A 112636-nucleotide genomic window follows, 5' to 3' on the forward strand; every position below is an offset into this window, starting at 1 on the left:
CGTTGAGCGCGGAGGATGGCAAGCCCGAGGGCACCATGGTCACCGTCGCCGGTCTCATCACCGGCCTGCAGATCAAACGCACCAAGAAGGGTGACCTCTGGGCGATCGCGACCGTCGAGGACCTCGAGGGCGCCGTCGAGTGCCTGTTCTTCCCCAGCTCCTACCTCACCGTGTCGACGATGCTCCAGCAGGACGTCGTCGCCGTGGTGCGCGGCAAGGTCAACCGTCGCGACGACTCGGTGTCGATCTATGCGCAGGAGCTCACGCTGCCCGAGATCACCGAGGGCCCGCGCGGTCCGGTGATCGTCACTCTCGACACGATGCGGGCCACGACCGGTCGCATGGAGGAGCTCAAGGGCGTCCTCGCCAACCACCCCGGCACGACCGAGGTGCACCTCAAGCTGACCAAGCCCGGACGGGCGACCCTCATCAGGCTCGACGACGGCCTGCGGGTCAACGCGAGTGAGTCGCTCTTCGGCGACCTCAAGGTCCTCCTCGGTCCGAGGTGTCTCACCGGTGGCTGAGTCGACCCCGCCGGATCCGCAAGCAGTGTCGGCCCTGCCGACCCCGCCCGCTGCAGCAATCCGCGAACACCTTCGTGAGCACCACGGCGACCGGGTCGTCGACCCCTACGAGTGGCTGCGCGACGGTGAGGATCCCGAGGTTCGGGCCTACCTCGCCGCCGAGAACGCGTACGCCGACGCCCGCACCGAAGCGCTCCAATCGTTGCGGGACAGCATCTTTGGCGAAATCAAGTCGCGCGTTCTCGAGACCGACCTCTCCGTCCCGGTGCGGTCCGGTCCGTGGTGGTACTACTCGCGCACGGTTGAGGGGCAGCAGTACGCTATCCAGGCCCGCGTGCCGGTCACCGACCCCGCGGTGCGCCCGGTGGTGGCCTCGGACCAGACGCCCGACCATGAGCAGGTCCTGCTCGACGGCAATGTCGAGGCCGGTGAGTCCGAGTTCTTCTCGATCGGCGCGCTCTGCGTGAGTGTCGATCACACCCGGCTCGCCTTCGCGACGGACACCAGTGGTGACGAGCGCTTCGACCTCGTCGTCCGCGACCTCACGACAGGGGACACACTCGACAACGCGCTCACCGGCATCGGTTACGGCGTCGAGTTCTCCCACGACGGGGGCACCGTCTTCTACACGCGGGTCGATGAAGCCTGGCGACCCCACCAACTGTGGCGCCACGTCGTGGGTGCTGACCCGACCACGGACGTCCTCGTCCACGAGGAGCTCGACGAGCGGTTCTGGATGGGTGTCGGTTCGAGCCGTGACGACCGCTGGCTCATCCTGGCTCTCGGGTCCAAGACCACGTCCGAGGTGCGACTCCTCGACGCGACGACGCCCGAGGCCGACTTCCGGATCGTCGCTCCCCGGCGCGATGGCGTCGAGTACGACGTCGAGCCCGCCGCTGACCGACTTCTCATCGTCCACAACACCGACAATCCCGACTCCGACCTCGCTTGGGCGCCCCTTGACGCCACGAGTCACGAGCAGTGGCGGCCGCTCCTCGCGGCTGGCGCGGGCGAACGATTCCTCGGAGTCGACACCTTCGACGAGGTCGCAGTCCTGTCGCTGCGCCGCGAAGGGCTCTCGTCGCTGTCCCTGCTCCCGGTCGACCCAACCAGCGAATCCGGGTATGCCGCACCGGTTCCGGTGACCTTCGACGAGCCGATCTACTCGGCTGGCTTGGGCGACAACCCTGAGCCCGGGCAGTCGGTGCTGCAGGTCGTCCTTGAGTCGTTCGTGACGCCACGCACCGTCCTCGACCTCGATCTGGCGACGGGGGAGCGCACGGTCCTCAAGCAGCAGCCGGTCCTCGGCGACGTCGACCTCTCGGACTACGTCCAGCGTCGCGAGTGGGCAACAGCGGCCGACGGCACCCTCATCCCGATCTCCGTCGTCCACCGGGTCGACGTCGAACCGGACGGAACGCACCCGGGCCTCCTCACGGCATACGGCGCCTATGAGCATTCGAGCGATCCCTACTTCTCGGTGGCCCGGCTCTCGCTCCTCGATCGGGGTGTCGTCCACGCGACGGCGCACGTGCGCGGTGGCGGCGAGATGGGTCGCCACTGGTACGACCAGGGCAAGCTGCTCGCCAAGCCCAACACATTCAGTGACACCGTCGCCTGCGCCGATCGGCTCATCGAGCTCGGGTGGGTGGCTCCCGACCGGCTCGGGCTCGAGGGCGGTTCGGCCGGAGGTCTTCTCGTGGGCGCCGTGGTGAACCTCGCACCTGATCGGTTCCGGGTCGCTCATGGCGCAGTGCCGTTCGTCGATGCGCTGACGACGATCCTGCGACCGGACCTGCCGCTCACGGTGGGGGAGTGGGAGGAGTGGGGCAACCCGCTCGAGGACCCCGAGGTCTATGCCGTCATGAAGGCCTACTCGCCGTACGAAAACGTTGCGGCACAGGACTATCCGGCCATTCTTGCGACGACGAGCCTTAATGACACCCGCGTCTTCTTCACCGAGGCGGCCAAGTGGGTGGCCCGGCTCCGCGCGACCGTGACCAACGATCCGGCGACCCGACCGGTCCTGCTGCGCACCGAGATGGCGGCCGGGCACGGTGGTCGCAGCGGTCGCTATGCCGCGTGGGAGCAGGTCGCGTGGGAGTGGGCCTTCGTGCTCGACCAGCTTGCTGCGACCTCACGCCTCCCGAGAGTGAACCACGACGAGCGGGCAGGCCGTGCGGCCGAGGAGTCGGTTCGAGACTGATCCGAGGTGGAGGCCGGGGAAGCCTCCGATGCCACGCGCGCCGACCACGACGAGGTCGGCTGTGTCGGCCGCCTGGATGAGGGCAGCAACGGGGGCACTGCGGACGACCGAGTGGCGGACCTTGACCGAGGGGTGTTGCGTGCTCTTCGTGGCGATTGCGCGGGTGACCGCCTGCTCGAGGTGGCTCTCGTATGCCGGCCAGCTCGAGTCCGATTGAAGAGTCGGGTCCTCGGGTCCCTTGGCTTCCCAGGAGTGCACGACGACGAGCTCCGCCTCTCGGGTTGCCGCATGGCCAAAAGCGGTGTGCAGAGCGGCCATTGACGGGGGTGAGCCGTCGACTCCGACGACGACCCGGTGATGGTTGGCCTCGCTGTGGTCCTCGTGCCCGACGATGACGACGGGACAGCTGGCGTGTGCAGCGACCTGCTGCGCGACAGCTCCGATGGTCGCCCGGCTGAGCAACCCGTGACCAACGGCTCCGAGGACGACCATGGTCGCGTCACGAGAAACACCCACCAGGGCGCGCGAGGCGAATCCCGGTGGCAGGGAGGTGGTGACGACCAGCTTCGAGTCGACGGCGTGGGCCCGGGCGGTGGCCGTGGCAAGGAGGCGTTTGCCCTCGGCCCGGATCGAGGTCTGGTCGGTGCTGCCGAAGCCGAGCATCGGGATGTCCGGAGCAAAGGCGTGGATGAGGTGCAGAGGGATCCCGAGGTCGCTGGCCTGCTCCGCGGCCCAGGTGAGCGCGGCCCAGCCGTGGGCGGACCCGTCGATGCCCGCGACGATCCTTGCGATGGGGGTGGGTGAAGTGATGCCGCTCATGATTCCTCCAGTGGACGGTGGATCAGGCGGCGGGAACCTCGCAGGCCCGGGACCGTGGGCCCCGTCGTCACGAACCGATGTGGGTTCGTCTCTCCATCATGAACCCGTTGTGTGGGGTTGCATGGCAAGACGCGCAAGCAGGTCCGTCCTTCGGCACGGTTCAGCGCGGTGCTTCATTGTCAAGAAATGAAGCATTCATCTTGATTTGTGGAAGATGAAGGTATGATCTGGATATGGTCCACATTCAGCTCTCGCCTGTCGTCCTCATCGGCGACGTCGTCGCGTCACGACAGAGCAAGGACCGCAGGGCGCTCCATCGCGCCCTCGAGCGGGCTCTTGCCGACACCAACCAACGGGTCGAGCACGTCGAACCTCTCGAGATCACGGTAGGTGACGAGTTCCAGGGCGTCTATCCCCACCTCGGTGCCGCCCTTGACGCCGCTCTGCGAACGCGGCTGGCGCTGCGTCCCGCCGCGGAGAGCCGCTACGGCCTGGGAAGGGGAGCGACGACGACGCTCGACCAGGTTCGAGGAATCAAGGACGGGCCGGGGTGGTGGGCGGCCCGTGAGGCCATCGTCGACGTGGAGAAGCTCGCAACGCGAGCCGCGCTGGAACACGTGCACACGGCATACCGGCTGGCCGAAGGCGAGCCCGACGATCCCGGAACGGCACTCGCCGTCGACGCTGCCCTCCTCTGTCAGGACCACATGGTTGGCTCGTTGTCGGAGCGGTCAGGGCGACTGCTGAAGGGACTCCTGGACGGCATGACACAACGTGACCTGGCCACGGCCGAAAGCATCACGCCCTCTGCGGTCTCCCAGCGCGTGCGGGCCGACGGGCTGGCCGTCATCGTGCGCTGCCATGACCTGCTCAAGGACCTGCGATGACGTGGCTGGCCGTGTGGTTGTTCGGAGTGGGGCTGACTGACCTCCTCCGTGCGGTCGACCACCCTCTCGTGCGGCGATGGGCCGTTCCGGCCGGCGGCCTCGCGCTCGTCGCCCTCGGACTGCTGGCGGGACTCACCGGAACCGCCGACGTCGTCGCCCTCGTTGCGTCGCTCGTGCCGCTCGCCGGATGGGTGGCACTGTCCGAGCGTTCGCTCAGTCGCGGGGGCGGCCACGTCGAGGCGCTGCTGTTGCTCGCGGTCACGGCTCTCTCGCTGGTCGCGTTGTCTGGACTGGCGTCCACTCCTGGTGGTCTCCTCGGTGACTGGCTCAGCTGGGCCGACCTGCCCTTCTCCGACCACCTCAGCGTCGAACGACTGCTGCTCGTCGCGGGCTTCTTCGTGACCAACCTCGCGACCGGCAACGTCATCGTGCGACTGGTTCTGGTCAGCGTCGGGGCATTGCGGCCCTCCGCAAATGCGGGTCGAGTGAACCAGACCCAGCCGTCCGACAAGCTCAAGGGCGGTCGCCTGCTCGGCCCCATGGAGCGCGTGTTCATCCTCGGTCTGGGGCTCGCCGGTCAGATCACCGCGGCCAGCATCGTCATTGCGGCCAAGGGGCTCATCCGCTTCCCCGAGCTGCAGTCGGCCAAGGACGACAAGACCAGCGTCAAGGGCGACGGGATCGACGAAGTGACCGAGTACTTCCTCGTGGGCAGCTTCGTCAGCTGGCTCGTCGCATTGGGGTCGTTGGCGCTGACCCGCTGAGGCCCGGGTGAGGCATGCTGGGAACAGGTCGCGGCATCGGCCCGGCCCGATCTGAGGAGGACCTGTGGGATTTCTCGACAAGCTGCTCGGCCGCGTGCCGCAGCAACAGGCATCAGCACCTGGCGCCGGCGGCGGATCGTGGTCCTCGCCTGATCCCCAGCCGGGACAGGGGAGTGCACAGCCGTTCGGCCAGACCGCACCCCAAGGTGGTGCCGCGAGCGAGGACGACCGTGCCGTCGCCCGCTATCGCTACCTCCTTCGGACCGCACCGCCCGAGGCGCTCGAGCAGGTGCACGCCGAGGCCTTCTCGAAGTTGACCCCTGAGCAGCGTCAAGAGGTCCTGACCGGGTTGACCCAGTCGGCGCCTGCGGGGGAGGCGCCCGCCAGCGCTGAGCCCCAGGACCTGGCCCGGGCTGCGACTCGCGCCGAGATGCGCGAGCCGGGCACGCTCGAGCGGACCTTTGGCCGTGGCTCGTTCGCCGGTGGGGGCATGGGCGGGTCGATCATGGGCTCGATGATGGGCACCATCGCCGGTGTCGTCATCGGCTCGACCATTGCCAACGCACTCTTCAGCGACTACGGCTCCTCACCCGAGGCCGCGGAGGCCGGCGAGTCCGGCACAGACGCGGGGTCGGATTCCGGCTCCGACGCAGGCGGGGCTGAGTCGGGAGACTCGGGCGACGCAGGAGCAGCCGACACCGGCGGTGGCGACACTGGTGGTGACTTTGGAGGCGGCAGTGACTTCGGTGGGGGTGGAGACTTCGGTGGAGGCGGCGACTTCGGTGGAGGCGGCGACTTCGGCGGCGGTTTCTGACCGCTCGAGCACAGGAGGGGGTCTGTCGCGGGTGCGGAGTCGGAGACTGACGCCCCGATGGTCTAGATTCCGTGCGTGAGTGCACAGGCCCCTTCCGCTGTCATCCTGATCCGTGCCGAACGGTTCATGCCCAATCCCGCCACCGCGGCTGACAACGCGTTCCAGCGTGACGTGCCCTCTGGGCAGGCCGGTGAGTCCGTCTCGACCACCGCCCTGGCCGAGATGGACGCTCTGGCCGACGCCCTGCGGGCTGCCGGAGTGAGGGTCCACGTCTTCTCCGACGAGGACCACACCCGCCCCGACAGTGTGTTCCCCAACAACTGGCTGTCCACCCACGCCGGCGGCTACGTCGCGGTCTACCCGATGTACGCCTCGAACCGTCGCCACGAGCGTCGCGCGGACGTCCTCGAGCTGCTCAAGTCCGACTACCGCGTCCAGGCGATCGTGGACTACTCAGGCCTCGAGCCCGACGGAATCTTCCTCGAGGGCACCGGCGCGATGGTCCTCGACCACGTGTCGCGGGTGGCCTACACGGCCCGCAGCCACCGGGCCGACATCGCTGTCCTGGAACGGTTCTGCACCGACTTCGGCTACGAGCCCATGGCCTTCGACGCCATCGACTCCGGCGGCGTGCCGGTCTATCACACCAACGTCATCGCCTGTATCGGCACCGACGTCGCCATGATCGCCCTCGAGATGATCCCCGACGCGCAGCGCCGCGAACAGGTCCGCGAACGCCTGTCCGTCACCGGCCGCACCATCGTCGAACTCACCGAGGAGCAGATCCGCGAGTTCGCCGGCAACGCGGTCGAGCTGTGCGGACGCACGGCCGAGGGCAAGCGTCGCTACATCATGGCCATGTCGGCCCGGGCCCGTCGCAGCCTGCGTCCCGACCAGATCGCCGTCATCGAGGAGTCCTGCGAGATCGTCGCCGTCGACATCCCGACGATCGAGCTCGCCGGTGGGTCGGTGCGTTGCATGATTGCTGGAGTGCACCTCGACCGCCGCCCCGTTGCGGATGTCGAGCCCACTGCCGCAGTCGAAGCCATCGACGAGAACGCTGCCACCGCCGACGGCCAAGACCTGTTCGTCGAGGCCTGAGGGCGGGGCGTGCTTAGGGTGGGGGCATGACCATCCGCGCTATTGAGTGGGACCATACTGCCGGCCGTGACCGGACAGGTGCGGTGCGTCTGCTCGACCAGACCCTGCTCCCGCTGCGCACCGAATTCCGCACAGTGGAGTGCACAGACGACCTCGTGACCGCGATCCGCGAGCTGGCGGTGCGCGGGGCCCCAGCGCTGGGTGTCGCCGGCGCGCTGGGCGTGGTGGTCGCGATGGACGAGGCGGCCCGAGAGGGCTGGGACGACCAAGGCCTTCTGGCGGCCGTTGACCGGGTGCGGCACGCGCGCCCGACGGCGGTCAACCTGGCCTGGGGTGTCGACGAAGTGCTGCCCCTGATGGCCGCCGGGCGTGGGGCCGTTCTGGAGGCGGCACTGAGGTTGGCTCATGAGGACGAGGCCGCCAACCGACACCTCTCCAGGCTTGCCGCGGACTGGCTGCTCGAGCGGATCGATCGGCCCCGGTTGCGGGTGCTGACCCACTGCAATGCCGGCATCCTTGCGACCTCGGGCTGGGGCACGGCGCTCGGGGTGGTCCGTGAGCTGCATGCGCGCGACCGTGTCGAGGTCGTCTACGCCGACGAGACCAGGCCGCTGCTCCAGGGCGCGAGGCTGACTGCGTACGAGCTGGCGAGGGAGGGCATCCCCCACGTCGTGCAGACCGACTCCGCAGCCGCCTCGACCATTCTGCGAGGGCTGGTCGACCTCGCGGTCGTCGGCGCCGACCGGATCGCGGCGAATGGAGACACCGCCAACAAGATCGGCACGCTGGGTGTGGCCCTTGCGTGCCGGGACGCCGGCATCCCCTTCATCGTGGCGGCGCCGTGGTCAACGGTCGACCTCTCGATGAGCGACGGCTCGAAGATCGAGATCGAGGAGAGGGACGGCGACGAGGTGACCCGCTGGGCAGGCATACGTGTGGTCCCAGAGGGGACACAGGGCTTCAACCCCGCCTTCGACGTGACCCCGGCCCGCCTTGTCGATGCGGTGAGCACGGAGCGAGGGGTCGCCGAGCCTCGCTCAGGGAGTGACCTCGCCATGTTGGCACGAGCCACCGTCGCCCCGAAGCGCTGAGTTCCTTCTTGCACGGATGAAGCTGGGGAGCACCGTGGGCCACTTCGTGGCTCAAGCAGTGAGGATGTTGTCCTTCCACTCGGGGGGAAACGTGGTCGTGGTGTCGCCGGCCCGGAGCAGGCGATACGTCATGGTGGCCGCTTCCTCGAGATTGAGGGCACGGCGCAGGGCCATGGCCACTGAGTCGCCCAGGGTGGAGCACCCATGGTGGGCAAGCACGACAGCGTCGTGTTCAAGTGCGGCCTGCGCAGCGGCGTCGGCTATGGCGTCCGACCCTGAGGGCAGGAACGGCACCCGACCCGCGCTGCCGAGGTAGTACTGGTGGTCCAACGTGGTGAAGCGGATGGGTGCGCCGAGCATGTCGACCAGCAGGACGTGCTGGGGGTGCAGGTGCACGATCGCGGCGACGTCAGGGCGCGCGGCATACGTTCGCTGGTGCAGTTTCCACTCCGCCGAGGCCCGCTCGGCACCGTCGACCCACTCTCCGGCCAGGGTCATCACTGCGAAGTCGTCGGGCACGAGGCGGTCCAGCCAAGTGCCGGTGCCGGTGACGATGAACCTGTCCGTTCCGGGCAGTCTGGCCGAGAGGTTGCCACCGCTGGCCTGGACCAGTCCGCGTGAGACCACGTGTGCCCCCGCCTCGGAGAGCTCGTCGATGAGGATGTCGCGCTGCGTCGTCGTCATGCCGCCATTGTGGTAGATGGTGATGGCGGCGGTCGTGGCCCACCAGGCACCGACAGCTGAAGGCAAGAGGACGCCTGCCGACGACGGGTGCCACAGGCAACCGCCAAGGTCAGGCGCCCTTTTGCGGAAGGTCCGCAGGACAGCGGTCCGTGGGATCAGATGTCACTGTGTCCTCGTTCGACATCTGACTCCGCAGGCTCCGTCAGGGGTCGAAGTACGGCCTGCACCCCGACCAGATCGCCGTCATCGAGGAGTCCTGCGAGATCGTCGCCGTCGACATCCCGACGATCGAGCTCGCCGGTGGTTCGGTGCGCTGCATGATTGCTGGAGCGCACCTTGACCGCCGCCCCGTCGCGGAGGTCGAGCCCACTGCTGCAGTCGAAGCCGTCGACGAGAACGCTGCCACCGCCGACGGCCAGGACGTCGTCAGCGCCAACTGATTGCCCGGGCAGCTGGAACCCCAGGAGAGGGATCCCGATGAAGCTGTACATCTGCTGGAGCACCAACGGCAACGACCATCACGACTGCCACAAGGCCCACCAAGCGCTGGTCGATGCCGGCCACAACCCTGATGTGGTCAAGGCCAGGGGGCAGGAGCACCTGCCAAGGTTCCTTCAGTTCAGGGTCCGCCGCGAGGTGCATGCGCTGGCCGGGTCCTTCTTCGTCCCGGTGCTGGTGCTCGATGACGGCACCGCAATCAACAAACCCGACGACATCGTTGCTTGGGCCCAGGCCCACCCCGCCACCTAGCGCCGCGCCCCAGACATGCTCATGGGGCCAGACGCGCGACATGCCGCGCGTCTGGCCCCATGAAGGCTTGCTCAGATGTCGAAGTACATCTCGAACTCGTGCGGGTGCGGGCGGAAGCGGATCGGGTCGACCTCGTTCTTGGTCTTCCACTCGATCCAGGTGTCGATCAGGTCCTGCGTGAAGACGTCGCCCTCGAGCAGGAACTCGTGGTCGGCCTGCAATGCCTCGAGCACGGCCGGGAGCGAACCCGGAACCTGCTCGATGGCGTCGTGCTCCTCCGGGGGGAGTTCGTAGAGGTCCTTGTCGACCGGCTCCGGGGGCTCGATGCGGTTCTTGATTCCGTCGAGGCCGGCCATGAGCTGTGCCGCGAAAGCGAGGTACGGGTTCGACGACGGGTCGGGGATGCGGAACTCGATGCGCTTGGCCTTGGGCGAGTCACCGGCGATCGGGATACGCACACACGCGGAGCGGTTGCGCGCCGAGTAGACCAGGTTGACCGGAGCCTCGTAGCCCGGGACGAGACGGTGGTAGGAGTTCACCGTCGGGTTCGTGAACGCGAGCACCGCGGGGGCGTGCTTGAGCAGGCCGCCGATGTACCAACGGGCGAGGTCCGAGAGGCCGCCGTAGCCGCGCTCGTCGTAGAAGAGCGGCTCGCCGTCCTTCCACAGCGACTGGTGCGTGTGCATGCCCGAGCCGTTGTCACCGAAGATCGGCTTCGGCATGAAGGTCGCGGTCTTGCCGATGCCCCACACCGTGTTCTTGACGACGTACTTGAACTTCATCATGTCGTCGCCCGAGGCGAGGAGCGTGTCGAAACGGTAGTTGATCTCCTGCTGACCGGCGGTGCCGACCTCGTGGTGGCTGCGCTCGACGTTGATGCCGACCTTCTCGAGGTTCAGGCAGATGTTGTCGCGGATGTCAGCGAAGTGGTCGACCGGCGGGACGGGGAAGTAGCCACCCTTGTAGCGGGTCTTGTAGCCCTTGTTGCCACCCTCCTCGACGCGACCGGTGTTCCACGCGGCCTCGACGGAGTCGACGTAGTAGTAGGACGCGTTGGCCTTGGTCTCGAAGCGCACGTCGTCGAAGACGTAGAACTCGGCCTCGGCACCGAAGTAGGCGGTGTCGGCGATGCCGGTCGACTTGAGGTAGGCCTCGGCCTTGGCCGCGATGTTGCGCGGGTCGCGGCTGTAGGGCTCGTCCGTGAACGGGTCGACGATCGAGAAGTTCATGATGAGCGTCTTGTGCTCACGGAACGGGTCGAGGTAGGCCGAACTCACGTCGGGGATGAGCTTCATGTCGGACTCGTGGATGGCCTGGAAGCCGCGGATCGAGGATCCGTCGAACGCCTGACCATTCTTGAAGAAGTCCTCGTCGACCGACTGGGCCGGCACGTTGAAGTGCTGCATGACACCGGGCAGATCGCAGAAACGGATGTCGACGAACTTGACGTCCTCGTCCTTGATGAACGACAGGACCTCGTCAGCAGAGCTGAACAAGTGGGGCCTCCTAGGCAAAGGGGAAGGGCGGGTGGCGCCCGGGCACGATCGCAACCCTAGATGCAGGGGGTTTCCCGACCATGACCCGAATGTTTCACCGGTGTTACACCCTGCCAGAGGCGGCGCGGACCCGTCATCGGCGTCCGCAGTGAGAGCGAATACAGTCCTACGGTGAGCACGGAACAAACGTCGGAGTATGCCGGTCAGCTCCTTGGCATGCCGGCTTCCGGTCCCGGGTCGATGGCTCCGCTGTGGCGGCGCGCCCTCGGTCTGCTCGTGGACTGGATCCTCGCCCAGCTCATCTCGCACTTCGCGTTCGGGGCTGTATTGGGGGCCGGGGGAGCGCAGTCGTTCGTGCCGCTCGGGGTTCTCGCGGTGATCAACGTCCTCAGCATCACGGCGTTCGCAGCGACGCCGGGGCAGGCGCTCCTGGGCCTGCAGGTCCTCCAGGTGCGACCGGGGTCGTTCCCACTGCAGGTCGTCATCCGGACCGCCCTGTTGTGCCTGTTCATCCCGGCGATCCTCAGTGACCGCAACGGTCGTGGCTTCCACGACGCAGCGGCCGGGACCGTCATCGTCCGACGCTGACGCAGACGCGGTCCTGGGGATCAGAGCGTGCGTGACCCTGTGGCAGCGGTGAAGCCACCCAGACCGATGTAGGTCAGGCCGATCGCGATCCTGCCCTTGGTCGACTTCTTCTCGCGTCGTGCGCTCAGTCGGGTCGAGATCGTGCCGGCGAGCGCGCCGTAGCTCGCGTCGAACACGAGACCGATCACGACGAACACCGCACCGAGCACGAGGATCTGGCCGGTCATCGAGCCGCGGGCCGGGTCGAGGAACTGCGGGAAGAAGGCGAGGAAGAACAGCGCCACCTTGGGGTTGGCGATCCCGACGAGATAGCCCTGACGCCAGTTCGTCCAGTCACTCGGTCGGGCCGTGACGACTGGGGCAGTGACCGTCGTCGTTGCGCCCCGCGTGCGCAGCACCCCAATGCCGAGCCAGATCAGGTATCCCGCTCCGACGTACCTGACGACGGAGAGTGCGATGGCCGACGTGGCCAGGACGGCGGTGAGCCCGAGGGCGGTGGCGACGACGAACGTCGCGGTCGCGGACTCGACACCGAGTGCCGACATGACTCCCACGCGTCGACCACCAGCGACGCCCCGGGCCACGAGGAAGAGCATGGCCGGGCCGGGGAAGAGGATCAGCAGGAGTGACGCTCCGGCGAACGCGGCAACGGTGGTGGCGGACGGCATACGCCGCACGTTAGACCTGACCACCCACGAAGGGCCACGGCATTCCGGAAGGTGGTCGGTCAGCCATCCAGCGCGAGCCGTGCCCAGACGAGGGCATGGTCGGTCCCTGCCACCGTGGACGAACCAGCATCGACAACCTCGCCCTGACGGACGAGCACGTGGTCGAGCTGGACGAAGGCAGGAATGCTGCTGCCTTGGGGCCACGTGCGAACCCAGCCGGATCCCGCCGCCCGCTGGGCATCGACCAGGCCTTCGGCGAGACGTCGGTATGCCGGGTGGGCCTGCGACGCGTTGAAGTCACCGGCGAGAACAAGTGGGGTCTGAGCGGGTTGCTCGGCCACCCAGTCGGCGGCTTCGCCCAGCTGACGGTGCCACCCGCGCACGAGGTTCGGCGTCGGCGGGTAGGGGTGCATCGCTCGCACGACGTAGTCACCGGTGGGCGCCTGAACGATGGCGACGGGCTGGTCGAAGAGTCCGGGTACGTGCTCGGCGGAGACCTCACTCAGGGAGTGTCGGCTGAGGATGACGGTGCCGTCCGCGCCGAGTTGGGGTGAGCCGACGCGGTGAGGGAGAAGTTCGGACGCGCCGGCCGCATCGATCGCGTCGGCAGCATCGGGTGTGAGCTCCGTGAGGACCAGCGTGTCGACGCCCAGCGCGCGGATGTGCTCGACGATCTCCTCAGGGTCTGCCCGACCGAACTCGAGGTTGCTCGCAGCGATGACCTCGTCGTTGTCAGTGGGCGCAACCGTGCTCGCGCCCATCGCGGATGCGGCGAGGGCGACCGGTACGAGAGCAACGGCGAGGGCGGGCAGGGCAAAGACGATCTTGCGTCGCAGGAGCACGACGAGCAGGACGGCCCAGGCCACGGCGGCCAGTCCGATGACAGGGAAGGCCGCCTGAACGACCGGCAGACGGGCACCGCTCGTGTCCCACCATCGAGTGGAGACGCCAACCGCCACGATCACCGTGACAGCGAGGCAGATTCGCGCCACGTGTGGCTACTTGCCCTTCATCGCCTTGCGGTCGACGCGGGCGCGAGTGGGGTCCATCCCGGCCGGAACGCCGGTGCGCAGGCCGCCGAGGGACTTGAGGCGCTTGTTGACGACCGAGGCCTCCTCCTTGGTGAGGACCGGACGCATGCGGGTGAGCTTGGAGCTGATCTTGCTCACCTTGACCTCGTCGTCACCGTTGCCGATGACCCAGAGGTGGACCGGCACGCCGGGGGCGACCCGGTTGACCTTCTTCTCCTCGGCCTTGAGGAGCTTGAGGGCGCGCTGCTTGGGGCCCTCGCCGATGAGAACGATGCCGGGCCGACCCAGCGCCCGGAAGACCATTGCGGCGCCGGCGAGGTCACTGGCCTTCGCGGCACGGTTGGCGTCAACGGCCACCGGCTCGGTTGAGGCGTACCAGCCGCGCTTGCCAATGCTCTGCAGCGCGGCGCCGGCAGCGCCCGCCTGACCCTCGAGTGCGCCGTACATGGCCTTGTTGCCGCGACGGTTCATCACGAACACGGCCGCCAGGAGCGCTGCGGGGATGGCGATGATGATGAGGTACCAGCGCCAGATGCCACCGAGGAGGAACCCGATCCCCACGATCACCGCGAAGGTGACCAGGGCAGCCAGCAGCATCGCCCAGCCGATCTTGGCGTCGAGCTGCTTGATGGCCTTGTAGGCCTGACGGATCTCGGCGAACCGGCCCGGCTTCTTCTCGTCGGTGGTCTCTTTGGCCACGAGGTGCGTGCTCCTGCGTTGTCGGATGGCGCCGTGAGACGCCCTGATGCTCAGATCAGGATACGGCTCGCGCGGAGCGCGCCACCAACGACGCCGCTTCCTGACGGGCGGGGTCGCCTGCAGCCTGGGCCAGGTGCGACAGGTGCTCGGGAATCGCGCGGCCCCACTTCGACATGGCGGTGGCCCACAGGCGTCCCGCGCGGTAGGACGAGCGCACGAGCGGCCCGGCCATGACGCCCTTGAAGCCCATGTCCTGCGCGACGTTGCTCCAGTGGACGAACTCCTCGGGCTTGACCCAACGGTCGATCGGGTGGTGCAGCTTCGAGGGGCGGAGGTACTGCGTGATGGTGAGGATGTCGCAGCCGGCGTCATGGAGGTCCGCGATCGCCTGTTCGACTTCGTGGTCCTCCTCGCCCATCCCGAGGATGAGGTTGGACTTCGTCACGAGCTCGGCCTCGCGGGCCATCGACAGGACCTTGAGCGACTTCTCGTAGGTGAAGGCCGGGCGGATCTGCCGGAAGATGCGCGGCACCGTCTCGAGGTTGTGGGCGAACACCTCGGGACGGGCGTCAAAGACCTGGCTGACGAGCTCGGGCTTCGCGCCGAAGTCGGGCGGGAGGATCTCGACACCGGTGTTGGGGTTGAGGGCGTGGATCTGACGGATCGTCTCGGCGTAGAGGCCGGCGGCACCATCGGGCTGGTCGTCACGCGCAACACCGGTGACGGTGGAGTAGCGCAGACCCATTTGCTGGACCGACTCGGCCACGCGACGCGGCTCGTCGAGGTCGAGGAAGGTGGGGCGCCCGGTGGCGATGTCGCAGAAGTCGCAACGGCGGGTGCAGACGTCACCGCCGATGAGGAAGGTCGCTTCCTTGTCTTCCCAGCACTCGAAGATGTTGGGGCAGCTGGCTTCCTGGCAGACGGTGTGAAGACCCTCTTTCTTCACCATCGAGTGGAGCTGGGTGTACTCCGGGCCCATCTTGGCGGTGGTGCGGATCCACTCGGGCTTGCGCTCGATGGGGGTCTCGGCGTTGCGGGCCTCGACGCGCAGAAGACGACGTCCTTCGGGTGCGACAGTCACACGGACAAGCGTACGCCCGGCCTCAGGTGACCCCGAACACACCCACAACAGCCCCTCGAACCGGCCACCACACCCTCGCGTACCCAGGTCCCACGAGCGGTGGGAACCGAGGCGCCTCCACCAGCGTCAGAGGTGCATGAGACGACTCGGATCGGTGGCAACGCTCGGACTCCTGGCGGCGTGTGGCTCGCACACGTCGGCCAGCGACACACCGCAGGCCGTGCCCTCGGCGACGGCCGACATCCGTTGCGGCTCGCTCGTCCTCGATCAGGGGGAGCTGCTGGAGGTGGCGGGGGCAGAGGAGATCGCTTGCCTCGAGAGCGCCCTCCGGGAGCGCCGAAGCGCTGCGCTCACAGTCACTGCTCCCACGGTCGAAGGGGACCCCATCGTCTTCGGGTGGCGCCTGACGGCAGACGGAACCCTCACATCCGACATCGACAGCAGCAGGGACAGTTTCGGGGGTGAACCGAGGCAGACGCGGCTCTCGTGCGGGCGCATCACGCAACTGCCGAACCCGTTGAGCTGCGCTCAGAGCGGTTGACGAGCGGACGGCATACGCCGTCGTGGTGGTGGACGAACTCAGCCCAAGACGTCGGTGAGGTGCTTCTCGGCGTAGGGGAGGAGGTCCTGGACCGTCACAGGCCGTCCGGCCTCGCGACTGATCGACGAGACGCCGGCGTCGTCGATGCCACAGGCCACGATGTTGTCGGCCCAGGTCAGGTCGGCATCGCAGTTCAGCGCGAAGCCGTGCATCGTCGTGCGCTTGCTCACCCGGACGCCGATGGCCCCGAGCTTGCGGTCGGGACCGCGGTCGTCGGCGAGCACCCACACACCGCTGCGGCCATCGACGCGCACCGTCTCGATGCCGAACTCGCGCGTCATCCGCATCATGGCGTCCTCGAGCCGGCGCACATGGGCGACGACGTCGATCGGCACCTCCTGAAGGGCGACGATCGGGTAGCCGACGAGCTGACCGGGACCGTGCCACGTGATGAGGCCACCACGGTCGACATCGACGACAGGCGTCCCGTCGAACGGCCGCTGCTCGGGCTGGGTGCGCTTGCCGGCGGTGTAGACGGCGGAGTGCTCGAGCAGGAGCGTCGTGTTGGGCTCACGCCCCTGCGCCACGGCAGCGTGCACCTCTCGCTGTCGCTCCCAGCCGTCGAGGTAGTCGACGAAGTCCGGAGCGAAACCCAGGTGCACAAAACGCATGAACCCACGGTATGCCGTGAGCGCACCTTGCGCTGCATCGCACCGACGTAGGCTCCGGACATGACGAGCCGCGAGCGCGCGACAACGGTGGGCAGACCTCGACGGATCCTCCTCGGAGCACTCGCCGTCATCCTCGTCTGGTTGGCGATCGGGGCGGTGGGTGGGCCTGCGACCGGGAAGCTCTCCGAGGTCCAGAAGAACGACAACGCGTCATTCCTGCCCGCTGATGCCGAGTCGACCGCAGTGCTGGAGGCCGTGAGCCGGTTCAGTGACGAGGAAGAGATCCCTCTCATCGTCGTGGCCGAGCGACGCGACGGCGCCGAGCTGGGTGAGCGGGACGCCTTCGCGCTCCTTCAGCTGATCCGCGAACTGCCGAGCATTCCGCTGCCGGGTATGAACAAGACGCTCGGCGACTACATCGGGGAGGGATCGCAGATTGCCCCCGTACCTGCCGAGGACAAGCGAGCGGCGCTCGTCATCATCCCCCTGAAGGAGACCGCGACCTCGGACGTGATCGACGGCGAGGCGCCCATCGTCGCGGCAGCCGAGGAGGTGCGGGTCAAGGCGCGGGTGATGCTGGGGCCGGCGGGGATGACGACTCATGTCGGAGGACCAGGTGGCCTCATCGCCGACTTCTCCGCCGCCTTCGCGGGGATCGACGGGGTTCTGCTGCTCGTGGCTCTGGTCGTCGTCCTCGTCATCCTGCTCGTCGTCTATCGCAGCCCGATCCTCCCGATCGCGGTGCTGCTCAGTGCGGTCTTCGGCCTGTCCCTCGCCGTGCTCGTCATCCGACCGCTCGCCGAAAGCGGCACGATCGAACTGTCCGGTCAGTCGCAGGGGATCATGTTCATCCTCGTCGTCGGGGGAGCGACTGACTACGCCCTGCTGCTCGTGAGCCGGTTCCGAGAGGAACTGCACGAGCACGAGAGCAGCTGGATCGCGCTGCGCCGGGCCTGGCGGGGTTCGGTCGAGCCGATCGTCGCCTCGGCCGCGACCGTCATCCTCGGCCTGCTCTGCCTCATGCTCGCCTCGCTCCAGAACACGGCGGGGCTGGGGCCAGTGGGTGCGTTCGGCATCGCTGGGGCGTTGCTCGCGTCGTTGACGTTCCTGCCGGCGGTGTTGCTGCTCTTCGGGCGAAAGGCGTTCTGGCCGTTCGCTCCTCGCGTCGATCACACTCATGCCGAGGATGCCGTGGGCACTCGCTCGTTGTGGGGTCGGGTGTCCGGCCTGGTCGGCCGGCATCCCCGTAGGACGTGGGTGATCACGCTTGCGGCCCTGCTCGCCGCCGCCGCGTTCGCGCCGACGTTCAAGGCGGACGGGGTGACCATCAAGGACACGTTCCTCGTCGCAACCGACTCGGTCGATGCGCAGGGCGCGATCGAGCGGCACTTCGCGGCCGGGTCCGGCAGCCCCGTCCAGGTCGTCGCTCCGGCCGACCACGCGGAGGCGGTTCGAGGGGCGATGGACGCCGATCCCGGCATCGAGTCGGCCTACATCGGTCTCGCGCCAGCGGTCCCCGGGCAACCCGTTCCCGAGGCGGCCGCCGTGGATGGGCTCCAGCTCGTGCAAGGAACGCCGACCGGGGCAGCCGACAGTCCTGGTGCCGAGGAGACCGTGCGACGGCTGCGCGCCTCCCTCGACGACGTCAGTCCCGACGCGCTCGTTGGTGGTCAGGCAGCGATCAACCTCGACGTGCTCGAGGCGAGTGGCCGTGATCTGCGGGTCATCGTCCCGGCGATCCTTCTCGTCATCTTCCTCGTGCTGTGCCTGCTCCTGCGTTCGTTGGTCGCGCCCCTGCTGCTGGTCACCGCCAACGTCATCTCGTTCGCCGCGACGATCGGGGTGTCGGCGTTGGTCTTCGATCACGTCCTGGGTTTCGGCGGGAGTGACCCGGCGATTCCGCTCTACGGGTTCGTCTTTCTCGTGGCCTTGGGAATCGACTACTCGATCTTCCTCATGACCCGCGTGCGAGAGGAGTCCGTGCATCGTGGGACGCGGCCCGGGATCCTCGTCGGGCTCGCGGTCACGGGTGGCGTCATCACGAGTGCCGGCATCGTCCTCGCGGCGACCTTCTCGTCGTTGACGGTCCTGCCGCTGGTCTTCCTCGTGCAGGTCGCCTTCATCGTGGCCTTCGGGGTCATCCTCGACACGTTCGTCGTTCGCAGCCTGCTCGTCCCGGCGCTGTCCTACGACCTCGGCGCAGCGGTGTGGTGGCCGGCGCGGCTCGCTGGCGATCGTGGGGCACACGCGGAAAAGCGCGAGATCGCTGACGGTCCTGCGCACTAGGGTTCACGCCATGGTGAGAGTTGGACTGGCTGGGTATGCATCGGCAGGGCGCGGGATCCACGCGCCGATCATTCGCGAGGCGGGACTCGTGCTCGCCGCGGTGGCGACCTCGAATCCGGATCGTCGGGCCGAGGTGGCGCAGGACTTCCCCGATGCGCTCGTCGTGGACGACCTCGATGCACTCCTCGCTGTCGACTGCCTCGACGTCATCGTGCTGGCGACGCCGAGTGGCAACCACCTCGAGCACGCCCTCAAGGTCATCGAGGCGGGCATCGCGTGCGTCGTCGACAAGCCCTTGGCCGTCAACGCCGACGACTGCCTGACCGTGGTCGATGCCGCCGAGAACGCCGGGGTGCCGCTCACGGTCTTCCACAACCGACGCTACGACCCGTCACACACGACTCTGGCCACCGTGGTCGCGGATCGCCTCGCGGGAGAGCCGTTCCGGTGCGAGCTGCGTTGGGAACGCTGGCGCCCCGTCCCCAAGGACCGCTGGCGCGAGAACGCTCCTGCGGCCGAGGGCGGGGGCATCCTCCTCGACCTGCACGCGCACCTCATCGACTCGGCGGTGCAGCTCTTCGGGCCCGTGCTCACGGTGTTTGCCACCGTCCAGTCCCACACGACTCCCGCTGAGGACGATGCCTTCCTCGTATGCCGTCACGCGTCCGGCGTGGTCAGTCACCTCGGTGCCACGTCGGTCTCCGGTGCGGCTGGGCCCCGCGCTCGGTTGCTCGGGAGCGATGCGGCATACATCCAGAACGAGTTCGAGGGTGAGCCCAACGTCTATGCGGACCTCGCGGACGCCGATGCCGAGCACTGTGGCTGGCTCATGCGCGCGATGGAGCGCGAGGCCGTGCCCACGACGCCCGCGAGTCAGGTCGACTTCTATCGCGCGGTCGGCGCCGCTCTGTCGGCGCCGGACCCGCAAGCGGCCATGCCGGTCGACCCCCACGACGCCATCCACACCCTTGCCGTCATCGACGCCGCGCGTGCCAGTGCCGAGGGGGAGCGCGTCGTCGAGGTCATCACCCCGGGACTGCGTCCCGGTCACACCGAAGAAGGGGATTCCTGACATGACCGAGGACCACAAAGCCGTCCTGCACCGCTACCTGACCCGCGCCCGCGAGGCCGTGCTGTGGAAGCTCGAAGGTCTCTCGGAGCACGACCTCCGGCGGCCCCTGACTGCGACCGGCACGAACCTCCTCGGAGTCGTCAAGCACCTTGCCGGCGTCGAGGCGGGCTACTTCGGTGACTGCTTCGGCCGACCCGTTGCCGACATGCCTGGCTGGTACCCCGAGATGATGGCGGACACGCTCGAGGACAACGGCGACATGTGGGCGACCGCGCAGGAGTCGCGGGACTCGATCATCGACCTCTTCCACCGCGTTGTCGTCCATGCCGATGCGCTCATCGACGATCTCGACCTCGACCACGTCGGGCGGGTGCCGTGGTGGGGGAAGGACGGCATGGACGTGACCCTGCAATGGCTCCTCGTCCACATGATCGCCGAGACCAACCGGCACGGCGGCCAGATGGACATCGTCAGGGAGCTCATCGACGGTGCCGCCGGGATGCGCCCAGACGCGATGAACCTGCCCGAGGGAGGCCCGGGTTACTGGGAGAACTACCGGAATCGGTTGCAGGACACCGCAGACCAGTTCAAGGGCTGAGCCTCAGGGGTTGACGAGGCGGCGCGGTTCGATGCGCTCCTCGACGGCCGTGTCACCGTCGCGCGTGACGATGTAGGCGCCCTTGTCGTCGCGCTCCGAGACGGCCTCGGCGAGCTCGGTGCCGTGATAGACGAGCCCGACTCCGTCGTCGGTGCAGTGGGTGGTCGGCAGGGTGCCGTTGGCGACGAGCTCGTGGACGAGCGGTCGCCGACGGGCCTCGGAGTCGTAGTGCACGCCGTTGCCGTAGGGGAGGAGGGCGAGACCGTTGGTGACGGCACGCAGGTCCGGACCGAACGAGTCGGTCGTCCCGCCGAGGTACCAGCAGATGGATCCTGCCGAGACGCCGGAGAGGACCACCCCGGCCTCCCAGGCTGCCCGCATCGCGGGCGCGAGGTCGTGGACCTGCCAGACGGCCAGGAGGTTGGCGACCGAGCCGCCATTGACCCAGACGACGTCCTGGTCGAGGAGCAACCCGGGCACGTCTTCGTGGCTCGGCATCGGGAAGAGGTCGAGGGTGGAGATCTCGAAGCCGGCGACTCGACCAGCCTGGTGCAGGTGGTCGTTGTAGAACCGCTGGTCACCGCTCGCCGTGCCGAGGACGGTGATCCTGGGGCGCCGTCCCGTGACGCCGGAGAGCTCGACGGCGTGGTGGACGAGGGCGTCGAACTCAAGGTACGTCCGGCTGGCGGGGCGGTAACCACCCGAGGTGGCGAGGATCGTCGGCTGGTCGGCAGGCATGGCTTCGACCCTAACCGGACAGCGTGAAAGGCATCCGACGGCATACCCCGCTCCGCCGGGTACAGAGCCGAGGCGGTCCTCACCGCTGAGAGCACCGGCTGGTTCCAGCCCGACCCTCGGGAACGTCCGCTGGCGGCGATGCGTTGAGTACCCCGTGCCGAGGCAGAGGAGAGCGCATGTCATTCGAGGACCAGGTCACCAGGCTCGTCGAGCTGGGGTACCCATCATTGGCAGGGCTGAGCGAGAACGACTTTCGCGCGGAGCTCGCACCGTTGGCTGAACGGGCCCGCCGTCTCGACGAGGCGGAGCCGAAGGACGAACCGGGGCGGACGGCATACGTGATCGTCGTGACCCGCGCACTCGTCGACCCCACCACCACCGTGCCGCTGCTCCGCCTCGTCGGCGGACGCAAGCCCGGCGTCGTCGACCGCAACCACGCCGAGGGCGACCTCGCGACCTACGACCCGCTGCCCGAGCTCGAGGTGCCGGTGACGCGTGCCTACCTGCTCGTCGACATCGACCGCGGCGAGGAGTTCTGCGGTGTTCGCCCGGAGGAGGCGTTGCCGGTCATCAGAGGTCGCGGCCGGACACCGATCACCATCGACGAGGGCATCGCCGTGGTCACGCAGGCGCCGCACCTGCTCGAGAAGAACAAGTGCTTCATGCTCTCGGGATCGCGTCGCCCGGACCGGCGGGTTCCGGCCCTGTGGATCAGCGAGCGCGCGCCCAAGCTCGGTTGGTGCTGGGACGGCAACCCGCACACGTGGCTCGGCGTCGCGTCGGCGGGGGAGCGCATCGCCTGACCCTGTGGAAAAGCTCGCGGCGACTTTGGCCATCTCGGCAAGCATGAGGTCATGGAGACCTCGGAAAGGCCGACCGAGCGCCGGTATGCCGGCCGCCACCGGATCGTGGACCACACCACTCCCAGCGTGCCGGGCTACGACGTCGTCGAGCCGATCGGACAGGGCGGGTCGGGCGCGGTGTGGTCGGCGACGGATGCCACGGGTGCGACGGTCGCGATCAAGGTGGTGCCCGCTGTCGACGCTGCAGACGCCCTCGTGGAGTTGGCAGTGCTCGGTCGGATCTCCGATCCCCACCTCGTCCGGTTGCACGAGGCGACGGCGCTGCCCAGTGGCGACGTCGCTCTCGTGCTCGACCACCTGGCCGGTGGCACTCTCGGGGCCGCTGTCCGCGCGCGCGGGCATCTTGCACCGGGCGAGGCCGTCACGGTCCTGAGCCCGATCGCGTCCACCCTGGGGCGGCTGCACGGGATCGGCGTCGTGCACGGCGACGTCTCACCCGACAACGTCCTGCTCGATCTCGAGGGGCGTCCCTTCCTGGCCGATCTCGGGGTGGCGCGGATCGTGGGTGAGCAGCTCGCAGAGCTTCGGGGGACGGAGGGCTTCATCGCGCCCGAGGTGGCGGTGGGCGGGGCGCCGACGCAGGCATCCGACACCTACGCCCTTGGCGCGTTGGCGTGGTTCGTCCTGACGGGAGAGGCGCCCGGACCGACCGTGATCCGGGGGCGGCTGGGTGAACGGGTCGCCGGGCTCCCCGCCGATCTGGTGAGCGCGGTCGAAGGAGCGCTGCGATCGCGGCCCGAGGACCGGCCCGATGCTGATGCCTTGGCGGTGGCGATCTTCGAGAGCGCAGCCCCCGAGCCGCTCGTGCTCGTGACCGGCGGAGATGACGTCAGCCTGCTCACTCGCCGGATCCGGGCGGCTGCTCGTGCCTCGACCGATGGTGGTGCCGCGGCAAAGTCGGCGCCCGGGCACGTGCGCGCTCGTGTGATCGCCCGTCGTGGCCTGAGCACCACCTCCACCGCCAGGAACGCGGCGTCGTGGCTGCTGAGGGGCGGGCGCGCCGTCGCGCCGTTCGTCGCGGTCGTCGGCATCATGGCTGCGGTGGGGCTCGGGGTTGTGGCGTGGAGCAGTGGACGGGACGACGCGAGGGCCTCGACCGCTGGCGCGGCAAGCGGGCCGGCTGAGCCCGCACCGCCGGCCCCGTCGGGAACCTCTGACGTGCGCCTCGCGAAGGATGCGCCCCGCGCCGATCCGCTCGGCCTCGTGGGTGCCCTGGCGCGGGCGCGCGCGGAGGCCTGGTCGACCGGGATAGCGGCCAGGCTCATCGAGGTCGACGCACCACGCTCACCGGCACTCGTCCGCGACACGGAGGTGCTGGCCGGTGTGCAGCGGGCCAACCAGCGCTATGTCGGCCTGGCCTTCATCGTGCGTGAGGCGACCTTCGTGGGGGAGTCGGGTGGGGTTGCCACGATCCGGGCGCGCATCGACACGGGAGCCCATGTGGTGAGGGGGCCCGGTGGGGATCAACGCAGGCCTGCCGTCGTTGCAGCGTCTGTGCTCCTCGATCTCGTCCGCACCGACTCGGGCTGGCGCGTCCGCGACGTGCGAGCGGTCTGAGCTGAGACGGACCTCTATGCGGGAGCGGCCAGCAACCAGCGGATCGCGTCGGGGAGCGTCGCCTGTTCGTGGGTGAAACCGCTGTCCTGCAGTCGTTTCGGGACGGCCCGCTGGCTCGCGACGATGTCCCCGGCCATCTCACCGACGACGAGGCGAAGCGCGAGTCGGGGAGCGGGGAGCAGGGTCGGGCGGTGCAGTTGCCGACCCATCTCGGCGACGATGTCGCGTTGGCGGGCAGGTTCGGGGCCGGTGAGGTTCACGGGACCCTCGAGCCTCTGGTCGAGAACGTGCTGGATGGCTCGGACGTGGTCGGCGAGCGTGATCCACGACCAGTAGTGCCGCCCGTTGCCGAGCGGGCCACCGAGTCCGAGCTTCGTCAGGCGGAGCAACGCCTTGATCGCATCACCGTCCGGAGCCAGGACGATGCCGGTGCGCAGGCGAGCCACCGGTGCGCCTGCCGCCTCCGCCGGCTCGGTCGCACCCTCCCAGGCGTGAACGAGGTCGACGAGGAATCCCGAACCCGCGCTGCTCTCCTCGGTGAGGATCTCCTCGCCGCGATCGCCGTAGTAGCCCACCGCTGAGCCGTTGACGAGGTGGATCGGACGTCCTGTCGCGGCGATCGCCGTGGCCAGGGCGGTGGTTCCGTCGGTGCGTGAGCTGATCAGCTCGACCTTGAAGGCCGGGCTCCACCGATGGGCACCCAGGCTCGCACCTGCGACGTTGACCACAGCGTCGACGCCATCGAGAAGTGCAGGATCGAGCTGCCGGGTGGAGGGGTCCCACTGGATCTCGGACATGTGCTCCGGCGGGCGCCGAACCAGGCGGATGACGTCGTCACCGCGTTCACGCAGGGAACGACACAGCGCACCGCCGATCAGCCCGGACGAACCGGCGACGGCGATGCGCTGTGTCATGTGAATCAGGGACCCCAGAGCCTCAGAGGCCCCAGAGCCTCAGAGGCCCAGATCCGCCTCGAAGGCGCCTTCCTCGAGCCGCTCCTTGACGGTGGTGAGGAAGCGGGCGGCGTCGGCGCCATCCACGATCCGGTGGTCGTAGGAGAGGGCCAGGTACACCATCGAGCGGATCGCGATGGTCTCGCCACCGTCGGAGTCCTTGACGACGACGGGCCGCTTCACGACCGCGCCGGTGCCGAGGATGGCGACCTGCGGCTGGTTGATGATCGGCGTGTCGAACAGGGCTCCACGCGACCCGGTGTTGGTGATCGTGAACGTCCCACCGGCGAGGTCGTCCGGCATGATCTTGTTGGTGCGCGTGCGCTCCGCAAGATCGGCGATGTTGCGCGAGAGCCCGGCGATGTTGAGGTCGCCAGCGTTCTTGACGACCGGCACGAGGAGGCCCTTGGCGGTGTCGACGGCCATGCCGACGTTCTCGGTGCCGTGGTAGGTGACGTTGTCGCCGTCGATGCTGGCGTTGACCGTCGGGTGGACCTTGAGGGCCTCGATCGCGGCGAGCGTGAAGAACGGCAGGAAGCTGAGCTTGCTGCCCTCGCGGCGGGCGAAGTCACCCTTGGCGCGATCACGCAGACGCGCGATCTTGGTGACGTCGACCTCGACGACCGTCGTGAGCTGAGCCGACGTCTGGAGCGACTCGACCATGCGCTTGGCGATCATCTTGCGCAGGCGCGTCATCGGCTGGGTCGTGCCGCGCAGGCTGGTGTCGACGGCAGCGGCAGCACTTGACGAGGCAGGGGCCGGGGTGGCCGCTCCCGTCGAGGCGGGAGCGGCGGGTGCCTCGGCCGGAGCCTTGGCGGCCTCAGCGGCTGCGAGGACATCCTGCTTGCGGATGCGGCCGCCGACGCCGGTGCCCTTGATGGACCCGAGGTCAATGTTGTTCTCGGACGCGATCTTGCGCACGAGCGGGGTGACGTAGGCCGACGCGTCCTGGGACTCGTCGCTCGCTGCAGCGGCCGGGGTGGCCGGGGTGGCCGGCGCTGCCGGAGCCTCCGGTGCGGGAGCGGCAGGGGCCTCGGCCTGAGCAGGGGCTGCCGGAGCGGCCTCAGGCTCGGCCGCGGGAGCGGGCTGTTCCTGGGGGGCCTGCGCCTCCGGGGCCTCGGGGGCCGCGGCGGGCTCCTCGGCAGCGGGTGACGGGGCCGGTGCAGCCTCGGCTGCCGGAGCTGCGGCCGCGCCAGCAGCCTCGCCGCCGATCACGGCAAGGTCAGCGCCCACGGGGACGGTCTCGTCCTCCTGGACGAGGATCTTGCTCAGCTTGCCCGCCACGGGTGAGGGGATCTCGGTGTCGACCTTGTCGGTCGAGACCTCGAGGAGCGGCTCGTCGACGTCGACGTCGTCACCCTCGGCCTTGAGCCAGCGGGTGATCGTGCCTTCGGTGACGGACTCGCCCAGGGCAGGCATGGTCACGGTCGTGCCACCATCGCCACCACCATCGCCACCACCGGCGGGTGCGGACTCGGCGGGAGCTGACTGCTTTGCCTCCGACTCAGCGGGAGCATCGGTGTGGGGGGTTGCCGGTTCTTGGCCACCCTCGTCGCCGGCTGCGGCGACCTCGTCCTGATCCGCCGGGGACTCGATGGCGTCGCCGTCGCCCGCCTGGCCGGAGTTGTCGGCGGCAGCGGGCTCCTCATCGGGCGCGGCGGCGGGCTCGTCCTGCGCCGCGGCCTCGGCGGGCTGCTCGGCCGGTGCAGCGGCGTCGCCACCGTCTGCGGCGCCGTCACCGATGACGGCGAGGTCGGCGCCCACAGGGACGGTCTCGTCCTCCTCGGCGAGGATCTCCTGGAGCGTGCCAGCGACCGGGGAGGGGATCTCGGTGTCGACCTTGTCGGTCGAGACCTCGAGCAGCGGCTCGTCCACCGCGACCTGGTCACCAACGTTCTTGAGCCACCGGGTGACGGTGCCCTCGGTCACGGACTCGCCGAGGGCGGGCATGGTCACACGTTCGGACATGGTGTCAGTTCTCCTATCGACGGTGGCTCTGCGGCAACTCTAGTTGTGAGCATGCAGGGGTTTGCCGGCGAGCGCCAGATGGGCCTCGCCGAGCGCTTCGTTCTGGGTGGGGTGGGCGTGGATGAGGGGCGCCACGTCGTCGGGGTGCGCCTCCCAGCCGACGATGAGCTGGGCCTCGCCGATCTGCTCGCCCATCCTCGCGCCGATCATGTGGACGCCGACGACCGGTCCATCCTTGGAGCGCACGAGCTTGACGAAGCCGGCGGTCTGCAGGATCTGGGACTTGCCGTTGCCGCCGAGGTTGTACTCGTACGTCTCGACCTCGCCGTGCACCTCACGCGCCTGGACCTCGGTCAGTCCGACCGACGCGATCTCGGGGTTGCAGTAGGTCACGCGCGGGATCGTGGACTCGACGATCGGTGCAGGCGCCAGTCCGGCGATCTCCTCGGCGACGAAGATGCCTTGCTGGAAGCCGCGGTGCGCGAGCTGGAGGCCGGGAACGATGTCGCCCACGGCATACACGCCGTCGACGCCCGTGCGGAGGCGGTCATCGGTCGTGACGAATCCACGGTCGAGGGTCACGCCGGCTTCGGCGAAGCCGAGTCCGTCGGTGACCGGGCCGCGCCCGACGGCGACGAGGAGCAGGTCGGCGTCGATGGTCGTGCCGTCCTCGAGGGTGACCGTGACGACGTCGCCCTCCTGCGTCGCGCCAGCGAACTTCACGCCTGCCTTGACCGTGATCTTGCGCTTGCGGAACGCGCGCTCGAGAACCTTGGAGACGGCTTCGTCCTCCGCAGCAACGAGCCGCGGGAGGGCCTCGACGACCGTGACCTCGGAGCCGAACGACCGGAAGACCGACGCGAACTCGACGCCGATGACTCCGCCGCCGAGGACGACGACGCGGTCGGGCACGAAGTCGAGCTGCAGCGCCTGTTCGCTCGTCATGATGCGGCCGGCGATCTCGAGACCCGGCAGGGACTTGGCGTAGGAGCCGGTCGCGAGGACGACATTGCTGCCAGTGACGCGGCGTCCATCGACCTCGATCGTGGAGCGGTCGACGAGCCGACCCGTGCCTTCGATCAGGTCGACCTTGTGCGCCTTCGCCAGACCCTGGAGGCCCTTGTAGAGGCGACCGACGACGCCGTCCTTGTAGGCGTTGACGCCGGCCATGTCGATCGACTCGAACGTCGTCCGCACGCCGAACTGCTCACCCTCGCGGGCGGTGTCGGCGACCTCGGCAGCGTGGAGCAGGGCCTTGGTCGGGATGCAGCCGACGTGCAGGCACGTCCCACCCAGCTTGGACTTCTCGACGAGAGCGACGCGAAGCCCCAGCTCCGCAGCGCGGAAGGCGCAGGCATAACCGCCACTTCCGCCTCCCAGGATGACAACGTCATAGGTGTCCTCGGCGGTGGCCGGCATCGTTCACTGCTCCCTTGGTTGCGTCAGGGGGCGCGCGTCGAGCGGGTCTCGCCGACGTCGCGCCAATGCCGCCCATCCTGTCACTGCACCGTGTCCGCCGTCACACGAGGTCCAGCTCCGTCCAGAACGATCGCGTATGCCGTCCGCCCACCCAGCGAAGTCACACCCACCTCCCAGCGGTCTTCCGTATCGTGGCGCCATGGCGTGGTTCAGGCGGCGAAAGGGCGAGGCTCTCGCGAAGGGTGCGGCGGCACCAACGAAGGACGACGTCCGCAGGGCCCGCAAGCACTTCGAGGAGTTCGGGCGCAGTCGCCGGGGGGTGGAGGCGTTCGTCGAGCCGGCCACCCACGTCACGGCCACGACGGTGATCCTCATCGCGCACGACGGTGAGTGGACACGCCGGGCCGTCCCGTCGCGTGAGGACGCCTTCAAGCTCGCAACAGACCTGCACCTGCCGACCTACGACGTCAACCAGACGGGCTACCCGCAACGCATGCGCGACTGGAACTCGCGCCAGCGCGGCCGCTGATCAGCAGGGCGTGCTCAGAACTCACGGTTGCACGGCACCGCAGCGAGAGCCGCGAGCCCTCGGCGGTCACCATCACCCAGCCCGGTCTGGCCGCTGTTCTCGGCATTCATGAGCTGACCCGCGGCCTCAGTGTGGGCCAGGCCGATGAGGTGGGCCAGTTCGTGCGCGACGATCGCCACAGCCAGCTCGTGCCCACCCTTGCGGAGGGTGATCTCGGTGAGCGTTGGACCGTCGAGGTGCACGATGCCCGTGACATTGTGGAGGTGGCCACGGCTGTCGGTCATGGCCACACTGCCGCCCACTCCAGCAACGTCGCCGTCGAGGGCGGGCACCCGTTCGGGCGTCGTCCAGGCGACGAGGGCAGGTGACCACCGGTTGCCGTAGCGGCGGGCGTCCATCGTCGGTCGCGCGCTCTGGGCCAGTTCGTCGGTCGGCCCATCGACCACGATCTGCAGCCCTGCTGCGGGGCCGACCATCGAGATGGCGTCGCGCAGGACGGCGTCGGCGTCCGCGGGCGCGTGCTCTCGGTTGACGACGAGGTGCAGTGGCCGGCACGGGTCGTAGGCGGCCGTGCTGTCCTGGTTCGTCGAGAGGACCTCGAAGCCACCCGAACCGGACGGGGCTTGCGGGGCCGCCATGAGCCGCCCGAGTTGGGCGTCCTCAACGAGTGGCGGCCTCACCTGCGACATCGGGACGATGCTCGCGACGTGGTCGATCTGTTCGTCCGCGACACCCCGCACCCACAGCAGCCCGGCGGTGATCGCGAGGGTGGCGACGATCGGCACCACGGCGACACGTGAGCGGCGCTGGGGCTGCGACACGGCATACGCCGTCGTCTGGGGTCCCCGCCACACGGGTGGAGTCGAGCGGGCATCGAGCCGGTCGAGCTCCTCGAGGCGACGCAGCATCCGGCGTCGGCGCCGACGGGGCCCCAACGTCACGCGATCCCACCCGGCGCCGGTGACCATGTCCACAAGATCGCATTGTTGGGTGCCCGGCGTCAGGCCGATCGCGGAAAGCCTGTGGCTCTGGCGCGGTGGGCCGTGCGAGAGTGAGGGCGACCGCACCACCGATCCAGGAGGACCCGTGTCCGAGTCAAAGAGTTCCCGTCCGACGCCGAGCGAGGACATGAAGAAGAAGTTCCGCGAGGCCCTGGACAAGAAGCACGCCCACGGCGGCGCCGATGTCTCGGCCACCGCGGACCAGGGGAAGGTCGACCACGGTCACGGTCCCGAGACCTCCGGGCGCGACCAGATGTTCCGCCGCAAGTCCGGCTGACCTCGACCTCGCACTTCGTGCCCGAAACGGACACGACGTCGGCTGCGTACGCAGCCGCGACCGTGTCCGTTCGGGCACGAAGTGCGTCTGGGGTCAGGAGGTGTGGTTCTCGATGAGGTTCACGAGGGTCGCGACGCCGTAGCCGGTGCCACCCTTGGGGATGGCGCCATCGGCACCCTTCTCGTTGAACGACGGGCCCGCGATGTCGACGTGCGCCCACGGGATGCCCTCGCCGACGAACTCCTGGAGGAAGAGCCCGGCCGTGAGCATGCCGCCCCAACGGTCGGCCTTGTGCTGGAGGTCGGCGACCACCGAGTCGAGACCGGAGCGCAGCTCGCGCGGCAACGGCATCGCCCACGAGTCCTCGCCCTCGGCGCCACCGGCGTCGACGACCTTGCTGCGGAAGGCGTCGTCGTTGCCCATGACACCGGCAACGCGGGCACCGAGCGCGACCATCTGCGCACCCGTGAGGGTGGCGATGTCGACGATGACGTCGGGCTTGGCCTCGCTGGCAAGGCACAGGCCGTCACCGAGGACCATGCGTCCTTCGGCGTCGGTGTCGATGATCTCGACGGTCGTGCCGTTGCGCATCGTCACGACGTCACCGGGACGCTGCGCGGTGCCACTCGGCATGTTCTCGGCGAGGCAGAGGTAGCCCGTGACGGCGACGGGGCCACCCAGCTCGGCGGCGGCGATGACCGTGGCAGCAACCGCTGCGGCACCAGCCATGTCGGACTTCATCGTGAGCATGCTGCCGGCCGGCTTGATGCACAGGCCGCCCGAGTCAAAGGTGATGCCCTTGCCCACGAGAGCAACCGACGGGCTCTTGGCGCGACCACCAGTGGGGGAGTAGGTCATCGTCACGATGCGCGGCGGGTTGACCGAGCCCTGGCCCACGCCGACGATGCCGCCGAAGCCGCCCTTGGCGAGAGCCTTCTCGTCGAGGACCGAGATCGTGACCTTGCCCGACGACGCCGCGGCGACGGCCTTCACGCGGTCGACGAACGTCTGCGGGGTGAGCAGGTTCGGCGGGGTGTTGACGAGGTCGCGGGTGAGGTCGCGAGCGGAGCCGATGATGGCCGCGCGCTCGACGGCGGACTTGACGGACTTGCCCTGGCCGAGCGACGAGACGACGGAGATCTTGGGCCCAGAAGCCGCAGGGGCCTTCTTGGCCTTGGACTGGCCCCCGACCGACACCTTGGTGGAGGCGGCATCGAAGGTGTAGCACCCGGCATACGCACCGTCGGCGACAGCCGCGAGAGCGGCCTCGTCGGTGGCCGGCAGGGCCACGGCGACCGAGGTCTTGGTCGCGACCGAGCGCAGGGCGCAGCCAGCTGCGGAGCGGAGCACGTCGGGCGTGATGTCGGCGGCAGCACCGAGGCCGGTCACGACGACGGCGGTGGCGGCGACGTCGGGCACGGCGACGACGCGAACGGTCTCGCCCCGCTTGCCCTTGGCCTCGAGGTCGGTGAGGACCGCAGCGAGGTGCTTCGCGGCGGCCGCCGGCAGACCATGCCCCGCGGCGAGGGTCGCGCCCTTGTCGGTCGAGACGGAGCCGACGACGAGAGCATCGACCTTGAGGTTCGCGGCGTCGCGCGTGGTCAGGTTCAGGTTGGGCACTGATGTACTCCTGGCATGGTCTGGGCAGGCGAGATCATCGCCCCTTAGCCGAGCACCCTAGCCGCGACCGTGATCCGGGCCACGCGATAACGTGCCGTCATGACCGATCTGTTGCACTCTCCCGTCCATGACCGCCACGTTGCGCTCGGTGCCAAGCTGGCCGACTTCGGTGGCTGGGAAATGCCGATCGAATACCCGGGTGGCGGTGTGGTCGCCGAGCACACGTCCGTTCGCGAGCGCGTCGGACTCTTCGACGTGAGCCACCTTGGGAAGGCACGCGTGAGTGGACGGGCGGGAGACCTCAGCGCGTCCGACTTCGTCAACTCCTGCCTCACCAACGACCTGCGCCGCATCGGCCCGGGCCAGGCGCAATACACGCTGTGCTGCCAGGACGATGGTGGCGTCGTCGACGACCTCATCGCCTACGTCCGCAGCGAGGACGACGTCTTCCTCATCCCCAATGCGGCCAACACGGCTGCCGTCGTGGACCTCCTGCGCGCGGCCGCTCCCGAGGGCATCGAGGTCGAGAACCTTCACGACGCGTATGCCGTGTTCGCCGTCCAGGGTCCCAGGAGTGACGAGGTGCTCACGTCTTTGGGGCTGCCCGTCGACCACGACTACATGTCGTTCGTCGAGACGGAGTGGCAGGGGCTGCCCGTCATCGTGTGCCGCACCGGCTACACGGGGGAGCGCGGCTACGAGCTCGTCCCCGCGTGGGACGCTGCCGGCTCGCTCTGGGACGCGCTCGCCTCCGCTGTCGCCGACCAGTCGGGTATGCCGGCCGGTCTCGGCGCGCGCGACACGCTCCGCACCGAGATGGGCTATCCGTTGCACGGCAACGACCTCAGCACCGAGATCACCCCGGTGATGGCCGGCGCTGCGTGGGCCGTCGGCTGGGACAAGGACGCGTTCTGGGGCAAGGAGGCGCTTGCCGAGCAGCGCGCCGCCAAGACCTCGCGCCTGGGCCGTGGGCTCGTCGTCACCGGTCGTGGCATCCCGCGCGCCCACTGCTCCGTCCTCAAGGACGGCGAGGTCGTCGGTGAGGTGACGTCCGGGACGTTCAGCCCGACCCGCAAGGAGGGCATCGCCCTCGCCCAGCTCGAGCGCTCGGTCGCGATCGGCGACGAGGTCGTGATCGACGTGCGTGGTCGTCAGATTCCCGCGACAGTGACCAAGCCGCCGTTCGTCGAGGTCGGCGTCCGCGAGAACTGACGAGAGCCGAGGCGGACGCGCATGGGTGACCACAGTTATCGCGCCACGATCGCGTGGGAGGGATCCACGGGTGGTGGCTACACGGCATACACACGTGAGCACGATGGAGCGGTGCCCCCTGCGACGGAGTCGTTCGCACTGAGCGCCGACCCGCACTTTCGCGGTGACGCGACCCGGGCCAACCCGGAGCAGCTCCTCGTGCTGGCCGCCAGTTCGTGCCAGATGCTCTCGTTCCTCCACGTCGCGGCGACCGCGAAGCTGGACGTGCTCGACTACACCGACGACGCCGAGGGCATCATGCCGGAGCGCGAGCAGCCGATGCGCATCACGCGAATCACGTTGCGCCCCAGGGTGTTGGTCGCCGCGGGCAGTGACGTGAGCCAGTTCGCCGAACTCATGCACAAAGCCCACGAAAGCTGCTTCATCGCCAACTCACTGAACACCGAGGTCGTGCTCGAGCCGACCTGTGAAACAGCCACAGAGGAGAACCCGTCATGACCGACGCCTGGACCTGGACCTACGAGAACGCAGCCGGAGCAGCCGTGACCGGCGAGCCCACGACCGAGACGGCGTTTCCGTCGCAGTCCGACGCCGAGAACTGGTTCGGTGAGGTCTGGCGCGAGCTGGCCGAGGCCGGCGTTGCCGCTGTGACGCTGCACCGTGACGGCGAGAAGGTCTACGGCCCGATGCCGCTCGACGCCTCGGTCTGACTCAGCTCGGGTAGGCGCCGCGCTTGACGATCGGGCGGGGCATCCGGGTGCGGCGCATCTGGAAGGCGCGCATCGCGGTGTAGAAGCCGTCGCCGCGCTGGACCGCGTTCTCGCCGAACTTCGCGGCGAGCTGCTTCTTGATCCGGCGCCAGGCCAGGAACGTGTCGAGGACTGCGGCGGCGATGAGTCCGTAGACGAGCGTGAAGACGATGAGCATCGCCCACGACTCACGCACGAACGACAACGCAAGCACGATGAGCATGACGGGCAGCATGAACTCGGCGACGCCCCAGCGAGCGTCGATGTAGTCGCGGATGTAGCGCTTGGCCGGACCCTTGTCGCGCGCCGGCAGGTGCGTCTCGTCACCGGTGAGCATCGCCTGGCGTTGCTTGGCCATCTGCTCGCGCCGCTTGGTGCGGTCAACGCCCTTGGCCGCCTTGCGGTCCGTGACGACGAGGGGCTGCCTGCGGGCCGCCTCCTGGTCGCGCCGCTTGGGCGTGGGGCGATTCTTGGCGCCCTCGCGGGCAGCGTTGGCTGCCTGCTCCGTGAGCTCTTCCTGGGTGGTCTTGCTGCGTCCGAACACGGCCCGAGTGTATGCCGCCGGGCTGGGTCCGCTTGCCGCCGTCGCCCTGAGTAGGGTCAGAACGTGACTGATTCAATCAACTCGACCGACCTGACCGAGCTCTCTGCGCTGCGCGAGACCGTGCGGAGCCTCATGCCGCAGCTGCGCGCCGACCTCGAGGCGCTGACGCGGATCCCGAGCGTCTCGCTGCCAGCGTTCGACCAGAGCCACGTGGACGCGTCCGCCGAGGCGACCGCCGAGCTGCTGCGTGCTGAGGGGCTCGAGGTCGAGATCGTGCGCGAGGGCGGTGCTCCGGCCGTCATCGGGCACATCGACGGACCCGAGGGTGCGCCGACGGTCATGCTCTATGCCCACCACGACGTGCAGCCGCCCGGAGACGACGCCGACTGGGACAGTGCACCGTTCGAGCCGACCGAGCGCGACGGCCGCCTCTACGGTCGCGGTGCCGCGGACGACAAGGCCGGGATCATGGCCCACATCGCTGCCCTGCGCGCCCACTCTGGCAACCTGCCCGTCGGTGTCACCGTCTTCGTCGAGGGCGAGGAAGAGGTCGGTTCCGACTCGCTCATGACGATCCTCGAGCGTCACGGCGACAAGCTCAGGGCCGACGCGATCGTGCTCGCCGACTCGACGAACTGGGACATCGGCACGCCGGCGCTCACGACGACCCTGCGCGGTCTCATCCGCGTCGTCGTCACCGTCACCACCCTCGACCACGGCATCCACTCCGGCATGTTCGGTGGAGCAGTGCCCGACGCGATCACGGCCCTCGTGCGCCTCATCGCCACCCTCCACGACGACGAGGGCAACGTCGCCGTCGCCGGGCTCAAGTCCGGTGAGGCGGCCGACCTCGAGTTCTCCGAGGAGCGGCTTCGCGAGGAGTCCGGGCTCCTCGACGGGGTCTCGACGATCGGTTCGGGCTCGCTCCTGTCGCGCATGTGGACCAAGCCCTCCCTCACGACGATCGGCATCAACGCGCCGTCGGTCGAGAAGTCGTCCAACACCCTCGTTCCCAGCGCCTGCGCCAAGCTCTCCATGCGCATCGCTGCCGATGAGGTTCCGACCGACGCGTTCGCCGCGTTGGAGAAGCACCTGCGCGAGAACGCTCCGTGGGGCGCGAAGATCGAGATCACCCTCGACGACCAAGGTTCCGGGTTCGCCGCCGACGCGAGCGGTCCGGTCTACGACCAGGCGCGGGCCGCCTTCGCTGATGCGTGGGGCAAGGAACCGGTCGACATCGGAGTCGGGGGGTCGATCCCGTTCGTCGCGGCCTTCGCCGAGCGCTTCCCCGACGCCGCCATCCTCGTGACCGGCGTCGAGGATCCCGACACCCGCGCCCACGGCGCCAACGAGTCGCTGCACCTCGGGGAGTTCGAGAACGTCTGCGTCGCAGAGGCAGCACTCTTTGCCCGCCTCGGCGCGATGCCGAGGGCCTGACGATGTCGGACGCTGACATCGGCACTGACAGCGACGTCGGGACCGCTGAGTCCTCGCCGGGCTCCTACGTCGAGCCCGAGTACCAGCGCGACACGGCCTACATCGAGGACCGGATCACCCGCGGTGGCGAGCAGTGGCCGGTCGAGGCGGGCCGCTACCGCCTCGTCGTCGCGCGTGCCTGCCCGTGGGCCAACCGGGCGATCATCGTCCGACGGCTCCTCGGCCTCGAGGACGTCATCTCGATGGGCATCTGCGGTCCGACGCACGACGCGAACTCCTGGACGTTCGACCTCGACCCCGGCGGTCTCGACCCGGTGCTGCAGATCCCGCGCATCAAGGACGCCTACGTCAAGCGCTTTCCCGACTACCCCAAGGGCATCACGGTCCCGGCGGTCGTGGACGTGCCCACCGGGGGAGTCGTCACCAACGACTTCCCGCAGATGACGCTCGACTTCTCCGGTGAGTGGGCCGAGTTCCATCGGGAGGGCGCGCCGGAGCTCTACCCCGAGCCCCGACGCAGCGAGATCGACGAGGTCAACAAGCGCGTCTACACCGAGGTCAACAACGGCGTCTACCGGTGCGGGTTCGCCGGGACGCAGGCGGCCTACGACGCGGCCTACGACCGTTTGTTCACGGCTCTCGACTGGCTCGAGGAGCGTCTCGCCACGCAGCGCTACCTCGTCGGCGACACCATCACCGAGGCCGACGTGCGCCTCTTCACGACCCTGGCCCGCTTCGACGCCGTCTATCACGGGCACTTCAAGTGCAACCGGACCAAGCTCACCGAGATGCCGGTGCTGTGGGCCTACGCACGCGATCTCTTCCAGACGCCGGGCTTCGGTGACACCACGGACTTCGTGCAGATCAAGAGCCACTACTACGAGGTCCACCGCGACATCAACCCCACGGGAGTCGTGCCGCTCGGTCCCGACCTGGCTGGTTGGGCGACGCCGCACGGGCGTGAGTCGCTTGGTGGTCGACCCTTCGGGGACGGGACCCCGCCGGGCCCGCCGCCCGAGGGCGAACGCGTCTCGCCGAGCAACAACCCACACGTCGGCGACGACGGGCTCATCTCCCTCTGAGCGAACCCTTGCGCCCGGCACTGTGACGGTCTGACCACCGTGCCGGACGCATCGGGGTCAGCACTTCTGCCAGTAGCCGGGGCTCGTCTCGCGCACTGCTGACGTGTAGAAGGTGTTGTAGAGCCCGAGGTTGTCGTTGGAGCCGTTCGCGAGCGCATAGCCGCCGACGTTGCGGGCTCGACCTGCCTGGACGTGGGCGTAGTTGGTGGCCGTGACGCAGGTCGGTGTGGCCGTCGCCGTGGGGGTCGGCGTGGGCGTCGGTGTCGCAGTCGCGGTCCCCGTGGGCGTCGCGGTCGGCGTGGGCGTGGGTGAGGAACCGATCAGGCCGAAGAACTTCGCGTCGTAGTAGGCGCCGCACACCGTGTCGATGAAGTAGGCACCCGCCGTCCCGCACTGGGTCGGCCCGGTTCCGGGGTCGACGGGCGTGCCGTGGGTCATCCCAGCGATCTCGGTGAGGCGAACCGTGCCGCCGCCGTACTCCGACCAAGTCACGCCCGACGCCAAAGTACCTGTGGCAGTGGGGGATTGGCCCACCCCAGCGACGTCGGTCCATTGGTCGCGCAGCTCCCGACCGTTCATCGAGGCGACGGTCGTGTCCGACTGGCCGTGCCAGATGGCGACCTTCGGGCGCGGACCGGACCACGCGGCATACCCCGCTCTCGCAAGGTCACCCCACGCCTTCGGCGTCTTGTCCACGCCCGGGTTCATGCACGAATACGCCTGTGCCACAGTCGTTGCGCACCCGTGCGCAATGCCCGCGTTGATCGATCCGCCGGCAAACAGATCCGGGTATGCCGCGAGCATGCTGGCCGTCATCGCCCCTCCGCCGGAGAGGCCGGTGACATAGACGCGAGCCGGGTTCGCGGAGTACGTCGTGATCGCGTGCTGCACCATCGACGCGATCGAGGCGACCTCGCCCTGGCCGCGGGTCACGTCGCCGGACTGGAACCAGTTGAAGCACTTGTTCATGTTGTTGGCCGTGCCCTGCTGTGGGAGAACCACGGTGATCCCGTTGCGGTCCGCGAGGTCACGCCAGCCCGATCCGTTGAGGTATCCGTTGGCGTCCTGGGTGCAGCCGTGCAGGGCGATGACGAGAGGAGCGCCGGCGGTGGTGTTGTCCGGGCGATAGCTCCACATCGTCAGGGCTCCGGGGTTCGACCCGAACGACGTGACCTGCTGCAATGTGGCCGCGGACGCCCTTTGTGCCGTGACGACGCCCAGCGTTGCTGCGGCGGCCACTGCCAGTGCGGTTGTCCAGCGAAGGAGCTTGTGGGTGCGAACCATGACGGTCTCCCGGGTTCCGGACATCGCCGTTGACGCCCTGGTCCCGGTGACGCTAGTGAGCCCGGAGCAACGAAGGCGTGGGTGCCGCGCCCATGATTGGCGCTTCCGACCTGGTCCCGCGCCCCACCCCGGACGCCCTCACACCGTGTCCGGTGAAGACGTGCCTTTGCTTCAACCGGCGATGCAAAGACACCCCCATTTGCTACGAAACGTGGAGCAACGGGCCTTTGCCTCAGCAGGTGAAGCAAAGGGGGGTGTCTCTGCTCCGGCTGGTGAAGCAAAGGCACTTCGTTTTCGGAGGTGAGGTGAGGTCCGCCCGACCTGTGCGGATCAGCGCCAGGTGGAGGAGGTCAGTCCTTGCTGGTCTCGCCGGGCAGGGCGAGCATCTGGTCGAGCGCGGTCCTGGCCTCGATGGCGACCTGCTCGTCGACGCGGATGGCGTTGACGACCCGACCCTCGACGAGCGACTCGAGCGCCCACACGAGGTGCGGCAGGTCGATGCGGTTCATGGTTGAGCAGTAGCAGACGTTCTTCTCGAGGAAGGTGATGCGCTGCTTCGGGAACATCTGACCAAGGCGCTGGACGAGGTTGAGCTCGGTGCCCACCGCCCAGGCCGTGCCATCGGGAGCGCCGGCGATGGTCTGGATGATCCTTTCGGTCGAACCCACCTCGTCGGCCAGCTCGACGACTTCGTTGCGGCACTCGGGGTGGACGATGACCTTGACGCCGGGGATGGTCGCGCGGGCAGCCTCGACGGCCTCCGTCGTGAAGCGCCCGTGGACCGAGCAGTGGCCGCGCCACAGGATCATCCGCGCGGCCTGCAACTGCTCGATCGTCAGACCACCCATGGGGCGGTGCGGGTCCCAGACGACGCAGTCGTCCAGCGAGCCACCGAGGTCGCGCGCCCACGTGTTGCGTCCGAGGTGCTGGTCGGGAAGGAAGAGGACCTTGCCCTCACCCTCGACTCCGCCGGACTCTCCGAACGCCCACGTGAGCGCCGTCTTGGCGTTGGAGGACGTGCACACCGTGCCGGAGTGGCGCCCGGTGAAGGCTTTGATCGCGGCCGAGGAGTTCATGTAGGTCACGGGGATCGTCTGCTCCGCGACGCCGGCCTCGACGAGCTGCTCCCAGCAGTCCTCGACCTGGGCGATCGCCGCCATGTCGGCCATGGAGCACCCGGCCGCGAGGTCGGGCAGGATCACGGTCTGGTCATCGCTCGTGAGGATGTCGGCGGACTCGGCCATGAAGTGGACGCCACAGAACACGATCCACGGTGCGTCGGGACGCGCCGCGGCTTCCTTGGCCAACTTGAACGAGTCGCCGGTGACGTCCGCGAACTCGATGACCTCGTTGCGCTGGTAGTGGTGACCCAGGACGAACACCTTGTCGCCCAGTGCCTCCTTGGCCGCCCGCGCCCGTGCCACGAGGTTCGGATCGGACGGTGCCGGCAGGTCACCGGGACACTCGACGCCGCGCTCGGAGCGCAGGTCGCGCCCCTGGCCGAGGACGAGGAGCGGGAGCGGGGCGGGGGTCGTCGTCGTCACACCACGATGGTATGCCGCGCGCCAGGCGCGTAGACATCGTGCCCGCAGCGCTGCGGGCGGGTGGTTTGCGAGCCATCATCACTCGGAACTCTGGTCTTGGAGCGATCGCGCCCCTACGGTGGCCCTGACCCGCACGTCGGGGTCACGAGACCATCTGCAATGGGGCAGGTGGCCATCCCTGAAAGGCACCACTCGTGAAGAAACAGGACAACACCCGCGCCCTGTGGCTCCGACTCGGCGCAGCAGCCGGCGGAACAGCTCTGGTCCTGGCGGCAGCAGCCCCCGCCGGAGCAGACCCAGCCAACAACACCTCCGCCAAGCTGCGTCAGGCCGTCACCTCGGCCGGCGTCATGGACCACCTCGAGAACTTCCAGTCAATCGCGAATGCCAACGCCGGCACCCGCGCCTCGGGCACACCGGGGTATGCCGCCTCGCGCGACTACGTCGTCGACCGCCTGGAGGCGGCTGGCTATGCCCCGACGGTGCAGGAGTTCGACTTCCCGTTCTATCGCGAGCTCTCGCCCGCCGTGATGAACCGGGTGCTGCCCTCGCCCAAGACCTACGTCGCTGGCACCGACTTCGCGTCGATGACCTATTCGGGCGCGGGTGACGTCACCGCTCCAGTCACGCCGGTCCAGCTGACGCTCCCTCCGACCGCCCCGGCCGGCGGGACCGTGTCCGGATGTGACGCAGCAGCGTTCGCGGGATTCCCGGCCGGCAACATCGCCCTCATCCAGCGAGGGACGTGCAGCTTCGGGGTCAAGGCCCAGCTCGCCCAGGCTGCAGGCGCCTCGGCCGTCGTCGTGATGAACGAGGGTCAGGCGGGCCGCACCGGCCCGGTCGCGGGCACGCTCGGCGCACCCGTGGTGACGATCCCCGTCGTCGGCGCGAGCTATGCCGTGGGTGTGGAGCTGTCCGCTCCCGGCACGACGCTGCATGTCAAGACCGACACCGAGTCCGAGATCCGCAAGACGTGGAACGTCTTCGCCGAGACGGCCAAGGGCAACGACGACAACGTCGTCATGGCCGGCGCCCACCTCGACAGTGTCGTCGCGGGTCCCGGCATCAACGACAACGGCAGCGGCAGCGGGGCTCTCCTCGAGGTCGCCGAGCAGTTCGCCAAGACCAGCCCCAAGAACACCACGCGCTTCGCATGGTGGGGAGCCGAGGAGCTCGGTCTGCTCGGGTCCAACCACTACATCGCCGACCTCGTGGCCAACGACAAGCCGGCTCTGGAGGACATCGCCCTCTACCTGAACTTCGACATGGTCGGCTCGCCCAACTACGTCCGGTTCGTCTACGACGGCGACAACTCCCGCTTCCCCGTCGGACCCGGAGCGGCCAAGGGCCCTGAGGGCTCGGGTGCCATCGAGGACGTCTTCCACGACTACTTCGCCTCGGTCAACCTGCCGTCGGAGGAGACCGCCTTCTCCGGTCGCAGTGACTACGGACCCTTCATCGCCCAGGGCATCCCGGCCGGTGGCCTCTTCACCGGCGCCGAGGGCGTCAAGACCGCAGAGCAGGCAGCCGTCTTCGGTGGCACGGCCGGGGTCGCGTACGACCGCTGCTACCACCAGGCCTGCGACACCATCGCCAACGTCAACGTCAAGGCGGTCGACGAGAACTCGGACGCCATGGCCCACGCCCTCGTCACCTATGCCATGAGCACGGCTGACGTCAACGGCGGCAAGGGCCGCCCGGTGGCACCTCCCGGCCAGCACACCGACGGCACGCCCGTCGGTGCCGGCACCACGAGTGGTGGTGGTCTGCACGACGACCACGACCACGGTGGCGACCACTCCTGACCGAGCAGCACAGCACGGCCGAGGGCCGGTCACCCACGCGGTGGCCGGCCCCCGGTGCGTCCTGCCGTGGCACGCGCTGCCTTGCCGTTCCCATGACGGTGTGCACCCGATACCGTGCGTGCCGTGCATGTCGTCATCGCTCCTGACTGCTTCACCGGAACCCTCACTGCCACCCAGGCCGCTGAGGCGATGGCTGCTGGGTGGCACGACACGGCACCCCAGGACACGCTGACCCTGCTTCCGCTGTCCGACGGCGGCCCGGGCTTCCTCGACGTCCTCGCCGGAGCGCTCGACGGCGACATTGTGGCCCTCACGGTGAGCGACCCGCTCGGCCGTGAAGTCCCCGCAGCGATCCTCGTGGTCGGTGGAGAAGGCGAGCGGACGGCATACGTCGAATCGGCTCAGGCCGCAGGCCTGCATTTGCTCGCCCCGGACGAACGCAACCCGGGGCTGACGAGCACGTGGGGAGTCGGGCAGCTGCTGAAGGCGGCCCTGGCCGAGAAGCCGCAGCGCATCGTCGTCGGGCTCGGCGGCAGCGGCACGAACGACGCTGGCGCGGGACTGCTCGCCGCACTCGGCGTCGGACCGGCCGAGCACCTGGCCCGAGGCGGCACCGCACTCGCGAGCGCCCCCGACGACGCCCTGTCCGGGCTGCTGGCCGTCCGCGAGCAACTCGCCGGCGTGGACCTCGTCATCGCGACCGACGTCGAGAACCCGCTGCTCGGATTCAAGGGCGCGAGCGCGGTCTTCGGTCCACAGAAGGGCGCGACACCCGAGCTCGCCCAGGCGCTCGAGGGCGCCTTGGGCCGCTTCACCGAAATCGTCGCGCGCACGGTGTCCGAGCCCCTTGACCTCCTCACCGGCGCCCCACGCCGACTCGAACGCGAACCGGGAGCGGGTGCCGCCGGTGGCCTCGGCTACGCGCTGTTCCTGCTCGGTGGACGGCGGGTCAGCGGGGTCGAACTCGTCCTTGAGGCGGTCGGTTTCCATGACGTCGTGCGTGGCTGCGACCTCGTCGTCACGGGGGAGGGGACCTTCGACTGGCAGAGCCTGCAGGGCAAGGTTGCCTCGGGCGTTGCGGTGGCCGCTCTCGGGGCTGGACTGCCCAGTGTCGTGCTCGCCGGCCAGGTCCTCGTGGGCCGTCGGGAGACGATGGGGCTCGGGATCAGCGGCACGTATGCCGTGGCCGAGACGCCCGAACAGGTCGATGCCGCGCTGCTCGATCCGGTCGGAACCCTGCGTGCCCGGGCGGCCCGCGTCGCCAGAACGTGGTCCCCTGCTCGGTGATCCCACAAAGCGGACGTACCCTAGAGGAGACGTTCGGGAACAGATCGCGGCCGAGAGCAGTTGCGACCTGATGCAAGACCCACAGTCCATCCCGAGCCCCGACGCATCACAGGAGTCACCCATGAGCGAGCTCGACACCCAAGCCGTGACCGACACAGCGACCGAGGCCACCGCGACCGACGCCGAGGCACCGGCCCACGAGGTTCTTCTCACCGACCTCGCTGCGGGCAAGGTCAAGTCGCTTCTCGCACAGGAGGGTCGTGAAGACCTGCGCCTGCGCGTCGGCGTCCAGCCCGGCGGCTGCTCCGGCCTCATCTACCAGCTGTACTTCGACGAGCGGTCCCTCGACGGTGACCTCGTGCGTGACTTCGACGGTGTCGAGGTCGTCATCGACCGCATGAGCGCCCCCTACCTCGTCGGCGCCACGATCGACTTCTCCGACACCATCGAGAAGCAGGGCTTCACCATCGACAACCCCAACGCCGGCAGTTCCTGCGCCTGCGGCGACAGCTTCAGCTGAGACCCCGACTTATTGCGCAGAACGACGCCGCGGGAACCGAGAAATCGGTTCCCGCGGCGTCGTTTTGCGCAATAAGTCGAGAACGGAACCTCAGCGGTACTCGGGGTTGGGGTGGTCGAAGTTCGCGCCACGGTCCCACTTGACGCGCTCGTTGCCACCGGCCGGGAAGCCGCCGCCTTGCTTGAGCAGCCAGGCCAGGTGCATGAGGTTCCACGTCATGAAGGTCGTGTTGCGCTGGGTGAACTCGTTCCTGGGTCCGCCGCTGCCGGCATCGAGGTAGGACGGCCCCGGTCCGGCCTCACCGATCCAGCCGGCGTCGGCGTTGGGTGGGATCGAGCAGCCGAGATGCTGAAGGCTGTAGAGGATGTTGGACGCGCAGTGCTTGATGCCGTCCTCGTTGCCGGTGATGATCGTGCCGCCGACCTTGCCGTAGTAGATGTACTGGCCGCGGTCGTTGTGCTGGGCGCTCATGGCATAGAGCCGCTCGATGACCTGCTTGGTGACGCTCGAGTTGTCGCCGAGCCAGATCGGGCCAGCGATGACGAGGATGTCGCTCGCCAGCACCCGCTCGAAGATCGTCGGCCACTCGTCGCTGTCCCAGCCGTGCTCGGTCATGTCCGGATAGACGCCCGTGGCGATGTCGTGGTCGATGGGACGGATCACCTCGACCTCGACGCCGTGCTTCTCCATGATCGCCGTGCTGACATCGATGAGCCCCTGGGTGTGGCTCTTCTCGGGTGAGCGCTTGAGCGTGCAGTTGAAGATCATCGCCCGAAGGCCGGTGAAGTCGGCGTCCTGCCAGTGGGGAGTGTCCATGTCCGCACTCTGCTCCTGCGCTCCACCCGGGACAAGGCGCGAAGCGATTCCTGGCTGGCCCTGGTCGCGACTCTCGCGGTGTGATCGCATGTCGTTCCATGACCGACTCCCATCACCACCTGTCCCGGCCCAGCCCCCGCGGTGTTCGTGCGCCGTGCCCGACGACGTCGTCGATCACCCTTCGGCGCTCACCCGACGCCGCGTCGTCCTTGGTGTCACCGCGGCGAGCGCCCTGGCCGCCGTCGGCTGGCCGGGGCCGGCCGCTGCCGCCCCTCGCGACGGAGCCGTGACCATCACCGTGATGGGCACGTCGGACCTGCACGCGAATGTCGTCAACTGGGACTACTACAAGGACGCGACCTACACCGACAGCGCGGGCAACGCTGTCGGTCTGGTTCGCGTCGCCAGCGTCGTCGCGGTGAACAACTACCGGCAGTCGGGCGGCGGCGGGTTCCCGCACATCGCGTCGGCACCGGTCGTCTACAACGCCCAGGTCGCCATCCGCGAGGCCTTCGTGGCCCACGCGTCGGCGTCGGGCACGATCGATCCGGCGAGCTTCCACGTGGAGAACTGGCGGCTCGTCAGGAACGGCGTGCCCGTGTTCTGAGCGGCCGATCGCTCCTGGGACCCAAAGGGCCCCTCACCGTGTGGTGAGGGGCCCTTTGGCGTATGCCGTGGTTCTCGTTGCGCTGACCGCGCTGGTACGTCAGTCGACCACGGGCAGGGGCTGGGGCCGTCGCAGCTGCCGCCAGGGCTGCGCGACGAGCAGCAGGGTCAGCAGCGGCAGGACCAGCAGGGCCCACGGGAACTCGAATCCCGCGTCGATGGTGCCGGGGGTGTGCTGAGCCGTGAAGGTCGTGCCGAACCAGGGAAAGGTGCGGACCTCGACGGCTTCGGTGACGTGGGCCGCCTCAACGGTCTGCAGGATGGTGAGCAGGGTGGCCAGGAGTCCCCAGAACACGAGAACGAAGACGCCGGTGGCGCACAGAAGTCCCAGGGACCACCGAGGTCGGGACGGGTCCGCCGGCTGCGCGGCATACGCCAGCTGTTGGGGGGAGCCGATCCCGAAGAGTGCGCGAGTGGTGCCCACATCGGCACTCGCCTCGGCCAGGTTGGCGCGCAGTTCGCGTCGTAGGTCGCGGCGCCTGGGTCCGCGCACACCCCGCAGCTCGAGCCAGAAGTCGTAGCGGATGATGGCGTACTCGACCCGGAGGCGGTCGAAGAGCTTCATGCTGATTCCCCTGTCTGGTGTAAGGGTGCCGTTGCGGTCGCGACGGACTGGACGAGGTCGCTCCATGAGGTGCGACGGTGGGCGAGCTCTGCGGCTCCGGACCGGGTGAGGCGGTAGTACTTCCGGGCCGGCCCTGAGTCGCTGCGCAGGAGGTAGGACTCGAGGAATCCCGCGCTCTCGAGGCGGGTGAGGCCCGGGTAGACGGTGCCTTCGGCGAGTTCGTCGAATCCGGAGGAGCGCAGCAGGGTCACGAGGCCGTAGCCGTAGTGGTCGCTGGTCGAGAGCGCACTCAGGAGGAGAAGTCCGAGGACTCCCTTGAGCATCTGCGGGTCATGTGTGGGCACGGCTCCACTGTGATGCCCAGTACTAGGCAATGTCAAGTAGTCAATCACGGATGCCATCTGGGGTAGGTTGCCGAGGTGCGTATCGCTGTCACTGGGTCCATCGCGACCGACCACCTCATGACCTTCGCAGGCCGCTTCCGGGACTCTCTCGTCGTCGAGCAGCTCGACAAGATCTCGGTGAGCTTCCTCGCCGACACCCTCGAGATCCGGCGAGGGGGAGTGGCGGGCAACATCTGCTTCGGCATGGCCGCGCTCGGCCAGCAGCCGCTGCTCGTCGGCGCCGCGGGCGAGGACTTCGGGGACTACCGCAGCTGGCTCACCCGCCACGGCGTCAACTGCGACCACGTGCTCATCTCGACCACGAAGCACACGGCCCGCTTCGTCTGCACCACGGACGACGACATGGCCCAGATGGCGACGTTCTACGCCGGGGCCATGAGCGAGGCGCGGCTCATCGAGCTCGGGCCGATCGAGGCAGCGGCACCGCTCGACCTCGTCCTCATCGGCGCCAACGACCCCGACGCGATGCTCCGGCACACCGACGAGTGCCGCAGCCGCAACATCACCTTCGTGGCCGACCCGTCGCAGCAGCTCGCGTTCGCCGACGGTCCGTTCATCCGCAAGCTCATCGAAGGCGCGGACTACCTCTTCACCAACGAGTACGAAGCGCACCTCACCGAGCAGAAGACCGGGTGGAGCGCCGCCGACATCGAGGCCCAGGTGACGACCCGCGTCATCACCAAGGGCAAGGACGGCGCCGTCATCATCACGCGTGGGGAGGAGCCCATCGAGGTCCCCATCGCCGGCGAGACCCGTCGCGCCGACCCGACCGGAGTCGGCGACGCCTTCCGGGCTGGCTTCCTCACTGGCCTCTCGTCCGGGCTCGGCCACCGTCGTTGCGCCGAGATCGGCTCGCTGCTCGCCACCTACGTCCTCGAGACCGTCGGCACCCAGGAGTACGTCCTCGACCAGGCGACGTTCCTCGATCGTCTTGCGCAGTCCTACGGCGACGACTCCGCTGCCGAGGTCGAGCCGCACATCACGTGCGTGAGGCGCTGACCCCCAGGCCCGTGGACGTGCCGTTCCCGCCCGTCGAGCCGCCGCCCAGCGAGTGGGCCCTGGGGCACCTGCGTCCCTCCGATGACGAGGACCTCGTCGCTGCCGGGGCCGACCTCGATCCGGGCACGCTGCTCGTGGCCTATCGCGCCGGGCTCTTCCCCATGGGGCTCGGGGACCACGGCACCCGGCCCATCGGCTGGTGGTCGCCCGAACCCCGCGGTGTGCTCGTGCCCGGAGGGTTCCGCGAGAGGCGTTCACTCAAGAAGGCCCGGGCCCGCTTCGAGATCCGGGTCGACACCGCCTTCACCGACGTGATGCGCCGGTGTGCCGACCCAGAGCGAGAGGGGCGCTGGATCACCGACGAGATCATCGCGGCATACACCGAGCTGCACCGGCTCGGCTGGGCCCACAGCATCGAGACCTGGCGCGACGACGAGCTCGTCGGCGGCCTCTACGGCGTCGCCATCGGCGGTCTCTTCGCGGGTGAGTCCATGTTCCACGCCGAGCGTGACGCCTCCAAGGTGGCACTCGCTGCCCTCGTCGACATCGTCCATGCCGACGGTGACGCGCGCCGGATCATCGACGTGCAGTGGGCGACCGAGCACCTCGAACGGCTTGGTGTCGTGGAGTGGCCGCGCGCGAACTACCTCGCGGCGCTCCCTGAGGCGTTGCAGGCGCCGCCGGTCAGGTTCGACTGAGTCTCAACCCAGAACGACGGTGTATGCCGTGTGCTCACCCAGGCGTTCGAGCGTCACCGTGTGCCCACGCATGCGCGCCCATGCGGGGATGTCGGCCTCGGCCGCCGGGTCGTCCGCGAAGGCGAGCAAGGTTGTGCCAGAGGGGAGTCCGTGCGCGATGCGCGCGAGCTTGATGACGGGTAGAGGGCACTTGAGGCCCCTCGCGTCGAGGTCGGGAACGCGGTTGGCACTCACAGGTCGCTCACCCCTAGGCGGTCGCGCAGGTCAGCGATGACTCGCGGGAGCTCGCGGCACAGGGCCTCGACGTCGGCGGCCCGGTCGGGGGAGACGGATTCGAGGGGGAGCGTCACGCGGACATTGCCGTGGGTGAGCGCGCCCATCGCGGCCAGGACGTGGCTCGGCTCAAGGCGGCTAGACGTGCAGGCGGACCCGGACGCGACGACGATGCCGAGTCGGTCGAGGGCGTCGACGATGCTCTCGCCGTCGACATAGAGCGCACTGAACGTCACGACGTGGGGGAGTCGGTCGACGGGGTCGCCCACGACGTCGACGTCGCGGACACCGGCAGCGGCCGTGCGGATCTGGTCGATGAGGGCGCGGGCCGCGGCCTCCTCTGCGGCCCGGGTGTGGACCGCCTGCTGCCAGGCCTCAGCAGCGGCGAGGGCGAGAGGGACCCAGGGATCCGAGGGCTCGCGACCGTGCTCGGGCTCCCACCGCGGCCCGGGCAGGTCGAAGCGCGTGCCGGTGCGGACCACGAGGACACCGATCGGTGGGCCCGCCACCGTGGACGCGTCGCCCCCGAGGACGTCAAAGGTCTGTGGGGTGTCGAGGCGCCCCAAGGACGAGGTTGCGTCCACCAACAGCGGAAGGCCAGCTGCACGGCATGCCGGGAAAAGGTCCTCGAGGGGCTGGATCGTTCCGACTTCGCCGTTGGCGTGCTGGAGCGCAACCGCCGACGCAGGCGGCCCCGAGGCGAGGGCCCCGGTGAGTGTCTCGGGCAGCAGGCGACCGAGGCGGTCGACGGGCAGCGGAGTGAAGCCCGGGTCCGCCTCATGGGCCTCGTGGAGCAGGACGGCCTGGTCGACGGCAGAGGTGAGCACCCGGGATCCGACCCGGCGGCGGGCGTGGCGCAGCCCGGCCACCCCGGTGCGCAGGGCATGGGCGCCGCTCGGATGGAAGGAGAGCTCGTCGGGTCGAGCACCGAGCGAGGCGGCCATGCTCTCGCGGGCGCGGTCGAGAAGGAGCCGCGCCTGGCGGCCCTCCCGATGGAGACGTCGGGGGTCGGCCCACCCCGCATCGAGGGCCGCGAGCAGCGTGTCGCGGGCGGAGGGGTGAAGCGGGCTGCGGGTGGCGTCCAGCACGCCTGCACCGTAACCCGACCCGTCCCCGGGAAGTTCCTCCCGATGCACTAAGGTTTCCTCGTGTTCCAGCAGACGAAGCAGGAGGCAGCCCCGGTGCCCCAGCACGACCAGATCAAGCCCCGCTCTCGCGGCCGCAGAATGGCCACTTGGGCCTCTGTGGCCGTGGTCGCGATGGTGGCTCTCAGCGGATGCGAGCTGGGTGCCGCGAGCGACGGCTTCCTCCCCAAGGGCGTGACCGAGAACTCCGAGCGCGTCCGCACCCTGTGGATCGGCGGATGGATCGCCCTCCTCGTGGTGGGAGTCCTCGTGTGGGGCCTCATCCTGTGGTGCGTGGTGGCCTACCGCCGACGTCGCGACGACAACGAGCTCCCGGTGCAGCTGCGCTACAACGTGCCGCTGGAGATCCTCTACACGATCCTCCCGATCTTCATGATCGCGGTGTTCTTCTTCTACACCGCGAAGGACCAGACGGCGCTGCTGGACACCTCCAAGGATCCCGCCGTGACGGTCAACGTCGTCGGCAAGCAGTGGTCCTGGGACTTCAACTACGTCGAGGGTGACGTGCACGAGGTCGGCAGCCAGGCCATCATGACCGGCCAGCCCGGCGCCGAGGAGACCATCCCGACGATGTACCTCCCGGTGGGTGAGCGCACCGAGTTCGTGCTGACCTCGCGCGACGTCATCCACTCGTTCTGGGTGCCGCAGTTCCTGCAGAAGCTCGACATGATCCCCGGAAAGGTCAACAAGTTCCAGGTCGTTCCGACCGAGGAAGGCACCTTCAAGGGCAAGTGCGCCGAACTGTGTGGCGCCTACCACTCCCAAATGCTGTTCAACGTCAAGGTCGTGTCCCGTGCGGAGTTCGACGCGCACCTGGCCGACCTGAAGTCACGCGGCCAGACCGGACTGTTGGGGACCGACCTGAACCGTGACGGTTCTGGCCTGGTGCCGGGCGAGGACCAGCTTCTGCCCGAGGAACTGAGGAAGAAGACATGAGCGCGGCAACCGAAGCTTCGATGTTCCGAGAGCGGGACTCCGCTCGCGCGCACCCCCGGCTCGCCAAGGGCGCGACGGTGGTCAAGTGGATCACCACGACCGACCACAAGGTCATCGGCAACCTCTACTTCATCACCTCGTTCGCGTGGTTCCTCATGGGCGGCGTCATGGCGCTCATCATCCGCGCCGAGCTGCTGCAGCCGGGCATGCAGGTCGTGGACAACCCCGACCAGTTCAACCAGCTGTTCACCATGCACGGCACGATCATGCTGCTGCTGTTCGCGACGCCCCTGTTCGCCGGGTTCGCCAATGCGCTGATGCCGCTGCAGATCGGCGCGCCCGACGTGTCGTTCCCGCGCCTCAACATGTTTGCCTACTGGCTCTACCTCTTCGGCGGACTCATCGCCGCCGGTGGCTTCCTCACCCCGGGTGGAGCGGCCGCCTTCGGCTGGTTCGCCTACACGCCGCTGTCGGACTCGTCCTACAGCCCGGGTATGGGTGGCAACCTCTGGGTCTTCGGCCTGGCCCTCAGTGGTTTCGGCACGATCCTTGGATCCGTCAACTTCATCACCACGATCCTGACGATGCGCGCCCCGGGCATGACCATGTTCCGGATGCCGATCTTCGTGTGGACCGTCCTCGTGACGTCGATCCTCGTGCTCCTCATCTTCCCGGCCCTGGCCGCCGCGCTCTTCGCGCTCGGAGCCGATCGACGCTTCGGCGCACACATCTTCGATCCGGACTCGGGGGGTGTGATGCTCTGGCAACACGTCTTCTGGTTCTTCGGACACCCAGAGGTCTACGTCATCGCCCTGCCGTTCTTCGGGATCATCTCCGAGATCCTCCCGGTGTTCTCGCGCAAGCCGATCTTCGGCTACAAGACCCTCGTCTACGCGACGATCTCCATCGCCGCGTTGTCGGTCTCGGTCTGGGCCCACCACATGTACGGCACGGGCCAGGTGCTCCTCCCGTTCTTCGCGATCATGACGATGCTCATCGCCGTGCCCACGGGCGTGAAGTTCTTCAACTGGATCGGCACGATGTGGGGCGGCAAGCTCACCTTCGACACGCCGATGCTGTGGGCGATCGGCTTCCTCGTGACGTTCCTCTTCGGTGGTCTCACCGGTGTCATCCTCGCCAGCCCCGCCCTCGACTTCCACCTCACCGACAGCTACTTCGTCGTGGCGCACTTCCACTACGTCGTCTTCGGCACGGTCGTCTTCGCGATGTTCGGTGGCTTCTACTTCTGGTGGCCCAAGCTCACCGGTCGCATGCTCGACGAGACGCTGGGCAAGATCCACTTCTGGATGCTCTTCGTCGGCTTCCACACCACCTTCCTCATCCAGCACCTGCTGGGCATCTGGGGTATGCCGCGTCGCTACGCCGACTACCTGCCCGAGGACGGCTTCACCTTCGCCAACCAGGTGTCGTCGACCGGTGCTTTCATCCTCGGTGCCTCGATGTTGCCGTTCTTCTACAACGTCTGGAAGACGTGGCGCTACGCGCCGCTCGTCGAGACCGATGACCCGTGGGGCTACGGCGCCTCGCTCGAGTGGGCGACGTCCTGCCCGCCGCCGCGCCACAACTTCAACTCGATCCCGCGGATCCGCTCCGAGCGTCCGGCGTTCGACCTGAACCACCCCGAGGCCGCGCCGGCCGGCTATGAGCGCTCCGGACTCGTCAAGGCACTCGGGCCGGCCGACCTCGGTGACCAGTCCATGTCGTCGACGACCAAGAACCAGGAGTCCTGACCCATGCTGGCGATGGAACGCATCGGCTACATCTTCGGTGGCTTCGCGGCCCTGATGGCGGTCGTCTACGGCGCGTGGAACGAGTGGGGCGAGCCAATCGGCACCGTCTGCCTCGTCGTCGCCGCGTTGCTCGGCTTCATGATTGCCGGCTACCTCAACATCACCCGTCGCAAGCTCGATGGCGTCCCGCCCGAGGATGACCCGCTGGGCGAGATCAGCGACATCGTCGGCGACTACGGCTTCTTCAGCCCCTACAGCTGGTGGCCGCTGTGGCTCGGCGCCTCGTGCGCGATCATCTTCCTCGGCCTCGCCGTCGGCTGGTGGCTCGTGGCCCTGGGCGCGTTCCTCGTCGTGCCGGCGCTCGTCGGTTGGGTCTTCGAGTACTGGAAGGGCCCGCACGCCCTCTGAGCCGTGTCATGACGACCCCGCTGACCTCGCAGCGACCGAACTGCTCGGCGCTGTCGGTCACGGCCCGCGCCGAGGTGTCGGCGGCGCTCGATGACCCCGACTGGACCCGGTGGAGCTATCTTCCCGGTGATCGGCCGGGGCTGTCGCTGGAGCACGCCGATCCCGAGCCGCTTGGCCAGGTGAATGACCTGCTCGTGGGTCGCATTCCGATCCGAACCCGGGAACCTCACCGACGGGCCACTCGCCGGAGCCGTCGCAGTCTGAGGGGTCCTAGCCCCAGCCGAGCTCGTGCAGGGCCGCGTCGTCGATGCCGAAGTGGTGCGCGATCTCGTGCACGACCGTCACCGCGATCTCCTCACGCAGGTCCTCGAGGTCGTCACACATCCGCGTCAGCGGACCCTGGAAGAGGGTGATCCGGTCGGGCAGGTTGCCCAGTCCCCATCCCGAGTCGCGCTCGGTCAGCGGGACACCGTCGTAGACGCCGAGCAGGTCGGGGTCATCTGCGGGTGGCTCGGCCTCGACGAGGAAGACGACGTTGTCGAGCATCGCCATGAGCTCCTCGGGAACCTCGTCGAGCGAGTCGCCGACGATGGCCTCGAACGCCGCGACATCAAGGGGTTCCACGGCTCAACCCTGTCACGCCTGCGGGGGCGCTGGCGTGCAGCCGGGCCGCCTGGCGGGTCAGGTGGTCGCGCTCGGCTGCGCTGCTCGCGGCACGGGCGGCCATGGCATACAGAGCATGTGCCTCGGCGCGGTCACCGGCGCGCTCGTGGAGGTAGGCCCGCACGGCTGCGTGGCGGGGCACGGTCTCGGGCACGAGGCCGACGGCGGCCAACCCGGCCAGCGGGCCGTCGGCATGGCCCACGGCCACGGCGCGGTTGAGCTCGACGACAGGGGTGGGGTTCAGATGCATGAGCTCGTCGTACCACTCCAGGATCTGGGTCCAGTCGGTGTCCTCGGCGGTGGAGGCATCGGCGTGCAGTGCGGCGATGGCGGCCTGGGCCTGGAACTCGCCGAGTCGATCCTGCGCCAGTGCGTGCTGGAGAATCTCCACGCCCTCGGCGATGAGGGTCGTGTCCCACAGGGACCGGTCCTGCTCGTCGAGGCTCACGAGGGACCCGTCGGCGCTCCATCGCGCCGGTCGGCGGGCGTGGTGGAGCAGCATGAGGGCGAGAAGGCCTCCGACTTCGGGCTCCCGGGTCTGAGCGGCGAGCTGGCGGGTCAGTCGGATGGCCTCCTGCGCGAGGTCGACCTCGCCGGTGTGACCCTCGTTGTAGATGAGATAGAGCACGCGGACCACGACGCCGAGGTGTCCGGGCTCGGTGAGCCGCTCCTGCGACAGCGTGCGTTTGGCGCGCGAGATGCGCTGGGCCATCGTCGCCTCGGGCACGAGGTAGGCGGTGGCCACCTGACGCGTTGTCAGGCCCCCCACGGCTCGCAGGGTGAGGGCCACGGCCGATGACGGCGACAGGGCGGGATGGCACGCCAGGAAGAGCAGCAGGAGCGTCTCGTCGGCGCCGGTGACGGACCCTGGCTCGGGCTCGAGGTGGTCGGACACCTCACGGCGCCTGCGGGCCGTCTGCGACCTCAGGGAGTCCAGGTGCTTGCGCCACGCCGTGGTCACGAGCCAGGCGAAAGGGTCGTTGGGCGGGCTGTCGGCCCATCGCTGGTGTGCCTCGAGGAGGGCCTCCTGGACGGCGTCCTCGCCCGAGGCGAAGTCTGCGCCCCGTCGGACGAGGACGCCGAGGACTCGAGGACCGAGCTCCTTGAAGAGTCCCTCCAGGTCGGTCACGTCACCCGCCGACGCAGAAGTTGTCGACCTCGTGTGGTGCATCCATGAACGCGCGGACCTCGATCCACTCCTCGAGCGGCACGCCTCCGGGGCCGGGCGCTGAGGAGAGGAACGCGGCCACCTCATGGGCGCGCTCGACGCTGTCCACGTCGATCGTCATCCAGCCAGCGATGAGGTCCTTGGTCTCCGCGAACGGACCGTCGGTGACCGGCGGCTTCCCCTCACCGTCGAATCGCACGAACGTTCCCTCGGGGGAGAGCCCCTGACCGTCGACGAACTCACCTCGCTCGGTGAGGACCTCTGCCACGTGACCCATGAAGTTGATGTGGTCGGTGACCTCCTGTTGCGTCCACTGGTCCATCGGGACGTCACACTGCGGCTGACGTTCGGGTCCACCCGTGTAGTGCTTGAGAAGCAGGTACTTCGCCATGATCTCTCCTTGGTCCTGTGACGACCCGAGTGGCCGCCGACACCCCAGAGACGGAGCTGGATGCCGGTTCTCGACATCCCCGCGCCATCCTTTCGCGAAACCCTGGACAAACGGCAGCGGCCCCCAGGACGTAAGTCCTCGGGGCCGCTGTCGTGGATCAGGTGGCGGACCCGCAAGGGTTCGCCACGGTGATCACTCCCTGACGGGGCTGCCGCTGCTGATGCCGCGGGACTCCGAGGCCCCGGCGTCGGTGTCGGCGCCCTGGCCGCCCTCGCCCGGACTGTGGTCCTGGGTGCCTTCGATGCCTTCGAAGTCGAAGGGCGCCTCGTGCGCCTCGATGGCTTCGGCGTGCTGGCCGTCGTGGTGCGCGGCTGCCAGCTCGGCCGGGGTGACCGGGTTGACCGCGTCCTTGAAGTAGAAGTGCGACACCTTGGCACGCAGACGGTCCTTGCGGGCCGCGGGGCGAGCCACGCCGTTCTCGTCGACGTCGGGCGTGAGCTCGAGCGGTGCCACGGGCTCGTGCTGCACGAGAATCCACCGCTCCCGGTCGGTGAGCTCGTCGTGACGCTCGTGGTACGAACCGTCGGCGCCACGAATGATCCGACCCGACTCACGCGAGTGCAGTGCGAGCTCACGGTCGTGCCGCTGCAGGCTGAGGCAGATGCGCTTGGTGACCCAGAACGCGAGCGGCGGGAGGACGAACAGCCCGATCCGGAAGGCCCAGGTGATGTCGTTGATCGACATGCCGAGCTTGATGGCGATGATGTCGTTGCCGGCGGCGAACATGAACACCGAGTAGGCCACGATCCCGGCCATCCCGATGGCGGTGCGGGTCGGGGCGTTGCGCGGGCGATCGAGCAGATGGTGCTCGCGGTCGTCTCCGGTGACCCAGCGCTCGACGAACGGGTATGCGCCGAGAACGGTGTAGACCAGTGGCAACAGCACGAGAGCACCCAGGGCGATGTTGAGTGACAGCGTGATCCCGAGGAAGGACGTCTCCAGCCAACCGGGCAGGAGGCGCAGTGCCCCGTCGTAGGCGCCCATGTACCAGTCAGGCTGGGAGCCGGCCGTCACGGGGGAGGGGTCGTAGGGGCCGTAGGCCCAGATCGGGTTGATCGTGAAGAGCGCCGAGATGAGGGCGATGATCCCGAAGACGATGAAGAAGAACCCACCGGCCTTGGCGGCATACACCGGCATCACGCGGTAACCGACGACGTTGTCGTTGGTGCGACCCGGGCCGGGGAACTGCGTGTGCTTCTGCACGGCCACGAGCACGATGTGCGCGGTGAACAGGCCCACGAGGATCGCCGGGATGAGCAGGACGTGCGCGGAGTAGAGGCGGGGGATGATCGCCTCGCCCGGGAAGGGTCCGCCAAAGATCGCGTAGGCGAGGTAGGAACCGATGACCGGCGCCGTCTGGACGAAGCCCTCCATGGCGCGGATGCCCGTGCCGGAGAGGAGGTCGTCGGGGAGGGAGTAGCCGGCGAAGCCCTCGATGGCTGCGAGGAGCGCGAGGACGGTGCCGATGACCCAGTTGAGCTCGCGGGGCTTGCGGAAGGCGCCGGTGAAGAACACGCGGAACATGTGGACCGTGAGGCCGACGATGAACATGAGCGCGGCCCAGTGGTGGATCTGCCGGATGAGCAGACCACCGGGGATGTCGAACGAGATGTCGAGGGTCGAGGCGTAGGCCTCGGACATGCCCTGACCACGCAGCGGCACGAACGAGCCGTCATAGACGACGTGTCCGGCGCTGGGGACGAACCAGAGGGTCAGCAGTGCACCGGAGAGCAGGCAGATGATCAGCGAGTACATCGCGATCTCGCCGAGCATGAACGACCAGTGGTCCGGGAAGACCTTGCGCAGCAGGTAGTTGACTCCCTTGGCACCGCCGGTGCGGTCGTCGATCCAGCCGGCGACGCCGCCGGCCTTGCGGGCCGCAGCGCTGGAGCCGGGCGTGACCTCGGTGTCGCCGTCGCGCAGACGGTCCGCCGGACGATCGGCGGGGAAGGTCTCGGTGCTCATGCGGAACCACGCTCCCAGAAGCTCGGTCCAGTGGCCTCTTTGAACGGGCCCTTGGAGATGAGGTAACCCTCATCATCAACGGTAATCGCCAGTTGCGGAAGGGGCCGCTTGGCCGGCCCGAAGATCACCTTGCAGTCCTGCGTCACGTCGAAGGTCGACTGGTGGCAGGGGCACAGCAGGTGGTGGGTCTGCTGCTCGTAGAGACCCACGGGGCAACCGACGTGGGTGCAGATCTTGGAGTAGGCCACGATGCCCTGGTAGCCCCAGTCCTTCTCCTTCTGCGACTTGATGTCGTCGGGGTCGAGGCGCATGACCAGCACGGCCGCCTTGCCCTTCTCCTCGAGAAGGTGGTGCTCGAGGTCGAGAAGACCCTCGGGCATCACGTGGAAGACGGAGCCGATGGTCACCTCGCTCGCCTTGATCGCCGTGTTCTGAGGATCGCGCATGAGGCGGAGCGGCTTGTTGGGGTACTTGCCGTCCTCTTCTTCACCGTTCCAGAAGGTCACCGAGAGGTCGTCGCCGGGCATCGGGCCGAGGCCACCGATGAGCGGCAGGACGACCGGGACAGCGAACAGGCCCAGCGCGCCACCCATGGCGTACTTGATGAGCGGACGACGATTGAGGTGCGAGGTCTCCGCGCCGTCGCCCAGGATCGCGACGAAGCCTTCGCGGTGTTCGTCGGCCGAGCGCATCGTGTGACGCATCTCGACCTCCTCCTCGTCGGGCATGAGGGTCTTGGCCCACTGGACCGCGCCGAAGCCGATGCCGAGGAGGGAAGCGGCCATCGTGACACCCAGGACCAGGTGCAGCGCGTTGGTCTGCCCGATGCCGGGGACGAACATCGTCGCCTGCTTGTCGATCGCGAAGTAGGCGACGATGAAGCCGAGCGTGCCGAGGATGGAGATCACGAAGAGACCGCCGACGGTGCGTTCGGCCCGCTTGGCGGCGACCTCGTCGAGGTCGGCACCGCGGTGGATGTGCGGAGCGAAACCGGGGTTCTCGAAACGCTCGGGGATGCCGCCGTGACCGACGACGTGGCCCTCGTCGAGGCGTACGGCACCCGATCCGAACTCACCCGTGGGGGTGACCTCGCCTCCGGTGGAGTGGCTGTCCTGCTCGTTCATCGGTCGTTCGATCCTGTCGACGGAGAGTGGGAAGCGGCGGTGCGCATGATCAGGCCGACTTCTGGCCGAGCCAGACGGCTGCGGCGATCAGGAGTCCGAGTCCGAAGAACCAGGCGAACCAGCCTTCGGTGACGGGTCCGAGGGCGCCCAGGGCGTGTCCACCCTGCTGCGGTGATTCCTCGACCGACTTGAGGAAGGCGATGATGTCGCGCTTGTCCTCGGAAGCGATGTTGCCGTCGTTGAAGACCGGCATCGACTGCGGGCCGGACTCCATGGCCTCGTAGATGTGGTGCGGCTCGACACCCATGAGCGACGGGGCGTACTTGCCGCGGGTCAGGGCGCCACCGGAGCCGGCGAAGTTGTGGCACATGGCGCAGTTGACGCGGAAGAGCTCACCACCCTTGGCGGGGTCACCCTTGGTGGGGTCGACGTCCTCCTCGGAAGGGATGGCGGGACCGGGGGCCAGTGACGCGATGTAGGCGCTGACCTTGTCGATCTCTTCCTGGGTGAACTGCACGTCTCCGCGCATGGCCTGGATGCCCGGGGCGCGCATGGGCATGCGGCCCGTGCCCATCTGGAAGTCCACGGCTGCTGCTCCGACGCCGGCGAGCGCGGGTCCGGCGATCTTGTCGCCGTTGCCGGTCGCCCGTCCCTCGGCGTTGACGCCGTGGCACGAAGCGCAGTTGGCCTGGAAGAGCTGCTTGCCTGCGGTGACGTCCTTCGCGGTGCTTGCCTCGGCCGTCGCCGGCTGCGGCGCGACGGCGGCATAGGCGAAGCCCGTGACGAGAAGGCCGAGCATGAGCAGGATGGCGATCGCTGCCGGGTGGCGGCGGCGGGCTGCCAGTGCGTTCACGGTGCGGTCCTGTCGGGGGTCTTGGGAATGTGTTGTCCGGGGGAGCTGGTCAGGCTAGTGGTCAGGGGAACCACGTCACTGCAGCAGGTAGATCATCGCGAACAGCGCGATCCACACCACGTCGACGAAGTGCCAGTAGTAGGAGGTGACGACGGCGCCCGTCTCCTGGAGGTGCGTGTAGCGGCGCGTCGTGAACGTGCGGCCGATGATGAGCAGGAAGGCGATCAGGCCACCGGTGACGTGCATGCCGTGGAAGCCGGTCGCGAGGTAGAAGATCGACGAGTACGAGTCGGTGCTGAGCGTGACGCCCTCGGCCACGAGGTGGGCGTACTCGTAGACCTGTCCGGCGATGAAGATCGAGCCGAAGATGTAGGTCAGGACGTACCACTCGCGCATGCCCCACTGCTTGAACTTCAGCAGTGAGCCGGTGCGGGCGACCTGTCCGCTCTCGGCCTTCCAGACGCCGAGCTGGCACCAGACGGACGAGACCACGAGGACGATCGTGTTGCCGAACGCGAACGGGACGTTGAGCTGGGCGGTGCGCTCAGTCCACTGGAGGGGGAGGTTGCCGCGGAGCGAGAAGTAGAACGCGAACAGCGCCGCGAAGAACATCAGCTCACTGGCCAGCCAGACCATCGTCCCGACCGCGACCATGTTGGGTCGGGTCGCCGGACCGTAGTCCGGGATGCTGGGAACCGGACCGGACACTCGAGTCGTTGCTTCTGCGATCGCCACGAGCGTCATTATTGCGTCATTCGTCTGTGAATGCTGCACCGCCCCCCGGGTTCGTGGTGTTGGCCGAAGGAATGCCCAACGAAAGCCCGCGGAAACCCGCGTGGCTAGGATGCAGGCATGACCTCAGCGCACTCGGTTGACCACGCGACGTCGGCCACGGCGACCCCTGGAAGCGACTCTGTCCACCAGGTGTCGGTCCTCCTCTACAGCGACGACATCACGACCCGCGACGCCGTGCGCGCAGCAGCGGGACGTCGTCCTGCTCGCGACGTCGAGGTCACCCGATGGCTCGAGTGCGCCACGGCGTTCGCCGTCACCGAGGCACTCGACGCCGGTGGCTGGGACATCGTGGTCCTCGACGGTGAGGCCGCCAAGAACGGTGGCCTGGGCCTGTGCCGCGAGATCAAGAACGAGATCTACAACTGCCCTCCGGTCCTCGTCCTCACCGGCCGCCCGCAGGACGGTTGGCTGGCTGCTTGGTCGCTGGCCGACGACGCCGTGCCGCACCCCCTTGACCCGATCAAAGTCGCCGAGGCGATTGCCGGGCTGGCGCGCACGCGCGCCGCGGCACACAGCTGACGTGGCGGCCACGATCCCCTCGCCGGGTCCGACGTGGCCCGATCTGCTGACCCGCCTGCTCGCCCGTGAGGACCTCTCGCTCGACGAGGCCCGCTGGGCGATGACCCAGATCATGGGCGGTGAGGCAACGCCTGCCCAGGTCGCGGGCTTCCTCATGGCTCTGCGTTCCAAGGTCGAGTCCGTGGCCGAGGTGCGGGGCCTTGCCGACGTGATGCTCGAGCACGCCCACCGCATCGAGGTGCCCGGCGAGAGCATCGACATCGTCGGCACCGGTGGTGACCGCTTCGGCACCGTCAACATCTCGACGATGTCGTCGGTCGTCATCGCGGCGACCGGCTTGAGGGTCGTCAAGCACGGCAACCGCGCCGCGTCATCGAAGTCCGGCTCCGCCGACGTCCTCGAGTCCCTCGGGGTCAACCTCACCCTCACCCCTGACCAGGTGCGTCAGGTCGCGCTGGACGCGGGGATCACGTTCTGCTTTGCGCAGACCTTCCACCCGTCGATGCGCCACGCGGGGCCCGCCCGCGCCGAGCTCGGCGTCGCGACGGCCTTCAACCTTCTCGGACCGCTCACCAACCCTGCACAGCCGGGGTATGCCGCAGTCGGCGTCGCGGACGCCCGTTTCCTCCCGATCATCGCGGGGGTGTTCGCTGACCGCGGCACAGCGGCAGCGGTCTTTCGTGGTGACGAGGGGCTCGATGAGATGTCCATCGCCGGCCCGACGACGCTCCTCTGGGTGCGCGACGGTGAGGTCACCGAGGTGTCCGTGCACCCGGCCGACGTGGGTCTGACCGTGTCGACGATCGACAGCATCAAGGGCGGACTCGCCGACCAGAACGCCGAGGTGGCTCGGCGGGTGTTCGCCGGCGACAAGGGTCCGGCGCGTGACGCGGTCCTCTTCAACACCGGCACGGCCCTTGCGGTTGCAGCAGGTGCCGCTGGCACCTCGGCGGCAGAGATCCACGCGGCGATCCGTTCAGGCGTGGAGCGGGCCGCCCGGGCGATCGACGCGGGTGAGGCAGCCGCGCTGTTGGACCGTTGGGTCACCGCAAGTCGCGCTGTCGCGGCGAACTGAGCCGGACGGCATACGCTGTCTTGCTGTCCGACTTCGTGCCCCTCACGGACACGAAAGGGGCCTACGGCCGAGGATGCGTGTCCGTGAGGGGCACGAAGTCGAGTGGCTCGTTATTCGAGACCGAGGCTGAAGGCGGCCTCGAGGTCGTGCTTGGAGTAGGTCTGGAAGGCGATGTGGGTCGCAGTGCCCGTGACGCCTTCGACCTTGTTGAGGCGGTCGGCGATGACCTTGGCGAGCTCGTCGTGCTGGCGGACGCGCACCATGGCGATGAGGTCGGCGTCCCCGGCGACGGAGTAGACCTCGCTCACGCCGTCGAGCTCGGCGACCTCCTGGGCCACCTCGGGGATCCGGTTGACGTCGGCAGTGATGAGAACGATGGCGGTGATCACGCTTTGCAGCGTAGTCGGGTCAGTCGCCGTCCCAGAAGTTGTCGTGGGCAGCCATGAACTCGACGTGTTGCTCCGCACTCATGGCGGCCACGCCACCGCCTCGCGCAAGACCTTCGAAGTAGGCCTCGCGCGGCGCACCCGGCGCGAAGTGCAGGAGCATCGTGGCAGGCCCGTCCTCGTTGCGGAACCCGTGGAGGCCGCCCGGTGGCACGTGGAGGAAGTCGCCCGAACCGGCCTTGATCCAGCGGTTGCCGTCGAAGATCGTGACGATGCCGTCAAGGACGTAGAACGACTCGGACATGGTCCTGTGGAAGTGGGAGCCGGGGCCGCTGGGTGGACCGGCGAACTCCCAGCGATAGAGGCCGAAGAGACCTCCGGTCGCCTCACCGCGAGCGACGTAGTGGACGCGATTTCCGTTGGGGTACACCAGATCTGGCTCGCTGCCACCGGGCCGGACCCACGCCGACTTCTCGCCGTGGTCGCCGGTGTACAGGGGCGGGGGATAGGACATGCGGGGCGCTTTCCTCTCGCGGGGAGTGCTCCCCATCGCCAGCGGTTGCAGGTCCACCTTGCCCGACCTAGCCTCATTTCGGGGGGCTTCGGTCCGAGGTCTCACTCACAACGCAGGACTTTGAGGGAGCACATCAGCATGCGACTCACCACACGTCGACTCTTCGTGGCCGCGGGGATATTGGGGATGGTCATCGCGACCGCGCCCCCCGGTCAGGCTGGCACCGGCTACTTCAACACGTACCAGGAAGAAGGGGCGACCCCCAACGTGGGCGAGCACACCGGCGCTCAGGGTTTCGCCGTTGGCGCCGACTACAACTACTCGATCAAGAACCGCAGCAGGGACGACGGGTCGGCCGTCATCTACCGCGTACCCAATGCCACCGAGGTTCCGCAGGTGATGACGAACGGTGCCAACAACTCGAAGTCCATCGCGGGCCTGGGACACGCCAACGACATGACGATCGCGACCATCGGTGGGGTCAACCACTTCTTCATCGTCACGATGTCGTCCACCGGGTACCAAGTCAAGAAGTTGAGCTACTCGGGCAACACCTACAAGGAGGTCGGCCGTTTCACGGTGAAGGAGAACGGGGCCACCAAGGCCGTGTCCGGCATCAACCGCGTCCTGGTCACGTCGACGAAGATCGACTTCTTCTTCAAGAGCGGCTCGACGGTCTACAAGGGTAGCCTTCCCGCGACCGCCAACACGGGGACCATCAACATCACGAAGGCCTTCACCCTCAAGACCTCTGGCGCGCTGGTCGGTGGAAAGCCGATCGACCTGACCGGCTTCGTGAGCCAGGGCTTCTTCTATCACGAGTCCAAGAAGGTCCTCTACTACCCGCTCACCAAGGCGAACGTCAGCGTCGTGCTGGTCTACCGCAATGTGACCTCCACGTCGACGGGGGTCCTCGCGCCCTCAAAGGACACGTCCTTCCGCATCACCTCTGCCAAGTACAGCAAGTTCGAGATCGAGAGTCTCGGGATCAACAGCAAGGACGGAAAGCTGTACTTCAACACCAACCGTTCGACGAGCACGAATGGCAACCTCGACGGGGTTCAGGTCTTCGAAGGTTACGTGGCCTGATCCCTGATCGACAGGGGGCTGCTTCAGCCCGCTGAGCGGAACCCCGGGGTCGCGCGCTTCGACGCCTCGACCGGCTCGAGGGCGTGACGCACACCCGTCGCACCGCCGACGGGACACGTCCACGCACCGTCGATGTCGACGACGCGCACCCCGGGGGCGTCCAGCCAGCGCAGGATCCGCTCGCTCTCCTCGGGCGTCGCCGACGTGGCGGGCGGCAGGGGAGTGGGCACGACCTCGGCGCTGGCCCGGAGGGCTTCGACGTAGGGCATGGGGTCGGCTCCACGTGGTGACAGCGAGCTCCCGGCCAGACGCCCGTAGCGGATGCACATGACCTCCCAGCCGCCGGTCTCGCTGCGCCGGGCGGCGATCAGCTCGGCGGTCCGGGACAGGGGATCGAGTCGCTGGGCGCGGGAAGCGCCGCGCACGAGGCTGAGCATCCGGTCGCGCGCGATGCCGGCGTCCTCGAAGCGTTCCTGCTCGGCGAGGTGGTCCATCCGGTCACGCCAGGTCGACACGGCGGAGGTGGCGTCGCCCGCAAGCAGGGCCACGGCTTCGGCGACCACGCCGGCGTAGTCGTCGACGCTCTGGGCGCCGGTGCACGGCGCGCCGCAGCGACCCATGTCGGCCAGCGCGCAGGCAGAGCGCGGCTTGGTGGCCGACAACCGCTCCAGGCACTGGCGCAGCGGCAGCACCTCGTGGACGGCAGCGACGGCGTCAGCAGCGGAGCCACGCGAGGCGAAGGGGCCGATGTAGCGGGTGTCGTCATCGGCGACGTCGCGCACGATCGAGAGCCGTGGGAACGGCTCGACGGTGAGTTTGACCCACCAGGCGCGCTCCGGGTGGCGGGACTGCCGGTTGTAGCGCGGCTTGTGCTCCTTGATGAGCCGCAGCTCGCGCACCTCGGCCTCGAGCGGGGTGGCACACACGATCGGCGTCACGGACTCGGCGATGCGGACCATCTCGGCCATCCGGCGACGCTTCTCTGACGCCGTGAAGTAGCTGCGCACACGCGTGCGGATCGACACCGACGTCCCGACGTAGAGGACGCGCCCCTGCCCGTCCTTGAAGAGGTAGACGCCCGGCGCCTCGGGCAGCCCGTCGGCGAGGTGGCGCTTGCGCCGGGTCGCGGCGGGGACCTTGGCGGAGTAGGCCTTGAGCTCCTCGAGGGAGTGCACCCCGAGCGAGCCGACACGGGCGATGAGTCCGTGGAGCACGTCGACGGTGGCGCGGGCGTCGTGGAGGGCACGGTGGTCCGGAGTTGTCGTCGCGCCGAAAAGCACTGCAAGAGAACCCAACCGGTGGTTGGGCGCCTCGTCGCGGGTCACGAGCTGGCGGGCGAGGTGGACCGTGTCGACGACGGGAAAGCGCGGCCAGTCGTGCTCGGCCCGTGCACACGCCGCCTTGAGGAACGAGACGTCGAAGCCCGCGTTGTGCGCGACGAGCACCGACCCCGCGGCGAACTCGAGGAACGCGACGAGGGCCGGCTCGACCCGTGGAGCATGGCGCACCATCGCGTCGGTGATGCCGGTGAGCACCGAGATGAACGCAGGGATCGGCTGGCCCGGGTTGACGAACGTCTGGAACTCGCCGAGCACCTCGCCGGCGCGCACCTTGACGGCACCGATCTCGGTGATGCCGCACTCGCTCGGGCTGCCGCCGGTGGTCTCGAGGTCGACGACGACGAACGTCACGTCCGACAGGGGTGTGCCCAGGTCATCGAGGGTGCCCTGGACCATCTGCATGTCAGCGAGGCTAGGTGCGAGGTCCGACAGGTCCCGGGAGGCGCGGCCAGAGGGGGACCTCTCGAGGTGTGGCGCCGGCTCAGGTGGACAGTCTGTCGGCCTCGGCGAAGTGCTCGATGAGCTCGCTGGCGAGCTCATCCGGCGCTTCTTCCGGGACCCAGTGGGACACACCCTCGAGAACCTTCAAGCGGTAGGTGCCCGCCGCGTGGGCGTGGGTACGGTCGATCCCGTCTCGCCGGACTGCGGTGTCGCCGTCGCTCCAGACCTGCAGGACCGGAACCGGCGTTGGCGAACCGAAGTCTGGAAGCTCGGTGACCGCGCCGCGGTACCAGTTCAGTCCACCGCGGCGCAGGCTCCAGGTGCTGTTGCGCCGGGCGTCCCGGGCGGCGAGCTCTCGTCGCTGGCCCGTGGTCATGAGGGCCCGGGTCATGAGCCAGCTCGAACCAAGGGCCAGTTCGGGGAGCCAGGGGAGCTGGAAGAAGTACATGTACCAAGAGCTGAACGCCTGCTTGCTCGTGAGGAGCGCGCGGATGAAGGCGGCCGGATGGGGGACCGAGACAGCGGTGAGGCTGCGGAGCACCTCCGCATGGTGGGTCGCCACGTTCCAGGCCAGGGCGGCGCCCCAGTCGTGGCCCACCAGGTGCACCGGCTGGCCGATCTGTCGCACCATCGCGGTGACGTCGCTGCGCAGTGAGCCAGCGTCGAACGCGCGTCGGCTCGCCGGGTTGGCCGAGTTGCTGGCCCCGCGAAGGTTCGGTGCGAACGTCCGATAACCGGAGTCGTTGAGCAGTTTCGCCACCTGTTCCCAGCTCTGCTGGTCCTGCGGCCACCCGTGCAGGAGCAGGACGGGAGGACCCTCCAGCGGGCCGGTGTCGACCACGGGGAAGCCGAGGTCTCCGTTGGTGAAGGTCGCGATACGAGTGGCCACGCATCGCAGGCTACTGCGGTGCAACCTCTGGGCGGAGTGGGTGTGGGCCACCACACCGCAGCGGGCCGACACAGCCCTTGTCAGTGCCGGCTCCTAGCGTGGGCGGTGCCCAGACGAAAGGGGTGACGACATGACCCACGACCTGACCCACGACAGCCTGACCATCCTCTGCGCGCGCTGCCCGGTGCGCGACATCCAGTGCGGCGACTGCATGGTGACCGCCCTCATCAACCCGGCCTCCATGGGCCTCGACAGCGACCTGCCGCTCGACCTCGACGAGCGGGCGGCCGTGACGGCGTGCGTGCGCGCCGGCCTCATCTCCGCCGACTTCGCCGCGACGGTGCGCTCCCAGCGTGTGCCGTTCGACATCGGCATCGCCGCCGGCTGAGTCCCGCCTGACACCATGGGGCACGTGCCCCTGACCGACCACTATCCGCGTATGCCGCGACGCACCTCGCGTGCCCGCCGCACCGCTGCTGCTGTGGCCGGTTCCCTTCTCCTCACGCTCGTCACGGCCTGCGACCGTGACGAGCCGGCACCCACCACCTCGGCCTCCGTCGCCCAGTCGCCGACCGCCCCGGAGATCCCACAGCCGGCGCCGAACGCCTCGCCGACGATCGCAGCCTCGCCTCCCGCTGGTGAGCAGACGCCGACGCCGATGGCTGGCGCCACCACGGTCACTGGCCGGTTCAGCTCCGTGACCGGCACCGTCGACAGGGCGACGCTCACGGCATACGCAAAAATGGCCGACACGGCCGTCGCGGAGGTGAACAAGCGCTGGAAGCGCACGTGGCCGCGCCGGGTGACGATCATCGCGCCACGAGACGCCACGGCCTTCCGCGACCAGGTCGGACGAGCCGACGACCTCAGCCAGGTCGCGGCCATCACCGACGGTCCGATCGGCGCGTCCGGTCTGGCGAGGAGGGACCGGGTCGTCCTCAACCCCGACGCCTTTGCGAAGCTCACACCTGCCGGACGACAGTTCGTCATCACCCACGAGAGCACGCACGTCGCGGTCCGCAGCTCCCTCGCGGGGGCCGCGCCCCTGTGGCTCGTCGAGGGTTTTGCCGACCACGTCGGCTATTCCGGATCCGGGCGTAGGAGAGCGGAACTGGCGGCCCCGCTGCTGGCGAAGGTTGTCGAGGGCAAGGGGCCGACGCGGTTGCCGACCCAGGGAGACTTCGACCCCAGCCAGGGCGAGATCGGCCCGACCTATCTCGCGGCGTGGCTCGCAGTCGACCTCATCGCGCGGCGCCACGGCGAGGACGCCCTGCAGCGCTTCTATGCCGCGTCGAGGGACCCGAACTCAACGGCACTGGCCGATGCGGCGATGGACAAGGCCTTCGTCGACGTGCTCGGCACGACCCGCGCTGCCTTCACGAAGCAGTGGTTGGCCGAGCTGAACCAGCTCGCTGCGCCGAAGTGAGATCCGGGACGTCGTTGTCCTGAGCCCGTGCTGGCACGGCGAGCGAGATCGCGACGAGCGCTGCACTGAGCCAGTACTGGTTGTAGAACGCCTGCTTGTTGACGAGGTTGGCCGCGAGCAGGAGGAAGGCGAACCACCGCAGCAGCTCACCCACCCCGGGTTGGCGCCGGTGAATCGCCCACGCGGCCACACCGAGCGCACCGACGACCACGAGTCCAGTGATCCAGAACGGCAGCGTGATGCCGTGCTCGTTGAGGAACCAGAGGTACCAGGTGTTCGCGAACTTGATCGGGTGGAAGCCGACGAGCAGCGTGATGGTGTCGTGGACGAAGTCCGAGGGTGAGGCAAGGAACCACGGCGCGATGAGCACGCCCGTGAGGGCACCGGTCGCCACCGCGCGCCGCGCCCCGAACGGCCGCCACAGCAACAGCAACGGGAGCAGCAACGCCAGGTGCTGCTTGCTCGCGCAGGCCAACGCGAGCGGCACGATCGCCCACCACGCGTGCCCACGCCGGACGAGGACGGCCCACCACACGAGGCCGGCGGCGAGCAGCGGTTCGGTCCAGGCCTGGTCGATCTGGGTGAGCGTCCCAGGAGCGACGACGAGCACCGTCACGGGGATCGTGGCACGCAGCGCCGTCGCGCACGCGGAACCTGGCTCGTCACCGGGACGCGGTTTCGCGAGCGCCCAGATGCCCGCGAAGAGCACGACCGACCAGAACGCGATCGCCCACCGGACATCCCCACCGATCCACCGACCGGGCGCGAGCAGCACCGTCGTCCACGGCAGGTAGGTGAACGCGTCCTGGATCCCGGGGGAGTTCGTCCAGTTCATGTCGTAGAAGTTCTCGCCCCGAGCGAGCGCATCACTCGCCTGCTGCAGCGTCACCCACACGTCGATCTTGGGCGCGGGGTCGCCGATCGTGGCGATCGCTGCGGTGACGACGTGGCCGACAACGGCGAGCAGGTATGCCGCCCGCGAACGTGCCGCTGTCGGCGCAGCCAGGAGCCCCGCCGCGCCGACGCCGACAACCGTGAGGACGGTCAGGGCCGCGGTGAGCGAGCCACCGCGCAGATAGCTGAAGAGGGGGACGGCCCACGTGATCGCGACCGACGCGAGCAGCACGAAGGGCACGAGCCACGGTGGGGCAGAACGGATCTCGGTTCGTCGCCACAACCAGACGCCGAGCCCGACCGCGGCCACCGTGAGGGTGAGCACGATCGGGAAGCGGAACCGGACGACGCTCCACTGGAGCACGCCGAGATAGGCGAGCCAGAGAGCGGCAAGCGCGCACGCGGCATACCCGGTCGTTGCGAAGGAGCGGGTGGAGCCGGTCGAGCGCGAGGTGGGATCAGCCGCCGTAGAGCGCATCGACCTCGTCCGCGTAGTCGCGCATGACCATGTTGCGCTTGAGCTTGAGGGACGGCGTCAGGTGGCCCGACTCCTCGGTGAAGTCGGACTCGAGGACAGCGAACTTGCGGATCGACTCGGCCTTGGACACCGCCGTGTTGGCGTCATCAACGGCCTTCTGCAGCTCGGCGAGGATCTTCTCGTCGGTGTGCGCCTTGGCGGGGGTGATGCCCTCGAGGCCGTTGTTGGCGGCCCAGCCCGGAAGCATCTCCTCGTCGATGGTGAGCAGGGCGCCGATGAACGGCTTCTGGTCGCCGACGACGATGCACTGGGAGATGAGCGGGTGCGCGCGCAGGCGGTCCTCGAGGACGGCGGGTGCGACGTTCTTGCCGCCCGCGGTCACGAGGATCTCCTTCTTGCGCCCGGTGATCTTGAGGTAGCCGTCCTCGTCGAGCTCACCGATGTCGCCGGTGTGGAACCAGCCGTCGCGGATGGACTCGGCCGTGGCCTCGGGGTTGTTGCGGTAGCTGGTGAAGACCTGGACGCCCTTGACGAGGATCTCGCCGTCGTCGGCGATGCGGATCGTGGATCCGGGCAGCGGCGGGCCGACGGTGCCGACCTTGAGGCGCTCGGGCAGGTTGACCGTGATCGGCGCGGTCGTCTCGGTGAGGCCGTAGCCCTCGAGGATCGTCACGCCGATGCCGCGGAAGAAGTGGCCGAGGCGCGTGCCGAGGGGAGCGCCACCGGAGACGGCGTACTGGACCTTGCCGCCCATGGCATCGCGCAGCTTGCTGTAGACGAGCTTGTCGAAGACGGCGTGCTTGGCCTTGAGGCCGAAGCCGACAGAGCCGGCCTGCTGGGCCTCGGACCACGCGACGGCGGTCTCGGCGGCCTTGGCGAAGATGTTGCCCTTGCCGCCGGCGACGGCCTTGGCCTCGGCGGAGTTGTAGATCTTCTCGAAGACACGCGGCACGGCGAGGATGAACGTCGGCTGGTAGGTCGCGAAGTCGTCGAGCAACGTCTTGATGTCGGCCGAGTGGGCCATCTTGGCGCCCGCCTGGAGGCAGAGGACCTCGATGAGGCGCGCGAAGACGTGGGCCAGGGGGAGGAAGAGCAGGGTCGACGCGCCATCGACGGAGACGACGTTCTTGAGCTTCTCGACGGTGTTCTCGGTCAGGTCGAGGAAGTTGCCGTGGGTGAGCTCGACGCCCTTGGGGCGGCCGGTCGTGCCGGACGTGTAGATGATCGTCGCGACCGAGTGGCGGTCGATGTCGGCCCGGGCCGTGGTCAGCGTCGCGTCGTCCGACGAGGCGCCGCTCTCGGCGAGGGTGTCGAGGTCGCCGTTGTCGATGAGCCAGGTGTGGGCGAGGTCGGGAAGGTTGGCCGACACGCTCGCGAGGGCGCTGGCGTGCTTCTCGGTCTCGAGGACGACGCCGATGGCACCGGAGTCCTTGAGGATCCACTCGACCTGGTCGGGGGAGGAGGTCTCATAGATGGGGACGGGGATTGCGCCAGCGGCCCACAGGGCGAAGTCGGTGAGGGTCCACTCGTAGCGTGTGCGGCACATGATGGCGACCGCACTGCCGGGGGTGATGCCTGCGGCGAGGAAACCCTTGGCCAGGTCGTCGACCTGGTCGGCGAACTCCTTGGCGGTGATGTCGCGCCAGACGGCACCGTCGCGCACGCCGAAGAGGTGACGGTCAGGGGTGTTGCTGCGATGCCGCAGGGGGAGGTCAGCGAGACTGCCCTCGGTGGTCGCGGGGGCGAGGGCGGGAGTGGTCTTCTCGTGCAACGTGCTCTCCTTCGACTGGGCGCAACGTCGTCGTCGCCCCAGCTCACCGGCGGCTGGACGGTGGACGCGACATCCCCCGTCCCTTGATCCTAGAGGCAGCATCGCGCCCGGTAGCCTGCGCCTATGACAGACAGCACGTCTTCCTCCGTCCACATTGCCGCCGACCCGGGCGCCGTGCTCGACGTGATCGCAGACTTCGAGGCCTACCCGCAGTGGGCCGAGCAGGTGAAAACCGTGACGATCCTCAGTGAGGACGGCGATGGATGGGCCGATCAGGTCGAGTACGTCCTCGACGCGGGGGCCATCAAGGACACCTATGTCCTGGAGTACAACTGGGACGGCATCGCCGAGGACGGCTCCGGTTCGGTGTCCTGGAAGCTCGTGCGGGCCGGTGTCCTCAAGGCTCTCGACGGCACCTACACGCTCACCCAGGACGGTGACGGGACGCAGGTGGCCTACGCCCTCGCCGCGGACGTCAAGATCCCGATGATCGGCATGCTCAAGCGCAAGGCCGAGAAGGTCATCATCGACACGGCGCTCAAGGAGCTCAAGAAGCGCGTCGAGTCCCTCACCTGAGCGACGACGACATCGTGCCGACGGCTGTGCCGGCCTCCACGGCGCCCGCCAGTCCGCGCGTCGTCCTCGTCACCGGCAAGGGCGGGGTCGGCAAGACGACGACTGCTGCCGCGATGGCCGTCGAGTCCGCCCGCGCGGGCCGACGGACCCTTGTCATGTCCACGGACGTCGCGCACAGCCTGGGCGACGCGCTCGACGTCGACCTGCGCACGTCCCCGTCGTGGGAGCAGACCCTGCAGGTCGAGGAGCGCCTCCACGCCCAGGCTGTCGGGTCCCGCACGAGTGTGGCTGCTGACTGGGGGACCCTTCGCGACTACCTGCTCACGGTCCTCGACTCGGTCGGCGTCGACCCGGTCGTGGCCGAGGAGTTCACCGCGCTTCCGGGTGCCGATGAGATCAGCGCACTGCTCACGCTCGGCCACCACGCCGCCAGCGGCGAGTGGGATGTCATCGTCGTCGACTGCGCACCTACGGCCGAGACCCTGCGGCTGCTGGCCCTGCCCGAGGTCCTGGGCTGGCACCTCGACCGTCTCATGCCCGCCCAGCGCCGGCTGCTCACGGCCATGCGTCCAGCTGCAGCAGCGGCCGCCGGCCTCCCGATGCCGAACGGCGCCGTGCTCGACGTCATCGCGACCTGGCGGGCGCACATGGCCGACATCCGCACCATGCTCACCTCCGACCGGGCCAGCGTGCGCATCGTCCTCACCCCCGAGAACGTCGTCATCGCCGAGGCTCGGCGGATCCTCACGTCCCTTTCACTGCATGGGTATGCCGTGGATGCCGTTGTCGTGAACCGCGTCATCCCGATCGACGACGATCCGTGGCGGGCCGCCTGGAACACCGCGCAGGCCGCCGGCATCACGACGATCACCGAGTCCTTCCACGGCACCCCCGTCCTCACCGCCCCGTACCTCGCCGGTGAACCGACCGGCGTCGACGCCCTCGCAGGCCTCGCCGGGCAGACCAGCGCCCTCGACGGCGAACTTCCCCCGCTCGATGCGCCGGTGCGTTCCCAGGGCCTGCGGGTCGAGGCTGACGGCGCCGAATTCGTGCTCCTCCTGCCGTTGCCGCTGGCACGCTCGGGCGACGTCGAGCTGGCCCGTCGCGCTGACGACCTCGTCGTCGACGTCGGAGGTGTGCGCAGAGTCATTGCCCTGCCCTCTGTGCTGCGGCGCTGCATCGTCAAGAATGCAGGGGTGCGCTCGGGTGAACTGCGGGTGCGCTTCGAACGCGATGAGGAGGTGTGGCCCCGTGGACGCTGATGCGCGACTCGACGCCGCCGTGGGTTCCGTGGCCGACGAGGCAGCGAAGCTGCTCGAGGCCTTGGGACGCACCCGAGCACCTCGTGACGAGTTCCCTTCTGACACAGCCGAATCGGGTGGGTCGCCCGAATCTGGCGACGACGCTTCGGCACCCCCCGAGCACGTCCACGTCGCCATGGGTGACGCCGAGAGCTGCACCTGGTGCCCGGTCTGTCGCTCGGTGACCCTGCTCAAGGGCGTGAGTCCCGAGACCCTCGGTCGTCTCGCCGACCTGGCCACAGCGGCGGCGACGCTGCTCGCGGACCTGGCGAGCCGGCATACGGAATCGTCGTCCGCCCAGGCTGAGCGAGCCCCCGCAGATCGCGGGCCGCGCACCGAACCCATAGCCGTCGTCGACGAGGAGGAGCTCTCATGAGTCTGGCCATCGGCATCGACATCGGCGGGACCAAGGTGGCAGGGGGAGTCGTCGACGAGAACGGCGAGATCCTGGTGCGTGCGCGCCGCGACACCCCTCATCGCTCCAAGCGCCCGCGGGTCGTCGAGGACACCATCGTCGACGTCGTCGAGGAGCTGCGCGCGCAGCATCCCGACGTGGTGGCCGTGGGCATCGGCGCGGCGGGTTTTGTCGCCGCAGACCGCGCGACGGTCGTCTTCGCGCCGCACCTGTCGTGGCGTGACGAACCGCTGCGTGACGCGCTGAGCAAGCGCATCGACGCCCCCATCCTGGTCGACAACGACGCCAACGCTGCGTGCTGGGCCGAGTGGAGATTCGGTGCAGCACAGGGCGATTCGGACGTCGTCATGGTCAACCTCGGCACCGGTATCGGTGGGGCGATCCTCATCCATGGCGAGGTGTTCCGCGGCCGGTTCGGCATCGCGGGCGAGTTCGGCCACATGCAGGTCGTGCCCGAGGGACAGCGCTGCGAGTGCGGCAACCGGGGGTGCTGGGAGCAGTACGCCTCCGGCAACGCGCTCGTGCGCGAGGCCCGGGCAATGATCCTCGCGAACTCCCCCGTCGCCACCGACCTCGCAGCCCGCGTCGACGGACGTGCGGACGAGCTGACCGGACCGATCGTCACCGAGGCAGCCCGTGACGGCGACGCCACGTCCATTGAGCTGCTCGCCGAGATCGGCCACTGGCTCGGCATCGGCATCGCCAACCTCGCGGCTGCCTTCGATCCGGGCACGTTCGTCATCGGCGGTGGTGTCTCGGCCGCCGGGGAGCTGTTGCTCGGACCGGCGCGGGACACGTTCCGGCGGCGCCTCACCGGACGTGGCTATCGGCCCGAGGCCCGGATCGTCGCGGCCAGGCTCGGCAATGAGGCCGGTCTCATCGGGGCCGCCGACCTCGCCCGCAACGACTCGCGGTCCTGAGCCAGGCGGAGATGGGCCGGGCATGACGACGATCCGGATCGCGAGCTACAACACCCGGGACTTCCTCGAGGACCCGTATGCCGCGGCGCGGGTCGTGCGGGCCATCGACCCGGACGTGCTGTGCCTCCAGGAGGTTCCGAGGCGGCTGTTCTCGACGAGGCGGGTCGCGAACTTTGCGCGCAACTGCGGGATGTCGTGGACTGGCCGGCACCGTGGGAGCGGCGGTACGACCATCTTCACGTCCGAGCGGGTCGACGTCGTCGAGTCCATCCACCACCGGCTCCGGGTTGCGCGACTGGAGCGCACGCGTGGCTTCGCCGTGGCCCGGGTCTCTGCACCTGGGTGCGAACCCGTCGCCGTCGCAAGCGTCCACCTCAGCCTGCATGCCCACGAGCGCGCTGCCCACGCCCGGGTCATCCTGCAGACGATCAACGTCGGCGGCGAAGTGGTCCTCGCCGGAGATCTCAATGAGGGGGACTCGGGGGAGGCGTGGAAGGCCTTCGCTGGGGTGATGCGTCTGGTTTCACCCCTGACCCCGACCTATCCGGCGACGCGTCCGCGCAAGGTCCTCGACGTGATCTTCGCGTCGGCCGGCCTGCAGGCCGAACCCCACGTCGACCTCCCGATCGCCGAGGCCGACCTCATCGCCGGCAGTGACCACCGACCCACGTGGGTCGACCTCACGCTCCAGGAACCAACCGCGCCGCCTACCGCACCGTAAGGGGCGTGATCACCCCGCCTACGATGCAGTAGCGCGCGCGGAAGGCGTGCGGGAGTGCGCACGACAGGGTGGTGCGGGGTTCAGACGCGGGCACCGTCGTCGTCGTGGGGATCGCGCAGCCGCGGTGACCGCATGACGAGCAGGGCGAATCCGCCGAGGAACAGCACGATCGCGCCGAGGATCCACCAGCCGCGATAGAACGGGCCGGTCAGGGCGATCCAGATCATGAGGAGCGGACCGCCCACGAGACCGACGATCGCGCCCCAGTAGCCGAGGTCCTCGCCCGGCGGGAGCTGCACCGGGCCGGGCTCGAAGTGGTCGTCGTCCTCGGCGTCGATGCTCGGACCCTCGCGCCAGACCTCCGGTGGAGCCTTGGGTGCGACCGCAGGGGGCTCGGGGTCGACGATCTTCTCGACCTCTGGGGCCACGGCCCCAGGCTCGGTGGTCTCGTCGTTCTCGACCACCGGCTCGGGTGCGGTGGGCTCGGGACGGGAGAGGGCGGCATACGCCGTCGTGATGTCCTGGACGGTGCGCGGCTTGGGCGGCTGCAAGGTGTCGTCGTCCCAGCGGGCAACGATCGCGTCGAACTCGGCGTCGATGTCACGCTCACTCATGGCTGCCTCACGGGGATGGGGACGAACAGGAGAAATGGTGCCATGGCCGAGACTGGATGTGCACCGAACACACTGTCGCAACGTTGTCCGGGATCGGATTAGTCCGACCGGTATCGAGCACACCGTGCACTAGAGTCAACGAAACTCGACGGAAAGGACGACGGTGTTCTACTGGGTGCTCAAAACGGTGATCTTGGGACCGCTGCTCAAGATCCTGTTCCGCCCTTGGGTCGAGGGTGAGGAGCACATCCCCGAGACCGGTGGCGCGATCTTCGCGAGCAACCACCTGTCGTTCTCGGACTCGATCTTCCTGCCGCTCGTCGTCCCGCGTCGCATCACCTTCCTCGCCAAGGCCGACTACTTCACCGGGGTGGGGCTCAAGGGCAGGCTGACGGCCGCGTTCTTCCGCGGCGCGGGCCAGGTGCCCGTTGATCGCTCGGGTGGCAAGGCCAGCGAGGCCGCACTCAACACCGGGCTGAAGATCCTGCGGCGAGGCGAGCTGCTGGCCCTGTATCCCGAGGGCACCCGCTCGCCCGACGGTCGCCTGTACAGGGGCAAGACCGGCGTCGCGCGCATGGCCCTCGAGGCCGGTGTTCCCGTCATCCCCGTGGCCATGATCGACACCGACAAGGCGCAGCCCACGGGCCAGGTGGTCCCCAAGATCATGCGTGTCGGTGTCCGGGTCGGGAAGCCCCTCGACTTCTCCCGCTACAAGGGCATGGAGGACGACCGTTTCGTCCTGCGGTCCATCACCGACGAGGTGATGTACGCGCTCATGGAGCTCTCCGGCCAGGAGTACGTCGACATGTATGCCGGTTCGATGAAGGACCGTCTCACCCGCGCCAAGAAGATCCTCCAGCGTGAACAGGCCGAGGCGGCCAAGCCGGGCCGCGCCGTCGACGAGCTCGAGCGCGAACTCGACACCGACGAACAACGTGCAGGCTGAGCTCATGAACCGCCGGGGGGCTCTGTTCGGGGTGACGTATCGCTCGGTGCGAACCGGGCGTTCCGAACCCGTCATCATCGAGGCGTTCTCTCGCGGACTCGACTACTTCCGGCCCGCTGCAGCCCTGTATGCCGGGTTCCTGGTGTGGGAGCGCTACGAGACGATGGCGCGGCCGTGGGTGGCGTTCACGACCATCGCCGTCCTCATGGGCTTCAGCCTGCTGCTGCTCGTGTTCCGTCGCCGCACGACCTGGCTGCTCGCCGTGGAACTGGGGCTCGCGGTGGGCGGCATCTTTGCGACGCTGCTCGCCGACCACCCCGAGGATGTTGCTGGCGGCACGCTGACGCTGCCGACGATGTGGGCGGCAGGAGGTGTCGCCGGGGCGGCAGTCCTGCACGGCCGACTGGGCGGCCTCGTCGCCGCGGGCATCATCGCCGCCGCCGACATCCTCGAGATCGGGACCCCGAACGGCGGCACGTGGCACAACATCATCCTGCTCTTCCTGCTCGGTGGCCTGATCGGGCTGGCCGTCGACCTCGCGCGTGGAGGGTTGTACCGCTACGAGCAGGTCGTCGCCGAACGGGAGCGACTGCGTGAGCGCGAGCGCCTGGCCCGCGTCGTCCACGACGGTGTCCTGCAGACACTGGCCTTCATCCATCGACGCGGTGGCGAGATCGGCGGAGAGGGCGCCGAGCTCGGAGCCCTCGCCGCCGAGCAGGAGCGCACCCTGCGACGGCTCGTCGCACAGGACGTTGTCGGGTCCCGCCTCGCCGAGTCGGTCGAGGGCGAACTCCGTCGCGACCTGCGGGTGTTGCTCGGCGCCCACGAGGGCGAGCGGGTCAGCGTCTCGCTGCCGGGCGGCCCGGTTCCGTTGGAGCAGAACCGTGCTGAGGAGCTCGACGCAGCCGTCGCGGCGGCCCTGGACAACGTCACCCGGCACGCCGGTGAGGACGCCAAGGCGTGGCTTCTCCTCGAGGACCACGGGGAGACCGTCACCGTGACCGTGCGCGACAACGGAGTCGGCGATGAACCCACCCACCTGCTCTCGGCGGCCTCACGGGGTCGTCTCGGCGTGAGCCAGTCGATCATGGGTCGCGTGCGCGACCTTGGTGGCACCGCCGACGTCATCACTCGACCCGGCGCCGGCTGCCGCGTCGTCATCACCGTTCCTCGCTAGGAGTCCCCGTTGACACAGCAGTCCGAGCAGTCCGACGCGTCCGTGACGCAGGACGCGCGCGCCACCACCGTCCTGGTCGCCGATGACCACCCCATGTGGCTCGACGCGCTTGAGCGCGACCTCGTGCAGGCCGGGCTCCAGGTCGTGGCGACCGCGGCCGACGGACCCTCGACGGTGCGCCGGACCCGGGCGACCCGACCCGACGTGCTCGTCCTCGACCTCAACCTGCCCGGTATGCGCGGCGACGAGGTGTGCCGCGCTCTCGGAGACCTCGAGACCCGCGTCCTCATCCTGTCGGCCAGCGGTGAGCAGCTCGACGTGCTCGCTGCCATCAAGGCCGGCGCCACCGGCTACCTCGTGAAGTCGGCGTCGAGCGCGGAGATCGTCGCGGCCGTCCTCGCCACCGCGCGGGGCGAGGCCGTCTTCACCCCGGGTCTCGCGGGACTCGTGCTCGGTGAGTTCCGGCGGATGGCCACCGATGACGGTGAGGCCGTCGCGGCGCCCCAGACGGTCGACCGCCCCATCCCGGAGCTCACCGATCGGGAGACCGAGGTCCTGCGGCTCGTCGCGACGGGCATGTCCTACAAGGAGATCGCCGCCGAGCTCTTCCTGTCGCACCGCACGGTCCAGAACCACGTCCAGAACACCCTCGGCAAGCTGCATCTTCACAACCGGGTCGAGCTCGTCCGGTTCGCCCTGGCACGTGGCCTCGAGGACGGACCCAACGGCACCGACACGTGAGTCGCGACGCTGCGCAACTGACCGGCATACGGGCGCCGCAGGCCACCACGGGAGACGCGCCTATCCTTGGCGGGTGAGCATGACCACCAACCCCGACCTGCGCACTCATCTCGAGGCGACTCCTGACCTCCCGGCTGCCCAACAGCCGCTCTGGCCGGACGCTGCCGCCCTCGACGCTGCCGTGGCCGAGCTCGCGACCTATCCGCCTCTCGTCTTTGCCGGTGAGTGCGACGTCCTGCGCGACCGCATGGCCGCCGCGAGCCGCGGTGAGGCCTTCGTGCTCCAGGGCGGCGACTGCGCCGAGACCTTTGCCGGAGCGACCGCGGACAACATCCGCGACCGGATCAAGACGATCCTGCAGATGGCGGCGGTGCTGACCTATGGCGCGTCCGTGCCGGTGGTCAAGGTGGGGCGCATGGCGGGGCAGTTCGCCAAGCCGCGCAGCAGCCACACCGAGACGCGCGAGGGCGTGACCCTGTCGGCCTACCGCGGCGACATGGTCAACGACTTCGAGTTCACCGAGGCTGCCCGCAACCCGGACCCGCAGCGACTCGTCCGGGCCTACCACACGAGCAGCGCGACGCTGAACCTCGTGCGGGCCTTCACGACGGGTGGTTTCGCCGACCTGCGCCACGTCCACGACTGGAACCGCGGCTTCGTGGCCAACTCCGCGAACCAGCGCTACGAGAAGATCGCGCGCGACATCGACAAGGCCATGAAGTTCATGGCCGCGTGTGGCGCCGACTTCGAGGCGATGAAGGGCACCGAGTTCTTCGCCGCGCACGAGGCGCTGCTCCTCGACTACGAGCGGCCCCTCACGCGCGTCGACTCGCGCACCGGCAACCTCTACGACACGTCGGCCCACTTCGTCTGGATCGGCGAGCGCACCCGCGACCTCGGCGGGGCACACCTCGACTTCGTCAGCAAGATCCACAACCCCATCGGCATCAAGGTCTCGGCCAAGGCCCAGACCGACGACCTGCTGCGGATGATCGACCTCGTCGACCCCGAGCGCACGCCCGGACGACTGACCTTCATCACCCGCATGGGTGCCGGCCAGATCCGCGAGGCGCTGCCGCCCATCGTCGAGAAGGTCACGGCAAGTGGCGCGGCCATCACGTGGATCTGCGACCCGATGCACGGCAACACCTTCGAGTCGGCGTCCGGCTACAAGACGCGCGACTTCGACGATGTCGTCGACGAGGTGCGCGGCTTCTTCGAGGTGCACCAGGGACTCGACACGGTCCCCGGCGGCATCCACGTGGAGCTCACCGGCAACGACGTCACGGAGTGCATCGGCGGTGCCGAGAAGATCCTCGACGCCGACCTCAACAAGCGCTACGAGACGGTCTGCGACCCACGCCTCAACCACCAGCAGAGTCTCGAGCTGGCGTTCCTCGTCGCCGAGATGCTCAGCCGCGACTGACGTGGCTGGCGCTGACACTGCACAGGACGCGAGTATGCCGCGTCGCTGGGTTGCGGATCTTCTCTCGGACACGCTGACCCAGCCGACGCAGGCGATGCGTCAGGCCATGGCGTACGCGCCGGTCGGGGACGACGTCTTCGGTGAGGACCCCACGGTCAACGAGCTGGAGTCGCGCGTCGCCGCATTGCTGGGTCACGAGGCCGCGCTCTTTGCTCCGACAGGTTCGATGGCCAACCAGCTCGGCATGCGCCTGCACGTCGAGGCTGGCCAGGAGATCATCGCCGACACCCTGGCCCACGTGTTGCGGGCCGAACTGGGTGCTGCCGCAGTGCTTTCGGGCATCTCCTCGCGCACGTGGCCGAGCGAACGTGGGCGGCTCGTGCCCTCCGGGCCGCTGGGTCTCATGAGTGTGGGGGCTGGTCCCTATCAGGTCGGCACGGCGCTCATCGTCGTCGAGAACACCCACAACTTCGGCGGCGGCACGATCCAGTCGCTCGAGGCCATTCGTGAGGTGCGCTCGGTCAGCCGCGAGGCAGGAGTCGCAATGCACCTCGACGGAGCCCGCCTCTGGAACGCCCACGTCGCGACCGGTATCCCGCTGGCCGACTACGGCCGTGAGTTCGACACGGTGAGCGTCTGCCTGTCCAAGGGTCTCGGCGCACCGGTTGGCTCCGTGCTCGTCGGGTCTGCCGAGCTGATGGCGCGAGCACGCATCTGGCGCAAGCGTTTTGGCGGTGGCATGCGTCAGGTCGGCATCCTCGCTGCGGCGGGTCTGCACGCTTTGGACCAGCACATCGAGCGTCTTGCCGACGACCACGCGAGGGCCAAGCGCTTCGCTGCCGCCGTGGCCGAGGCCGCACCTCAGGTCGTGAGCCCGGCCCTCGTGGAGACCAACATCGTCATGCTCGACCTGTCGTCAACGCGCTGGGCACCTGCGGAACTCGTCGACGCGGCTGGGGCACGCGGCATACGCACGTATGCCGCCGGGCCGTCCGCCGTGCGACTGGTCTGGCACCTCGACGTCGACGACGCGGCCACCGACGCCGCCACCGACGTGCTCGTCGACCTCCTGCGCTGAGGTCTCCGCGACTTCGTGCCCCGTACGGACACATCGGCGTGGCCTTCGGCCGGGAGATGTGTCCGTACGGGGCACGAAGTCGGGTGAGGGTCAGACGTCGTGGTGGAGGATCTCGGCCGGCGGGTCCTCAAGGGCTGACACGTCGTCCTGGTGGGTGCTGCCTCGGAGCTCGACGAGATACATCGCGCCCAGGACGAGCCCGCCACCGAAGAGCAGCCGCCAGGTCAGGCCTTCGTTGCCGAAGAGCACGGCGAACGTGGCCGCGAACACCGGCTCCATCGCCATGACGATCGCGGCCCGGGTCGCCGTGAGGTGGGCCTGCGCCCACGTCTGCGCGATGAGCGCTCCGGCGCCGGCGACGACGGCCATGTAGATGAGGGACGTCCACTGGCCACTCGACGCTGGCAGCGCCACACCGTCGGGAAGTGCTGCGACCAGGCAGATGACGGCGATGACGGCCGCCTGGATGGTCGACAGGCCCAAAGCGGTGGGCGCGGTCGACCAGCGGCCCAGGGCCAGGATGTGCAGGGCATAGATCGCCGCTGAGCCGAGGGTGAGGGCGGCGCCGAAGCCCATCGCCAGACCCTGCAGGGACAGCACCGCGATGCCGATGGTGGCGATCAGGGCCGCCAGCCAGGCCGCGCGGGGGATGTGGTCACGCAGGAGCAGGGCACCCAGGACGGGTGTGAGGACGATGTAGGTCCCGGTGAGGAAGCCCGATACGGATGCCGGGGTCGTCTCGAGGCCGGTGGTCTGCAGGAGCTGTGCGACGGCATACAGGACTCCGAGTCCGGCGCCGAGGGTGAGCTCGCGCCGGGTGAGGGCCAGCGTCTGCCGGTGGAAGAGGACGAACATGAGCACGGCGGCGATCCCGAATCGCACCGCGAGGAAGTCGGCCGAGGGGACGTGCTCGACCAGGTCACGGATGAGGAAGAACGTCGAGCCCCACACGGCCGTGACGGCGAGGAGCGCGAGAACCGCGAGCCGGGCCCGCCCATCGTGGGCGAGCGAGGAGGAAGGTGTCACATCAGACCGTCGTCACGATGATCTCTGAGCCCTTGGGCACCTGAGTTCCCTCGCCCGGGCTGAGGCCCTGAACCGTGCCGAAGTTGATGCCGGGGATCGCCTGGCGTTCCTTCACCGTGAACCCGGCCGTGGTGAGAATCTGCTGGACCTCGGTGAACTGCTTGCCGATGAGACCACCGGGGACGGTGATGAGCACGGGTCCGTTGGACACCACGACAGAGACCTTGCCGCCCTTGAAGAGCGTGCCACCGGCTGGGTCCTGGCGGATGATCGAGTCCTTGGGGACCGTGTCGCTGTTCTCCCGGGGGCCGCCCTCCACGACCACGAGGCCGTCCTTCTCGAGTGCTGCCTTGGCGGTCTCGAAGGGTTTGCCCGTGAAGTTGTCGACGGTGATCGGCTTCTGGCCCTTGCTGACGGTGAGGGCCACGGCCGTGCCGCGCTTGGCCTGTACGCCCGCCTTGGGATCGCTGGCGATCACCTGACCGTCCGGGACGTTGTCGCTGAAGGCCTTGGTGACCTTGCCGACAACGAGGTTGACCCCGGTGATCTGGGTCTGGGCCTGGGGTAGTCCCACGCCGGCCAGGGTGGGTACGACGTAGCGTTCCGGTCCCTTGGAGACGACGAGCGTGACCGTGGTGCCGCGACGGACCTCGGCGTTGGCCTTGGGGTTCGTCGAGATGACGAGTCCCTTGGCGACGGACTCGCTGAAGCCTTCCTGACGAGTGGGGGCGAGGTACTGGGTACGCATCGTGGCCTCCGCGGCCACGACGGGCTTGCCGACGACTGCCGGGACGATCGTGGGGGCGCCCGGGCCGGCGATGAAGAACCACGCCGTGGCCGAGGCGATCGCGGCGGAGACGACGACGAGGATCCAGGGCCACACGGCCCGGCGACGCGGCCGTGGTCGCGTGGTGCGGGCAGGCAACCCAGCGGTCGCGGGCGGTGCCCCGCGCACCTGGTCGCGCAGCGACGGCCCGGCATACGCGGGCTTTGGGTTGTGGTTCTGGCGCAGGCGCTCGACCGGCAGCGCCGTGGTGCGAGTGGTCGTGGAGGCAGCGGCTTCGGTTGCCGACGGGCGGTCGTCGAGCTCTTCGGGCGTCAGCTCGCGGCGGGCGGTGCGCATCAGGGCCGCGAACGCCGCAGCGTCGGCCGGACGTCCGTCGGGGTCGAGGGAGGTCGCTGCGGCCACGAGCTCGTCGAGGATCTCGGGGGACTCGGGCGAGCGGCTGCGCAGCCTTGGGGCTCCGTTGTGGACGTGCTGATAGGCGACGTTGATCGCCGTGTCGCCGTCGAAGGCCTTGGAGCCGGTGAGCATCTCGAAGAAGACGAGCCCGGCGGCATACACGTCACTGCGGGCATCGGCGATGCCGCGCTCGACCTGCTCGGGGGAGAGGTAGGCGACGGTCCCCAGGAGCAGCCCGGACGACGACGTCACGGTCTGCGAGGTCACTGCCCTGGCCAGACCGAAGTCGGCCACCTTGACCGCGCCGTCCTCACGCAGGATGACGTTCTCGGGCTTGACGTCCCGATGGATGATGCCCGCGTGGTGCGCTGCGGCGAGGGCGTCGAGCACCGGGACCATGATGTCGAGGGCGGCCCGCGGGGTCAGGGAACCTTCGGTGTCGATGACCTCACGCAACGTCTGGCCAGGGACGTACTCCATGGCCAGGAACATGAGCCCGTCGTCCTCGCCCTGGTCGTAGACGGCGACGACGCCGGGGTGGGACAGGCGGGCGGCGGACCGCGCCTCACGGTGGAAGCGCGAGCGGAACGTGGCGTCCTGGGCGAGGTGCGGCCGCATGACCTTGAGGGCGACTTCGCGGTCGAGCCGGGTGTCCAGCGCGAGGTAGACGGTCGCCATTCCACCGTCGGCAAGGCGCTCGATGACGCGGTAGCGGCCGTCGAGGATCTCGCCGACGAGATCGTCGGTGGAGGCGGTGGACACCAGTTGAGTGTACGGACTGCGCGCACGCACTCCGGGGACGCCTGCGCCCGACGCTCCCGGTGTCACATACGACCCTTGAGCGCCTTCACCGTTGCGACGTAGGTCTTGGTGTCGTCATACATGCCGCGCTTCTTCACCGACGACAGCCCTTGGTAGTAGCCCGCGATCGCGATGTCCTCGGACGCGGCCGCGCGGGTGAGCGCACGGAGCATCACGACGCCAGCGGTCGCGTTGTCCTTCGGGTTGAGCAGGTCGAGCTTGCGGCCAACGAGCGAGGAGGCCCACTCACCACCGGAGGGGATGACCTGCATCATGCCGACGGCGTTGGCCACCGAGACCTGGCGCTGGTTCCAGCCGGACTCCTGCATGGAGATCGCGAGAGCCAGCTTGGGGTCGACGCCGTGGCGGCGGGCGGTCGCGGCGATGAGGGCCTTGGTCTGGGAGCGGGTCGGCACCTTGCGGTCCGCGAGGATCGCGCGGTTGCGGGCGGCATTCGCGACGACCTTGGCGGGATAGGTCCGTCCGGCGAACGAGTTCGCGGGCGCCGCCTTGCGTGCCGCGCCGGCGGGGATGGCGAGGCGCTGTCCCGGGTAGATGACCGTGCCGCGCAGCCCGTTGGCCTTGACGAGCGAGGAGACGGTGCGTCCGTACTTCGCTGCGACTCCCAGCAGGGTGTCGCCGCTCTTCACTGTGTATGCCGTCCGCGAGGCTTTCGAGGTCGCGCTCGCCTTGGCGGCGGTGGACTTCGAGCCTGCGCCAGCGGAGCCGGTGAGGCGCAGCTGCTGCCCCGGGAAGATGAACGACGTGGGGGAGATGCCGTTGGCCTTGGCGATCGCGGGGACCGTCGTGCGGTAGCGCGCCGCGATGCCATAGAGGGTCTCGCCGACGGTGACCGTGTGGTTGGCGCTCGTGCGCCCCGTGGTGCGGGGAGCGCCCTTGGAGGCCGAGGCGGCTCGGCCGGGCACCTGGATGGTCGAGCCGGCCCAGAGACGGCGGGCGTCGCTGATGTGATTCCTGGCGGCGAGGGCCCGGGGGGTGGTCCTGAAGGTCGCGGCGAGTCCGATGAGGGTGTCGCCGTCCTTGACCTGGTAGGTCGTCCAGCCGTGTGGTGCCGGGCTGGAGTGGGTGGAGACCGTTGTCGGGATGAGGGCGGCAGGGGGCACCGTCGCGGGGGGCAGGGCGATGACCATGTGGGCCGTCCTTTCCGAGACAACGGCTCGGGATGCCGTCGTGGTGACAGGAGATGTTGACAGTGAGGCTTGTGTGATAGGCGTTGCCAGAGTAGCGGGTGGGACTAGTTCGCGGGGGGATGAGGATGTGGCACGCTGGCCTCGTGACTGCTCCGCACGCTGAACTTGAGTCCCTCGTCGGCGACTGGCTGACCGTTCCTGACCTCGCCGAACGCCTCGAACTCCCGATGTCGACGGTGCGTCAGCTCATCGCTGACCGCGAGGTGTTGTCCGCCCGCATCGGCGAGCGCAACGTCATCGCCGTCCCCGCGAAGTTCCTCGACGACGAGGGCATCCTGCCCGCGCTCAAGGGCACGTTCACCGTGCTCGGCGACGGCGGCATGAACGACACCGAGATCCTCACGTGGCTGTTCACCCCCGATGCCTCGCTGCCGGTCGAGGGCGCCCCCATCGACTCGCTCCGTGGTGGTTTCAAGACCGAAGTCCGTCGGCGCGCCATGGAACTCGCCTTCTGACGCGTCCAAGCCTTCGCTGGTCGGGACGTGCCACAGTTCGGGGTGTCCTGTTGTCCGGCACCGGTATCGGCGGTGGGCTCGAGATCGAGTTCGATCAAGCCAGGAATCGCGCGATTCGTGGCAGTGGCTTGCCGTTCACCTGGGTGAAGACACCGAGGGCATACAGGTTGCCACCGGCTGCGGTGAGGTCCCAGACGCCGAGCGCCGAGTTGAACTTGGCCCACGCTCGCGCGTTGGGCACGGTGCCACCCGCGTCGGCGACAAGGGCCTTCTTCGCGAGGGTCATGTTCCCGCAGCCATTCGTGGTCGAGCCGCAGATGTTGTCGAAGTGACCCCCCGCATAGACGGTGTCGCCGAGCACCTCGACAGTCTGCATGTTGCCGTCGGTCGCGACCTGCCAGACCTTTTCACCGGCGGACGTGGTCTTGTAGAGGGAGTTGCCGGCCGGCAGCCCGCCCGCTGTCGCGAGGAACACGCCGGTGCTGCTTACGGCGAGGTCCCAGACCGGCGCCCCCGGACTGGCTCGGTAGCTGAGCACCTGGCCGCTGGTTGCCACCGCGGCCACTTTGCTCCGGGTGGTTGTGCCGATGCGAGAGAACTCCCCACCGACCCAGATGTTGTTGCCCTCGGACTTGACGGCGTAGACCACGTTGTCCGCCGAGGGAAACGCTGAATCCAAGGCGCCAGTGACAGCATTTGCTGCGGCCAGGTAGGTGACCGAAGTGGTGCCCACCTTGGTGAAGCTGCCGCCGAAGTAGACCATGCCGTTGGCGTACGCGAGAGCACGCACGGTCCCCGCGGGTGCCGGTTTGAAGTTGCTCTGCACCACGCCGGTGGAGACGTCGAGCGCTGCGAGGTTCTTGCGGGGCACGCCTCCCACCTGGGTGAACTTGCCGCCCACGAAAAGATTCACGCCGTCTGTCGCCAGCGCCCGGACCTCACCATCCACATCCACGCGGAAGGACCCGTCGAGGGTGCCCGTTCCGGCGTCCAGCGCCGCAAGGCGCAGACGAGTGCTCCCGTCAACGCTGGTGAAGGTACCGGCTACGAACAGGCGACTGCCCACCTGCACCGAGGTGTACACGGCCCCGTCATCGGCATGGGCCGATGGCTCCGCGACGGAGTTGATCGCCGCCGCGCTGCTCGAGGCCGCCGTGGCCAGGACGAGTGCGACTGTGGTGATTGCGACTGAGCTGTAACGAATGATCATGGGTGCATCCCCTACAGGCTGAGCGGACGACGCGGGCATCTTCGACTGTTCGACCACTCGACCGCGAGTGTGAAGTCTGGAATGTGGCACCCCGCTGCTTGAAGCGCCTGTGACCCTTCGAACGATACTCTGCGCCCAGCAGTTACGAAACCCGTTCTCGCAAACAAAGGCGCAGGTCAGCACTGTTTCCGCGAGCCCAAGACTGGCTCTCCGCAGGTGGAGAGCCCCCCGGGGAGGAGGTCCTCCGGGGGGTCTCATGGATGGCCCTGGTCGACCCTCGCTGCCGAGCCTCCGGAGCCCGGAGCAGGCGCCCTCCGGACGGTGGATCGACTGTCTCGACCGATGACGCCGAGCCGCGCATTGACTCGGGCCTCCGAGATCCGCCGGTAGCAGCCGTGAATGGAGCACCATCCAGTGGCCGCTTCTGGTACGGGGCCAACCCCCACGGTGGCCCGACAGCCGCCGGTCTCTTCGTTCGCCCCATGCCGTCCCCTGTCACTGTGCCCTCGACCGAACTTATGAGTGCAGCACCACCACAAAGAAAGCCTTTCGCGTAGTTATCGACACAGGGCGACCCCAGACCGTGTGGCTAGTCGCCGCGTGTGACTCATCAACGTCTTCCTATGCCGCGATCTGCTCGTGCTGAGTTCGCTGCATCGGTGACAGATGTTCGCTGCACGGGACGGCGTTACGCTTTTGCCGTGGACGAGGACGTCAGCGAGAGTGTGATCGCGCGCCTGATCGCTGCACTTGCGTCACAGGTCGCGGTCTCGGATCCGCGTGGCCTCGCGCCGGCTGCGATCGAGGCTCTATCCGACCTTAGTCGCGCTGAGGCCAGAGAAATCTTCAGCTCGGCTGGGCATCTGGTTCACTACGGCTCCGAGACTGACGAGCTCGAGGCGCTCATTGAGTCAATCTCCACCAACCAACGAAGGAAGGCTGACGCTGGCGCCGCCCTCGCTACCGGTGACAATGGTGCGACTCGTAGGTGAGTTGCCACCCGGACTCGACGGCTCCGACTCCACGTGGTTGTCGGAGACAACATTCGTCATCCGCTACGTGGGGTTTGACGCCACAGCTGAGGTTCAACCCATGCTGATCGAGGATTACGTGATTGAGACGGTCCCGATCGAAAACCTCAGGGCCAACTCGTAGCGACCGCATCCGGAAGGCATGCAAATCATGCCGCGATCCGCTCGTGCCGAATTCAGGATGTCGCACGGCCAGTCGAATCAGAGGTTCGGGCGCGGACCAATTCGGACGCGTACCGGGACCAATTTGCGTTGCACCTGCCTGGTCCTGACGGTCCGCACCGCTCGTCGAGGCTGAGGCAGCCGCTGGACGAGAACATCCTGTTCTGCCGCAGGCAGGCCATCGATCGTGCGGAAGCAGCGACCCCTGTGAGGTCGAGCAGAGGTCGCCTCACAAGGTAGTTGGGGTTGTGGACGCTGCTGCCAGGGTGTGGCGACGCCCTGCCTCGTGAGTTCGTCGGCGATGCGGCACGCATCGGGCTGCGAGGGGGTGAACCCGTCAAGCTCGGTGAGCACGAGGGTGTCGGGGCAGAAGCCGGCCCGACCGTACTTTCCGTGCGATGCAGGGTAGGGGACCAGTTTGCCGGCGTCGGCCAACGGCTCAGGTCTTGACGGGCTCACTTGCATTTTGCAAGTATGGCCGCATGAGCCTCTTCATTACCTGCCCAGTCCAGAGCGTCGAGCGCGCAACCGCCTTCTACACGGCCCTCGGCTGGACGCTCAACGCGGAGATGTCCGATCACAACGTGTCGTGCTTCGCCATCGCGCCCGAGCAGTACCTCATGCTTGGCAGCCGCGAGATGTACGCGAGCGTCGGCGGCGTCGAGGAGCTGATCGGCGGACCGGACACCCCCTCGAAGGTCACGGTTTCGTTCGACCTCGGCAGCCGGGAGGCGGTCGACGAGCTGGTCGACCGTGCCGGTGCAGCCGGCGGACGAATCGGCGACATCGACGACTATCCCTTCATGTATCAGCGCCAGTTCGACGATCCCGACGGCTACCACTACTCGCCGTTCTGGATGAAGCCGAACACCGATCCCACCGAGTGAGCGATCTCGCCGCGGCCCTGGACAGCATCGGAAGCCGGTGGGCCCTGCTCATCGTGGAGCGGCTGCTCGAAGGCCCGCAGCGCTACGGCGACCTCCAGCGCGAGCTCGGGACGCCGACGAACATGCTTGCGACCCGCCTACGCGAACTGGAGGCGGCTGGCGTGCTGTCCCGCCTGCCTCTTCGGCACAACACACGCGCCTATGCGCTGACCGATCGAGGGCTCGCACTGCGCGAGGCGATCACTGCCCTCGGACGTTGGGGTGCCGAATGGTAGGAGTCCGGCACCTTGAACACGCATATGCCGCGAGTGGGCGACCCCGTACGACAATGGCGGGCACGTCGGCCGTTCCTCGTCCGTCAGCCGTTCATCGGCCGAGAAGCAACACGACCGCGCAGAAGAGAACGATCACGCCCAGGGTGAGCACGTGGTCACGCACCAAGTGTTTGGGGTGCTCGTCGAGGTCCAAGGGGCTCATCATGCCCAGCCGAGGCGGAGCCGCTGGTGAAGGAACAGCCATCGCGACCTCCTTGGGACGCAGTACGGCCGAGCGCCGTACGTCAAGGCTACTGCGATGGTCATCTCGCTGGAAGCAAATGGCCGGCAGAGATGACAGCAGCCCCGGCCTTATCGCTGAGCACGTTGGGCCGGGTCGCCCAGAGCAGCATGACCACCACGACGTCCACGCTCTGGATCGTCCGTACCAACGCACGGAAATGGCGCGTTCCGTGAGTACCTGAACTCCGGCGGGCGCGCAGTCCAGTCAGGCGGTGCGGGCGGTGCTGATCTCGACGAGCTGGTCGAGGACTGCTGCTGCGTCGGGGGAGACACCGGTCGCGGCGGTGAGGGAGGCGCGGGCGCTCGTGGCGAGGCGGTCGATCTCGGACTCGACGGCGTCGACGGCTCCGGAGGCGGTGATGAGCTCGCGCAGCGTGTTGATGGCGGCCGCGTCGAGTGACGCATTGCCCAGGGCGGTGCGCAGGAGTTCGCGCCCCGCGTCGTCCGTGCCACTCAGGGTGTGGGCGATGAGGACCGTGCGCTTGCCCTCACGCAGGTCGTCGCCGGCCGGCTTGCCGGTGGCCTCGGGATCGCCGAAGACGCCGAGCAGGTCGTCGCGCAGCTGGAAGGCATGCCCGAGGTCAAGGCCGTAGGACGACAGGTGGGCAAGGTCAGCCTCGCCGAGCCCGCCAGCGGTGGCGCCGATGAGGAGGGGGTGCTCCACGGTGTACTTGGCGCTCTTGTAGCGGATGACCCGCTGGGCGCGCTCGATGCGTTCGTTCGCCGGCAGGCCGTCCCACGGGCGGACCGAGTCGACGACGTCGAGGAACTGCCCAGCCATGAGCTGGGTACGCATCCGGTCGAAGACGACGCGACCCCGCGCCAGGTCGTCGACGGCGAGGCCACTCGTCGCGACCAGCTCATCGGTCCAGGTGAGGCAGAGGTTGCCGGCGAGGATGGCGCCCGCAACGCCGAAACGCGCATCGTCGCCGCCCCAGCCACGCTCGGTGTGGACGGCTGCGAGCGCTCGGTGAGCGGCCGGCATACCCCGTCGTGTGTCCGAGTCGTCCATGACGTCGTCATGGATGAGCGCTGCGGCCTGGAAGAACTCCATCGCCGTCGCGAGCCGCACGAGTGCGTCGGAGTCGGCGCGACCGGCGGCGCGGTGGCCCCAGTACAGGAAGGCGGCACGCAGGCGTTTGCCCCCGGCCAGCAAGGAACCCACGCGGTCGAGGAGGTCGGTGACATCGGGCCCGAGTTCGTGCAGGACGACCGCCTGGCGTCGCAGCTCTTCGTCGATGCAGGCCTGCACGCGGGTGCGAAGATCTGCCTCGTCCAACGGGCTGGTCACGAACGCTCCTCGCATCTCACGGTGTGTGAGACCTGAGCCTACGGCCTGTCTGCTGGACTAATCTCACCCGCATGGCACCCCGCTCGATCCCCGGACTCCTCGCTGCCGAGCGACCCTCGGTGAGCTTCGAGTTCTTCCCGCCCAAGGACGACGCGTCCGAGGCGGCGCTCTGGGATGCCATCCGTCGGCTCGAGCGCGTTCGGCCCGATTTCGTGTCGGTGACCTACGGCGCGGGAGGGTCCACCCAGGACCGCACAGTCCGTGTCACCGAGCGCATCGCCCGCGAGACGACCCTCACCCCGTTGGCCCACCTGACCTGCGTCGGCGCCTCCGTCGAGGACATCCGCCGAGTCATCGGTCAGTATGCCGCGGCGGGAGTGCGCAACATCCTCGCCCTGCGCGGTGACCCGCCGGGCGACCCCGGTGGCGAGTGGGTTGCTCACCCGGAGGGGCTCAACCACGCGACCGACCTCGTGGCGCTCATCCGCACCCTCGGTGACTTCACGATCGGTGTCGCGGCCTTCCCCGACGTCCACCCGGCCTCACCGAACCTCGACCACGACGTCGAGGTCATGATCAAGAAGGCCGATGCCGGTGCGAGCTTCGCCGTGACGCAGATGGTCTTCGACGCCGACAGCTATCTGCGGCTGCGCGATCGTGTCGCCGAGCACCGCGACCTGCCGATCACGCCCGGGCTCATGCCCGTCACCAACCTCAGGCAGATCACCCGCATGACCGAGCTCATGGGGACGCCGCTGCCTGCTGCCGTCGTCGACCGGCTCCAGGCGGTGAGTGAGGACCCCGCCGCGGTGCGTGCCGTCGGTGTCGAGATCGCGACCGAGATCGCCCAGCGGATGCTCGCCGAGGGCGCGCCGGGGCTGCACTTCATCACGATGAACCGTTCCACCGCGACGCTCGAGGTCTACGAGAACCTCGGGCTGTCGGCCGGCGCTCGCTGAGCGCTGTGCGGGCGGATCCCGGGATCTGAGTATCTCGGGCTCATCGAATCTGAGTATCTGTACTGATCCGGCACCACCCGGTTGCGGCCAGAGTAGCCATGCGGCCGCGTGGCCAGGTCGGTGAGCGTGGAGGGGCGCTCGTCCTCCCGGAAACGCGGCCGTGTCGTGTTCCCGCGGTGCGGGTCGCGGTCAGTCGACCTGGATGGCCTTGCCGCTGGTGATGCGGAGCAGCTCGTCATACGTCGTCCTGAAGACCGAGTGGCTGTGTCCGGCCGCGGCCCACACGTGGTCGTAGCTGCTGAGCGTCACGTCGACGACGGTGCGCAGGGGAGTGGGGTGCCCCACCGGGGCGACGCCGCCGATGGCGAAGCCGGTCCATTCGCGCACCTGCTCGGGCGTGGCCTTCTCGACGGCGGCGAGGTCGAGCAGCCCCGCGATGCGGTCCTGGTCGACCCGGCGGCCGCCCGAGGCGAGCACGAGCAGCGGCTCGATCGAGCCGTCATGACGACGCCCGGCGAAGACGAGTGAGTTGGCGATCTCGGAGGGGGTGATGCCGAGTGCTTCCGCGGCGGCCCGGGCGGTTCGGACGGCGTCCGGGAGGTATCGCACCACGGGCCGAACGTGGTGTGCCGCAAGGGTGTTCAACACGGCAGTGACCGAGGGGTGGCTGCTCAGGTCTCGTTCGGAGACCCTGTCCCCGGGCTGGCTCATGCCGTCAGCGTAAGGGCTTGACGGCGTGGTGTCCGGCGGTTGTACAGTGGAGGTATCGAACAGATGTTCGAACGTTTGGTTCGTCTTCTCGTTCATCTCTTTCCTCCATCCCATCCTGCCTGAGGAGGCCATGTCGTGGTGCGCCGGTACGAAGAACGCGTCGAGGTGCGGGTCGAGGCGGCCGTGCCCGGCGTCGATGGCTCACTCGCCGTCCGATGCCGCCCGCGGGCGTTCGTCTGGCGCGGCCGCATCCTCGTCGTCCGTGAGGTCCTCGACGACTGGAGCGAACGCCGGTCGTGGTGGCGCGACCTCGGTGATCTCGGCGCGCGTCCCGAGCGGCACGTCTGGCGGGTCGAGGCCGGCAGCGCCGCAGGCACTGGTGTCTATGACCTCGCGTCCGACTCCGCCGACGGCTGCAGCGACCCCTGGGTCCTGCTCCGGGCGCAGGACTGATCGCCATGGGTGCCGCTCCCGCTCTCGCCCTGCTCGAACAGTCCCGCCAATGCCTTGCCGAGGCGTATGCCGCTGAGCTGGCTGCCGCTCGTTACGTCACCTCCCAGGATGCCGCGATGCGCGCTGCCGCGGCTCTCGTCGCCGGTCATGCGCGGCGCGGTCGCAGCAGCCGTCAGGACCTCTGGCCGCTCCTCGCGAACCAGGCCCCGGAACTGGGGGAGTGGGCCGACTTCTTCGCGCTCGCGGCCGTGCGTCGCCAGGAGATCGAGTCGCGCACGGCCCGGGTCTCGGTGCGCGAAGCCGACGACCTGCTGCGTGCTGCCGAGACGTTCGTCGAGGCCGTCACCGTCACCTTGGGTATGCCGCGTGGCGAGCGAGCTGCCCGTCGCCTCGCTGCCGCTCGTGACACCGCATGAACGACTTCGTCCACCTCCATGTCGCGTCGGGCTACTCGATGCGGTTCGGCGCCTCGACCCCGGAGGACCTCGTCGAACGAGCCGCCGCCGACGGGCAACCCGCGCTCGCGCTCACCGACCGCGACGGGCTCTATGGCGCGGTGCGGTTCGCGATGGCCTGTGGCCGGGCCGGCATCGCCCCGATCCTCGGCGTCGACCTCGCCGTCGGTGCGGAGCCGGTGCCGGGGCGTCCCGTGCGCAAGGCCCGCACCCCGGTGCGCGGTGGTGCGGTCGTCGACCTGCGACTGCCGCGGGTCACGGTCCTGGCGCGTGGACGTGTCGCAGGCGTCGAGCGTGGCCTCGGGTGGGCGGCCCTGTGCCGCCTCGTCACCGATACCCACCTGCGCGGCGAGCGTGGACAGCCGGTGACGTTGCCCGAGCTCCTTGCCCGCTGGTGCCGCGGCGGCGACCCCAGTTCAACGACCGACTTCGTGCCCCGCACGGACAACTCGCTGGCGCTCGCCGTCCGTGCGGGGCACAAAGTCGGAGAGCCGAGCCGGTTGCGGGTCCTCCTCGGGCCGGACTCCGACGTGGGTCGGGCGCTCCTCGCCCGCCGCCCCACCGAGGCTCGCGCCCTGCTGGAGAGGTGGCGGGCACTCCTGCCACCGGGAGCGCTCGCCATCGAGATCGTCGGCAACGGTGGGCCCGAGGGCACTCCCGGCTCCCGCGTCCACGCCCGTCACCTGCTCGGCCTCGCCGACGAGGCTCGCATCCCTGCCGTCCTCACCGCAGCGGTCCGGCACGCCGACCGCGACGGTGTCCGCACCGTCGACATCCTTGATGCGGCTCGTCGGTTGGTTGTCCTCGACTCCCGGCACCTCGACCGGGTCACCGACGCCGGGCACCTCGCGAGCAGTGAGGAGATGTGGCTGCGCGCCCTCGAGGTCACCGGCGACAACGGCCGCGCCGCCCAGCTCGTCGGCGCCACCCTGGCGTTGGCGAACGAGTGCGTCCAGGACCCACGGGCCGACCTCGGCATCGGCGCCGTCCACCTGCCCGAGCCGAGCATCCTGGGCATCGAGGCCGGGGTCGACCCACAGCAGGTCCTCACCGAGCGTTGTCGAGCCGCGGTGAACGGAAGGTTCCCCGCGCTGGGAGACGCGGCACGGCATACCGTGCTGTCGCGTCTTGACGACGAGCTGCGCGTGATCGCGGACCTGGGGTACCCGACGTACTTCCTCACGGTCGCGGAGGTGACCGACCTCATCAAGGCGAGGGGCGTGCGCGTCGCGGCCCGTGGCTCCGGCGCGGGGTCGCTCGTCAACTACCTGCTCGGCATCAGCGGGGTCGACCCGATCCGGCACGACCTGCTCATGGAGCGGTTCTGCTCGCCGTTGCGCGCGGAGCTGCCCGACATCGACATCGACGTGGAGTCGGCGCGACGGACCGAGATCTATGAGGCGATCCTCGACCGGTTCGGCGGCGAACGCGTGACATGCGTGTCGATGATGGACACCTACAAGGTGCGGCACGCCGTCCGTGACGTCGGCGCAGCGCTCGGGATGCCGCCCATCGAGATCGACGAGATCGCCAAGGCGTTCCCACACATCCGGGCCAAGGACGCCCGCAGCGCGATCGCCGACCTGCCCGAACTGCGTTCTCGCGGGCTGGATGCGCCGCGCCTCAACACCTTCTTCGAGCTCGTCGAACGCCTCGACGGGCTGCCCCGACACATCGCCCTGCACCCCTGCGGTGTCGTCCTGTCCAACGCCGGTCTGCTCGACCGCACGCCCGTCGAGGCGAGCTGGTTGGGCTTCCCCATGAGCCACTTCGACAAGGACGACGTCGAGACGCTCGGGCTGCTCAAGCTCGACGTCCTCGGCATCCGGATGCAGTCGGCGATGGCTCACGCGGTGGCCGAGGTGCGCCGCGTCGACGGTGTCGAGGTGGATCTCGACGACGAGACGCAGGTGCCGCTCGAGGACCCGGCGACCTATCGGCTCATCCGCTCCACCCACACCCTCGGCTGTTTCCAGATCGAGAGCCCGGGGCAGCGTGAGCTCATCGGCAAGTTCGGGCCCGAGCGGTTCGGCGACCTCATCATCGACATCTCGCTCTTCCGGCCCGGGCCGGTGAAGTCCGACATGATCCGCCCGTTCCTCGAGAGTCGGCACAGCTGGTCCAAACCGCAGCTGCTCCACCCGACCCTCGTGCCGGCCCTCGCCGAGACCGAGGGAGTCGTCGTCTTCCACGAACAGGTCCTGCGGATCGTCGCGGAGACGACCGGGGTGACGCTCGCCCAGGCCGACGAGGTGCGTCGCACGATGGGTTCGCCCAAGGGCCAGGACGAGATCGAGGCGTGGTGGCGGCCGGCGGCTCGGGCACGGGGCTACACGCCAGCCGACGTCGACCTCATCTGGTCGGTGCTCAAGTCGTTCGCGTCGTTCGGGTTCTGCAAGGCGCACGCCGCGGCCTTCGCGCTGCCGACCTATCACTCGGCCTGGCTCAAGACCCACCACCCGGCGGCCTTCCTCGCCGGGGTCCTCACCCACGACCCGGGGATGTATCCCAAGCGCCTCATCCTCGACGACGCCCGATCGCTCGGCATCGCCGTCCTCGGGCTCGACGTCAACGCCTCTGGTGACACCTATCGCATCGAGCGGCTCGACCTGCTTGATGGCGCGAGAGGGGAGTCGACGTTCACGCCGGTGCATCCGGATCTGCCCGACGGGAGCGACTACGGCATTCGGTTGTCCCTCACCGACGTCAAGGGCATCAGTGGTGCCGAGGTCGCGAGCATCGTTGCAGGACAGCCCTTCTCGAACCTCGGTGACTTCTGGTCACGCGCCACGGTGAGTCGCCCGATCGTCGAGCGCCTCGTCCTCGCCGGCGCGTTCGACTCCATGCACGGCATCGGGGGATCGGGTTCGGGGCTGGGACGGCGTGGTCGGATCACCCGCCGTGACCTCTTGCTCCACGTCGGTGAGCTCGACCGGTGGGAGCGAGCAAGCACCGGACGGTCGTCGCGTCGCCGGGTCCCACCGCCGGCCCTCGCCAGCGACCAGGTGCGCGAGCGCGCGGCCGCCCAGTCGCAGGCAGCCCGCCCGGTCGTCGCCGCCTCGGACCAGTCGGTCCAGCTCACCCTCGACCTCGGCGACCGTCCGGAGCTCACCCCCGGCACCGGCCTACCCGAGATGACCGGCACCGAGCGGGTTCGCGCCGAGCTCGACGTCCTCGGGCTCGACGCCTCGGCGCACGTCGTCGAGTTCTACGGGCCGATGCTCGACGCGCTCGGAGTCGTCCGCAGCCGCGACCTGCTCCGGTCGCGCAGCAACAGCGAGGTGTGGATCGCCGGGGTCAAGGTCGCGACCCAGACCCCACCCATCCGGTCGGGTCGCCGAGTTGTCTTCCTCACCCTCGATGACTCCACCGGCCCGGTCGACGCCACGTTCTTCGAAGACGTCCAGGGCCCGTATGCCGCAACGGTCTTCCACTCGTGGCTCCTGTTGGTGCGTGGCGTCGTTCGTCGCACGGGGCCTCGCGGGATCTCGGTCCGGGCGACCGGGGCCTGGGAGCTCGCGGGCCTCTGGGAGGCCTGGCGCGACGGCGGGCATGCGGCGGTCGTGCGTGCCCTCGAGAACGCCGACGCCGAGGCGATCGCCCGGGCGCAGGCGGGGGAACGCGAGGCCGATGGGCAGGGCAGGCGTCGAGTGCTCGTGCACGCGTCCGGGTTCAAGCAGTCGCCCTACGCCGACATCAAGCCGGCTGGGTCTCCGGCGAACGACGGGCACCTCGTCGCCTCGGTCGCCGTGCCTGACCACGGCACACCGTCGCGCAAGCTGTGGCACTCCAGCCCCGGCAGCTCCGGACATTGAGGTGGTCAGGAATCAAGAAGCACCACCCGGGCCCCCTGCCTACGGTGGATCCATGACCACCAAGACAACAGCCAAGAAGACCACCGCCACCTCGAGCACCAAGAGTGGGTTCAGCGCCGACGAGCGCGCGGCCATGAAGGAGCGAGCCAAGGAGCTTCGCGCCGAGGCCAAGGGCGCCAAGGACCGGGAGAAGGGCCTGGCCGACCTGGAGTCCAAGATCGCCGACATGCCCGACGGCGATCAGACACTTGCCAAGGCGATCCACCGGATCGTCACCGAGACCGCACCCGACCTGATGCCGAAGACCTGGTACGGCATGCCGGCATACGCCGACGCAGACGGCAAGGTCGTCTGCTTCTTCAAGGCCGCCTCCAAGTTCGACGTTCGCTACGGAGAGCTCGGCTTCAACGAGGAGGCGACCCTCGACGAAGGAACCATGTGGCCGACGGTGTTCGCCATCACCGCGATCAACGCCGCCAACGAGAAGCTCATCGCGAAACTCGTGAAGAAAGCGGTCGGCTGAAGGGCTCCTGTCCGAGAAGCCCGGTGACCTCAGGTCCCGGCGACAGGTCGCCCGACGAGCATCGACTCGAGCTGCTCCACCGGAAACGCTGCGGCGGTCTGTGGGTCGGCCTGGGCCCCGAGGGCGTCGAGGACGGCCGTGAAGAAGCATCTGGCCCCGACCGCGAGCGCCACATCCGTGATCTCCGCGTCAGAGAGCCCCACCGCGCGCAGCCGGTCGACGTCCGCCTGCTCGATCGAGGCCGCGTCCGTGGCCACCTTGGTGGCGAACTCGTAGACGTTTCGGTCCTGGTCACCCAGGCCTGAGCCGTCCGGCTGCTCGCAGATGGCCGCAAGGGTGGCTTCGTCGCCGGCGACATCCCTGAGGAACTTCGAGTGCGCCACAGTACAAACGGTCGAATGCCGGGCCCTGGCTGCCGCGATCGTCGCGATCTCGAAGCGGCGCCGGTCCATCCTTCCGCGGATGGCGTGGTTGAGGGCTGCCCACGCCTGCGCCACGTCAGGTCTGTGGGAGAAGGCCCCCGCGTAGTCCGGTAGGAAGCCCCACATCGCCTGCTGAGACGCGTACCAGGTGCCGAGGTCACTGTCGGCGGTGTCCGGGTCGATTCGGGAGATGAACATGCTTCGAGTCTCCGACTGCAGACCGGGTCTGTCTGCCGAACCGGGTGGATCGATGCGGCCGTATCTCGCGCATCCCGGAAGACACGGCGGTGTCGTGCGGGGCAACTAGGCTGGGCGGGCGCAAGGACACCGTCCGACCGCCATGCCCTGACCGCACGACGCGGCGACATTGACCGAAAGGTGGATCTGTGACCGAGGACGCGACGATCGCACGCCGCACCGGGGTCTCGACCTCACCACGGACCGCTGCGATGTGGGCAGCCGTCGACGAAGTGGTCCGTGCGCGCAGCACCGAGCTCGAACGCCCCCTCAGGGTCATCGACCTCGGCGGCGGCACCGGCGGCCTCGCCGTCCCACTCGCCGTCGCCGGCCACGACGTCACGGTCGTCGACCCGAGCCCGGATGCCCTGGCCTCCCTGCGTCGCCGAGCCGCCGAGGCCCAGGCGTCGTCGCGGGTCAGCGCCGTCCAGGGCGACGCCGAGACGCTCGAGTCCCTCGTCGGACGTGACCGTCCCGACCTCGTGCTGTGCCACGGCACCCTCGAATACGTCGACGACCCCCAGGTGACGCTGGCCCAGATCGCCGCCGTCCTCGCGCCCGGCGGCATCCTCAGCCTCGTCGTCCCGCAGCGATCGGCCGCCGTCATCGCGCGTGCCCTCGCCGGGCAGTTCGTCCAGGCCCTCGCAGCCCTCGACCGTCCCGACGGGCGCTGGGGCGATGCCGATCCCGTGCCGCGTCGCTTCGACCGCGCCGGCGTCGTCGGCCTCGTCGAGGCCAGCGGCCTCACGATCACGGGAGCACACGGCATACGCATCTTCAGCGACCTCGTCCCGTCGGCCCTCGTCGACTCCGACGCGGACCGGGCCGCGCTCCTCGACCTCGAGCGGGCCGTGACGGCGCACCCGGAGTTCGCGGTCCTCGCCGACCTCGGCACCTCGCTGCACGTCATCGCCACCCGACCCTGAGAGCGGCCATGAGCCGTCGCCAGTTCAGCCTCCCCGAACGATCCTCGAGCGAACCGCCCGACGACACCGGGTGTCACATCCTGCACGTCGACATGGACGCGTTCTATGCGATGGCGACTTTGCTCTCGCACCCCGAGCTCGTCGGCACGCCGGTCATCATCGGCGGCGGCAACAGGGGCGTGGTCCTGTCCGCGACCTACGAAGCGCGCCGGTTCGGCGTCGCCTCCGCGATGCCGATGACCCGCGCCCGTCGGCTGTGCCCGCAGGCGACCGTGCTGGCACCCGACCACAGCCTGTATGCCGCGATCTCGTCCGCCGTGATGGAGACCTTCCGTGCCGTGACCCCGGACATCGAGCCGTTGTCGCTCGACGAGGCCTTCCTCGACGTCTCCGGAGCGATTCGCCGACTGGGCTCGCCAGCGACCATCGGTGCCCAGATTCGCGACACCATCCACGACGAGCAGGGCATCACCTGCTCGGTCGGGGTCTCGTCGACGAAGTTCGTCGCCAAGATCGCCTCCGGGCTCGCCAAACCCGACGGCATGGTCGTCGTCCCCCAGGACGAGGTCATCCCGTTCGTCCAACAGCTGCCGGTGGGTGCGCTCTGGGGAGTGGGGGAGAAGACCGAGGAACAGCTCACCCGGCTGGGGCTGCGCACCGTCGCCGACATCGCGCACACCCCCTTGCCGACGCTCATCCGCGGACTGGGCGAGGCGACCGGGAACCACCTCTACGAGCTCGCCTGGGGACGTGACCCGCGACCCGTGGCACGCGAGCAGCGCGAGAAGAGCATCGGCGCCGACGAGACGTTCGAGTACGACATCGACGACCCGCAGGAGATCCACCGCCACCTGCTCAAGCTCAGTGACCGTGTCGGGGCCCGGCTCCGAGGTGCGCGGCTCACCGGTCGCACGGTGTCGATCAAGGTGCGGTTCTCGGACTTCACGACGATCACCAGGGCGCGCACCCTGCGGGAGCCGACCGACGGCAGCCGCGAGATCTATGAGACGGCGACGTCGTTGTTCGACGCGCTTGGGCTGCAGCGGGCCCGGATCCGGCTCGTCGGGGTCCGTCTCGAGAAGCTCGTGGCCGTCGAGGAGGCACCGATCCAGGGAATGCTGGGTGAGGCTGACTTCGGCTGGCGGGACGCAGATCGAGCCGTCGACAGGGCCAGCGCCCGCTTCGGGGCGGGGTCTGTGCGGCCTGCGAGCCTGATCGACAGGGGCCGACCTTCCCCCAGCGACGATCGCGACCTATCCTGAAGAAACCAGCACCGACGCTGGCGAAGCAACGATTAAGCGGTCTCAGACGTTGTTCTTGGTGGAAGATCAATGACACGTCGTAAACACCGCACACCAGGAGGACGCCGTGCCGCTATCAGAGCACGAGCAGCGAATGCTCGAGCAGTTGGAGCAGGCCCTGGTCGCCGATGACCCCAAGTTCGCCTCCAACATGGAGGGGACGCCACGCGGTGGCCCCACCCGCCTGCGCTGGATCATCGGTGTCGTCGGCGTCCTCGTCGGACTTGGCCTCGTCCTCGTCGGCATCCAGACGACGATGTGGGTCGGTGCCGCTGGCTTCGCCGTGATGGTCGCGGCCGTGGCCTACGCTCTCACCCCGCCGCGCCGTGGTGGCAAGCTCGCCGTCGTGCGTGATGACGGCACGACGGGCCCAGCCACCTCCGGTCGCAAGCAGAAGAGCGGCTCAGGATTCATGGACAAGCTCGACAACCGGTGGGACCGCCGAGGCCAGGACGGCTGGCACTGACTCAGCCCCTTCGACTTCGTGCCCCGCACGGACACTCCGTCCGGCCGAAGGCCTCCCGCTGTGTCCGTGCGGGGCACGAAGTCGGGTTGAGGTGGCGAGGACTCAGGTGGCGAGGACGCCGATCACCCAGGTGACGGCGATCAGCACTCCGGCGCACAGTTCGATGCCCATGCTCGTGACGACGGCAACGAGCGCGCTCTTGGTGCGAGCCCACGCCTGAGCGCGATCACGCGTCCGGCCGTGCTCGATGAGATAGATCCCCAGCACGAAGCCGATGATGAAGCCGACGATCGGGATGATGAACATCCCGATGATCCCGAGCACGACGGCCAGCAGCAGCGTCGACGTCTTCACCCCTTGCTCGCGCAGGCTCTTGCCGGGGATGAGGAACTGGATGACCACCCCGGCGAGGTAGATCGCCAGACACACCCCGAAGAACGTCCAGGCGGTCGTGCCGCCGGTCTCGTATGCCCAGAGCAACACGCCGAGGACCGCGAGCAGCAGGCCGGGAATGACGGGAATGACGATGCCGACGATTCCCACAAAGATGAGAATCGCCGGCACCCAGACGCTGGTGCCCTCCGGCAGGAGGTTCACTCCGGTGGCGTCAGACGTCGATGTCTGCGACGGCGGGCGGCTCCGTCAGGCGGTCGCTCTCGTCGGTGATGTCCGCGTGGTCGCGAAGCTTCGGCAGGTGCTCCCGGCCGTGGTGAGCGCAGAAGAGCAGCTCCCCACCGGCGTGGAGGGTCGCCCGAACATAGGCCTGGGCACCGCAGCGGTCACAGCGGTCCGCAGCGGTCATGGTGGGCGCCAGTGCGGTTGTCACATCGGCCTCCTCGGCTGATCTCGTCAGTTGAGCCCACGTCGGATGCGTGGGCGTCGAGCGTTGTAACAGTCAAACATGCCGAGGTGTTCCTGCGGGGGAGGTGCTCGCGTTGTGACCGATCCGATGCCGACGACATGATCATTCCTCACCCATGCGACAGCGCGCCTCGGCGGGGTCGTCAGAGCCCGGAGCTAGCCTGAGCAGAACGCACCACGCACGACGTGATGACACAACCCAGGCGGCATACGCCTCCCGACCCGGCCCCACGCACGAAACCCGAAGGAACGCATGAGCCCCACGTCCACGGCCAAGAAGGCCGCGACGACCAAGTCCTCGTCCGACTACAGCGCGCACCACCTCCAGGTGCTCGAGGGTCTCGAGGCCGTGCGCAAGCGACCGGGCATGTACATCGGGTCAACCGACAGCCGCGGACTGATGCACTGCCTGTGGGAGATCATCGACAACGCCGTCGACGAGGCGCTCGGCGGCCACGGCGACCGGATCGAGGTCATCCTGCACAAGGACGGCTCGGTCGAGGTTCGCGACGTCGCCCGAGGCATCCCCGTCGACATCGAGCCCCGCACCGGTCTCACCGGCGTCGAGGTGGTCTTCACGAAGCTGCACGCCGGAGGCAAGTTCGGTGGCGGGTCCTACACCGCGTCCGGTGGACTCCACGGTGTCGGCGCATCCGTCGTCAACGCCCTCTCCGCCCGCCTCGACGTCGAGGTCGACCGCGGTGGCAACACCTACGCGATGAGCTTCCGGCGCGGCGAGCCCGGCTACTTCCCCGACGTCGCGAGCGCGGACAAGAGCCCCGACCACGAGTTCACGCCCTATGAGCGCACGAGCGAGCTGGCGATCATCGGCAAGGCGAAGCGCGGCGTCACCGGCAGTCGCATCCGCTACTGGGCGGACCCGCAGATCTTCATCAGGGACGCCGAGTTCGACTATGACGGACTCCTCGGCCGAGCCCGGCAGACGTCCTTCCTCGTGCCCGGCCTCGCCCTCGTCATCCGCGACGAGCGGGGCCTTCCCGGCACTGTGGGGGAGAGCGGGCCGCACGAGGAGGTCTTCCTCCACGATGGAGGCATCAGCGAGTACGCCGAGTTCCTGGCCCCCGACCCGGCCGTCACCGACGTCTGGCGACTGCAGGGCACGGGCAACTTCACCGAGACCGTGCCCGTCCTCGACTCCAAGGGGCACATGTCCCCGCAGGAGGTCGAGCGCGAGTGCGAGGTCGACGTCGCCGTCCGCTGGGGCACGGGCTACGACGCGAAGGTCAGCTCGTTCGTCAACATCATCGCGACGCCCAAGGGCGGCACCCACATGGCCGGCTTCGAGCAGGCGCTGCTCAAGGTCTTCCGCAAGCAGCTCGAGGTCAATGCCCGCCGCCTCAAGGTCGGCAACGACAAGGTCGACAAGGACGACATCCTCGCGGGCCTGACCGCCGTCGTGACGGTGCGCCTGGCCGAGCCGCAGTTCGAGGGCCAGACCAAGGAGGTCCTCGGGACCAACGCGGTGCGCGCCATCGTCGGGCGGGTCATCGAGAAGGAGCTCACGGCCAACCTCACCTCGACCAAGCGTGGTGAGAAGCAGCAGGCCGCCATGTTGCTCGAGAAGGTCACCGCCGAGATGAAGTCGCGCATCAGCGCGCGTCTGCACAAGGAGACCCAGCGCAAGAAGAACGCGCTGGAGACCTCCTCGCTGCCGGCCAAGCTCGCGGACTGCCGCAGCAACGACGTCGACAAGACCGAGCTGTTCATCGTCGAGGGTGACAGCGCCTTGGGCACCGCCAAGCTGGCCCGCAACTCCGACATCCAGGCGCTGCTGCCGATCCGCGGCAAGATCCTCAACGTCCAGAAGGCCTCGCTCACCGACATGCTCGGCAATGCCGAGTGCGCCGCGATCATCCAGGTCCTCGGGGCCGGCTCCGGCCGTTCGTTCGATGTCGAGGCCGCTCGCTACGGCAAGGTCATCATCATGACCGACGCCGATGTCGACGGCGCCCATATCCGCACCCTGCTGCTCACGCTCTTCTTCCGCTACATGCGACCTCTCGTCGAGGCCGGACGGGTGTATGCCGCCGTGCCCCCGTTGCACCGCATCGAGGTCGCGGGCATGGGCGCCCGCAAGGCCGAGCTCATCTACACCTACTCCGAGGGTGAGATGCGCAAGACCGTCGCCTCGCTCGCCAGGAAGGGCCGCAACATCAAGCAGCCCATGCAGCGTTACAAGGGCCTGGGTGAGATGGACGCCGACCAGCTCGCCGAGACGACGATGGACCCGCACCACCGCACCCTGCGCAAGGTGACGATGGCCGACGCCGAGGCCTCTGAGCGCATCTTCGAGCTCCTCATGGGCAACGAGGTCGCGCCGCGCCGAGACTTCATCGTCAAGGGTTCGGCCCGGCTCGACAAGGAGCGCATCGACGCCTGACGTGGCCACCTGACCGGCCTGCCACGCCGCGAAGGCTCCCAGCAAGCATTCGGCGAACTCACGGCATACCGGCGCGTTTGCGTTGCCCTCAGGCGTGATCTGGGCCACAGTGGGCCGATACAGGCGGCCGGACACCCGGTGCCGAATGAGGAGGCGTGCAGATGAGTGGTCACATCGACGATCGCGGTGGCACGGATGTCATCGATGCACCACAGGGCGGGCAGCCAGAGCTCAACCGGGTCATGGGGCCCAAGCTCCTGTTGCTGTTCATCGTCGGCGACATCCTCGGGACGGGCGTCTATGCGCTCACCGGGTCGGTGGCCGGCGAGGTGGGTGGCGCAGCGTGGGCTCCGTTCCTCGTGGCGTTCATCGTCGCGACGATCACGGCGTTCTCCTACCTCGAGCTCGTGACGAAGTACCCCCAGGCAGCTGGTGCGGCGCTCTACACGCACAAGGCGTTCGGGATCCACTTCTTCACCTTCATCGTCTGCTTCACCGTGATGTGCTCCGGCATCACCTCGGCCTCGACGGCCTCCAACGCCTTCGCCGGGTTCCTGCGTGACGGGCTCGGGATGAAGGAGGAGTGGCCGGCCGGCTCGACTCCCATCCTGCTCATCGCCCTGGGATTCATGGCTCTGGTGGCCGCAATCAACTTCCGTGGAGTCGGCGAGAGCGTCAAGGCCAACGTCGTGCTCACCCTGGTGGAGGTCTCCGGTCTGCTCCTGGTCATCTTCATCGGCCTGTATGCCGTGACCGAGGGCAAGGCGGACTTCTCGAAGACCATCATCTTCGACAGTCCGAGCGACAAGAGCACCTTCTTCGCCATCACTGCGGCGACCTCGCTCGCGTTCTTCGCCATGGTGGGCTTCGAGGACTCGGTCAACATGGCCGAAGAGACTCACGAGCCGGCCAAGAACTTCCCGAGGATGATGCTCGCCGGGCTCGGGATCACCGGCGTCATCTACATCCTCGTCGCGATCACCGCAGTGGCACTGGTGCCTGTCGGCAAACTCGCCGACCCCAACGAGGCGTCCGCCCTCACGCAGGTCGTGGCCGCCGGCGCACCGAACTTCCCGTTCGACAAGGTGTTCCCGTTCATCGGCATGTTCGCCGTCGCCAACTCCGCGCTGATCAACATGCTCATGGCCAGCCGCCTGCTCTACGGCATGGCCAAGCAGGACGTGCTCCCACCCTTCCTCGGCAAGGTGCACGCCACCCGTCGGACCCCGTGGGCGGCCATCCTGTTCACGACGGCGATCGCCTTCGGACTCATCATCTATGTGGTGCGCGCCAACGGCAGCAAGGAGGGCGCCGGGACGGTCACTCTGCTCGGTGGCACCACGGCGTTGCTGCTGCTCTGTGTGTTCACCGTCGTCAACATCGCCGTGCTCGTGCTGCGCAAGGATCCCGTCAAGCACAAGCACTTCATCGCCCCCTCGGTCCTGCCCATCCTGGGCGCCGTGTTCTGTGCATTCCTCGCAGGGCCGTGGGCGCGCAGCGACGCGCAGCAGGAGCAGTACAAGATCGCTCTTGGCCTGCTCGTCGTCGGTGTGGTCCTGTGGGCGCTCACTTGGGTGGTCAACCGCTTCTTCTTCGCCAAGAAGACCTACATGCGTGACCCCGAGGAGCTCGGCGACCCCGACCACGAACACCACTGAGCGCGCACCCTTGCGAGCCTCGCGCCGTCCGTCCTCTCAGGAGGCGGGCGGCGCGGTGCTGTGTCGGGTGATGAGCTCGGTGGGCACCACGACGTCGTTGGCGCGACCGCCGGGGGTGTCGACCCCCAGGGCTCGCAGGAGGATCTCGGCGGCCTCATGGCCCTGCGCCGCGACGTCCTGACGGACCGTCGTGAGGCCCATGACGCTGCTGAGGACGTGGTCGTCGATGCCGATGATCGAAAGGTCCTCGGGGACGCGCAGTCCTTCGGCTCGGGCTGCCTGCATCGCGCCGATCGCCATCTCGTCGGAGGCAGCGGCAAGGGCAGTGGGCCGGTCGTCAGAGGCGAGGAGGGCACGAGTGTCGGCCGCAGCGCTGTCGGCGGTCCAGTCCGACTCGAGGATCCAGTGCTGGTGCGCAGGGAGCCCGTGCTGGCGCATGACGTCCTGGAACGCGTCGAGGCGCGCCTGAGGCGTCTGGATGTGCGCCGCGTTGGACGGGACCGTGCCGATGTAGGCGATGCGCGTGTGCCCCAGGGCCACGAGGTGCTCCGTGGCGGTCCGCATCGCGAGGTCCTCGTCGATGCGCACGTTGGGGCGGTCCGCGACCGGCGTCCCGATGGCGACGAGCGGCAGCCCGAGGCGGTCGACCAGCTCGAGCTCCTGCTCGGTCAGGGGCAGGTTGAGGGTGATGACTCCGTCGACGCGCTTCCAGAGCATGTTCTGCGACAGGGGGAGGCGCTGGTCGTAGTTGTCGTCCTCGAGGTCGAAGAGCAGCACGTGGTGTCCGTGCTGGCGCAGGGTCTTCTCGATGGCGCTCACCAAGGTCGCGAAGAACCACCGGGTGAGGAACGGCGCCACGACCCCGACGACCTGCGTGCGTCCCGACGCGAGTGACGTCGCCGTGGGGCTGGCGACGTAGTCGAGCTCGGTGGCGACCTTGAATACTCGCTCCCGGGTGCGTGGGCTCACCCGGTCGAGTCCGCGAAGTGCGCGGGAGACCGTGGCCACAGAGACCCCGGCCTCCCGCGCAACATCGGTGATCGTGCTCATCCGCCGTCGGCGGTCCGGAGCAGGCATGTCAGCCCTTCGTACCTCCGGCGAGGAGGCCTCGGACGAAGTACCGCTGCAACGCGAGGAACACCGCCACCGGCAGGGCGATGGACACGAAGGCAGCCGCAGACAGGAGGTACCACCTGTTGCCCAAGGTGCCGCTGATGGTGTTGAGGAACATCGTCAACGGTGCCAGGTCAGGCTTGCCACCGAACATCGCCAGCGCCACGAGCAGGTCGTTCCACACCCAGAGGAACTGGAAGATGCCGAACGAGGCCAGCGCGGGAGCAATCAGCGGAAGCAGCACCTGGAAGAAGATGCGCACGTGTCCCGCACCGTCGACCCGGGCCGCCTCGAGCAGCGACGCCGGAATCTCCTTCATGAAGTTGTGCAGGAGGAAGACAGCGAGGGGCAACGAGAAGGCAGTGTGGGACAGCCACACTGACCAGTACGACCCGCCGAGCCCGATGTCCTGGTACATCGTGACCAAGGGCAGCAGAGCGACCTGCAACGGCACGATCTGCAGGGCGAACACAGCGACGAACAGGGCGTTCTTGAAGGGGAAGTCGATCCACGCGAAGGCGTAAGCAGCGAGCGACGCGAGCAGCAGGGGCAGCAGTACCGACGGGATGACGATGACGAGGGAGTTGACGAAGAAGTCGGTCAGGGGAAGCTGACCCTCGGCGCCGTTGAGGACGCCCTTGTAGTTGTCGAGGGTGAAGCCGCCGCCGGTGAGGGCGTGCCACCACCCCGTCTCCTGGATGTCTTCCTGCTTGCGGAAGCTCGTGACGAACAACCCGAATGTCGGAATCGTCCACAGGGCCGCCATGGCGACGGCGAAGACCGACGCCCAGCGCGAGGACACGGCCCGGGCGGCATTGCCCGCCGCCGACTTGCGCTTCTTGAGCTTGTGGCCGGCGTCGGCGACCGCGGTGTCGGCGACCGAGGCCGGGACGGGTGCTGGAGTCATGGTGCTCATCAGGCGTCCTTCCGGAGCTGGATCACGTTGAACACGATGATCGGTGAGACGAGCAGGAAGATCACGATCGCGATCGCCGCTCCGAGCCCTGGCTCCTGCGTGACGAAGGAGCGGTTGTAGAACTCGTTGGCCAGGACCGAGTCGCCGAGCTTGCCGCCGCTCGACGCCTGGACGATGTCGAACGCCTTGAGAGTGGCGATGCCGATCGTCGTGAGCACGACGATGACCGACGTGCGAATGCTCGGCAGCGTGATGAACCGGAACATCTTCATCCCCGAGACACCGTCCATGTTGGCGGCCTCGAGGATCTCGTCGGGGATCGCCTTGATGGCCGCCGAGAGGATGGTCATGGCGAAGCCGACCTGGACCCAGATCATGATGGCGATCAGGGCGAACGTGTTGCCCGGCGCGTTGCCCAGGAAGTCGATGGGGTCCATGCCGAGCGTGGTGATGACCGAGTTGAGCAGGCCCACCTGGTCGGCCGACGGGTCACCGATGAAGTAGTAGACGAACTTCCAGATGAGCGTCGCGCCGACCAAGGAGATGGCCATCGGGAGGAAGATCAGCGCCTTGGCCACGGCCTCGCCCTTCGCGCGATCGATCATGAGGGCGTAGGCCAGGCCCAGGCCCGTCGCGAGAAGGGGAACGAGCACGACCCAGAAGAGGGTGTTGCGGAACACGTCCGGAAGGCCCGGGGTGGTCCACAACCTCCCGAAGTTGTCCAGCCCGACGAACTCGCCACGGGTGCGCGCCGTGCCGAAGTTCAGGTCGAAGAACTTGCCGTCGTAGAAGGCCCTGCGGATCGTGAGGATGAACGGGTAGATCAGGGCGATGGAAATGAAGATCAGGGTGGGGCCCACGAAGGCAGCGGCCTGGATCTTCTCGCCCAGACGACCGTTGAAGAGCGAAGCAAGGAGCAGGATGCCGAGGAAGACGGCGCCAAAAACGACGATACCGACGAGCAGCGTCAAGAGTTTTCCGCTGTTGCTGTCAGTCGATATGGCCGTGAACGAGGTTACGAGCATTTCACCTCCTGAGGAACGGGTGCACCAGTGGGTGAGGGGAGGCAGGACGCCCCACCTCACCCACTGAGGCCATGGAGTGGTGAATCAACTACTGGTTACTTGGCCGGCCAGGACTTCTCGATGTTGCCGAGAGTGGTCGCGTCGTCCTGACCCTTGACCCAGTTGGTCATCTCGGCCCAGAACGTGCCGGCACCCACGGCGGAGGGCATCATGTCCGAACCGTCGAAACGGAAGACGGAGGCCGGGTCCTGGAGGATCTTGGCCGACTGCTGGTCGATGGGGGAGACCAGGTTGGCCGGGTCGAGCTCCTTGTTGGCGCTCACCCATCCACCGCCGGTCGTGGCCTTGGCCTTGGCGTTGGCCCATTCGGGCGATGCCAGGTAGGCCGCGAAGGCCTTGACCTCGGGAGCGTCGCGGAAGGTGGCCACGAACTCGCCACCACCGAGGACCGGCTTGGTCGTCTCATCGACCGACGGCAGGTAGAACGCCCAGGCGTCGCCATCCTCGGCGACCTTGGTGCCCTTGGGGAAGTTCGCCGCGTAGAAGGAGGCCTGGCGGTGCATGAAGCACTTGCCGGTGAGGATCGGCTGGCCGCCGTCCTGGAAGGTGGTGGTCGCGATCGAGGACGGTGCACCGAAGCCACCGTTGGTGAACTTGGGGTCCTTGAGGATGGCGGCGTCCTTGCCCAGGGCCTCAAGGATCTTGGGGTCGTTGAAGGGGATCTTGTGCTCGACCCACTGGTCGTAGACGTCCTTGCCAGCGGTGCGCAGGAGAGTGTCCTCGAGCCAGTCGGTGCCCGTCCATCCGGTGGCGGTGCCCGAGCTGAAGCCGGCACACCACGGCTTGGCTGCCGGGTTTTCCGTCGCGATCTTCTGGGTGAGAGTCATCATCTCGTCCCACGTCTTGGGGATCGTGTAGCCCTTGGCCGTGAAGGCCTTGGGGGAGTACCAGACGTAGGACTTCACGTTGGCGCCCAAGGGGGCCGCGTAGAGGTCGCCGTCGACGGAGCCGTACTTGCGCCAGTCCGGCCCGAAGTACTTGTCGACGCTGTCGCTCAGGGTCTTCGAGGCCGGGATGGCCTTGCCGGTGTCAACCATGGTCTGGAGCAGGCCCGGCTGCGGGATGAACGCGATGTCCGGGAGGTTGCCGCTCTGCGCGCGCTGCGGAAGGTTCTTCTCGAAGTCCTTGTCACCTTCGTACTTGACGGTGACGCCGGTGCACTCCTCGAAGGGCTTGTAGGACTCCTTGTGCGGGGCGTCCTCGGGGGTGACGATCGAGGTGTAGATGCTGACCGTCTTGCCCGTGAGTTCGGACTTCATGTCACACCACTTGGAGTAGTCCTTGGTGTCCTCGGCGGCGGCCGCGCCGCCGGTTTCGTCGTCGCTGCCTCCACCGCATGCGGTGATGCTGAGCGAAATCGCAGCAATGCCGGTGAGGGCCAACACCTTGCGACGTTGTGATTTGTGGGCCATGCCCGCCTCCATCTATTCAAGGGGCGCGCCGGGGCCATCACTGACCTCGGCACTGAGGTGATCCGTGTGGAGTGTAAAAGCGGTTACACCCGGGGCGGAACGGTTTCTGTGCGTTTGTGTGGTCACGATCACGTAACGCGATCGAATCCGACTGAGGTGTATGCCGCCCGCTCACTTTCAGTCACTCGGCGTGCGTTTGGGTCGGTCTGGGTCAGGCGGGTGGAGCGCCGATCCCAGTGATGATCGCGGCGCCCTGGACGCCCGAGCCATCACGTCTGCCGGTCGCGTCGGGCAGCTCGAGGGCGACACCGCCAGCGCCACTGGCTCGCGCCGGTGTGGCACCGACCCAGGCGAGCACAAGGGTGTCCTCGCCCTTGAGGAAGCGGTGGGCGCGCACGCCAGCCGTGCCGCGACCCTTGGCGGGGTACTCGGCAAAGGGCGTGGCCTTGATGGCCCCGGGCTGGGTCCCCGGGAGTGCGTCCGCAGACCCGCTCGCCGTGACGACGACCGCGTCACGGGCCGGGTCGACGACACCGAAGAAGGCGACCCGCTCACCGGTTGTGACACGCACACCCGCGATGCCACCACCCGAACGGCCCTGTGGCCGAACGGTCTTGGCAGGAAAGCGGAGCAGCTGCGCGTCGGAGGTGACGAAGACCAGGTCCTCGTCGCCGGTGACGACCTGGCCCGCCCCGACGACGGTGTCGCCGTCCTTGAGAGAGATGACCTCCCAGTCGTGGGACTTGGGCTGGTCTGCGGTCACTCGCTTGACGATGCCCTGAGCGGTGCCGAGCGCGAGGCCCGGACCGTCGGGATCGAGCGAGACCACCGTGATCGGCTCCTCTCCCCGGGGCAGGTCCACGTAGGCCGCCAGAGGGGCGCCCCCGGACAGGCTCGGCGCACCGCCCAGGGGTGGCAGCGTCGGCAGCTCGAGCGCGCTGATCCGGATCATCCGCCCGAGACTCGTGACGAGGCCGACCTCTCCGCGTGCCGTCGTGCGCACGGCAGCGATGACGGCGTCGTGCTTGGCCCGGCCACCCTCGGCCGGGATGGGCTCGTCGCTGGAGGTGCGGGCCAGCAGTCCGGTCGAGGAGAGCAGCACCCAGCACGGGTCGTCACTCACCTCGAGCGGAGCCGAGGCCGCACTGACGGCATTGCCGGCCGACTCGAGGAGCACGGTGCGGCGGGGCGTGCCGTGCTTCTTGGCGACGTCGGCCAGCTCGGTCGAGACCATCCGCTGGAGCAGCTTCTCGTCGCCCAGGATCGCCTCCAGCTCCTCGATCTGCTTCTGCAGGTCGTCGCGCTGGGTCTCGAGCTCCATGCGCGAGAACTTGGTCAGGCGCCGCAGCTGCAGCTCGAGGATGTAGTTGGCCTGGAGCTCGCTGAGGTCGAAGACGCTCATGAGGCGCTGGCGCGCGGTGGCCGTGTCGTCGCTCGTGCGGATGAGCTGGATGACCTCGTCGATGTCGAGGATCGCGATGAGGAGTCCGAGGACGAGGTGGAGCTGGTCCTGGGCCTTGCGCAGGCGGTAGGACGTGCGGCGGCGCACGACGTCGATGCGGAACTCGACGTAGTGGCGCAGCAGGTCCTTGAGCCCGAGCGTCTGCGGCTGACCGTCGACGAGAGCCACGTTGTTGATGCCGAACGAGTCCTCCATCGGCGTCAGTTTGAAGAGCTGCTCGAGGACCGCCTCGGGGTTGAAGCCGTTCTTGACCTCGATGACCATCCGCAGTCCGTGCTTGCGGTCGGTGAGGTCCTTGACGTCGCTGATGCCCTGGAGCTTCTTGCCCTGCACGAGCGTCTTCATCCGCTCGATGACCTTCTCGGGACCCACGAGATAGGGGAGCTCGGTGACGACGATGCCCGACTTGCGTGGCGTGAGCTTCTCGATGCGGGTGGTGGCGCGGGTCTTGAAGCTGCCCTTGCCGGTGAGGTAGGCGTCGCGGATGCCTTCGAGACCGACGATCTTGCCGCCGAGGGGGAGGTCGGGGCCGGGGATGAACTTCATGAGGTCGTCGAGGCTGCAGTCGGGGTGGGCGATGAGGTGCCGGGCCGCGCTGACGACCTCGACGAGGTTGTGCGGCGGCATGCTCGTCGCGAAACCGACCGCGATGCCGCTCACGCCGTTGACGAGGAGGTTGGGGTAGGCCGCGGGCAGGACGCCGGGCTGGAGCAGCTGGTCGTCGTAGTTGGGGACGAAGTCGACGGTGTCCTCGTCGAGTCCCGTCGTCATGACGAGGGCGGCCGGAGCGAGGCGGGCCTCCGTGTAGCGCGACGCGGCCGGACCGTCATCGAGGGAGCCGAAGTTGCCGTGCCCGTCGACGAGCGGCAGACGCATCGTGAACGGCTGGGCCATGCGCACGAGCGCGTCATAGATCGCGGTGTCACCGTGCGGGTGGTACTTGCCCATGACGTCACCGACGACGCGCGAGGACTTCACGTGACCGCGGTCGGGGCGCAGGCCCATCTCGCTCATCGAGTAGAGGATGCGGCGCTGCACCGGCTTGAGACCGTCGCGCACGTCCGGAAGGGCTCGCGAGTGGATGACCGACACGGAGTACTCAAGGAAGGCGTTCTGCATCTCGATCCCGACGTCGATGTCGACAACCTTCTCGACGATCTCTTCGGGCGGCGTGTTGCTCGACGTGCTCTTTGCCATGGGGCGGGGTTCAACCTCGGTGTCGGTGCTGCACGGACGCGATTCGCCCGATCACTGCATCTTCCCTCAGTGCTCTGACGTCCCCGCCGCCGACGCGCCGAACCGCCCGAGGTGGAGCACGTCACTCAGCGGACGGCGTCCGCGCTTCAGCGACGGGCTCGTCACGCGTTGCGCTTCGTGACCCAACGCGATGACGCCGACGACCCGCCGACCCGGCGGAACGGCATACGCCGCTCTGACAGCGTCGTGACGCGCGGCGGGAACGCCGAAGAACAACGCACCCAGGCCAGCGTCGACGGCGCCGAGGAGGACGATCATCGCCGCCATCGCCGTGTCCGTGTCCCAGTAGGGGATGGGCCACCGGTCGAGGGAGCGATCGGTCCAGCCCTTGTCCGGCTCGGCATACCGATCCAGGTATGCCGTGGGGTCGGCGAGCATGACCAGCAGGACTGGCGCTGCGGAGACACCGCGCAGCCATCCGTCCGGCTCGCCTTCGCGCTCGCGGGTCACCTTCCAGAACAGCGCCCGGTCCTCGGCATCCGTCAGGGCCAGGACGTCCCACCCCTGTGTGTGGCCGGCGCTGGGTGCCCGCTGAGCGAGACGGACGAGCCGCTCGACCGTCTCGAGAGGGACGCTGCGGTCGGCGTCGAAACGTCGCACCATCCGGCGCCGCGACACCGCGTCGATGAGGTCCATGGTGTTCATCGTGCCGTGCCACGATGGGGCTCATGAGCAAGGACGTCGAACTCCCGCCGGGATACCCGGTGCAGTGGGAGGCAGACGTCGTGCTGCGCGACGGCAGTGTCGGCCACCTGCGTCCCATCCTGCCGAGCGACATCGAGGGGATCCACGCGTTCCACGCCAAGCAGTCCGACGAGTCGATCTATCTGCGGTTCTTCGCGCCGCTGCGCCGACTGTCCGACAAGGATGTCCACCGCTTCACCCACGTGGACTACTACGACCGGGTGGCCCTCGTCCTCACGGTGCGCGACGAGATCTTCGGGATCGGGCGCTACGACCGCACCGAACCCTCCTCGGCCGAGGTCGCGTTCAACGTCAGCGACCACTACCAGGGTCGCGGCATCGGCTCGGTCCTTCTTGAGCACCTCGCAGCGATCGCGCAGGAGTTCGGGATCACCCGCTTCACGGCCGAGGTGCTGCCGCAGAACCGCAAGATGCTCACGGTCTTCTCGGAGGCCGGCTACGAGGTGAGCCGCAAGGTCGAGGACGGGGTCGTCGAGGTGCGGTTCGACATCGAGCCGACCGACCGGT

The 112636-nt window shown here is 68.5% G+C and carries 114 protein-coding genes (2 of these 114 cut by a window edge); 62 read left to right on the plus strand and 52 right to left on the minus strand.

The window, feature by feature from the left end; translation table 11 throughout:
* Both dnaE and ACFQRE_RS16655 read left to right on the plus strand, forming a co-directional pair.
* Positions 1–524, plus strand: the 3' portion of a protein-coding gene (gene dnaE, locus ACFQRE_RS16650) for a DNA polymerase III subunit alpha (RefSeq protein WP_380124563.1). Its footprint begins 3091 nt before the window's first position; the window shows 524 of its 3615 coding nt (coding positions 3092–3615); its start codon lies beyond the left edge, outside the window; the stop codon is at positions 522–524.
* Complete coding sequence (locus ACFQRE_RS16655; RefSeq protein WP_380124565.1) at positions 517–2730, plus strand: S9 family peptidase; 2214 nt, start codon at positions 517–519, stop codon at positions 2728–2730. Before dnaE ends, ACFQRE_RS16655 begins: the two co-directional genes overlap by 8 nt.
* Here the strand turns inward: ACFQRE_RS16655 and ACFQRE_RS16660 are convergent.
* Positions 2662–3549 carry a universal stress protein gene (locus ACFQRE_RS16660; protein WP_380124567.1) on the minus strand — a complete coding sequence of 296 codons (888 nt, stop codon included), beginning with the start codon at positions 3547–3549 and terminating at the stop codon, positions 2662–2664. The two genes, ACFQRE_RS16655 and ACFQRE_RS16660, sit on opposite strands and share 69 nt — an antisense overlap.
* 233 nt (positions 3550–3782) lie before the next feature.
* Here ACFQRE_RS16660 and ACFQRE_RS16665 point away from each other — a divergent pair, with 233 nt between their 5' ends.
* From ACFQRE_RS16665 to mtnA, 5 genes are all read left to right on the plus strand, one after another.
* Positions 3783–4436, plus strand: coding sequence for a SatD family protein (locus tag ACFQRE_RS16665; RefSeq protein ID WP_380124570.1), 654 nt, complete (start codon positions 3783–3785; stop codon positions 4434–4436).
* Positions 4433–5200 (plus strand): hypothetical protein, encoded by a 768-nt coding sequence (locus ACFQRE_RS16670; protein ID WP_380124572.1) that lies wholly within the window; start codon positions 4433–4435, stop codon positions 5198–5200. The genes ACFQRE_RS16665 and ACFQRE_RS16670 overlap by 4 nt, the downstream gene beginning before the upstream one ends.
* A gap of 64 nt (positions 5201–5264) precedes the next feature.
* Complete coding sequence (locus ACFQRE_RS16675; RefSeq protein ID WP_380124574.1) at positions 5265–6014, plus strand: hypothetical protein; 750 nt, start codon at positions 5265–5267, stop codon at positions 6012–6014.
* Positions 6015–6089: 75 nt separating this feature from the next.
* Positions 6090–7115 (plus strand): citrulline utilization hydrolase CtlX, encoded by a 1026-nt coding sequence (gene ctlX / locus ACFQRE_RS16680; protein ID WP_380124576.1) that lies wholly within the window; start codon positions 6090–6092, stop codon positions 7113–7115.
* A gap of 26 nt (positions 7116–7141) precedes the next feature.
* Complete coding sequence (gene mtnA, locus ACFQRE_RS16685) at positions 7142–8206, plus strand: S-methyl-5-thioribose-1-phosphate isomerase (protein WP_380124578.1); 1065 nt, start codon at positions 7142–7144, stop codon at positions 8204–8206.
* 51 nt (positions 8207–8257) lie between these two features.
* Here the strand turns inward: mtnA and ACFQRE_RS16690 are convergent, their stop codons facing one another.
* A complete protein-coding gene (locus ACFQRE_RS16690) occupies positions 8258–8890 on the minus strand; it encodes a class II aldolase/adducin family protein (RefSeq protein ID WP_380124580.1) in 633 nt (210 codons plus the stop codon).
* 263 nt (positions 8891–9153) lie between these two features.
* On the opposite strand from ACFQRE_RS16690, the gene ACFQRE_RS16695 reads away from it, so the two are divergent.
* Both ACFQRE_RS16695 and ACFQRE_RS16700 read left to right on the plus strand, forming a co-directional pair.
* Positions 9154–9330 (plus strand): arginine deiminase-related protein, encoded by a 177-nt coding sequence (locus ACFQRE_RS16695; RefSeq protein WP_380125839.1) that lies wholly within the window; start codon positions 9154–9156, stop codon positions 9328–9330.
* Between the two features lie 37 nt (positions 9331–9367).
* Positions 9368–9640: a hypothetical protein gene (locus ACFQRE_RS16700; protein WP_380124582.1), complete on the plus strand. Its 273-nt coding sequence runs from the start codon at positions 9368–9370 to the stop codon at positions 9638–9640.
* 71 nt (positions 9641–9711) lie between these two features.
* Here ACFQRE_RS16700 and glnA read toward each other — a convergent pair whose 3' ends face one another.
* Positions 9712–11136 carry a type I glutamate--ammonia ligase gene (gene glnA, locus ACFQRE_RS16705; protein WP_380124584.1) on the minus strand — a complete coding sequence of 475 codons (1425 nt, stop codon included), beginning with the start codon at positions 11134–11136 and terminating at the stop codon, positions 9712–9714.
* Positions 11137–11307: 171 nt separating this feature from the next.
* Here glnA and ACFQRE_RS16710 point away from each other — a divergent pair, with 171 nt between their 5' ends.
* Positions 11308–11724, plus strand: a complete 417-nt coding sequence (locus tag ACFQRE_RS16710; RefSeq protein WP_380124586.1) for an RDD family protein — start codon at positions 11308–11310, stop codon at positions 11722–11724.
* A 20-nt stretch (positions 11725–11744) separates the two neighbouring features.
* On the opposite strand, the gene ACFQRE_RS16715 is transcribed toward ACFQRE_RS16710, so the two are convergent.
* The 4 genes from ACFQRE_RS16715 to lipA are packed head-to-tail and all read right to left on the minus strand — an operon-like array spanning position 11745 to position 15203.
* Positions 11745–12392 carry a LysE family translocator gene (locus tag ACFQRE_RS16715; protein WP_380124588.1) on the minus strand — a complete coding sequence of 216 codons (648 nt, stop codon included), beginning with the start codon at positions 12390–12392 and terminating at the stop codon, positions 11745–11747.
* Positions 12393–12451: 59 nt separating this feature from the next.
* Complete coding sequence (locus ACFQRE_RS16720; protein WP_380124590.1) at positions 12452–13384, minus strand: endonuclease/exonuclease/phosphatase family protein; 933 nt, start codon at positions 13382–13384, stop codon at positions 12452–12454.
* 6 nt (positions 13385–13390) lie between these two features.
* Positions 13391–14122, minus strand: a complete 732-nt coding sequence (locus ACFQRE_RS16725; protein WP_380124592.1) for a DUF4191 family protein — start codon at positions 14120–14122, stop codon at positions 13391–13393.
* A gap of 55 nt (positions 14123–14177) precedes the next feature.
* Positions 14178–15203, minus strand: coding sequence for a lipoyl synthase (lipA, locus tag ACFQRE_RS16730; RefSeq protein ID WP_380124594.1), 1026 nt, complete (start codon positions 15201–15203; stop codon positions 14178–14180).
* A 136-nt stretch (positions 15204–15339) separates the two neighbouring features.
* On the opposite strand from lipA, the gene ACFQRE_RS16735 reads away from it, so the two are divergent.
* Positions 15340–15744, plus strand: a complete 405-nt coding sequence (locus ACFQRE_RS16735; protein ID WP_380124596.1) for a hypothetical protein — start codon at positions 15340–15342, stop codon at positions 15742–15744.
* Between the two features lie 38 nt (positions 15745–15782).
* On the opposite strand, the gene lipB is transcribed toward ACFQRE_RS16735, so the two are convergent.
* Entirely contained in the window at positions 15783–16415 is a 633-nt protein-coding gene (gene lipB / locus ACFQRE_RS16740; protein ID WP_380124598.1) for a lipoyl(octanoyl) transferase LipB, read from the minus strand.
* A gap of 60 nt (positions 16416–16475) precedes the next feature.
* Here lipB and ACFQRE_RS16745 point away from each other — a divergent pair, with 60 nt between their 5' ends.
* The 3 genes from ACFQRE_RS16745 to ACFQRE_RS16755 are packed head-to-tail and all read left to right on the plus strand — an operon-like array spanning position 16476 to position 20371.
* The gene (locus ACFQRE_RS16745) at positions 16476–18701 is read left to right on the plus strand and encodes an MMPL family transporter (protein ID WP_380124600.1); all 2226 of its coding nucleotides are present in this window, start codon (positions 16476–16478) and stop codon (positions 18699–18701) included.
* 10 nt (positions 18702–18711) lie between these two features.
* A complete protein-coding gene (locus ACFQRE_RS16750; protein WP_380124602.1) occupies positions 18712–19773 on the plus strand; it encodes a Gfo/Idh/MocA family protein in 1062 nt (353 codons plus the stop codon).
* 1 nt (position 19774) lies between these two features.
* Positions 19775–20371 carry a DinB family protein gene (locus ACFQRE_RS16755; protein ID WP_380124604.1) on the plus strand — a complete coding sequence of 199 codons (597 nt, stop codon included), beginning with the start codon at positions 19775–19777 and terminating at the stop codon, positions 20369–20371.
* A gap of 3 nt (positions 20372–20374) precedes the next feature.
* On the opposite strand, the gene ACFQRE_RS16760 is transcribed toward ACFQRE_RS16755, so the two are convergent.
* Positions 20375–21109: a Type 1 glutamine amidotransferase-like domain-containing protein gene (locus ACFQRE_RS16760; RefSeq protein ID WP_380124606.1), complete on the minus strand. Its 735-nt coding sequence runs from the start codon at positions 21107–21109 to the stop codon at positions 20375–20377.
* A 176-nt stretch (positions 21110–21285) separates the two neighbouring features.
* On the opposite strand from ACFQRE_RS16760, the gene ACFQRE_RS16765 reads away from it, so the two are divergent.
* Entirely contained in the window at positions 21286–21912 is a 627-nt protein-coding gene (locus ACFQRE_RS16765) for a DUF5701 family protein (protein WP_380124608.1), read from the plus strand.
* 51 nt (positions 21913–21963) lie between these two features.
* Positions 21964–23529, plus strand: coding sequence for a serine/threonine-protein kinase (locus tag ACFQRE_RS16770; protein WP_380124610.1), 1566 nt, complete (start codon positions 21964–21966; stop codon positions 23527–23529).
* Positions 23530–23543: 14 nt separating this feature from the next.
* On the opposite strand, the gene ACFQRE_RS16775 is transcribed toward ACFQRE_RS16770, so the two are convergent.
* Genes ACFQRE_RS16775 through lpdA form a run of 3 tightly spaced genes read right to left on the minus strand, consistent with a single transcriptional unit; the run spans position 23544 to position 27869 of the window.
* Entirely contained in the window at positions 23544–24443 is a 900-nt protein-coding gene (locus ACFQRE_RS16775; protein WP_380124612.1) for a TIGR01777 family oxidoreductase, read from the minus strand.
* 39 nt (positions 24444–24482) lie between these two features.
* The gene (gene sucB, locus ACFQRE_RS16780; RefSeq protein ID WP_380124614.1) at positions 24483–26450 is read right to left on the minus strand and encodes a 2-oxoglutarate dehydrogenase, E2 component, dihydrolipoamide succinyltransferase; all 1968 of its coding nucleotides are present in this window, start codon (positions 26448–26450) and stop codon (positions 24483–24485) included.
* Between the two features lie 39 nt (positions 26451–26489).
* Positions 26490–27869, minus strand: a complete 1380-nt coding sequence (gene lpdA / locus ACFQRE_RS16785; protein WP_380124616.1) for a dihydrolipoyl dehydrogenase — start codon at positions 27867–27869, stop codon at positions 26490–26492.
* 199 nt (positions 27870–28068) lie between these two features.
* Between lpdA and ACFQRE_RS16790 the strand changes: the two genes are divergently transcribed.
* Entirely contained in the window at positions 28069–28398 is a 330-nt protein-coding gene (locus tag ACFQRE_RS16790) for a hypothetical protein (protein ID WP_380124618.1), read from the plus strand.
* Positions 28399–28412: 14 nt separating this feature from the next.
* Here ACFQRE_RS16790 and ACFQRE_RS16795 read toward each other — a convergent pair whose 3' ends face one another.
* Positions 28413–29366, minus strand: coding sequence for a hypothetical protein (locus tag ACFQRE_RS16795; RefSeq protein WP_380124620.1), 954 nt, complete (start codon positions 29364–29366; stop codon positions 28413–28415).
* Between the two features lie 118 nt (positions 29367–29484).
* Between ACFQRE_RS16795 and ACFQRE_RS16800 the strand changes: the two genes are divergently transcribed.
* Positions 29485–29676 carry a DUF5302 domain-containing protein gene (locus ACFQRE_RS16800; RefSeq protein WP_040883456.1) on the plus strand — a complete coding sequence of 64 codons (192 nt, stop codon included), beginning with the start codon at positions 29485–29487 and terminating at the stop codon, positions 29674–29676.
* Positions 29677–29769: 93 nt separating this feature from the next.
* On the opposite strand, the gene ACFQRE_RS16805 is transcribed toward ACFQRE_RS16800, so the two are convergent.
* The gene (locus tag ACFQRE_RS16805; protein WP_380124623.1) at positions 29770–31296 is read right to left on the minus strand and encodes a leucyl aminopeptidase; all 1527 of its coding nucleotides are present in this window, start codon (positions 31294–31296) and stop codon (positions 29770–29772) included.
* 99 nt (positions 31297–31395) lie between these two features.
* On the opposite strand from ACFQRE_RS16805, the gene gcvT reads away from it, so the two are divergent.
* The 3 genes from gcvT to ACFQRE_RS16820 are packed head-to-tail and all read left to right on the plus strand — an operon-like array spanning position 31396 to position 33218.
* Complete coding sequence (gene gcvT / locus ACFQRE_RS16810; protein ID WP_380124625.1) at positions 31396–32508, plus strand: glycine cleavage system aminomethyltransferase GcvT; 1113 nt, start codon at positions 31396–31398, stop codon at positions 32506–32508.
* 21 nt (positions 32509–32529) lie between these two features.
* Positions 32530–33006: an OsmC family protein gene (locus ACFQRE_RS16815; RefSeq protein WP_380124627.1), complete on the plus strand. Its 477-nt coding sequence runs from the start codon at positions 32530–32532 to the stop codon at positions 33004–33006.
* On the plus strand, positions 33003–33218 hold the full coding sequence (locus ACFQRE_RS16820) for a hypothetical protein (RefSeq protein WP_380124629.1): 216 nt from the start codon (positions 33003–33005) through the stop codon (positions 33216–33218). The genes ACFQRE_RS16815 and ACFQRE_RS16820 overlap by 4 nt, the downstream gene beginning before the upstream one ends.
* A 1-nt stretch (position 33219) precedes the next feature.
* Here ACFQRE_RS16820 and ACFQRE_RS16825 read toward each other — a convergent pair whose 3' ends face one another.
* Positions 33220–33801: a DUF3043 domain-containing protein gene (locus ACFQRE_RS16825; RefSeq protein WP_380124631.1), complete on the minus strand. Its 582-nt coding sequence runs from the start codon at positions 33799–33801 to the stop codon at positions 33220–33222.
* Positions 33802–33864: 63 nt separating this feature from the next.
* On the opposite strand from ACFQRE_RS16825, the gene ACFQRE_RS16830 reads away from it, so the two are divergent.
* Positions 33865–35238, plus strand: a complete 1374-nt coding sequence (locus tag ACFQRE_RS16830) for a dipeptidase (RefSeq protein ID WP_380124632.1) — start codon at positions 33865–33867, stop codon at positions 35236–35238.
* Positions 35239–35240: 2 nt separating this feature from the next.
* Entirely contained in the window at positions 35241–36320 is a 1080-nt protein-coding gene (locus ACFQRE_RS16835; RefSeq protein WP_380124633.1) for a glutathione S-transferase family protein, read from the plus strand.
* A 57-nt stretch (positions 36321–36377) separates the two neighbouring features.
* Here ACFQRE_RS16835 and ACFQRE_RS16840 read toward each other — a convergent pair whose 3' ends face one another.
* Together ACFQRE_RS16840 and nadA are read right to left on the minus strand one after the other, a co-directional pair.
* Positions 36378–37604, minus strand: a complete 1227-nt coding sequence (locus tag ACFQRE_RS16840) for an extracellular catalytic domain type 1 short-chain-length polyhydroxyalkanoate depolymerase (RefSeq protein WP_380124634.1) — start codon at positions 37602–37604, stop codon at positions 36378–36380.
* 350 nt (positions 37605–37954) lie between these two features.
* Positions 37955–39148, minus strand: coding sequence for a quinolinate synthase NadA (gene nadA / locus ACFQRE_RS16845; RefSeq protein WP_380124636.1), 1194 nt, complete (start codon positions 39146–39148; stop codon positions 37955–37957).
* Between the two features lie 194 nt (positions 39149–39342).
* Here nadA and ACFQRE_RS16850 point away from each other — a divergent pair, with 194 nt between their 5' ends.
* The 3 genes from ACFQRE_RS16850 (at position 39343) to ACFQRE_RS16860 (ending at position 42760) form a co-directional block, all read left to right on the plus strand.
* Complete coding sequence (locus tag ACFQRE_RS16850) at positions 39343–40953, plus strand: M28 family metallopeptidase (protein WP_380124638.1); 1611 nt, start codon at positions 39343–39345, stop codon at positions 40951–40953.
* Positions 40954–41076: 123 nt separating this feature from the next.
* A complete protein-coding gene (locus ACFQRE_RS16855) occupies positions 41077–42240 on the plus strand; it encodes a glycerate kinase family protein (protein ID WP_380124640.1) in 1164 nt (387 codons plus the stop codon).
* A gap of 121 nt (positions 42241–42361) precedes the next feature.
* On the plus strand, positions 42362–42760 hold the full coding sequence (locus ACFQRE_RS16860; protein WP_380124642.1) for a HesB/IscA family protein: 399 nt from the start codon (positions 42362–42364) through the stop codon (positions 42758–42760).
* A 90-nt stretch (positions 42761–42850) separates the two neighbouring features.
* On the opposite strand, the gene ACFQRE_RS16865 is transcribed toward ACFQRE_RS16860, so the two are convergent.
* Entirely contained in the window at positions 42851–43576 is a 726-nt protein-coding gene (locus ACFQRE_RS16865) for a flavodoxin family protein (RefSeq protein WP_380124644.1), read from the minus strand.
* A 154-nt stretch (positions 43577–43730) separates the two neighbouring features.
* On the opposite strand from ACFQRE_RS16865, the gene ACFQRE_RS16870 reads away from it, so the two are divergent.
* Entirely contained in the window at positions 43731–44183 is a 453-nt protein-coding gene (locus tag ACFQRE_RS16870; RefSeq protein WP_380124646.1) for a hypothetical protein, read from the plus strand.
* Between the two features lie 99 nt (positions 44184–44282).
* Here ACFQRE_RS16870 and ACFQRE_RS16875 read toward each other — a convergent pair whose 3' ends face one another.
* On the minus strand, positions 44283–44807 hold the full coding sequence (locus tag ACFQRE_RS16875; protein ID WP_380124648.1) for a hypothetical protein: 525 nt from the start codon (positions 44805–44807) through the stop codon (positions 44283–44285).
* A complete protein-coding gene (locus ACFQRE_RS16880) occupies positions 44804–45151 on the minus strand; it encodes a PadR family transcriptional regulator (protein WP_380124650.1) in 348 nt (115 codons plus the stop codon). The genes ACFQRE_RS16875 and ACFQRE_RS16880 overlap by 4 nt, the downstream gene beginning before the upstream one ends.
* A gap of 75 nt (positions 45152–45226) precedes the next feature.
* On the opposite strand from ACFQRE_RS16880, the gene ACFQRE_RS16885 reads away from it, so the two are divergent.
* Both ACFQRE_RS16885 and aat read left to right on the plus strand, forming a co-directional pair.
* A complete protein-coding gene (locus ACFQRE_RS16885) occupies positions 45227–46210 on the plus strand; it encodes a carbohydrate kinase family protein (RefSeq protein ID WP_380124652.1) in 984 nt (327 codons plus the stop codon).
* A gap of 11 nt (positions 46211–46221) precedes the next feature.
* The gene (gene aat, locus ACFQRE_RS16890) at positions 46222–46908 is read left to right on the plus strand and encodes a leucyl/phenylalanyl-tRNA--protein transferase (RefSeq protein ID WP_380125841.1); all 687 of its coding nucleotides are present in this window, start codon (positions 46222–46224) and stop codon (positions 46906–46908) included.
* A gap of 3 nt (positions 46909–46911) precedes the next feature.
* Here aat and ACFQRE_RS16895 read toward each other — a convergent pair whose 3' ends face one another.
* Positions 46912–47142, minus strand: coding sequence for a sulfurtransferase TusA family protein (locus ACFQRE_RS16895; protein WP_380124654.1), 231 nt, complete (start codon positions 47140–47142; stop codon positions 46912–46914).
* A complete protein-coding gene (locus tag ACFQRE_RS16900) occupies positions 47139–48269 on the minus strand; it encodes a cysteine desulfurase family protein (RefSeq protein WP_380124656.1) in 1131 nt (376 codons plus the stop codon). Before ACFQRE_RS16900 ends, ACFQRE_RS16895 begins: the two co-directional genes overlap by 4 nt.
* Before the next feature lie 60 nt (positions 48270–48329).
* Between ACFQRE_RS16900 and ctaC the strand changes: the two genes are divergently transcribed.
* The 3 genes from ctaC to ACFQRE_RS16915 are packed head-to-tail and all read left to right on the plus strand — an operon-like array spanning position 48330 to position 51421.
* On the plus strand, positions 48330–49262 hold the full coding sequence (gene ctaC, locus ACFQRE_RS16905; protein WP_380124658.1) for an aa3-type cytochrome oxidase subunit II: 933 nt from the start codon (positions 48330–48332) through the stop codon (positions 49260–49262).
* Between the two features lie 20 nt (positions 49263–49282).
* Positions 49283–51013, plus strand: coding sequence for an aa3-type cytochrome oxidase subunit I (ctaD, locus tag ACFQRE_RS16910; protein ID WP_380125843.1), 1731 nt, complete (start codon positions 49283–49285; stop codon positions 51011–51013).
* A gap of 3 nt (positions 51014–51016) precedes the next feature.
* Positions 51017–51421 carry a cytochrome c oxidase subunit 4 gene (locus tag ACFQRE_RS16915; protein WP_380124660.1) on the plus strand — a complete coding sequence of 135 codons (405 nt, stop codon included), beginning with the start codon at positions 51017–51019 and terminating at the stop codon, positions 51419–51421.
* Positions 51422–51691: 270 nt separating this feature from the next.
* Here the strand turns inward: ACFQRE_RS16915 and ACFQRE_RS16920 are convergent, their stop codons facing one another.
* From ACFQRE_RS16920 to ctaE, 7 genes are all read right to left on the minus strand, one after another.
* Positions 51692–52045, minus strand: coding sequence for a metallopeptidase family protein (locus ACFQRE_RS16920; RefSeq protein WP_380124663.1), 354 nt, complete (start codon positions 52043–52045; stop codon positions 51692–51694).
* A complete protein-coding gene (locus tag ACFQRE_RS16925; RefSeq protein ID WP_380124665.1) occupies positions 52032–53213 on the minus strand; it encodes an RNA polymerase sigma factor in 1182 nt (393 codons plus the stop codon). Before ACFQRE_RS16925 ends, ACFQRE_RS16920 begins: the two co-directional genes overlap by 14 nt.
* 1 nt (position 53214) lies before the next feature.
* Entirely contained in the window at positions 53215–53643 is a 429-nt protein-coding gene (locus tag ACFQRE_RS16930) for a YciI family protein (protein ID WP_380124667.1), read from the minus strand.
* Between the two features lie 192 nt (positions 53644–53835).
* On the minus strand, positions 53836–55668 hold the full coding sequence (gene qcrB, locus ACFQRE_RS16935) for a cytochrome bc1 complex cytochrome b subunit (protein ID WP_380124669.1): 1833 nt from the start codon (positions 55666–55668) through the stop codon (positions 53836–53838).
* Entirely contained in the window at positions 55665–56792 is a 1128-nt protein-coding gene (gene qcrA / locus ACFQRE_RS16940; protein WP_380124671.1) for a cytochrome bc1 complex Rieske iron-sulfur subunit, read from the minus strand. Before qcrA ends, qcrB begins: the two co-directional genes overlap by 4 nt.
* Before the next feature lie 49 nt (positions 56793–56841).
* The gene (gene qcrC / locus ACFQRE_RS16945; protein ID WP_380124673.1) at positions 56842–57645 is read right to left on the minus strand and encodes a cytochrome bc1 complex diheme cytochrome c subunit; all 804 of its coding nucleotides are present in this window, start codon (positions 57643–57645) and stop codon (positions 56842–56844) included.
* Between the two features lie 75 nt (positions 57646–57720).
* Complete coding sequence (gene ctaE, locus ACFQRE_RS16950; RefSeq protein ID WP_380124675.1) at positions 57721–58389, minus strand: aa3-type cytochrome oxidase subunit III; 669 nt, start codon at positions 58387–58389, stop codon at positions 57721–57723.
* 108 nt (positions 58390–58497) lie between these two features.
* On the opposite strand from ctaE, the gene ACFQRE_RS16955 reads away from it, so the two are divergent.
* Positions 58498–58959: a hypothetical protein gene (locus ACFQRE_RS16955; protein ID WP_380124677.1), complete on the plus strand. Its 462-nt coding sequence runs from the start codon at positions 58498–58500 to the stop codon at positions 58957–58959.
* 1 nt (position 58960) lies between these two features.
* The gene (gene trpD / locus ACFQRE_RS16960) at positions 58961–60034 is read left to right on the plus strand and encodes an anthranilate phosphoribosyltransferase (RefSeq protein WP_380124679.1); all 1074 of its coding nucleotides are present in this window, start codon (positions 58961–58963) and stop codon (positions 60032–60034) included.
* A 110-nt stretch (positions 60035–60144) separates the two neighbouring features.
* On the opposite strand, the gene ACFQRE_RS16965 is transcribed toward trpD, so the two are convergent.
* Together ACFQRE_RS16965 and ACFQRE_RS16970 are read right to left on the minus strand one after the other, a co-directional pair.
* Entirely contained in the window at positions 60145–60423 is a 279-nt protein-coding gene (locus ACFQRE_RS16965) for an Lrp/AsnC family transcriptional regulator (protein ID WP_009774610.1), read from the minus strand.
* A 19-nt stretch (positions 60424–60442) separates the two neighbouring features.
* The gene (locus ACFQRE_RS16970; RefSeq protein ID WP_380124682.1) at positions 60443–60934 is read right to left on the minus strand and encodes a cupin domain-containing protein; all 492 of its coding nucleotides are present in this window, start codon (positions 60932–60934) and stop codon (positions 60443–60445) included.
* A gap of 138 nt (positions 60935–61072) precedes the next feature.
* Here ACFQRE_RS16970 and ACFQRE_RS16975 point away from each other — a divergent pair, with 138 nt between their 5' ends.
* A complete protein-coding gene (locus ACFQRE_RS16975) occupies positions 61073–62023 on the plus strand; it encodes a hypothetical protein (protein WP_380124684.1) in 951 nt (316 codons plus the stop codon).
* A gap of 23 nt (positions 62024–62046) precedes the next feature.
* On the opposite strand, the gene ACFQRE_RS16980 is transcribed toward ACFQRE_RS16975, so the two are convergent.
* Both ACFQRE_RS16980 and ACFQRE_RS16985 read right to left on the minus strand, forming a co-directional pair.
* Positions 62047–63765: a DEDD exonuclease domain-containing protein gene (locus tag ACFQRE_RS16980; protein ID WP_380124686.1), complete on the minus strand. Its 1719-nt coding sequence runs from the start codon at positions 63763–63765 to the stop codon at positions 62047–62049.
* Positions 63766–63844: 79 nt separating this feature from the next.
* Positions 63845–64693 carry an alpha/beta fold hydrolase gene (locus tag ACFQRE_RS16985; RefSeq protein ID WP_380124688.1) on the minus strand — a complete coding sequence of 283 codons (849 nt, stop codon included), beginning with the start codon at positions 64691–64693 and terminating at the stop codon, positions 63845–63847.
* A 130-nt stretch (positions 64694–64823) separates the two neighbouring features.
* Between ACFQRE_RS16985 and ACFQRE_RS16990 the strand changes: the two genes are divergently transcribed.
* Entirely contained in the window at positions 64824–65081 is a 258-nt protein-coding gene (locus ACFQRE_RS16990; RefSeq protein ID WP_380124690.1) for a hypothetical protein, read from the plus strand.
* A 24-nt stretch (positions 65082–65105) separates the two neighbouring features.
* Positions 65106–66119 carry a hypothetical protein gene (locus tag ACFQRE_RS16995; RefSeq protein ID WP_380124692.1) on the plus strand — a complete coding sequence of 338 codons (1014 nt, stop codon included), beginning with the start codon at positions 65106–65108 and terminating at the stop codon, positions 66117–66119.
* Here the strand turns inward: ACFQRE_RS16995 and ACFQRE_RS17000 are convergent.
* Complete coding sequence (locus ACFQRE_RS17000) at positions 66070–67491, minus strand: hypothetical protein (RefSeq protein WP_380124694.1); 1422 nt, start codon at positions 67489–67491, stop codon at positions 66070–66072. The genes ACFQRE_RS16995 and ACFQRE_RS17000 overlap by 50 nt on opposite strands.
* A complete protein-coding gene (locus ACFQRE_RS17005; RefSeq protein WP_380124696.1) occupies positions 67472–69262 on the minus strand; it encodes an AMP-dependent synthetase/ligase in 1791 nt (596 codons plus the stop codon). The genes ACFQRE_RS17000 and ACFQRE_RS17005 overlap by 20 nt, the downstream gene beginning before the upstream one ends.
* Positions 69263–69385: 123 nt before the next feature.
* Between ACFQRE_RS17005 and ACFQRE_RS17010 the strand changes: the two genes are divergently transcribed.
* The 5 genes from ACFQRE_RS17010 to ACFQRE_RS17030 are packed head-to-tail and all read left to right on the plus strand — an operon-like array spanning position 69386 to position 73195.
* Complete coding sequence (locus ACFQRE_RS17010; RefSeq protein WP_380124698.1) at positions 69386–69838, plus strand: SRPBCC family protein; 453 nt, start codon at positions 69386–69388, stop codon at positions 69836–69838.
* Between the two features lie 14 nt (positions 69839–69852).
* The gene (locus tag ACFQRE_RS17015) at positions 69853–71100 is read left to right on the plus strand and encodes an ArsA family ATPase (RefSeq protein WP_380124700.1); all 1248 of its coding nucleotides are present in this window, start codon (positions 69853–69855) and stop codon (positions 71098–71100) included.
* Positions 71090–71515 (plus strand): hypothetical protein, encoded by a 426-nt coding sequence (locus tag ACFQRE_RS17020; RefSeq protein WP_380124702.1) that lies wholly within the window; start codon positions 71090–71092, stop codon positions 71513–71515. Before ACFQRE_RS17015 ends, ACFQRE_RS17020 begins: the two co-directional genes overlap by 11 nt.
* Complete coding sequence (locus ACFQRE_RS17025) at positions 71512–72474, plus strand: ROK family glucokinase (RefSeq protein WP_380124704.1); 963 nt, start codon at positions 71512–71514, stop codon at positions 72472–72474. Before ACFQRE_RS17020 ends, ACFQRE_RS17025 begins: the two co-directional genes overlap by 4 nt.
* Before the next feature lie 22 nt (positions 72475–72496).
* A complete protein-coding gene (locus ACFQRE_RS17030) occupies positions 72497–73195 on the plus strand; it encodes an endonuclease/exonuclease/phosphatase family protein (RefSeq protein WP_380124706.1) in 699 nt (232 codons plus the stop codon).
* Between the two features lie 80 nt (positions 73196–73275).
* On the opposite strand, the gene ACFQRE_RS17035 is transcribed toward ACFQRE_RS17030, so the two are convergent.
* Positions 73276–73809, minus strand: coding sequence for a hypothetical protein (locus ACFQRE_RS17035; protein ID WP_380124708.1), 534 nt, complete (start codon positions 73807–73809; stop codon positions 73276–73278).
* 163 nt (positions 73810–73972) lie between these two features.
* Here ACFQRE_RS17035 and ACFQRE_RS17040 point away from each other — a divergent pair, with 163 nt between their 5' ends.
* The 5 genes from ACFQRE_RS17040 (at position 73973) to ACFQRE_RS17060 (ending at position 79177) form a co-directional block, all read left to right on the plus strand.
* Positions 73973–74755 (plus strand): lysophospholipid acyltransferase family protein, encoded by a 783-nt coding sequence (locus tag ACFQRE_RS17040; RefSeq protein ID WP_380124710.1) that lies wholly within the window; start codon positions 73973–73975, stop codon positions 74753–74755.
* 4 nt (positions 74756–74759) lie between these two features.
* A complete protein-coding gene (macS, locus tag ACFQRE_RS17045) occupies positions 74760–75932 on the plus strand; it encodes a MacS family sensor histidine kinase (RefSeq protein ID WP_380124713.1) in 1173 nt (390 codons plus the stop codon).
* Between the two features lie 9 nt (positions 75933–75941).
* Positions 75942–76673, plus strand: coding sequence for a response regulator (locus ACFQRE_RS17050; protein WP_380124715.1), 732 nt, complete (start codon positions 75942–75944; stop codon positions 76671–76673).
* A 79-nt stretch (positions 76674–76752) separates the two neighbouring features.
* On the plus strand, positions 76753–78099 hold the full coding sequence (locus ACFQRE_RS17055; protein WP_380125845.1) for a class II 3-deoxy-7-phosphoheptulonate synthase: 1347 nt from the start codon (positions 76753–76755) through the stop codon (positions 78097–78099).
* Between the two features lie 34 nt (positions 78100–78133).
* The gene (locus ACFQRE_RS17060; protein ID WP_380124717.1) at positions 78134–79177 is read left to right on the plus strand and encodes a threonine aldolase family protein; all 1044 of its coding nucleotides are present in this window, start codon (positions 78134–78136) and stop codon (positions 79175–79177) included.
* A gap of 90 nt (positions 79178–79267) precedes the next feature.
* Here ACFQRE_RS17060 and ACFQRE_RS17065 read toward each other — a convergent pair whose 3' ends face one another.
* From ACFQRE_RS17065 to ACFQRE_RS17075, 3 genes are all read right to left on the minus strand, one after another.
* Positions 79268–80203, minus strand: coding sequence for a DMT family transporter (locus ACFQRE_RS17065; RefSeq protein ID WP_380124720.1), 936 nt, complete (start codon positions 80201–80203; stop codon positions 79268–79270).
* 1 nt (position 80204) lies between these two features.
* Complete coding sequence (pknB, locus tag ACFQRE_RS17070; RefSeq protein WP_380124722.1) at positions 80205–82148, minus strand: Stk1 family PASTA domain-containing Ser/Thr kinase; 1944 nt, start codon at positions 82146–82148, stop codon at positions 80205–80207.
* A gap of 62 nt (positions 82149–82210) precedes the next feature.
* Positions 82211–83338, minus strand: a complete 1128-nt coding sequence (locus tag ACFQRE_RS17075; RefSeq protein WP_380124724.1) for a LysM peptidoglycan-binding domain-containing protein — start codon at positions 83336–83338, stop codon at positions 82211–82213.
* A 125-nt stretch (positions 83339–83463) separates the two neighbouring features.
* Here ACFQRE_RS17075 and ACFQRE_RS17080 point away from each other — a divergent pair, with 125 nt between their 5' ends.
* The gene (locus ACFQRE_RS17080; protein WP_380125847.1) at positions 83464–83853 is read left to right on the plus strand and encodes an Rv2175c family DNA-binding protein; all 390 of its coding nucleotides are present in this window, start codon (positions 83464–83466) and stop codon (positions 83851–83853) included.
* A 94-nt stretch (positions 83854–83947) separates the two neighbouring features.
* On the opposite strand, the gene ACFQRE_RS17085 is transcribed toward ACFQRE_RS17080, so the two are convergent.
* Positions 83948–85063, minus strand: a complete 1116-nt coding sequence (locus tag ACFQRE_RS17085; RefSeq protein WP_380124726.1) for a hypothetical protein — start codon at positions 85061–85063, stop codon at positions 83948–83950.
* A 701-nt stretch (positions 85064–85764) separates the two neighbouring features.
* On the opposite strand from ACFQRE_RS17085, the gene ACFQRE_RS17090 reads away from it, so the two are divergent.
* From ACFQRE_RS17090 to ACFQRE_RS17100, 3 genes are all read left to right on the plus strand, one after another.
* Positions 85765–86055: a hypothetical protein gene (locus ACFQRE_RS17090; protein WP_380124728.1), complete on the plus strand. Its 291-nt coding sequence runs from the start codon at positions 85765–85767 to the stop codon at positions 86053–86055.
* 683 nt (positions 86056–86738) lie between these two features.
* Positions 86739–87143, plus strand: a complete 405-nt coding sequence (locus tag ACFQRE_RS17095; protein WP_380124730.1) for a VOC family protein — start codon at positions 86739–86741, stop codon at positions 87141–87143.
* Positions 87140–87418 carry a winged helix-turn-helix transcriptional regulator gene (locus ACFQRE_RS17100; protein WP_380124732.1) on the plus strand — a complete coding sequence of 93 codons (279 nt, stop codon included), beginning with the start codon at positions 87140–87142 and terminating at the stop codon, positions 87416–87418. The genes ACFQRE_RS17095 and ACFQRE_RS17100 overlap by 4 nt, the downstream gene beginning before the upstream one ends.
* A gap of 91 nt (positions 87419–87509) precedes the next feature.
* On the opposite strand, the gene ACFQRE_RS17105 is transcribed toward ACFQRE_RS17100, so the two are convergent.
* Both ACFQRE_RS17105 and ACFQRE_RS17110 read right to left on the minus strand, forming a co-directional pair.
* The gene (locus ACFQRE_RS17105) at positions 87510–87662 is read right to left on the minus strand and encodes a hypothetical protein (protein ID WP_380124734.1); all 153 of its coding nucleotides are present in this window, start codon (positions 87660–87662) and stop codon (positions 87510–87512) included.
* A gap of 243 nt (positions 87663–87905) precedes the next feature.
* Positions 87906–88991 (minus strand): polyprenyl synthetase family protein, encoded by a 1086-nt coding sequence (locus tag ACFQRE_RS17110; RefSeq protein ID WP_380124736.1) that lies wholly within the window; start codon positions 88989–88991, stop codon positions 87906–87908.
* 71 nt (positions 88992–89062) lie between these two features.
* Between ACFQRE_RS17110 and metF the strand changes: the two genes are divergently transcribed.
* The gene (gene metF, locus ACFQRE_RS17115) at positions 89063–89950 is read left to right on the plus strand and encodes a methylenetetrahydrofolate reductase [NAD(P)H] (RefSeq protein ID WP_380124738.1); all 888 of its coding nucleotides are present in this window, start codon (positions 89063–89065) and stop codon (positions 89948–89950) included.
* Positions 89951–90139: 189 nt separating this feature from the next.
* On the opposite strand, the gene ACFQRE_RS17120 is transcribed toward metF, so the two are convergent.
* The gene (locus ACFQRE_RS17120) at positions 90140–90661 is read right to left on the minus strand and encodes a YbaK/EbsC family protein (RefSeq protein ID WP_380124740.1); all 522 of its coding nucleotides are present in this window, start codon (positions 90659–90661) and stop codon (positions 90140–90142) included.
* Between the two features lie 135 nt (positions 90662–90796).
* Here ACFQRE_RS17120 and ACFQRE_RS17125 point away from each other — a divergent pair, with 135 nt between their 5' ends.
* From ACFQRE_RS17125 to ACFQRE_RS17140, 4 genes are read left to right on the plus strand one after another with little or no spacing between them, the layout of a single operon-like run.
* Positions 90797–91114, plus strand: coding sequence for a DUF6504 family protein (locus tag ACFQRE_RS17125; RefSeq protein WP_380124742.1), 318 nt, complete (start codon positions 90797–90799; stop codon positions 91112–91114).
* 5 nt (positions 91115–91119) lie between these two features.
* Complete coding sequence (locus ACFQRE_RS17130) at positions 91120–91530, plus strand: SAV_6107 family HEPN domain-containing protein (protein WP_380124744.1); 411 nt, start codon at positions 91120–91122, stop codon at positions 91528–91530.
* Complete coding sequence (locus ACFQRE_RS17135) at positions 91527–95384, plus strand: DNA polymerase III subunit alpha (protein WP_380124746.1); 3858 nt, start codon at positions 91527–91529, stop codon at positions 95382–95384. The genes ACFQRE_RS17130 and ACFQRE_RS17135 overlap by 4 nt, the downstream gene beginning before the upstream one ends.
* Before the next feature lie 52 nt (positions 95385–95436).
* Entirely contained in the window at positions 95437–95907 is a 471-nt protein-coding gene (locus ACFQRE_RS17140; RefSeq protein WP_380124748.1) for an iron chaperone, read from the plus strand.
* A gap of 29 nt (positions 95908–95936) precedes the next feature.
* Here ACFQRE_RS17140 and ACFQRE_RS17145 read toward each other — a convergent pair whose 3' ends face one another.
* Entirely contained in the window at positions 95937–96527 is a 591-nt protein-coding gene (locus ACFQRE_RS17145) for a carboxymuconolactone decarboxylase family protein (protein WP_380124750.1), read from the minus strand.
* 188 nt (positions 96528–96715) lie between these two features.
* Here ACFQRE_RS17145 and ACFQRE_RS17150 point away from each other — a divergent pair, with 188 nt between their 5' ends.
* The 3 genes from ACFQRE_RS17150 to ACFQRE_RS17160 all read left to right on the plus strand — a co-directional run bounded on the left by ACFQRE_RS17150 (position 96716) and on the right by ACFQRE_RS17160 (position 99259).
* Positions 96716–97492 carry a methyltransferase domain-containing protein gene (locus tag ACFQRE_RS17150; RefSeq protein WP_380124752.1) on the plus strand — a complete coding sequence of 259 codons (777 nt, stop codon included), beginning with the start codon at positions 96716–96718 and terminating at the stop codon, positions 97490–97492.
* Positions 97493–97500: 8 nt separating this feature from the next.
* Positions 97501–98754 (plus strand): DNA polymerase IV, encoded by a 1254-nt coding sequence (dinB, locus tag ACFQRE_RS17155; RefSeq protein WP_380124754.1) that lies wholly within the window; start codon positions 97501–97503, stop codon positions 98752–98754.
* A 106-nt stretch (positions 98755–98860) separates the two neighbouring features.
* Positions 98861–99259: a DUF3040 domain-containing protein gene (locus ACFQRE_RS17160; RefSeq protein ID WP_380124756.1), complete on the plus strand. Its 399-nt coding sequence runs from the start codon at positions 98861–98863 to the stop codon at positions 99257–99259.
* A 102-nt stretch (positions 99260–99361) separates the two neighbouring features.
* Here the strand turns inward: ACFQRE_RS17160 and ACFQRE_RS17165 are convergent, their stop codons facing one another.
* Together ACFQRE_RS17165 and ACFQRE_RS17170 are read right to left on the minus strand one after the other, a co-directional pair.
* Positions 99362–99856, minus strand: coding sequence for a DUF456 domain-containing protein (locus ACFQRE_RS17165; protein WP_380124758.1), 495 nt, complete (start codon positions 99854–99856; stop codon positions 99362–99364).
* Positions 99857–99866: 10 nt separating this feature from the next.
* A complete protein-coding gene (locus tag ACFQRE_RS17170; protein ID WP_380124760.1) occupies positions 99867–100085 on the minus strand; it encodes a DUF7455 domain-containing protein in 219 nt (72 codons plus the stop codon).
* 288 nt (positions 100086–100373) lie between these two features.
* On the opposite strand from ACFQRE_RS17170, the gene ACFQRE_RS17175 reads away from it, so the two are divergent.
* Positions 100374–102521 (plus strand): DNA gyrase/topoisomerase IV subunit B, encoded by a 2148-nt coding sequence (locus tag ACFQRE_RS17175; RefSeq protein WP_380124762.1) that lies wholly within the window; start codon positions 100374–100376, stop codon positions 102519–102521.
* A 161-nt stretch (positions 102522–102682) separates the two neighbouring features.
* Positions 102683–104179, plus strand: coding sequence for an APC family permease (locus tag ACFQRE_RS17180; RefSeq protein WP_380124764.1), 1497 nt, complete (start codon positions 102683–102685; stop codon positions 104177–104179).
* A 36-nt stretch (positions 104180–104215) separates the two neighbouring features.
* Here the strand turns inward: ACFQRE_RS17180 and ACFQRE_RS17185 are convergent, their stop codons facing one another.
* The 6 genes from ACFQRE_RS17185 to ACFQRE_RS17210 form a co-directional block, all read right to left on the minus strand.
* Entirely contained in the window at positions 104216–105256 is a 1041-nt protein-coding gene (locus ACFQRE_RS17185; RefSeq protein WP_380124766.1) for a LacI family DNA-binding transcriptional regulator, read from the minus strand.
* A gap of 1 nt (position 105257) precedes the next feature.
* Positions 105258–106208, minus strand: a complete 951-nt coding sequence (locus ACFQRE_RS17190; RefSeq protein WP_380124768.1) for a carbohydrate ABC transporter permease — start codon at positions 106206–106208, stop codon at positions 105258–105260.
* Positions 106208–107179 (minus strand): carbohydrate ABC transporter permease, encoded by a 972-nt coding sequence (locus ACFQRE_RS17195; protein ID WP_380124770.1) that lies wholly within the window; start codon positions 107177–107179, stop codon positions 106208–106210. The genes ACFQRE_RS17190 and ACFQRE_RS17195 overlap by 1 nt, the downstream gene beginning before the upstream one ends.
* 149 nt (positions 107180–107328) lie before the next feature.
* Entirely contained in the window at positions 107329–108705 is a 1377-nt protein-coding gene (locus ACFQRE_RS17200; protein WP_380124772.1) for an ABC transporter substrate-binding protein, read from the minus strand.
* 211 nt (positions 108706–108916) lie between these two features.
* Positions 108917–111364 carry a DNA gyrase/topoisomerase IV subunit A gene (locus tag ACFQRE_RS17205; RefSeq protein ID WP_380124775.1) on the minus strand — a complete coding sequence of 816 codons (2448 nt, stop codon included), beginning with the start codon at positions 111362–111364 and terminating at the stop codon, positions 108917–108919.
* Positions 111365–111430: 66 nt separating this feature from the next.
* A complete protein-coding gene (locus ACFQRE_RS17210) occupies positions 111431–112060 on the minus strand; it encodes a nitroreductase family protein (protein ID WP_380124777.1) in 630 nt (209 codons plus the stop codon).
* A gap of 23 nt (positions 112061–112083) precedes the next feature.
* Between ACFQRE_RS17210 and ACFQRE_RS17215 the strand changes: the two genes are divergently transcribed.
* A protein-coding gene (locus tag ACFQRE_RS17215) for a bifunctional acetate--CoA ligase family protein/GNAT family N-acetyltransferase (RefSeq protein WP_380124779.1) crosses the window boundary here: on the plus strand, positions 112084–112636 show its beginning. 2123 nt of this gene lie beyond the right edge of the window; the window shows 553 of its 2676 coding nt (coding positions 1–553); its start codon is at positions 112084–112086; its stop codon lies beyond the right edge, outside the window.

Origin of the sequence: Knoellia pratensis (genome assembly GCF_042666395.1) — a bacterium.
Taxonomy (GTDB): Bacteria; Actinomycetota; Actinomycetes; order Actinomycetales; family Dermatophilaceae; genus Knoellia; species Knoellia pratensis.

Bases quoted from the DNA above. Each gene is read 5' to 3' on its own strand.
- ACFQRE_RS17060 (WP_380124717.1), top strand. From the start codon at position 78,134: ATGCCGCGTCGCTGGGTTGCGGATCTTCTCTCGGACACGCTGACCCAG.
- ACFQRE_RS16975 (WP_380124684.1), top strand. From the start codon at position 61,073: ATGCGACTCACCACACGTCGACTCTTCGTGGCCGCGGGGATATTGGGG.
- ACFQRE_RS16665 (WP_380124570.1), top strand. From the start codon at position 3,783: ATGGTCCACATTCAGCTCTCGCCTGTCGTCCTCATCGGCGACGTCGTC.
- ACFQRE_RS16755 (WP_380124604.1), top strand. From the start codon at position 19,775: ATGACCGAGGACCACAAAGCCGTCCTGCACCGCTACCTGACCCGCGCC.
- metF (WP_380124738.1), top strand. From the start codon at position 89,063: ATGGCACCCCGCTCGATCCCCGGACTCCTCGCTGCCGAGCGACCCTCG.
- ACFQRE_RS17180 (WP_380124764.1), top strand. From the start codon at position 102,683: ATGAGTGGTCACATCGACGATCGCGGTGGCACGGATGTCATCGATGCA.
- ACFQRE_RS16760 (WP_380124606.1), bottom strand. From the start codon at position 21,109: ATGCCTGCCGACCAGCCGACGATCCTCGCCACCTCGGGTGGTTACCGC.
- ACFQRE_RS16690 (WP_380124580.1), bottom strand. From the start codon at position 8,890: ATGACGACGACGCAGCGCGACATCCTCATCGACGAGCTCTCCGAGGCG.
- macS (WP_380124713.1), top strand. From the start codon at position 74,760: ATGAACCGCCGGGGGGCTCTGTTCGGGGTGACGTATCGCTCGGTGCGA.
- dinB (WP_380124754.1), top strand. From the start codon at position 97,501: ATGAGCCGTCGCCAGTTCAGCCTCCCCGAACGATCCTCGAGCGAACCG.
- ACFQRE_RS17175 (WP_380124762.1), top strand. From the start codon at position 100,374: ATGAGCCCCACGTCCACGGCCAAGAAGGCCGCGACGACCAAGTCCTCG.
- ACFQRE_RS16865 (WP_380124644.1), bottom strand. From the start codon at position 43,576: ATGGACACTCCCCACTGGCAGGACGCCGACTTCACCGGCCTTCGGGCG.
- ACFQRE_RS16790 (WP_380124618.1), top strand. From the start codon at position 28,069: ATGGCGTGGTTCAGGCGGCGAAAGGGCGAGGCTCTCGCGAAGGGTGCG.
- ACFQRE_RS16715 (WP_380124588.1), bottom strand. From the start codon at position 12,392: ATGCCGTCCGCCACCACCGTTGCCGCGTTCGCCGGAGCGTCACTCCTG.
- ACFQRE_RS17055 (WP_380125845.1), top strand. From the start codon at position 76,753: ATGACCACCAACCCCGACCTGCGCACTCATCTCGAGGCGACTCCTGAC.
- ACFQRE_RS17145 (WP_380124750.1), bottom strand. From the start codon at position 96,527: ATGTTCATCTCCCGAATCGACCCGGACACCGCCGACAGTGACCTCGGC.
- ACFQRE_RS16990 (WP_380124690.1), top strand. From the start codon at position 64,824: ATGACCCACGACCTGACCCACGACAGCCTGACCATCCTCTGCGCGCGC.
- qcrA (WP_380124671.1), bottom strand. From the start codon at position 56,792: ATGAACGAGCAGGACAGCCACTCCACCGGAGGCGAGGTCACCCCCACG.
- ACFQRE_RS17105 (WP_380124734.1), bottom strand. From the start codon at position 87,662: ATGGCTGTTCCTTCACCAGCGGCTCCGCCTCGGCTGGGCATGATGAGC.
- ACFQRE_RS17085 (WP_380124726.1), bottom strand. From the start codon at position 85,063: ATGATCATTCGTTACAGCTCAGTCGCAATCACCACAGTCGCACTCGTC.
- ACFQRE_RS16820 (WP_380124629.1), top strand. From the start codon at position 33,003: ATGACCGACGCCTGGACCTGGACCTACGAGAACGCAGCCGGAGCAGCC.
- sucB (WP_380124614.1), bottom strand. From the start codon at position 26,450: ATGTCCGAACGTGTGACCATGCCCGCCCTCGGCGAGTCCGTGACCGAG.
- ACFQRE_RS16775 (WP_380124612.1), bottom strand. From the start codon at position 24,443: ATGACACAGCGCATCGCCGTCGCCGGTTCGTCCGGGCTGATCGGCGGT.
- ctaD (WP_380125843.1), top strand. From the start codon at position 49,283: ATGTTCCGAGAGCGGGACTCCGCTCGCGCGCACCCCCGGCTCGCCAAG.
- ACFQRE_RS16840 (WP_380124634.1), bottom strand. From the start codon at position 37,604: ATGGTTCGCACCCACAAGCTCCTTCGCTGGACAACCGCACTGGCAGTG.
- ACFQRE_RS16795 (WP_380124620.1), bottom strand. From the start codon at position 29,366: ATGGTCACCGGCGCCGGGTGGGATCGCGTGACGTTGGGGCCCCGTCGG.
- ACFQRE_RS16860 (WP_380124642.1), top strand. From the start codon at position 42,362: ATGAGCGAGCTCGACACCCAAGCCGTGACCGACACAGCGACCGAGGCC.
- ACFQRE_RS17075 (WP_380124724.1), bottom strand. From the start codon at position 83,338: ATGGTCATCGCCCTGCCCCCCGCGACGGTGCCCCCTGCCGCCCTCATC.
- ACFQRE_RS16735 (WP_380124596.1), top strand. From the start codon at position 15,340: ATGAGACGACTCGGATCGGTGGCAACGCTCGGACTCCTGGCGGCGTGT.
- ACFQRE_RS17130 (WP_380124744.1), top strand. From the start codon at position 91,120: ATGGGTGCCGCTCCCGCTCTCGCCCTGCTCGAACAGTCCCGCCAATGC.
- ACFQRE_RS16700 (WP_380124582.1), top strand. From the start codon at position 9,368: ATGAAGCTGTACATCTGCTGGAGCACCAACGGCAACGACCATCACGAC.
- ACFQRE_RS16980 (WP_380124686.1), bottom strand. From the start codon at position 63,765: ATGCAGATGGTCCAGGGCACCCTCGATGACCTGGGCACACCCCTGTCG.
- ctaE (WP_380124675.1), bottom strand. From the start codon at position 58,389: ATGACGCTCGTGGCGATCGCAGAAGCAACGACTCGAGTGTCCGGTCCG.
- ACFQRE_RS17080 (WP_380125847.1), top strand. From the start codon at position 83,464: ATGTGGCACGCTGGCCTCGTGACTGCTCCGCACGCTGAACTTGAGTCC.
- gcvT (WP_380124625.1), top strand. From the start codon at position 31,396: ATGACCGATCTGTTGCACTCTCCCGTCCATGACCGCCACGTTGCGCTC.
- ACFQRE_RS16835 (WP_380124633.1), top strand. From the start codon at position 35,241: ATGTCGGACGCTGACATCGGCACTGACAGCGACGTCGGGACCGCTGAG.
- ACFQRE_RS17010 (WP_380124698.1), top strand. From the start codon at position 69,386: ATGACAGACAGCACGTCTTCCTCCGTCCACATTGCCGCCGACCCGGGC.
- ACFQRE_RS17135 (WP_380124746.1), top strand. From the start codon at position 91,527: ATGAACGACTTCGTCCACCTCCATGTCGCGTCGGGCTACTCGATGCGG.
- ACFQRE_RS17210 (WP_380124777.1), bottom strand. From the start codon at position 112,060: ATGGACCTCATCGACGCGGTGTCGCGGCGCCGGATGGTGCGACGTTTC.
- ACFQRE_RS17205 (WP_380124775.1), bottom strand. From the start codon at position 111,364: ATGGCAAAGAGCACGTCGAGCAACACGCCGCCCGAAGAGATCGTCGAG.
- lpdA (WP_380124616.1), bottom strand. From the start codon at position 27,869: ATGCCGGCCACCGCCGAGGACACCTATGACGTTGTCATCCTGGGAGGC.
- ACFQRE_RS17190 (WP_380124768.1), bottom strand. From the start codon at position 106,208: ATGAGCACCATGACTCCAGCACCCGTCCCGGCCTCGGTCGCCGACACC.
- ACFQRE_RS17035 (WP_380124708.1), bottom strand. From the start codon at position 73,809: ATGAGTGAGCGTGACATCGACGCCGAGTTCGACGCGATCGTTGCCCGC.
- qcrB (WP_380124669.1), bottom strand. From the start codon at position 55,668: ATGAGCACCGAGACCTTCCCCGCCGATCGTCCGGCGGACCGTCTGCGC.
- ACFQRE_RS17095 (WP_380124730.1), top strand. From the start codon at position 86,739: ATGAGCCTCTTCATTACCTGCCCAGTCCAGAGCGTCGAGCGCGCAACC.
- ACFQRE_RS17030 (WP_380124706.1), top strand. From the start codon at position 72,497: ATGACGACGATCCGGATCGCGAGCTACAACACCCGGGACTTCCTCGAG.
- ACFQRE_RS17120 (WP_380124740.1), bottom strand. From the start codon at position 90,661: ATGAGCCAGCCCGGGGACAGGGTCTCCGAACGAGACCTGAGCAGCCAC.
- ACFQRE_RS16660 (WP_380124567.1), bottom strand. From the start codon at position 3,549: ATGAGCGGCATCACTTCACCCACCCCCATCGCAAGGATCGTCGCGGGC.
- ACFQRE_RS16750 (WP_380124602.1), top strand. From the start codon at position 18,712: ATGGTGAGAGTTGGACTGGCTGGGTATGCATCGGCAGGGCGCGGGATC.
- ACFQRE_RS17140 (WP_380124748.1), top strand. From the start codon at position 95,437: ATGACCACCAAGACAACAGCCAAGAAGACCACCGCCACCTCGAGCACC.
- ACFQRE_RS16815 (WP_380124627.1), top strand. From the start codon at position 32,530: ATGGGTGACCACAGTTATCGCGCCACGATCGCGTGGGAGGGATCCACG.
- ACFQRE_RS16765 (WP_380124608.1), top strand. From the start codon at position 21,286: ATGTCATTCGAGGACCAGGTCACCAGGCTCGTCGAGCTGGGGTACCCA.
- ACFQRE_RS16670 (WP_380124572.1), top strand. From the start codon at position 4,433: ATGACGTGGCTGGCCGTGTGGTTGTTCGGAGTGGGGCTGACTGACCTC.
- lipB (WP_380124598.1), bottom strand. From the start codon at position 16,415: ATGCGTTTTGTGCACCTGGGTTTCGCTCCGGACTTCGTCGACTACCTC.
- mtnA (WP_380124578.1), top strand. From the start codon at position 7,142: ATGACCATCCGCGCTATTGAGTGGGACCATACTGCCGGCCGTGACCGG.
- ACFQRE_RS17000 (WP_380124694.1), bottom strand. From the start codon at position 67,491: ATGCGCTCTACGGCGGCTGATCCCACCTCGCGCTCGACCGGCTCCACC.
- ACFQRE_RS16875 (WP_380124648.1), bottom strand. From the start codon at position 44,807: ATGAAGCTCTTCGACCGCCTCCGGGTCGAGTACGCCATCATCCGCTAC.
- ACFQRE_RS16745 (WP_380124600.1), top strand. From the start codon at position 16,476: ATGACGAGCCGCGAGCGCGCGACAACGGTGGGCAGACCTCGACGGATC.
- ACFQRE_RS16930 (WP_380124667.1), bottom strand. From the start codon at position 53,643: ATGGCGAAGTACCTGCTTCTCAAGCACTACACGGGTGGACCCGAACGT.
- ACFQRE_RS16955 (WP_380124677.1), top strand. From the start codon at position 58,498: ATGACCTCAGCGCACTCGGTTGACCACGCGACGTCGGCCACGGCGACC.
- ACFQRE_RS16915 (WP_380124660.1), top strand. From the start codon at position 51,017: ATGCTGGCGATGGAACGCATCGGCTACATCTTCGGTGGCTTCGCGGCC.
- ACFQRE_RS17200 (WP_380124772.1), bottom strand. From the start codon at position 108,705: ATGGCCCACAAATCACAACGTCGCAAGGTGTTGGCCCTCACCGGCATT.
- ACFQRE_RS16770 (WP_380124610.1), top strand. From the start codon at position 21,964: ATGGAGACCTCGGAAAGGCCGACCGAGCGCCGGTATGCCGGCCGCCAC.
- ACFQRE_RS17025 (WP_380124704.1), top strand. From the start codon at position 71,512: ATGAGTCTGGCCATCGGCATCGACATCGGCGGGACCAAGGTGGCAGGG.
- ACFQRE_RS17185 (WP_380124766.1), bottom strand. From the start codon at position 105,256: ATGCCTGCTCCGGACCGCCGACGGCGGATGAGCACGATCACCGATGTT.
- ACFQRE_RS16970 (WP_380124682.1), bottom strand. From the start codon at position 60,934: ATGTCCTATCCCCCGCCCCTGTACACCGGCGACCACGGCGAGAAGTCG.